The sequence below is a fragment of the Salinarchaeum sp. Harcht-Bsk1 genome, from assembly GCF_000403645.1.
Taxonomy (GTDB): domain Archaea; phylum Halobacteriota; class Halobacteria; order Halobacteriales; family Salinarchaeaceae; genus Salinarchaeum.
Genome location: NC_021313.1, coordinates 506844 through 619949, shown reverse-complemented (window position 1 = coordinate 619949; position 113106 = coordinate 506844). Strand labels below are relative to the sequence as shown.

Sequence of the window (113106 nt, the reverse complement as noted above, 5' to 3'; positions counted from 1 at the left end):
TCGCGCCAGCTATCGGCCTGTCGGTCGTTCCTCGAAGTGATCGAACTGTGTACTGCGACCCGCGTGCGATCAGGCCGTCCGTGGCGGCGGGACGAGGAACACGTTCCCGTTCGCACGCGCGACGATGTCTTCGGAGGTGCTCCCGAGGAGCAGCCGTCGCATCCGGCTTCGGCCACGGGACCCGACGAGCGTGGTCGTGGGGACGAACTCCTCCTCGGCGGCGAGGATCTCGTCGGACGGATCGCCGCGCCGGACGTCGATCTCCGTCTCTATGTCCCACTGTTCCAGCGTCTCGGCGAGTTCGTCGAGGCGCTCCTCGGGCGACGGCTCGGCCTCCTCCGGGATCGGATCCTTCGGGGACTCGACGTGGACCAGCGTGGCCTCCTGGGTCGCGTGGCGGAGGTAGGAGAAGGAGTCGAACGCGCGCTCGGCGTTCTCCGAGAAGTCCGTGGCGAAGAGCACGCGCTGGAAGAGGTGCTCCCGGAGGACGTCCGGCTGTTCGGCCTCGCGTTCGATCCGATTGACCACGAGCGGGACGACGGTCGTTCGCGCGAGGTTCCGTGCGGTCGAGCCGATCACGCGGTTCTCGAGCGGGCTCTTCCCGCGCGACCCGACGATGGTGAGGTCCGCCCGGACGGACTCGGCGACGCCGTTGATCCGACGGTGAGGCGTTCCGCGGACGACGTGGGTCTCGACGTCGAAGCCCGCGTCCTCCATCACGCGACTGTAGCGGTCGAGCGCCTGCTCCCGGCGCTCCTCGAAGCGCATGCCCGGCATCCCCGCGTGCACGTTGGAAGGGATGACCGTGACGAGGTGGAAGGTGTCGACGCCGATGCGCTCGAGACACTCCAGGCAGGTCTCGTTCTCGATAGCAGCCTCGCTCGCAGCCGACAGGTCGGTCGCGTATATTGCTCGCATGTACACGCGTACGGGACCGCCCTATAATATTGTTTTGTTCTCACAATATTCGATTGCGCCGGTCCACGGGCGCTCGCGGGGGGTTTCGGCCCGGTCTGGGGCCTGGGGGCTGCTCGTCCGGTGAGCGCGCGCGAGCGCTCGAAGAGGCGAAATACCGCGGAAATCGTCCGGGCGCTGAACTCCCAGTATCCGCATAAGTTATTCGGATATTTCGATGGGATAGCCATACGAACCACTGCAGTAATCTTGTACTGTACTTCCACAACCGTTATTAGGTTGCTCCGGGTACGATGATTCGAGTAGAAAAGCATGATTCGCACACAACTGTGCAACCGAGCGGGTGAGTATCGATGATCGACGTGTCAGGGCTGCCAGGGTGGACGCAGGCGGCAGCGCTGATCGGCGTCGTCCTCGTAGAGGCGATGGTCCTCTACGTCGGCTACGGCGCGCTGGAACAGGCGATCGGCCAGAAACTGATCGACCGACTTACGAGCTAATACGATGGCATTGTTTGGAATGAGCGTGGCGATGCTGGCCCTGTTCGTCGGCTTCGGCCTCCTGATCGGCATCCTCTTCGGCTTCTTCGGGATGGGCGGTTCCTTCCTGGTGACGCCGGCACTGCTGGTCATGGGCTACGAGTCCAGCGTCGCCGTCGGGAGCGGTCTCGCGTTCGTCTTCGGGACCTCGGTTATCGCGACGTTGAAACACCGCGACCTCGGGCAGGTCGACTACAAGCTCGGGGTGTTGATGATCGCTGGGACGACTGCCGGCATCGAGGTCGGCAAGGAAATCGTGCTCCACCTCCAGGAACTCGGCCTGGCCGGGAGCGTCATCAGCGTCACTTACGTCGTCCTGCTGGGTGGCATCGGTGCGTTCGTCACCTATGAGGCGATCAAGGGTGACGGCGGCGGTGGCGTCGACCACGACGTGGAGGACGTCGACCCCGACGAGGACCTCTCCGACGACATCCCCGACATCGCCAAGAAAATTCAGTCGTATCACCTCCCGCCGATGATCGACCTGCGAGGCGGCGTCAGCGTCTCGCTGTGGATGATCCTCGCCGTCGCATTCGCGACCGGCCTGCTGTCCGGGCTGCTCGGCGTCGGCGGCGGATTCATCCGCATGCCCGCGCTGTTCTACCTGATCGGCGTGCCGGTCCCGATCGCCGTCGGGACGGACCTGTTCGAGATCGTCTTCTCGGGCGGGATCGGGAGCTTCCTCTACGCGATGGACGGCGGCGTCAACCTCGGCATCGTCGTTCCGCTGCTGGCTGGGAGCGCCCTGGGTGCCCGCGTCGGTTCCGCGGCCACCAGCATCGTCGACGAGGACGAGATCAAGGTGTACTTCGGCGTGATGCTGCTGGGCGGCGCGGTCGCGGTCGCAGTCCGACAGATCGGCAACGCGACCGGGATCGAGGAGCTGAGCATCGTCAGCATGGTGCTGATCCTCGGCTCCGCGCTGCTGGTCAGCGGTGCAGTCGTGCAGAGCAGCCTGAGTGCGCTGCGGGAATCCAACCGCTCCGGCTCGACCATCGCGGACTGAGCACGGACGAGCGCCGGCGTCGAAGGGCTCGCGCCCACCGGGGGGCTCACCGCCGTCGAACCCCTCGCTGCCGGCGACGCCCCCGCTGTCGTTTCGACCTCGTTTTTGCCGGGCGCTCGGAGGCGGTCTCCGGGCGCCGATTCGCGACGTGCAAACTCGATAGGCAATAGTGGCTACTCAGCGGCCGACGTCTCCTGCTCGACGAACCGGGAGGCGACGAGAACCAGTCGCGTTCTCCGCCCGGGTTCGCTGCTCCAGAATTGTAGGAACCATACACAAGTCTTTTGCCGCCACAGTGGGTACGTTCGTTCGATACAGATGCCAGATTCGATGTCCGAACAACTCCAGCAGGACATGGAGTGTGAGGGGCTCCTGGAGTGTTTCCACGGGCTGAAGCAGCTCGACAAGGACTGTTTCCAGGCGCTCGTCGCGGCCGACGACCCCCTCACGGTCGACGAGATCGCCGAGGGCGTGGACCGCGAGCGATCGACCGCCTACCGCGCCGTCCAGCGTCTTCTGCAGACCGGATTCATCCAGAAGGAACAGGTCAACTACGAACAGGGCGGCTACTATCACGTCTACTCGCCGACGGATCCACAGAAGATCGCCGACGACATGCAGCGGATGCTCAACGACTGGTACGCCAAGATGGGCCAGCTCATCCAGGAGTTCGAGTCGAAGTACGACGAGACAGAGGCGACCGCGTCCATCCAGAGCTAACAGGATTCTACCGGATCTACCGCTCCGCTCTTCCATCTCTCGATTCTCACGTCGCCTACCGTCCAAGGGCACTTTCGAACGAGCTCCGTCGGTCGATATCTCCACGACGATCTGATCGGTCTCGGCCAGCGATCGAATCTGCTCGTCGGCACCAGGTATCGCTGCTGGTGTTTCGTAGTATTGTGACATCCATCCAAAACTCCTAAGTACCGACCCGCTCGTACCTGGTGGTGATGACGACCGATACTGCTACGAATCAGAGCGCGGAGACGAACGACACGCCGGTGCCCGTGAACGGCCAGAGCGACCTCGAAGAACTGGTCGGCGACGGAGGCGTCGTGCTGGCGGACTTCTACGCCGACTGGTGTGGCCCCTGCCAGATGATCGCGCCCGTCGTCGAGGAACTGGCTGCAGAGACCGAGGCCACGGTCGCCAAGGTCGACGTCGACGCGAACCAGCCACTCGCTGCTGCCTACGGCGTCCGTGGCGTCCCGACGCTGGTGCTGTTCGCCGGCGGCGAACAGGTCGAGGAGATCGTCGGCGTCCAGTCCAAGGATCGCCTCGCGTCGCTGATCGACCGCTACGCGAACTGAGGTCGCCGATCGTCGGCGCCTGCAGTGTGATTCCTGCTGCGCCCTCTCGCTTCCCGGCGGTCGCCGTCGGAAGCGCCTCGGTGCCCCGGTCTGGGGCACCGTCCGCCACGGTTCGGAGCGACGCGTCTCGGAGTCTCGCTGCTCGCGTCCGGTCCGCCGTCCCCGACGGACGAAAGGCCCTTGGCACGGATGCCGATAGTCTTGTACGTCGATGGACGACGAAGACACGATCACCCGGCGTCGGGCGCTCCTCGCGGGCGGTGCGACGATCGGGTTCGGCGCCGGCGTCGCGTACCTCGCGACGCGCTCGGCCTCGACGGACTCGGCCTACGAACCTGCGACGATTCACGAGGGCTCCGGTACCAGTGGTCTGGGCATCGAACTGTCGGGGCGTCCGGTCGTTGGCGACGCCGCTGCGCCGGTCGACCTCTACTACTGGACCGACTACCTCTGTCCGTTCTGTGCGCGCTTCGAAGCCAACACGCTCGCGAAGATCGGGCGAAACTACGTCGACGCCGGCCAGGTGCGCATCCCCTTCCTCCTGTTTCCGAACATCGGCGAGTACTCGATGCCCGCCGCGATCTGGGACCGCTGCGTCTGGGAGCAGGTCGGCGCCGACGATCCGATGGCGTACTGGAACTGGCACGGCGAGGTGTTCGACGTCCAGCGATCGTCCGGGGAGGACTGGGCCGACGACGCGACGTTCGCCGAGGTAACCGAACGGGTCGAGGGCGTCTCTCGATCGGCGGTCGAGTCCTGCAGGGAGACCCGCAGCGACGCGATTCGCGACCGCCTCGACGCAGACGTATCCGCGGCCCAGTCGGCCGGGATCCGCGGCACGCCCGCGTTCGTCGTCTACAACCGTGAGAACGACCGGGCTGGGCGCCTCGTCGGCGCCCACCCCTACGAGAACTTCGCGTCGGCGATCGACCAGGTGTTGGCGACGTGACCAGGGTCGATCGACGCCGGATCCACGGTGTAGCGGTCGCCCTTCGCGACGCGCTCGTCTATCCGCTCACCTCCGACGCCCGCCTCCTCGGTGCGGGGGTCGTGACGATCGGGACGTACGTGCTCCTCGTGCTGAGCACCTACCCGCAGTTCACCCGCCAGTTCTTAGAGCGGGACCTCACGGATGTCACCTACGGCGTTTCGGTGCTCACCCGAGAGGTGTACCTCACGAGTGGCTGGCTCGGCCTCTCCCTCGTCGTCCTGTACGCACTGCTCACCGGCGTCGCAGTGACGAATGCCGCCGCGCTCCTCCGGCGCCGACGGCGCTCGGGCGCGACGGGCGTCGCGGGCATCCTGCCCGGCGTGCTCGCAGCCGGGTGTGCGAGCTGTGGCGCGGGCGTGCTCGGTGCGCTCGGGTTCGTCGGTGCGATGGCTGCACTGCCCTACGACGGTACGCTGTTGCGCGTCGGCGGTATCGTACTCCTGGTGGGCTTCCTGACGCGCTCCGGCGATCCGCGGACGTGCTCTGTCGGAGCGATCGAGCGGACGGAGCCGGACGGTTCGGCGACGTGACGCCGGGTCGGGGCAGCCCCGCGACCGTCATCGATCGTCCGTTACGACGAGCACGGGGACGTCGACCGTACGAAGCACCCGGTCGGTGACGCTGCCGAGAACCTGCCCCAGCGCGCTCGTCTGGCCCCGGGAACTCATGACGACCAGGTCGACGCCAGCCTCGTCGACGTAGTCACGGATCGCCCTGTGTGGCGAGTTCCGAACGACAACCGTCTGGATCGAGCGCTCTGCGTCGTCACTTCGGAGTCGATCGGCGAGGCGGTCGACGTGCGCTTTGCGGTCGGCTTCGAGGCGCTCGATCTCGGGGCCGGTGAGGCCACCGGCGCTGAACGGTCCGACCGCGGTCGCCAGGTCGAGTGCGTAGAGCGCGTGCACGGTCGCGTCGTGATCGGTCGCGATCGTCCCTGCCATCGGTGCGGCTCGTTCGGCGGCTTCGCTCCCGTCCGTGGGGACGAGCAGGTCGGATATCTCGACCTGGCCGTCGCCCTCGGGGACTGTGAGGATCGGACGGTCGGACTGTCGGAACGCCGAGTGAACGACGCTCCCGAGGAGCCGCTTGCCCAGGCCCGTGCGCCCGATTCTACCGAGGACGAGCAGGTCGGCGTCGTGCTCGTCGGCGAAGGAAACGAGGCGCGTTGCCGGTTTGCCGGTGAGCGAGTGGCCGTCGACCTGGACTGACGCGTCCTCGCAGGACTCGAGCGCGTCTTCGAGGACCGCATTGGCGTCCTGTTCGGCTGTCTCGTCCGTTTCTTTCCTCACGTAGACGAGGTCTACGTGGGCGTCAGCAGCTTCCGCGATGGCGACGCCGACCGCCGTGGCTCGTCGCGCGCAGTCCGACCCGTCGACGCCGATGCAGATCCGTTCGAGCATGTCGGTCGTGGGTGAACGTTGGGCTATTCGGGCGATAAAGCTTGGTTCGACGGGGTCGCATCGCTTCGTTGCCGGAACCGAGTAGCCAGAGGTATAGGCTGCGGGCGCCCAGCAGCGTCCATGAAACAGGCCATCGTCGCCCGCGCGGATCTGAACATGGGCGAGGGCAAACTCGCCGCCCAGGTCGCGCACGCCTCTCTCTCCGCCGTCGAGGACGCCGACGGCACTGCCAAGCGAGAATGGCAGGGGAGCGGCCAGAAGAAGATCGTCCTGCAGGCGAACGGCGAGGACCAGCTCTTCGAACTCGCCGACCGCGCCGAGCGCGCCGGCCTCCCCCACGCCATCGTCCGGGACGCCGGCCACACGCAACTCGAACCGGGAACCGTCACCGCGCTCGCGATCGGTCCCGCCAGCGAGCGTGCCGTCGACGAGATCACCGGCGACCTCTCGCTGTACTGATGGCCGACTCGTCCGACGACGGAGCTACGCGACGGTTCGATCTCCGGCCCGCACACCCGACGGAGCAGGCCGTCGGCATCGAGCACTACGTCACCGACGTCGACGGGACCGGCGGGCGCCTCCGACGCTCGCCCGACGACTTCCGCGTCCGCGAGATCGAGCGGATCGATCCGGAGCCGATCGACGCCGATCCGGGAGCCTATGGACACGTGGTCGTGCGTGCGACGCTCCGGAGCTGGGACACCAACGACTTCGCCGGAACCCTCTCTGATCGGCTCGGAATTAGCCGTCACCGCGTGCACTGGGCCGGCACGAAGGACAAGCGCGCGGTGACGACGCAGCTGTTCTCGATCGACGGCGTCGATCCGGCGGTGATCCCGGGGGCTGGAGCGGCGAGCAGCGTCGACGGGGCTGCCGACGCGACCGGCCAGAAAGCCACTCCCGCCATCGACGAGGCCGACGTCGAGGTGCTCGGCAGGCTCGGTCGCTCGATCGAACTCGGCGACCTCGTCGGCAACGAATTCGAGGTGAGGATCACCGACGCCGAGCGGCCGGAGCACGTGGGCCCGATCACCGACGCGCTCGCCACGTTCCGAACCGGCGGCGACGCGCCGGACCGCGACGAACCGGGGAATCCGACCCCGGTCGCCGTGCCCAACTTCTTCGGACAGCAGCGCTTCGGAAGCCGTCGACCGATCACGCACGCCGTCGGCCTGGCGATCGTCCGCGGCGAGTGGCGCGAGGCGGTCCGCATCTACGTCGCCGACGCCTACGACTCCGAACCCGATTCGACCCAGGACGCTCGCGCTGCCGCCGGCGACTGTTTCGACGACGGCGACTGGACCGGCGCGCTGGACGCGATGCCGAACCGGCTGGGCTACGAGCGGACGCTGCTCCACGCGCTGGAACGGGCGGACGCGGACCCCGGGGACGACGCTGCCGTCTTCCGAGAAGCACTGGCCGACCTGCCGGAGAACCTCCAGCGAATGTTCGTCCACGCCGCGCAGTCCTACGCGTTCAACCGGATACTCTCGGCGCGACTGGACGCCGGCCTGCCGTTCCACGAACCCGTCGCCGGCGACGTGGTCTGCTTTGCAGACGCGGGAGCGCCCGAAGAGGTCGCGCTCCCGGACACCGATCGGTTGCAGGCGGTCACTGCGGATCGCGTCGACACGATCGCTCGTCACTGCGAGCGAGGCCGGGCGTTCGTCACCGCGCCGCTCGTCGGGACGGACACCGACCTCGGCGACGGCGATCCGGGGGAGATCGAGCGGCGGATACTCGACGACCTCGACCTGTCGCCCGGCGATTTCGACCTGCCCGATCCGTTCGGCTCGACCGGGACGCGTCGGGCGGTGCTCGTCGGGACCGAGCTCTCGATCGACGACCACGACGAGCCGACGCTCTCCTTCGCGCTGCCGAAGGGATCCTACGCGACGGTGCTGCTGCGGGAGTACCTGAAAGTCGACCCAATCGCACTCGGGTAGACTGGGAGAAACTGGACGTTCGTACGGATGCGAGGTGCCGACGAGGCAGATCCCGCGTGCCGCGATGGTAAGACATTACAGGGCCATCCGGCAATACTCGACATGGCCGATTCCGACGTCGCGAGGGGACTCGAGGGAATCACCGTCGCCGAGACGCGTCTGAGCGACATCGACGGCGAGCAGGGGGAACTCGTCATCGGTGGCTTCCCGCTCGGCGAACTGGCTGGCAACGCGACCTACGAGGAGACCCTCTTCCTGCTCTTCGAGGATCGATTGCCGGACGCAGAGGAACTCGAGGATTTCCGAGCGGATCTCGCGGGCCGCCGCGAGATCAGCGACGAGGTCCGGGCCGTGCTCCGGCAGGCCGCCGAGCAGGACAAGCCCGCGATGGACGCGCTACGGATGGGCGCCGCGGCAGCGAACCTCGACCAGGGCGAGGAGGATCCTGAGGCCGACGCGAAGCGCGTCATCGCCATCTTCCCGACGATCGTCGCGACGTACTGGCGGTACCGTCAGGGTGAGGAGCCCGTCGAGCCGCGCGAGGATCTCCGCCACGCCGCGAACTACCTCTACATGCTCGACGGCGAGGTGCCCGACGAGGCAGAGGCCCGCGGCCTCGAGACGTACCTCAACACGGTCGTCGATCACGGGCTCAACGCGTCGACGTTCTCCGCGCGGGTCGTGGTCTCGACGGAGTCCGACGTCGTCTCCGCGGCCACGGCCGCAGTCGGCACGCTGAAGGGTCCGCTCCACGGCGGTGCGCCCGGTCCGGTCCTCGAGGACCTCCAGGCCGTCTACGAGTCCGGCGATCCCGAGGGCTACGTCCAGCAGAAGCTCGAAAACGGCGAGCGCATCATGGGCTTCGGTCACCGCGTCTACCGGGTGCGTGATCCCCGCGCCGCGGTGCTCTCCTCGGCAGCCGAGCAGTTCTACCAGGACGGCGGCGACGCTGCGTTCTTCGAGGCAGCAGAGGAGTACGAGGAGGTCGCCGTCGCCGCACTCGAAGAGCACAAACCGGATCGCCGCCTCGAGACGAACGTCGAGTTCTACACCGCAGCACTCCTCCACGGCGTCGGCATCCCCCGACAGCTGTTCACTGCGACGTTCGGCATCTCGCGCTCCGGCGGCTGGATGGCCCACTGTCTCGAACAGCTCGAAGACAACCGGCTGATCCGCCCGAGTTCGAACTACGTCGGCGATTCCGGTCGGACCTGGACGCCCGTCGACGAGCGGTAACGCGCCTCGATCTCGGTTGCTTACTCCGACCTGAGGGCCGACCTGACCTCGGATGCTGCTTCGAGCACGTGCTCCGCCAGCCCCCGCGCCCGGCGAGCGACAGACTGCGGTGCGTCGCGGTCACCGCGCTGGAGGTGCAGCGCCCTGAGGTACGCGACGCCGTTGACGACGCCGAGCGGCCGGAACGTTTCCTCCAGGTCCGCTGGGAGCGGGCGAACCGTGGCGTAGCCCTCGAGGAACGCCGCTCGACCGTCGGGATCGTGGGTCGCGCCCGGCGGCCCGTAGGTCGGTCCGATCGATCGCAGGAGATCGAACGCAGGTGGTCCCACGAGTGCGTGCTCGAAGTCGATGACGCGGGTGACACGGGCGGGATCCGCGGATCGGTCGATCCCGACGTGGTCCGGGAGGGCGTTGCCGTGGAGCAGGGTAGGGTCGCCGACGTCGTCGAAGGCCTCGGGGAACGCTTCGACCAGGCCGAGCACCTCGGTCGCCACGTCGCCGTACCCGCGTGGTTCGAGGAAGCGACGTCGCTCATCGAGGAACGCTACGAGCGTGTCGCTCCAGCGGTCGTCGGCGTCGAGGGCGAGCGAGCCGTTCTCGGCCTCCAGGTGCCCCGGGGCGTCGAACCGTTCGCTCGCTGACTCGTGGAGCCGAGCGAGGCCGGCACCCATCGCCCGACTTCTCGTCTCGTCGACGGTCGGATCCGCCGGCAGGTCCCGGCACCAGCCGGCGACGAAGTGGTCTGATCCGACCGCCATGATCGGCGGGACGGGAACGGGCGTCTCCGCGGCGACGAACTGGAGGATTCGTGCCTCGAGTTCGGGATCGCCGAGCGGATGCTGGGCGACCTTGCAAACAACGCGCTGTCCGTCGTAGGTCACCTCGAAGACCTCGTGCGGGCGGACGTCGTGCAGCCGCCGGTGGACCGTCGTTTCGACCGGGTGCGATGCGAGCGCGTCGTGAACTGATCTGGTCATGACTGTGCCGCGTTCGTGCGGCCGTCGGCCGCAGCGCAGCCGCTCCGGCCGGCGAGAAGGACGACAGGAGGTCGCGGGGTGATCCACTTCGTTCTTTTGGAGTGCGCAAACGGTCGTCGCGGATCCGCGCTGCTTTTTCCCGGCGGTGAACAAACACGGTCGATGGACTGCCGGCGTTGTGCGGAGCCACTCGACCGACCGGGCGATTACTGTCTGGTCTGTAACACTGCCAACGCCGACGCAGTGGTGATCGACGCCGACCGCGAGCGGGCCACGCTGACGATGCTCGACGAGGACGCCGTGGTCGGATCGAGCGTGGTGCGGACCACCGAGGAGGACGGCGAGAACGCGATTAAGGAACTCCGGGCGTTCGCCGGCCAGATCGCGGACGAACTCCACCGCAAACGGCCGGAAACCGTCTACGCTGCCGGCGACCGGCAGGTCCTCAGGGAGATCCAGGGCGAGAGCCAGTACGAACTCCTCCGCGTGACCGGTGACGACCCCGTCGAAACCGCGATCGACCGCCGGGGCGAACGCTCCCTCGACGTGGTCGACGCCGCTCCCGCAGAGAAGATCGGCGGCTCGCACTCCACGCTGATCGGGGGCCGCGAGGGGATGCGCGCGATCCGGACCGTCGCCGGCCACCCGCACGTGAAGAAGGTGATTCCGGGCCCGATCGACGCCGGTGGGACGGGCTCCCAGTCGGGGCTCCGCGCGAAGGCCACCCGCGCCGACGCCGGCGGGAACGTGCGCCTGCTCTTGCGCGACGGCTCTTCCGTCCAGGAGAACCGGGTTGTCACCACCGCGAGAGAGGCCGACGCCGGGGAGTTGATCCGTGAGGACCTCAACGCCGCCCTCGACGAGGCCGACCTCTACTGACGAGCGCGCGAGGTGGCCGCCTACCGCTCACGCCCGATTCGCCGTTCCACCGGATTTCCCGAGTGTCGACCGATCACAGCGGGTGGGACTGGAAGGGGCCGACCGCTCGGCGACGGCCGACGAAGCAAGCACTGGACTGAGCGAACGAAGTGAGCGAAGGAAGCGCGTAGCGAGTCGCCCGAGTCGAGCGGGAGGGGGCTTCCAATGCGTTCACCGTGCGGATTCGCATTCCTGCGTCCACGTCGTTCCATCTCGGGTTCGCAGCCTTTATCAGCGCGCCACGGATACCCTGAGCCACTATGAGCAGCAATTCGAGTCGGACCGGCAGTGCCGGCCGATTCGGTGCACGCTACGGGCGCGTCGCCCGCAAGCGCGTCGCCGAGATCGAGGCCGACACGCGCGACGACCACGAGTGCCCCGAGTGTGGTCGCGAGCGCGTCGTCCGGACCGACACCGGCATCTGGGAGTGCGAGACCTGCAACTACACGTTCACTGGCGGCGCCTACCGTCCCCAGACCCCGGCCGGGACCACGGTCCGACGGTCGATCCGCGCTGCCCTCGCCGAGGACGAAGACGACGAATGAGCGCGTACAAGTGCTCGCGCTGCAAGCGTGACGTCTCGCTGGACGAGTACGGCGGGGTCCGCTGTCCGTACTGCGGGCACCGCGTCCTGCTGAAGGAGCGCAGCCCCGACGTCAAGGAGATCGACGTCCAGTAGCGCCGTGGCGATCCGCGCCACGCTCGAGTTTTCCTACGCGGATTCCGCCCTCGCCCAGTCGATCGAGCGCGCCATCTCGCTAGATGCCGGAGCGATCGAGGGCGATCGGTCGGCGACGGCGGTGACGCGGGACGACGATACCGTGATCGTCGAAATCGACGCCGCCGATCCGAAGGCGCTCCGTGCCGCGAAGCGAACGTGGTGCTCCCACGTGGCGGCCGCCGAGGAGACGGCGATCGCGGCGCGCTGAGGCACCGTAGCCTTCGTCTCGGTCGCCTCGGTCGTCAGGGCGGTCGAATCGCCTGCCCTGCTCCCACGCCAGCCACTGGCCACAAAAGCAGGGGTTTTTCAGTACCCGGACCGACCTCGAAGCTATGCAGGGTAGTCTGCCGCCGGAAGCACAGGAGAAAGTCGAGGAACTGCAGGATCTCCAGGAGACGGCCCAGGAGGTCGCCGTCCAGAAGAACGAGGCCGAGACGGAACTGACCGAGTCCCAGTCCGCCCTCGAGGAGCTCGAGGACGTCGACGAGGACACCGTCATGTACCGGGAGGTCGGCGAACTCCTCCTCGAGACGGACTACGAGACCGCGAAGGACGACCTCGAGGAGAACGTCGAGAGTCTCGAGATCCGCGTCGAGACGCTCCAGAAGCAGGAGGATCGCGTCCAGGAGCAGTTCGAGGAACTCCAGCAGGAACTCCAGGAGATGCTCCAGGGCGGCGGTGGCCCGATGGGCGGCATGGGCGGCGGGCCCGGCGCTGGCGGCGACTGAACGATGGGAGCCTCGGACCCCGGGGACGACGACCCGAATGCGGACGGCGACGGGCCCTCCGACGACGAGGTCGTCCAGACGGCGGCCGAGGCCGCAGAGCAGGTCGTTTTCTCGCGGTTCGGTCGAAGCGACGTGAGCGACGTCGACATCTCGGTGAACTTCGAGGACGGCATCCTCGAGGTCGACGTCTACATCGAGGCCGACGGCGACGCCGATCCCGAGCAGGTCGCGGACGACGCAGCGCTGGCGGCCCAGGGCGCGGTCGACGACCTCTTCGACGAGCCCTGACTCGCTCGAAAACGGAGCCTTCGCGTCCGTCGTTCCGCGCTAACTCGTTCCCCGGAGTTTGCCGTTCGTCGATCGCCGTCCTTACTCGCAGAGCGCGACGAAGTTCTCGAAGACCTCCTCGCCTTCGGCGGTGTGAGCGACCTCGGGGTGCCACTGGACGCCGTAGAGATCGCGGTCAGCGTCGCTCATCGACTCGACGTCGCAGACGTCGCTCCGGCCGGTGAGGGTGAATCCCTCCGGAAGCTCCGTGACCTCGTCGGCGTGGCTCGCCCAGACACGCGTCTCTGGATAGAGCGAGCCGGTCAGCGGGTCGTCTTCGTCGAGGAGTTCGACGGTGACGTCGGCGTAGCCGCCGTAGTCCCCGCCGCCGACCTCGCCGCCGAGTTCCAGCGCCATCGCCTGCATACCGAGACAGATGCCGAGGACTGGAATATCGAGATCGAGGTAGTCGCCGCAACGACCGCGATCGTCCATGTCCGGTCCACCGGAGAGCACGAGCCCGTCGGCCTCGATCTCCTCGGGTGGCGTGTCGTTGTCGATGATCTCGCAGTCGATGCCGAGATCGCGGAGCGCGCGCTGCTCCAGATGCGTGAACTGCCCGTGGTTGTCGACCACGTCGATCCGCGTCATTTCCAGCGGGTACTCGGAGCGGGGCAAAAAGGCGTCCGATACGCCGGGCAGTGGCGATCCCCAGCCGGCGTCCCACCCCAATCACTATGCGAGCGACGTTCGAAGTCGGTGTATGGACGTCGCTGCTCGGCTCGACGACTTCGATCATCCGGCGTGGACGACTGGACTCGCGACGATTACGGGCTACGCGCTCTTCCTGATCGCCGTCTTCACTGTCCTGTTCCTTGTGCCGTGGCTCGTGCTGAGCGCGCTCTAGTCGGCCGATAGCGCATTCCCGGGCGAGTCCGGGATGAAGAAAGCTATCGCGCTGCCCCGGCGATCAGGCGAACGTCTTCGAGACGCCCTCGTCGGACTCGTCGGCCTGCACCTTGCGCCACGCCTCGCGGAAGTCGGTCTCGCGGACCTCGGTGCGGTCGTCGCGGATGGCGAACATCCCGGCCTCCGTGCAGACGGCCTTGACGTCGGCACCGGAGGCGTCCTCGGCCATCGTGGCGAGCACGTCGAAGTCGACGTCGTCAGCGACGTTCATGTCGCGGGTGTGGATTTCGAAGATCTTGCGGCGACCCTCTTCGTTGGGCTTTGGCACTTCGATGAGGCGGTCGAAGCGGCCGGGACGGAGGATGGCGCGATCGAGCATGTCGAAGCGGTTCGTCGCGGCGATGATTCGGATCTCGCCGCGGTCCTCGAACCCGTCCATCTCCGAGAGGAGCTGCATCATCGTGCGCTGGACCTCGGCGTCGCCGGAGGTCTTGGAGTCGGTCCGCTTCGCGGCGATGGCGTCGATCTCGTCGATGAAGATGACGGCGGGCTCGTGGTCGCGGGCGACCTGAAACAGGTCCCGCACCAGCTTCGCGCCCTCGCCGATGAACTTGTGAACGAGTTCGGAGCCGGCCATCTTGATGAAGGTCGCGTCGGTCTCCTCGGCGACTGCTTTCGCGAGGAGGGTCTTCCCGGTGCCCGGCGGGCCGTGGAGCAGGACGCCGCTCGGGGGCTCGATGCCGACGGTCTCGAAGTCGCCGGGCTTCGTCAGGGGCATCTCGACGGTCTCGCGGACCTCGAGGAGCTGTTCTTCCAGGCCACCGATGTCGCCGTACGTGACGCCGGGAGACTCCTCGACCTGCATCACGCGGGCGCGGACGTCGGTCTCGTCGTCGAGGGCCTTGACGATCGAGCGGGAGTTGTTCAGCGCGACCCGGCTGTCGGGGTCGAGGCGCTCGCGAAGTTCTTCGGTGACCTCCGTGAGCATCTCCTGGTTGTTGCCGTGCTGTTTGACGATGACGCCCTCCTCGGTGACCTCCTGGACCGTCGCGACGAACAGCGGTGACTGCTTGAGCTTCTTGTTCTCGTGGGTCAGCCGCTCGAGTTTCTGCTGGTACTTGTTGTTCTCCGCGTTCGCGTCCAGGAGTTTGTCTCGCATCTCCTCGTTCTGTGATTCGAGGACCTCCAGACGTTCCTGCAGTGCCTCGATCTTGTCGGACAGGGAGGCCTCCTGCTCGTCGTAGGGAAAGTCGACCTCCTCCGCAGTGTCGCTCATTGCTGATGAGTTAGGGGTGTGGTTCATAAGAGACTTCGGGTGGTGACACCGCCGTTGTGAAGCAAAATCGACCGACTCCGATGCGCCATCACGGCATCCGATCGCGCGACGGCTCCGCCCAGTAATTATTCTCTGAAGTAATAAATACAAAGAGGAAATATTATTAGTCGGCATCCAGTACCCTGCTCCACGATGAGCGCATCCGAGTCCACCCTGCCCGAATCCGACGAATCGACCGCCTCGTGGGACGACGTCCGCGACCTGCCCCCGAGCGCCAAACTCGTCGCGAAGGTGCTCGAGTACAACGAGACGCTGACTCAGAGCCAGCTCGCAGACGAGACGCTGCTGCCGCCCCGGACCGTCCGGTACGCGCTGAACCGGCTCGAAGAGGAGGGCGCCGTCGACTCGCGCTTCTCCTTCTCGGACGCCAGGAAGCGCCTCTACACCCTCGCGATCGAGGAATAGCGCCGCCGATTCGATCGGGAATCGCCCCGCCCGATTCTCGGATGCGCACTCGATTCTTCGCCGGTCGATTCGACCGAGAGCGTCGCGCTCGGCGGTATCGAACGGTCGGCGGTCTCGGTCACTCGCTCGCCGCTGGCCTGCCCACCGCCGGCTCCGTCACCGGTCCGGTCGCCGCCCGTTCCATCACCACTGCTTCCGCTTTCCGGAGGTGTTCTGCAGCCGTGCTCGGGGCACACCCCGTCGCCGTGGCGACGTCCTCGACGCTGGCCTCGCGCGGTTCCTCGTAGTACCCTTCCTCCAGCGCCGCGTCGACGATCTCCCGCTGGCGGTCGGTGAGCGCGCCCGCCGTCCGGAACGATCGCTCGCCGTAGGGCCGGACCTGCAGGACCTCGGGGTCGAGTGCGTCGGGAATCTCGTCGACGGTTACCGACAGCGCTTCGGCCGGGCCGACGAGCGAGGCAACGAGCGTGCCGTCCATCCGATACTCCAGCGGGGGAACGAGCAGCACGCCGGGCCGATCGATCGCGTCGGCGAGGCCGCGATCCAGCCCGTCGAGGTCCGCGTGGACGTAGAGGTAGAAGCCGTTACCCTCGGCGTCGGTCACCGAGTGCGTCGCGTCGGGCACGCGCTCCTCCAGCGCCTCGAGGTAGGGCTCCTGGGGTCCCTCGATATAGAAGAGGAGCGTCATGCCGTCGTCCGGACGGCCTTGCCAGTGGAGCTGCCAGTAGGCGGTGTATCCGCCGTGATCCATCGCGTACTGGTGCATCGGGTGCCGATCGTCGGGTGGCATTGCGACGGCGAGCCGGATCGATCGCATCGCGCGGAGGCTGTTCGCCCTCTCACTTAAATCAGCCCCTCTGCAGGGGCAGCAGATCCAGCGGGCGAGCGTCCCAACTGCTGAGCGTGAGCAGACAGCCCGAACAGCAGCGTCTGGAGCGACCGGAACCCGAAGCGTGCGACGCCGCGGGTCCACTCGTCGATCTGCCGTCGGCGGTTCCCGCCTCGATTGCCGACGCGGTACTCGACACCGACGACCACCTGAATGCGCCAGCGATCGTGATTCGGCCCGACGACGTCGAGCGGGTCCTCGCGGCTCTGAAACGCGAGGCAGGCTACGATCACTGCGCCTGCGTCACCGCCCAGCAGTACGCCGATCGCTACGAGTCGATCTACCACCTCCGGACGTACGCCGACCCGACCGACGAACTGGGCGTCGTCGTGCCGACGACGCCCGAGGATCCGACGAGCGAGAGCGCGGCGGCAGTCTACGACACCGCCCGATGGCACGAGCGAGAGGCCTACGACCTCGTCGGCATCGAGTACGACGGCCACCCGAACCTCGAACGGATCCTCCTCCCCGACACCTGGCAGGGCCACCCGCTTCGCGACGACTACGACCAGGATCGACCGCAGATCGTCACGCTCTCCGAGCACGCCAACCCGCTCGCGGTAGACGAACGGGTCGCCGGCCAACCGGCGACGGAGGCTACGGACGAGCGCACCACCGGAGCCGCCCACGCCGCCGACACGGACACGATGTTCCTCAACATCGGCCCGCACCATCCAGCCACGCACGGCGTGCTCCACCTGAAGGCCGTCCTCGACGGCGAGCAGGTCCTCGACGTCGAACCGGACATCGGCTACATCCACCGCTGCGAGGAGCAGATGTGCCAGCAAGGCACTTACCGCCACCAGATCATGCCCTACCCGGATCGCTGGGACTGGTCCGGCGCGGGGCTCTGCAACGAGTGGGCCTACGCCCGCGCCGCGGAAGACCTCGCTGAAATCGAGGTGCCGGAGTACGCCCAGGTCATCCGGACGATGTCCGCGGAGCTCTCGCGGATGCTCGGCCACCTCCTCGCGGCAGGCACCTACGCCCTCGACATCGTCGGCGACTTCACGGCGCTGTTCATGTGGTCGATGCGCGAACGCGAGAAGGTCCAGGCGGTCCTCGAGGAGCTAACCGGCCAGCGCCTGATGTTCAACTACTACCGACTCGGCGGGGTCGCCTGGGACCTCCCCGAGCCCCGGGAGGAGTTCTTCGACCTCACGCGGGACGTCGTCGAGGGCATCCCGAAGGCGATGGACGAGTACCACGCGCTCCTGACGAACAACGAGGTCATGCAGCTCAGGACGATCGACACCGGCGTGCTGGAGCCGGAGGTCGCGAAGTCCTACGGCTGCACCGGCCCCGTCGCACGCGGCTCGGGCATCGACTACGACGTGCGCCGCGACGATCCCTATGGCTACTACGACGAACTCGACTGGGAGGTGTGCGTCGAGGACGGCTGCGACAACTACGCCCGCGTGCTGGTCCGCCTTCGCGAACTCGAACAGTCCGCGAGGATCGTCGAGCAGTGCATCGACCTGCTGGAGGCCTGGCCAGACGACGAGCGGGAGATCCAGTCGAACGTCCCGCGCACGCTCAAGCCCGAGCGCGACGCCGAGATCTACCGCGCCGTCGAGGGCGCCAAGGGCGAACTCGGGATCTACATCCGCGCCGACGGCACCGACACGCCCGCCAGATTCAAGATCCGCGGCCCATCCTTCTCGAACCTCCAGGCGCTCCCGGAGATGGCCGAGGGCGGGTACGTGGCCGACCTCGTCGCGACGCTCGGCAGCCTTGATCCGATCATGGGCGACGTGGATCGCTGACGGGCCAGTATCGCTTCCACGTCGGCCTGCTCGCCTCCCACGCTCTATACGCTCCGCAAGTTTGCCACGCTCCCCACGTTCTCCACACTCCCCGCGTTTCCACGCTCCAAACCCTCAAGTGCGATCCCGCGGCGAGCGATTGGCGATGGGCCTGCCCGGCGTCACGCCAGTCCTCGACCTCCAGCTATCGCTGACCCTGCTCACGGCGGTCGCCGGCGGCACGTTGCTCGGTACGGCGACCGGGCTGGTGCCGGGCCTCCACGCCAACAACGTCGCGCTCGTGCTGGCGAGCGTCGCCGTCGGCCTTCCGGGCCCCCGAATCGCGGTCGCAGCCGCCATGCTCGCAGCGGGCGTCGCGCACACCTTCCTCAACGCGATTCCGGCGCTGGCAATCGGGGTGCCCGACGCCGAAATGGCCGTCTCCGCGCTGCCGGGCCACCGTCTCGTGCGCGAGGGCCGGGGCCGCGAGGCGATCCGACTCTCGGTGCTCGGGAGTTCGCTGGCGGTCGTGCTGGCGGTGCCGCTCGCGATCCCGGTCACGCTCGCGATGCTCGACGTCTATCCGGCGATCGCCGCGAACCTCCGCGTCGTGCTCGCCGTCGTCGTGGTCGGGATGCTCGCGATGGAGCGCTCCCGGCGCTCGCGCTTCGCGGGCGCGGTGACGTTCCTCTTGGCGGCCGGGCTGGGATGGCGATTCCTCGACGCCGATCCTGCTGCACCACTTTCTGCGGGCGGCGTGCTCGCACCACTGTTTGCTGGCTTGTTCGGCGCGCCCGTATTGCTCGAAGCGTTGCGTGGTGGCGGGGTCCCGCCGCAGGGCGACGCCGCGATCTGCGAGTCGCCCGGATCGGTCGGGGCGGCAGCCGGTGCGGGCACGCTCGGCGGTGCGATCGTCGGCTATCTGCCGGGGATCTCCTCGGCGATCGCGGCGGTGGGCGTCCTCGTCGCGATGCCCGGCGATCTCTCGGAGCGGGACTACGTCGTCGCGACGAGCGGCGTCGACACCGCCAACTCGATCTTCGCCCTGTTCGCGCTCTGGGCGATCGGCAGCCCACGGACCGGCGTGCTCGTCGGGGTTGCGGACCTCGGCGCGCCGGTGAACCTGCCGGTGCTGACCGCCGGCGTCCTGCTCGCCGGGGGTCTCGCTGCTGGTATCACGATGGTCCTCGGTGACCCGTACCTCCGAGTCGTCGGCGGTCTCGATCACAGACTCGTGGCGATCGGCGTGCTCACGCTGCTCGTCGGGATCTCGTTCCTCTTCGCCGGGTTCCTCGGCGTGGGGCTGTTCGTCGCCGCGTCGCTCGTCGGACTGATTCCCGTCCGCGCAGGTGCCTACCGCGTACACTGCATGGGGGTGTTGATCGGGCCGCTGTTGCTCGCAGCCTGAATCGGTGGGTCCGCCTGCGGGCGGAAAGACAACCCTTAACCCCGGTGCTGTGGAAATCGGATCCATGAGTGAGTCCCGACAGAAGCGAGCGCAGAAGTGCGTCTCGTGTGGGATCAACGTCGCCGGCACGAACGCCGCGTCGTTCGATTGCCCCGACTGTGGCACCCGGATTCACCGGTGTGCGAAGTGCCGCAAGCAGAGCAACCTCTACCAGTGCCCGTCCTGCGGGTTCACGGGGCCATAACCATGGGAAAGGTAGCCGCGCAGATCAAGGTCATGCCGGAGAGCCCCGAGGTCGACCTCGACGATCTCGAGGAGCGCCTCGCCGACTCCCTCCCCGAGGGCGCCGAGATCAACGGTATCGGCCGCGACGACGTCGCCTTCGGCCTCGTCGCCCTGCTGCCGACCGTCATCGTCGCCGACGGCGCAGGTGGCACCGAGCCCGTCGAGGAGGCGTTCGCGAGCGTCGACGACGTCGAGTCCGTCGAAGTGCAGGAAACCGGTCGCCTGTAATCGGTCCTCGATAGCGTGCGGATTTTCGGGTCGGCTCGTACGACTAGCGGCAGTACTATCGGTCTCTCGACGTATTCTGCGGCTCCTCCACTCAGGTGATAGAACGACCTGCGCTACTCCGCCCTGGTCGTCACTTCACAGCCGTCCTCGGTCACGATGACGGTGTGTTCCTTCTGGCTGACCATCGTCCCTTCCTCCTCCTGCAAGACTGGGTAGCCGTGGACGATGTCGTGCTGCTTGAGTCGACGGAGCGCCATCTCCGGCCGGTTGACGTCGAGCCACCGCGTCGCGAACGGCAGGGTCTTCCACTCCTCGGTGATCTGGGCGAGGGCCTGCCGCGCCTCGCGGTTCCGTACGGAGCCCTCGCGTTCGAGTGCGAAGATCTCCTCGTGGCTGCCTTCGCTAACCTTGCCCCGGCCGTCGGTGGCGAAGGGTTCGATGGCGACGACGTCGCCCGCTTCGAGGGTGGTGCCCTGCGAGACCGCCCGGTTCGGGATGTTCGGCGAGGCGTGTTGCTCCCAGTGCCCGAGGCCGTGGCCGGTGAGGTTCACGACGGGGTTGTAGCCGTGCTCGTCGATCGCGGCCTCGATTGCGGCGCCGACCTCGCCAGTCTGGACGCCGGCCTCGATTTCGTCGATCGCTGCGTCGAGCGCTTCTGCACTGGCTGCCACGAGGTCGTCCCACTCGCCGGTGAGGTCGACGGTGACGGCGGAGTCGGCGAGCCAGCCGTCGACGTGGACCCCGATGTCGATGTTGACGAGTTCCTCGCCGATCGTGCGGTCGTCGTCGACGGTCGCCGTCGCGTGGGCGGCCTCGTGGTCGATCGAGATGTTGAGCGGGAAGGCGGGCTCGCCACCGAGTTCGCGGATCCGTTCCTCGGCGAACTCCGCGATCTCGGTGTGGGTCGCGCCGACCTCGATCTGCTCGACGGTCTCCTCGCGGGCCTGCGCGAGGATCTCGCCGGCCTCGCGGTGCTTCTCGTACTGCTCGGCGTCGAAGTCCACGTCTGTCATGGGACTGTCTTCGCAGGTACGGGGGAAAGGGATTTCCTTCGGGTACTACTCGGGCGAACAGCCGCGGACGGCCGAGCCGTCTCCCGGACTGACCATCCGCTCCGGGCTCGGCGATCAGTCAGTTCCCGTCCGCAGGATCCAGCCACGAACACTGCGGGCAGTCCGCGAGCCCCTGGACGTTGAGCGTGGTCGCCCCACACTGTGGACAGTCGGACTGGTTCGCGTGGCGAAGGTGAGCCATTCGTGGGTCCGAAGACAGGTACGACGATAATAAAACTACGTCTCGTCGATCGTCGAAGGTCGTGCGTGTCACGCCGACGCGCTAGCAATGGCTCCCGAAGAGCGCGGGTCGGAACGGACGCGATCGAACGAGCCATCTCCTGAGGAGTAGTGCTCCGTAGCTCTCACCACGCGCCCTGGGCGATCGCTCGGTCCACAACCGCGGGCAGCGGATCCGTCCGTTCGCTCACGGACGGCGGGACCGTACACCGTTCCCAGCGTCACCGACACGTCCTCACTGCATCGGTCTCGAATCACGACGCGGGCGCCGTGACCACCCACCCCGCTCCCTCCCTCGATCGCCGCTTCCACCGGACGACGATCGAGCACACGCACACTCCTCATAGAAGCGACGAACGGCACGCTAAACGCAGCGACAGTGGCACGTCATCGCACCGACGATGGCACGTAGATATCGGCGACGGTGCCGCGTCGATGGCCGGCGACTGTGGCACGGGGATCGCCGGCGTCGACACGACAGCCTTCGACAGTGGTGGAACGGATCGCTGGGACCAGCAGCGATCCGACGATTCCAACTCGCGTGGTGCCCACGCGGTCGCCACGCCCGGACGGCGGGGGATGGTGATTGTCCGGGGCAGTGTGTGCCCGCGGAGGCACGGGTTGACCAAGGACTGCTCCAACAATGATACCAGACCCTAATTACTTGGTGTCAGTGCCGCTCACCGGTGCCGTCGACAGCCGTCGTCACGTCGCCGGAGCCCCGGCGATCGGTCCGCGGTCCCTATCAGCGCCGTGCGGTGGCGGTCTGCATCGCTTCACTGTCGAAGGCACTCCCGAGTCTGCCGTCAGCGTCGGCCACGATGACGCCCGCAGTGCCCGTCGCGTGGTCCCCGAACGCGTCGATCGCTGCAGTGGCTGCCGCGTCTGCGTCCATTCCGTCCTCGACCGCACCGACCGCCTCCTTCGCGACGGTCGTCCGTACGATGTCCTCGCCGGCACCCGTCGCGCTCGCACCGGCCGCCTCCGTCGCGAAAAAGCCCGAACCGACCTGGGGCACGTCGCCGACGCGGCCGGCGAGCGCCGCCCAGCGGCCCCCGGTCGACGTCGCCGCGGCGATCTGCTCGTCCTCGCGAGCGACGGCGCCCACGGTGCCGGTCGGACCCTCCTCGCCGCCGCCGGAATCCGCCTCGCCGTACTGCTCGTTCACCCAGTCGACCTGGACGCCGAGGTGTCGCGGCGGCCCGCCGAGGTCGTCCCAGTGCTCCCGCGTCCGGTCACACCAGAGGTCGACCTCCACGGGGACCCCGAACTGCTCGGCGAGGTCGACGGCGTGGACGCCGGCGATCTGGACGTGTGGCGTCTCTTCCATCACGACGCGGGCGACCGTCACCGCGTGCTCGACGCCAGGCATGGAGGCCGCCGCACCGATCGATCGATCGGACGTCATCACGCCGGCGTCCGTCCGCGGGATGCCGTCGGCCTGGACGCTCGATCCGACGCCAGCGTTGAAGCGCGGGTCGTGCTCGAGCGCGCGAACGGCGACCTCGACGGCGTCCAGCGGGCTGTTCTCGGCCGTTCCGGCCGTCGCGGCCGCGTCGAGCGCGCGCTGTCGGGGTTCGGGCTCCTCCGGCGCGCTGCCAGCCCCGCCGTGGACGATCAGGTCCATCGCGGTGCCTCCTGTGATCGTCTGCAGTACATGTCCTGGGGAATCGAGTGCGACCGTGAAATACGCCGCGACTGCGGACAGTGAGGTCCACGGGGCCTCTCGATCTCCGCACGCAGTCCGGCCGCGATCGTCCGATCAGAAGTCCGCGAGGGTGGTCTGATTCCGCTTCAGCGAGCGCGCCCGGTAGCCTCGATCGACGAGCGCCTCCGCGAGGTCGTCGGTGAATCCGTGCTGGGTGTAGACCGCGTCCGGATCGGCGGTCTCGACGAGTTCCAGCAGTTCCTCGAAGTCGCAGTGATCCGAGAGCGGAAACGTCGCGTCGTAGTCGCCACGGTAGCGGAACGAGGAGCCGGCCGCCCAGCCGGAGAAGCCGGCGGTGAGCGCTCCGGTCTCCTCGACGAGCTGTTGGACGCGTTCGCTCCGTCGCACGTTCGACGGAACGACGAGTGCGTCGCCAGGTTCGAGCGTGGGTTCGGTTCCAGGGCTGCCCGCGTCTCGGCCGTCCGCCGACGTCTCGGGATCGAACGGCTCCGCGCCGAAATCGACGCCCAGCGCAGCCTCGATGGGGTCGGTTACCGCCGCGACGCCCTCTGAGACGAGACAGCGAGTGCGATCCGACCGCGAGACGATCTCCTGGAGCTTCTGTGCTCTGCCGAGCGCGTAGCCGACGAGGACGACCGGCCGATCCATCGTCTCGGTGAGCCACGCGAAGATCTCGCGTTCGATCTCGTCGTGGTCCGGGAACACGTAGCCGGGCCTGCCGTACGTCGCCTCGACGATCAACACGTCCGCGTCGGGCGGTTCGAACCCGTCGAGATGGCAGCGATCGCGGGTGCACACGTCGCCGGTGTAACAGTAGCGCGTCTCCCCGTCGTCGATCAGCACCGCCCGCGAACCGGCGACGTGGCCGGCCGGGAGGAGCGTGACGTCGGGGTGTTCGGCGACGGTGAGTGCCTCGCTCCGCCGGACGCCGGCGAGGTTGGCGGTGAGCGGCGAGCAGATCGCGGGCGTGTCGCTGGCGCTGGCGACGCTGGGGAGGTGATCGGAGTGGGCGTGGGACGTGACCGCGAGGTCGCCGCTCGGGCGCTTGCCGTCGGCGACCACGTCACCGATAGCGGTCTCGATCCGCACGCCGTCGCCGAGTGTGACGGAACCGCGCACGCTGCGGCGTAGGCAACGACGGGGCAAGACGGTTCCGTTGCGAGCGGCTTCCGGCACGATGAATTCGGCGCGTGAAATCCGCCACGAGGTTCCGCCGCGTGACGGCACAGAGGCGAGCGATTCCTCCACGGCACGTGAACGGGTGGTCGCTGCCCGGACGGTTACTCCCGGGTAGCGCTCCTCCGAAACGGGAGCCCTTTTACCCCCCGCAGGCAAGCCTCACCCGTCATGAGCTACGACAAGATCGAGGTCCCGGCCGAGGGCGAGCAGATTCAGGCCGGCGACGACGGACTGGAGGTTCCGGACAACCCCATCATCCCGATCATCCACGGCGACGGTATCGGGCAGGACGTGGGGCCGGCAGCACAGAAGGTCCTCGAGGCCGCTGCGAACGCGACAGGCAGGGACGTTAGCTGGATGCGCGTCTACGCTGGACAGAGCGCCCGAGACAAGTACGGCGACGACGTCAACCTCCCCGACGAGACCGTCGACGCCATCCGCGAGCACCGCGTCGCCATCAAGGGCCCGCTGACGACGCCCGTCGGTGCCGGTTTCCGATCGCTCAACGTCGCGCTGCGCCAGACGCTCGACCTCTTCGCGAACGTCCGGCCGACCTACTACCTCGACGGCGTTCCGTCACCGATGAAGGCGCCCGAGGAGATGGACATGGTGACGTTCCGGGAAAACACCGAGGACGTCTACGCCGGCATCGAGTGGGAGCAGGGCACCGACGACGTGGAGGCCGTCCGCGACTTCGTCGAAGACGAGATGGGCATGGACGACATCATGCACGAGGGCCCGATCGGCCTCGGTCTCAAGCCGATCTCCGAGAAGGGCTCCAAGCGCCTCGTTCGCGAGGCGATCGACTACGCCCTCGAGAACGACCGCGACAAGGTCACCCTCGTCCACAAGGGGAACATCATGAAGTTCACCGAGGGGCAGTTCGGCACCTGGGGGATGGAGGTCGCCGACGAGGAGTACCCCGACGACGAGGTCTTCGCCGCACCCGACTCCCTCTGGGAGGAGCAGGACGAGGTCGACATCCCCGAGGACGCCGTCATGGTCGAGGAGCGCCTCGCCGACGCGATGCTCCAGTGGATGCAGCTTCGCACCGACGAGTTCGACGTCCTCGCGATGCCGAACCTCAACGGTGACTACCTCTCCGACGCCGCGGGCGCCCAGATCGGCGGTCTCGGCATCGCGCCCGGCGGGAACTTCGGCGAGCAGCGGATGCTCGCAGAGCCGGTCCACGGCTCCGCGCCCAAGCGCGCCGGCCAGAACATGGCCAACCCGACCGCGCTCATCCTCTCCGGTCGCCTGATGTTCGAGTACATCGGCTGGCAGGACGCAGCGGACCTCATCCGCGACGCCGTCGAGCAGACGATTTCCAGCGGCACGGTCACCTACGACCTCGAACGCCAGCTCGAGGGGGCAGAGAAGCTCGGTACGGACGAGTACGCCGACGAGATCGTGTCCGCGATCGAAGCGCTGGCCTGAGGCTCGCGGCTTCGTTACCAGCTACGTTTTCTTCGGTTGCGTCCCCGTTCACGAACCGTTCGACCAGCCGGTAGCAGGCGATTGCCGGTTCCGCGAACCGAGACGCGAACCGACTGGACGGCCGTCGGTTTGGCCAGGTGGTGGCCAGTTCCGCTCTCGAAGCACCGGGCTACGCCGCCGAACGGGCAGGGCTGTTATGTAGACGGGGATGGTACGCCGGAGCAATGCTGGAGCTGGAACACGGCTTCCGGGTCGTCGACGTCCACGCGCGCCTCTCCGTCGACGAGGACGTGGCAGCCCGGGGGCGGATGATCTCCCCGGACCGACTCGAGCGGGAGATGCGCCAGGCCGGCGTCGTTCGCGCCGTCGTCGTTCCCGAGACGAACCCCGAGAGCCGCTACCTGCAGTTCAACAACGCCGTCGCGCGCCTGAGCGTCGAGCGCCCGTTCGTCGCGTTCGCCCGGCTCAGCGGTCCCCGGTCCCTCTCCGAATCGGCGACGAACCGGCTCCGCTCAGCCGTCTCCGGCCGCGACGACCACCACACCGATCCCGACGAGATCGAGCAGTACGCCTACGACGATCGGTTCCACGGGTTCGTGATGGACCCGGCGAGGGACGGTCTCCCCGACGAGCAGACCCTCGACGAGCTCGAGGAGGTCGACCTCCCCGTGCTCGTCCCTGGCGGCGAGGCGTTCCCGCCGGAACGGATCGCCGAGACGCTCCTCGATCGGTCCTTCCCGACGATCGTCGGCCACTTCGGCGGTCACCCGCTCCAGCGCGACCTGATGGGCCGGGCGATCGACCTGCTTGGGGAGTACGACGGCTACTACCTCGACACGAGTCTCGTTCGCTATCGCGAACCCCTGGAGCGAGCGCTCCTCGAACATCCCGATCGGGTGCTGTTCGGCAGCGGCGCGCCCGCGAGTCACCCGAACGTCGGCGTGATGGAACTGCTCACGCTCGACGTCTCCGAGGACAAGCTCCGCCGAGCGTTCGACCGGAACCCGAGCCGCGTCGTCGACGCACTCGCACCCGAGGAGGAAGGAGCGCCGATCGGCTGAGTCGCCGATCAATTCGGTCGGCGATTTTTCGATACCGGTTGGCTTCGTCGCCACGCAGCCATTCGTGGACGCCTCGCACACAGGGAGAAGCGTATAGTGGCTGGTCCTCCCTCGTACTGCCATGCCGACGGTTCGTGATCTCAGGCCCGACGACGCTGTAGCACTGACCTGCCTCTACGAGGACTACGAGTGGTGGGCAGATCGCGAGGTCGAGGGCGTCCGGTCGGCCCTCGAAGACACCGACGTCGCGATCGGCGTGACGGTGGACGGCCGTCTCGCCGCCGCGGCTCGCGTCGTGACGGACTTCACGTACTACGCGATGGTCTACGACGTGATCGTCGCTGCCGACCGTCGCGGCGAAGGGCACGGCGACCGGCTACTGGAGGCCATCGTCGAACACGCCGACCTCCAGGAGCTCCCCCGGCTCGCCCTGCTCTGTCGCCGAGGCCTCGTTCCGTACTACGAGTCCGTCGGCTTCGAGCTGTTCGATCCGGAGATCGACGTACCGGAGGGTGGGACGGAGGAGCTGGTGCGCATGACCTATCGGTACGAGGAATGAGCAGCGGCGAGGTTCGAACGCCGGTTATCGCCAGTCGTAGCGCTGGACGACGCGATCGGCGCGTGCGGAGATGCCGTTGGGGTTCCGGCGGCGGCTCCGGTCGCGTCGTCGGGCGCGCCAGCCGTCCTTCGCGCCGACGGACAGGCCGGCGATCGCGGCGCGGCCGTGCCCGAACCAGCTCGTAAAGCGTCCATCGCCGTCGAGGACGGAGCGGGCGGCACCGACGGCGTCTGCAGTCGCGTCGCGGAGCGATCGGATCACGATGGAGGGCCGGAGGCCGTAGTTCTTCACGAGCTGGTAGGCGAGCGATCGATATCGAGCGCGGCGATCGGTTTCGGGTTCGCCGCCGTCGGCGCCATACTGGCTGTGGACGGACAGCTCCGGCAGCCACTCGACCTCGTAGTCGAGGCCCGCGAGACGGTGCGAGGCGTCGCGGGAACCCCCGACCTCCAGGTACTCGTCGAACCCGTCGAGGGCCTCGATTGCCTCGCGGGAGAAGACGACGTTCTCACCGTTGCAGAAGGTGACGGACCGACCGGCGATCGACTGCGCCGGTTCTTCGATCCCCTCGAGCGTCGTTCGCGTCGGCCCCGTAACGACGTCGGCGCCCGATTCCAGGCCCGCTTCGAGCGCGTCGAGCCAGCTCTCGTCGACGACGCGATCGAACCGGAGGAGTGCGATGGTGTCGCCGGTCGCGGCCTCGAAGCCGGCGTTGCGTGCCGCGTTGACGTTACGATCCGCGATCTCGACGAGCGTTTCGACGTCCCCCCGCTCGGAAACCATCCCGGTCGTTCCGTCGGCGGAGGGGCCATTGACGACGACGACCTCCGCCTCGGGAACGTGTTCGGCGAGCGCGTCGAGGCACCCACCGAGCTGGTCCCGGCCGTTCAGTGTAGGGACCACTACCGAGAGCTCCATATACTGCCGCAATCCGTCTCGCTGGGGCTTAAGGTCTTGGGATTACCTCGAACCTACGATGAGTAATTGGATCCGTACCAGTTTCGTTTGAAGATACGTGCGGCGACGGGGGAGGCTGTCCTGGGGATCCACCAGGGATACGGCGGTCGCCAGCGAGCACGTGTGTCGTGCGTCGGACGGCGCCCCGATCGTGCGTCCCTCGGAGCGCCGGTCTGTGAGTGGCGGTATCCTGGGCTTGCCGGGTCGATCGTCGCCGAGAGCATCCGCCGCCGATTCGCTCCTCGTCGAGTCAATGTCTCCTCGATTCGATCTCCCGTCGAATCGATCTCCGTCGGATCGCTCTCCTGTCGAATCGACCTCGCGTCACATTGACCGCTCGTCGAATCGATTCCCGACGACTCGTTCTCCGTCGAATCCACCAATGTCCATTCTTCCGTCACGATCGCCGTCCCCGGGACCTTTGTCCTCCGGCGTCGAAGGCCGGTCCATGATCACCAGCGACCGGATGGCCGCCGTCGACGCTAACGCTGCGGCGCTCGGCGTCCCCCGGAAGCAGCTCATGGAGTCCAGTGGGAACGCCGTCGCGCGAGCGGTTCGCGAGCGAACGGAGCCGGGCGACGCCCTCGCGATCGTCGCCGGCCGGGGCAACAACGGTGGCGACGCGTTCGTCGCGGCGCGATTTCTCGAGGATCGCGACCTGACGACGCTGCTCCTTGGCCGTGCCGAGACGATCACGACCGACATCGCCCGCGAGAACTGGGACGCGCTCCAGCAGGCCGAACAGCAGACGATCGAGGTCCGGGATACCGCGGCGTTGGCAGGGAGCGACGCGGACGCGGCCGCAGCGATCGACGAGGCCGACCTGGTCGTGGACGCGATGCTCGGAACCGGCGTCACCGGGGCGTTGCGGGAACCGGCTGCTACGGCCACGGAGCGGATCAACGACGCGAGCGACGCCGGCGCGACCGTCGTCGCCGTCGACGTGCCCTCTGGCGTCGACGCGGACACCGGCGACGCCGCGGGCGATGGCCCACACGCCGCAGTCGAAGCCGATCACGTCGTGACCTTCCACGACGAGAAGCCCGGCCTCGCCGACGTCGCCGCGACCGTCGAGGTCGCGGACATCGGCATTCCCGACGCCGCCGAACTGTTCGTCGGTCCCGGCGACCTGCAGGCGCTCTCCCGCCCCGAGGACAGCCACAAGGGCGACTTCGGCCACGTCCTCGTGGTCGGCGGCGGTCCCTACACCGGCGCACCGGCCCTCACGGCCCAGGCGGCGCTTCGGGCTGGCGCGGATCTGGCGACCGTCGCGTGTCCGGAGTCCGTCGCTGACGAGGTCCAGGGGTACTCCGAGAGCATCATCACGAAGCCGCTTCCGGGCGATCGACTCCTGCCTGGACACGTCGACCGACTGCTCGACCTCGCAGCCGATCGCACCACGACGGTGATCGGCCCGGGCCTCGGCCGAGCGGAGGACACGCTCGACGCGGCACGGGAGTTCCTCGCCGCCGCGAGCGGGACCGTCGTCGTCGACGCGGACCCGCTCCGCGTCGTCCCGGACGTGGTCGCGGAGACCGACGCGACGCTGCTCTGTACGCCCCACCGCGGCGAACTCGTGGCGATGGGCGGGCCGGAGGCCGACGATTGGCGGGATCGCGCGGACGCAGTGGAGGCGTTCGCCAGCGATCTCGGCGCGACGCTGCTGGTCAAGGGTCCCTACGACGTGATCAGTGGCGGCGAGACGACCCGCGTGAACCGGACCGGGAATCCGGGGATGACGGCGGGCGGCACCGGCGACGTCCTCGCCGGGATCACGGGCGCACTCGTTTCGACGCAGCGGCCGGTCGACGCCGGCGCGATCGCCGCGTACGTCAACGGAACCGCGGGCGACGCCGTCGTCGACGAGCGAGGGTACGGCATGCTCGCCTCGGACCTCCTCGCCGAGATTCCGCTGGCGATGTGGGGGAAGACCGATGGGTGAGGAGGGAGCGTCCGGCGAGGATCCGGACGATCTCACGCACACGGACGCCGAGGGCGCCGTCGACATGGTCGACGTCGGCGACAAGCCAGACACCGCTCGGCGGGCCGTCGCTCGCGGACGACTTCGTCTCCAGCCGTCGACGATCGAGGCGATCACAGCCAGCGAGATCGAGAAGGGCGACGTCCTCGCGACGGCCCGGGTCGGTGCGATCCAGGCGGTCAAGCACACCTGGGAGACGATCCCGCTGTGTCACCAGATTCCGATCACGAACGTCGAGACGACGTTCGATCTCCACGACGGTCCCGTCCATGCCGATGGCGACGGCGATTCCGAATCCGCCGTCGGTGACGTGGACGACGTGGGGAGTTCGCCAGCGGTCGAACTGACCGTCGCCGTCGAGACGACCGGCAAGACCGGCTGCGAGATGGAGGCACTCGAGGGCGTGACGACCGGGCTCAACGTCGTCTGGGACATGGTGAAGTCGGCGGAAAAAGACGCTGACGGTGGCTACCCCACGGCGCAGATCGAGGGCGTCGGCGTCGTCGAGAAGACGAAGCGACCGCTGGAGTGATCAGCCGTCCGCCCGGGGCCGACTGCCTGAACGGGACCGAGCGAATTCGGTTCGCTCTCGGAGCGCGCTGCTATCCGGGCGCTATTCGGAGGAACACGGTCGTCGATCCCAGCCACAGCACAACGACGAGCAGGAACGCCCAGCCGGTCGGGATCAGGGGACCGAGCACGATCGCACTGACGGCGCCGACGGTGAGCCCACCGACGATCGAGAGAACGAAGGTGACCGCCTTGGTCACGAACCGGTCGGGCAGCAACCGTCTGGACGTGGTGCCGCCGCTCGATCGATACTCGGATGGCAGGTCGCCCTGTGCGGCGACGTCGTCGCCGTCGCCCGGCTCCTCCGGGGCGCCACCGCCGGTGCCTCCCTCCCATTCCGACTCGCGCTCTGGAGTCCCGTCACGCCAGTCCGCCACGTCCGGTGAATCGTCCCAGGCGACGTCGGCTGCGTCTGCGGCATCGGCGCCGGTGGGTTCAGCGTCCACGCGATCGGCGTCCTCGAGATCGGCCGAGCAGTGCATGCAGAACGTCGACGTCTGTGCGACCGGGCCGCCACACTCCGGACAGACGGGGCCGTTCTCAGCCACGCGAGCGACACCTCCTGGAAGGCGAACGTGATCGTCTGATCGGTGGGGACACGGCTAGGGGTGGTCGCTCCGACTCGCGTCGTTCTTATCACTGTTGTGGACCTGGATCGAACGGTCTGTCGGCCCACGCCGGATCCCAATCCCAGACTCCCGGGCCTCAGTCGATGCTTCCGTCGGCCTCCTCGGGGACGAAGCGTGCCGCGACGAACCCGACCACGGCAGCAACCCCCGCCGGGAACGCGACCAGCACCAGCAGGACGAGGAAGCCTTCGACGCGGTCCTCGACCCCACCCTCGACGTGTATCACCGGGCTCGCGACGACGAGCGGAATTAGCAGGAACACGGCCGCGACGGCGTACGCGCTCTTGGAGATCGCGCCCTGGACGGTCCGCCGGCGCACGAGGTAGGCAGTCGCGCCGAGCCAACCGACGAAGCCGAACAGCAGCGCCCAGCCTGAGCCGGTCAGGATCAACAGGACGACCGTCGCGACGAGGCCGACGACGATGCCGCCGAGTATGCCGACCACGACCGTGAGCGCGTCGTCGACGATACCCTGGGGATCGAGCAGGCCGTCGTGCTGGTCGACGGACGTCGCCGTTCCGTCGGTGCCCGATCCGGCAGCGTCGCCGGTGCCCGATTCGGCAGCCCCGCGGGCGCCCGATTCGGCGGCCCCGCCGGCACCCGCCTCCAGGGACTGGTCGGCGTCTGCCGCCTCCTCGCCCCAGCCCGAGGCCGGAATCTCGGCGCTGTCCCAGACGCCGTCGTCGTCCGCGTCGGCGGCTTCCCGCTCCGCGGTGAGGTCCGCCGAGCAGTGCATGCTGTACGTGGACGTCTGCCCGATCGGTCCGCCGCATTCTGGGCAGACGAGACCGTCGTTGGCGTCGCTCACGGAGAGGGATACCCCGTGAGGTTGCAGTACCTCGGGGGCACGCTGGATCGGTCCTGAACGGGGTGACGCAAAGGGGAGTCTTTGCTGTTGTGGGCGAGTCGTATTGGTTCTACACCCGCCACGGTGAAACCCATCGGGTGGTTTACTGCCCGCCCCGGACCTCGTTCACTCGATGCGAATCGCCGTCGCGACGGTCAAACACGAGACGAATACGTTCGCCGATGGATCGACGGAGTTCGAGGATTTCGAGGTCGCGACCGACGACGCGCTCCTCGGATCGTTCGCAACCGGACGCTCGATCGCGGGGATCCGCGACGCCCTCCTGGCCGCCGACGCGGACCTGCTACCGACGATCGGTACCGACGCGATTCCGGGCCCGACGGTGACCGACGCTGCGTTCGAGCGGTTCCGCGACGAACTGCTCGACCGAATCGAGGGCGAGCACCTCGACGGCGTCTGTCTCGACCTCCACGGCTCGATGCACGCCGAGCACTACCCGGATCCCGAGGGAGCGTTGGTCGCTGCGATCCGGGAGACGATCGGCCCAGACGTGCCGATCACGGCCGCCCTCGACATGCACGCCACGATCACCGAACGACTCGTCGAGCAACTCGACGGCGTTGCGGGGTATCGCACCGCTCCCCACACCGACGTCGTCGAGACTGGCGAGCGGGCAGCGTCGCTCCTGCTCGAATCGGTCCGGGACGATCGCGAGTTGACGCTCGGGTGGGAGCGACTGCCGATGCTCCTCGCCGGTGAGCGATCGGAGACGGAGGCAGCGCCGATGGCCTCGCTGATCGAGCGGTGTCGGTCGGCCGACGAGGAGTCGGGGATCCTCGACGCGAACTACTTCCTCGGGTTCCCGTGGGCCGACTCGCCCCACGCCGGCTGTCACGCACTCGTCACCGGCGACGCCAGCGACGAAGCCTCTGTGGAGTCGACTGCCACCGAACTCGCAGAGGCATTCTGGGATCGTCGCGACGAGTTCGCGTTTACGACGGAGGCGTACGATCCCGAAACTGCACTGGACGAGGCGGCCGCGACGACGGACGGACCGGTCGTCGTAGCCGACACCGGCGACATTCCCGGTGCGGGCGGCTCCGAGGACGTCGTCGATTTCCTGCAGACCGTCACCGAGCGGTCGGCGTTCGACGATCCCCTGGTGGCGGTGATCGCCGACCCGGACGCGTACGATACCTGTGCGTCAGCGGGCGACGGCGAGACAGTGGACCTCGCGCTCGGCCAGGCAGCCGGTAGCGGGGAGCCGTACGACACAGCAGCCGACGTCCGGGAGGTCGCGACCGTCGACGGCGTCGGAACTGCCCGGGTCGTCGTCGACGGGACGACGGTGCTGGTCACCGAGGAGCGGACCAACGTCCACCGCGACCCCGCGAACCTGCGAGACGTCGGCATCGAGCCGACCGCCAGGGACCTCGTCGTCCTCAAGAGCGGCTACCTCAGTCCGGCCTGGAAGGCGCTCGCAGGCCGACGGCTCTTTGCCCTCACGCGTGGGAACACCGATCAAGTGCTCTCCGAACTGCCCTACGAGCGCGTCCCGCGTCCGATCGCACCGATCGACGAGGAGACTGGGTGGTCGGCGTGAACGCGAGCATCTGGGCCCATCCTTGGGACCTCGTGGACGAGGGGCCCGAAGCGGTCGCCGAGCGACTCGACGACCTCGGCATCGACACGGTGAACCTCGCGACGACGATGCACTCCGTGCAGACGCTGAACCCGCACAACCCCGAGCGGAAGACGTTCTTCGCTGACGCGAGCGCCTACTTCCAACCGGACGAATCTCGGTACGGGGAGCTCACGCCGGACGTGAACGAGACGATGGGCGAGGCGGACTGGGTCGGCGAGATTACGGACGCGTTCGCGGGCTCACCAGTCGCGCTGCGATCCTGGACCGTGCCCTTCCACAGCTCGAAGCAGGGCCGGAACCACCCCGACGCCACGATGCGCTCGCCCTTCGGCGACTCGCTCGTCTGGGGGCTCTGCCCGTCGAACCCGGACGTCCAGGAGTATGGTCGAGCGCTCGCCGCGGACGTCGCAGACGCTCGGGACTTCGAGGCCGTCGAGATGGAACTCGCCGACTACCAGTACGGCACGGGCTACGGCTGGCACCACCAGGAGTTCTTCACGGAACTCGGGCCCCTCGGCGAGTTCCTGTTCGGCCTGTGTTTCTGCGAGCACTGCCGAGCGAACGCCACGGACGCCGGTGTCGACGTCGACGCAGCGCGGGAGAGCGCCCAGGACGCGCTCGATGCCCGCTTCGACGGCGACCTCGCCGCGGACACCGACGTCGGCGGCTGGCTCGCCGAGCACCCGGCAGTTCGTGACTACGCCCACGTTCGCCGGGAGACGCTGTCGGAGCTACTCGAAGACTTCGCCGACGAAATCGCGCCCGCGGACTTCACCTACTACCTGAAGATGGGCGGGCTCGGCGACGACCGGATGGGGATCGAGCACTCCTGGAAGCACGGGCTCGACCTCGACGCCCTATCCGGGATCGTCGACGGCGTGACCGTGCTCGCCTACCACGAGGACCCCACGGTCGTCCGGGACGACGTGCGGGCGACGCGGACGATGCTCGACGTGCCAGTCACGGCGGGGATCCTCGCCGGGCACCCGATCCTCGACTCGAAGGCGCGGCTCCGCTCGCAGATCGAGACGGCAGTCGACGCCGGCGCCGATCGACTCTCGTTTTACGGCTACGGCGTGCTTCCCGAGCGCAATCTGGAGTGGATCGGCGACGTGCTCGACGCCATTGAGTGATCCGGCGAAGTAGCGACTCACTCCTCGGCGATCCGACTCGTCCCCGGCGGCAGGAAGTGCTGGATCAGGTCCGGACTCGCGACCTTCCGTACGAAACTCGTGTCGGAAAATCGCTCGCGGAACTGCCGGTAGATCCGCTTGCCGACGTCGCCCTGGGCGAACTTCCCCGGTTCGACGGCGACGGTCGTCACGGCCTGGTCCTCGATCGCTTCGGGCGGTCCGCCGATCACGCGGGTCTCGGGTTCGCACTGGATCCCGACCGTGCAGGCGACCTCGACGTCGTCGTAGTAGGTGCGGTCGCCACGGATCGCGAACCCGCCCTTCTCGAGGTACTCGCCGCTCTCGGGGGTCTTCGAGACCTGGTCGTGATCGACGGCGTAGACGTCGCCGGAGAACTTCCCCTCCTTCCAGACCGAGGAGTAGGTCACGGCGAAGCGGGCGGCCTCGCGCTCGGCGGCCTCCGGAATCTCCACGTCGCGACCGGACTCGCTCGGGTCGGCGGCCTTCAGGATCGTCACTGGGCCGCCGTGGGCCTGCGCGTGGAGGAACCGGTCGCCGGGTTCGAGGTACTTCTGGACAAGTTCCTCGTTCTGGTCGGCGTCGCGGCCCCCGATGACGAGGAAGCCCTGGGAGGTCCGGAACCACCGGAACCGGTCGTACCACCAGTCGCGGCTCCGGATCGGGATCGAGGGCAGGTCGAGCCACTCCTGGTCGGAGCGCCCCCCGTCCTCGTCGCCGTCCTCGGCTCCCCCGCTCCCGTCGCCGGCTTCAGCGCCGTCCTCCTGCTCGTCGCGGGCCTCCCACTCCTCGCGTCGCTGTTCGATCTCCGCGAGCCGTTCGCGGGTGTCCTCGATCGCTGATTCGGCACCTTCCTTCTTCTCCTCGACGGCTTTCGCCTCGGTGTAGAGCCGGTCGGCGTTGTGCTCGACGCCCTCCTCGGCCTCGATCCAGGCAGTGTGGGTCTCGGCGTCGTCCCCCTCGCCGGTTTCGAGTTCGACGCGGATGCGGGCGTTCTGCGGATCGACGGAAGCGACGATTTCGGCGGCCTCGATCCCCCGCTCGGCGCCTTCGTCGAGGCGCTCCTCGACGGCGTCCCAGTCGTGGCCCTCCTCGCGAGCGGCCCGGACCGTGCTGAGGAGTTCGTCGACGAGGTCGTACTGGGCATAGAGCGCCTCTGCGGCGGCCCGCAACGACTGGGCCTCCTGCTCGAACCCCGCGATGGCCTCCTGCTGCTGGGCGATGATCCGCTCTTGCTTCTCGATTTCGCCCTCGAAGTCCGGGCGGTCCGGTTCTCCCGCAGCCCCTCCCGCGTCGGCCTCGTAGCTCTCGAGTTCGTGGAAGTACGCGTCGACGGCGGCGTTGAAGCTGTCGTGGGGCTCGCTCGCGAGATTCTCGTGATCCGCGAGCGGGACCGGCGTCACGTCGACTGGCTGACCGCGCTGGCGTCCGTCCCCCTCGCCGGCGGCGTCCGCACCGCCGCCGTCCTCCGGATCGGCGTAGTAGACCCGGGGATCGAGGGCCGCCGTTTCGAGCGCGTCGGCGAGCCACTGGAGGGCGTCGTAGACGGGTTCGTAGACGGAATCGTCGGCCTCGGCGATCGGTAGTTCCTTCTCGACGCCGGCGCGGGCGCACAGCTCCTCGGCGTACTCGCCGCCGAGGTCGAGTTGCGTCGCGAGCGTCCGGACGACGTCCGTGTCCGAGGCGTCCATGTGCTCGACGAACGCCTCGTAGGACAGCGACAGGGGGTCGACCCGGGCCTCCGGGTACTCGTACTTCGAGCCGGGGGCGACGGTTCGCGAGTGCAGGCGGACGGTTTCGAGCGAGTCCACGACGCTCCCGTTCTCGTCGAGGACCGCAATGTTCCCGTCGCCGAACAGTTCCGCGACGATCGAGGTGTCCGAGTCCGTGCGCTCGAAGTCGAGTTTGAGGATCCGGTCGAAGCCGTGCTGCTCGATCCCTTCGAACGTCGCGCCGGACATCCGGTTCCGGAGCATCTTCGCGAAGTTCGGCGGACGTCCCGGCGCGTCGGGCACCAGGTCCGGGTCGGCCATGTGAATCCGCTTCTGCTCCCCGACCTCGATCAGTAACTCGAGGCGGCCGCGGTCGTGATCGCGTAGCCGCAAGCGGAGGAGGTCGTCCCCGTAGAGGTACGCCTTGTCGACGATCGCGCCCTCGTAGCCGCCGAGTTCGCCGACGAGCGCGCGGAGGTCGACGCTGGCGAGTTCCCGCTTGGGCTCCATGATTTTGGGTTTCCGTGGTCGCGGAAAGGCGTTCCGTTCGAGGGGGATGGCTTCGGCCCGTTCGAATCGACTCCGTCACTCGAACGCCGCAATACCGGTCAGATCCTCTCCGAGAATCAGCGTGTGGATGTCGTCGGTCCCCTCGTAAGTGTAGACCGTCTCCATGTTCGCGGCGTGGCGCATCGGTGGGTAGTCGGTCGTGATCCCGTTCGCGCCGAGCATCTCCCGAGCAATCCTGGCCTGGTCCCGGGCGACCCGGACGTTGTGGCGCTTCGCCATCGAGACCTGCTGCGGTCGGAGCTCGCCGCGCTCTTTCAGCTCGGCGAGTCGGAACGCCATCTGCCTGGCCGTCGTGTGCTGAGTCGCCATCTCCGCGAGCTTCGACTGTTGGAGCTGGAACCGGGCGATGGGGCCGCCGAACTGCTCGCGATCGGTCGCGTACTCCCGTGCGGTTTCGAAGCAGTCCCGGGTCGCACCCACCGCGCCCCAGGCGATGCCGTAGCGTGCCTGCGTGAGACAGGAGAGCGGCCCCTTCATCCCAGAGACGCCTGGCAGCACCGCATCCGCGGGCACCTCGACGCCCGAGAGTGATAGCTCCCCGGTCGCCGAGGCGCGCATCGAGAGCTTCCCCTCCTGCTCGCTGGCGGTGCACCCGTCGCGGGCGGTGTCGACGACGAACCCACGGACCGTCCCGGCGTCGCCGTGCTCGGTGTCCGCCGAGAGCTTCGCCCACACGACTGCCACGTCGGCGATCGGGGCGTTCGTGATCCAGATCTTCGTCCCCGAAAGGACGTATCCCTCGCCGTCGTCGACAGGCGCTGCAGTCGTCTCCATTGCGGAAGGATTCGAGCCGTGCTCTGGCTCCGTCAGGCCGAAACAGCCCACGGCGTCGCCGCTCGCGAGGTCGGGCAGCCAGCGCTCCTTCTGGTCGTCGCTGCCGTAGGTCGCGATCGGGTACATCACGAGCGCGCCCTGGACGCTCGCCATCGAGCGGATGCCAGAGTCGCCCGCCTCCAGTTCCTGCATGAGCAGGCCGTACGCACGGGCGCCGATTCCCGGGAGGTCGCCCCACTCGAGGTTGGGCGCGAAGAAGTCCAGGTCGCCCATCGTGCCGATCAGGTGCTCGGGGAACTCCCCGGCCTCGTACCAGTCGCCGACGTCGGGTCGGACGCGATCCTCGACGAACTCCCGGGCCGTGTCGCGAATCAGCCGCTCCTCGCTCGTCAGGTCCGCCTCGAGATCCAGGTAGTCCAGCATGATCGGAAGGAGACCGCGCTGCGGCAAAAAGCTACGTCGCCGTCCGTGCCCCCGAGGTGCCAGATCCGGCCATCGGTGCACTGGCTGGTTCTCCACTCCCGATCGGCGAAACCAACTTGGCGGTGGCGGGCATCGACGCAGTCGATGGACGCCGACCTCGCTGGTGACCTCGACGCCGAGCAGTACGACGACCTCGTCGCCGACCTCGCTGCCCAGGCAACGACGGAACTCCCGGACCGCTCGCGTGCCGACGCCGTCTGGGACACCGTCGGTACGGTCGTACCGCAACTGACCGATCCGGTCTGCAATCGGGTCCTCGACCTCGCCGACAGCGAGCCCCGGGACGCCCTCGTCGAGCAGGTAACGAGCGAGCGCGGCTCCGACGACGCCGAGCGACTCCGGGCCGAGGCGCTCACGGCGCTCGTCGGCGACGTCGAGGCGCGCGTGGTCGCCGATACAGGCGACGACACCGAGTAAGCCGGAGTTCCCGGCAACGCGCCGGTCCGCGCTCCGTCGCGCTTGCACAACGCCCTTGTAGCGCTCCCGAATATCCGCGATCGATGAAGCTCCCGGGGTCCGACCGCCCGCTCCTCGCTGACTTCTACCCGGGCGCGTGGCTCGTCTTGCTCGCCCCGATCGCGTTCGGAATCTACGAACTCCAGGCGAAGTTCGCACCGACGCTGGTTCCTCCCGGTGTCGCTCCGGCCGAGCAGGTCGGCGTCAACTACGAGGTGTACTACTACGCGGCGGACGCCCTCCTCGAGGGACAGCACGTGTACGACGTCTCGCCACCGGGGGAGGGCGAGTTCTACGAGTACCTCTACCCGCCGATCACGATCCTGGTCTTCCTCCCGACGCTGCTCGTCTCGCCGACCAGCGGCTACTGGCTCTTTCTGGGGCTCAACGGCCTCGCTGCCGCCGCCCTCACCGTCTTCGCGGTGCGCTACGTGGAGGACCTCGGCCGTCCGCTGGGCTGGCTCGACGTGGCCCTCGTCTTCGCCTTCTGCTATGGCTGCAGTCAGATGGTGACGAACGCCTACTTCGGCAACGTCAATCTCCTGCTCGGGACGGGCGTGGCTGCAGGGCTCTACCTCCTGGAAGTGGGCGATCGCACACCGCGTCGCGAGTCGATCGCCGGCGCGTGCTTCGCCGTCGTCGCCCTGTTCAAACTGTTCCCCGCACTCCTCGGGCTCTACCTCCTCAGGATCCGGGCGTGGTGGGCGACGGCGGCAGCGATCGCGGTCGGCATCGGCGGCCTGCTCGCGGGGGAACTGCTGTTCGCGGTCGGTGGGCTGTTCGGCTGGGAGACCGGCGACGGGCCGCTGGGCTTCGGCATGACCGTTCGGTGGCTCCAGGAGGCGATTCTCCCCCGGGGCGATACGCACCTGTTCGTCGGCGGCCTGCCACCGGACGCCTTTTTCTACGTCACGATCCAGCGCCCGCTGTCGCACGTGCTCTACGGCATCGTGCCCGGCACGCCGGCGTGGCTCGCGCCCGTGCTCGTCGCTGGCTCCTTCGCGATCGGTCTCGCGGTCGCGATCGCTGCACTCCGCCGGCTCGACACCCGCTTCGATCGCCTCGTCGCCGCCTTCGCCGTGGCGTCCGTCGCGATCCTCGTTATGCCGTCGCTCCAGTACTACGTCGCCCTCAGCTTCCTCCCGATCGTCGTGCTGGCGTACCTTCTCGACGGACACCCGTTCCAGCCGCTCTTCGTCGTGGGCGGGATCGTCCTCGCCTACGCCGTCTGGCCCGCGGGCGTGCTGGACCGCCTCGACGACGCGCCGGCGGTCGTCCAGGTGCTTCTCGATCCGATCGCGGCGACGACGTCGACGCAGTTGCTCGGGCTCGCGATCATGCTGCTGGCCTGCGGGCTGGTCCGGCGGCGCGGCGGTGACGCGGCCTCGATCCCGGCCCGAGCGCTCGAGCCCCGACCCGCTGGCCCACCGCTCCGCCGATGGTTCGCCGATCGCGGCGTCGAACTCCCGGGTTCGTGGGATCCGACCCGGGGCTGGTCAGTTGGGGCTACGGACGCTGCACCGGCCCCGGAATCGGACCGGGCACCGAACGGCAGATCCCAGGTAGTCGACGCCGACGGACGGAAAGACAGTTGACCCTCGCGCCGGAATGACTGCTCATGCGAATCGCCGTGCCGAACAAGGGGCGCCTCCACGAGCCGACGATCGAGCTGCTCGAGCGCGCTGGCCTGCATCTCCGCGACGGCGCCGACCGGAAGCTCTACGCCGACACCGTCGATCCCGACGTGACCGTCCTCTTCGCTCGGGCGGCGGACATCCCCGAGTACGTCGCCGACGGCGCTGCGGAGGTCGGCATCACTGGCAGGGACCAGATCGCGGAGGCCGACCCGGGCAACGTGACGGACCTCCTCGACCTCGAATTCGGCGAGTGCCGGCTGGTCCTCGCCGCGCCCGAGGACGGCGAAATCACCGAGCCCGGGGACGTCGCCGGCGGTAAGGTCGCGACGGAGTTCCCGACGATCACGCGGAACTACCTCGAGGAGGCCGGGATCGACGCGAAGGTCGTCGAAGTGACGGGGGCGACCGAACTCACCCCGCACGCCGGCATGGCCGACGCGATCGTCGACATCACCTCGACCGGCACGACGCTGCAGGTCAACCGCCTCGCCGTTATCGACGAAGTGCTCCAGAGTTCGGTCCGGCTGTTCGCCCGCGAGGACGTGATCGACCAGAACAAGGTCGAGCAGATCCGCACCGCGATGGAGTCCGTCCTCGACGCCGAGGGGAAGCGCTACCTGATGATGAACGTTCCGCGCGGGCAACTCGAGGCCGTCCGCGAGCAGATTCCCGGACTCGGCGGGCCGACGGTCATGGACGTGGCCGACCGCGAGGAACCAGCGTCGGACGAGGAGGACATGCTCGCCGTCCACGTCGTCGTCGACGAGCGGGACGTCTTCGAGACGATCACGAACCTGAAGGCAGCGGGCGCGAGCGGGATTCTGGTGACCGAGATCGAGCGGCTCGTGGAGTAGCCGACTGCGTCGTCGTGCAATTCGACTAATTCTCACTATCGCTGCCGTTTAGAGCCCACCGAACAGCCCGATCAGGCTCGCCGCCAGCAGGATGCTCACGACGAAGTGTCCCAGCGTGACGAGCGCCGCCATCCGTCGATCGAGCTCGTAGCTCCACGCGATGGCGAGGAAGTCCGCGGGGATCGCGACGAGTGGCACGGCCACTGCCGACGCCGCTGGAACGGTGGACTGGGCCGCGAGTCCGAGTCCGACGCTGATCGCGGCCGGAACCGGACCGACGAGCAGCGCCTCGAAGATCGACGCCTCCTCGAGGACGTAGGTTGCGGCGAGGTGAACCGTCAGCGTGTAGAAGACGGTCGCGACCACGAACGTACCGACCGCCCGGATCGCGACCTCCGCGAGTGTCATACTCGTGCTGGTCGGACCATCGTCTTGGCGCTGGCGATCGGGAGCGGGGAGCGGAGGGAAGCGGAGCGACTGGACTGTGGAGCGTCGCGTCCTCTCGTATCGTTCGTACGGGCGCAACGACGCATCGAGCCACCGCCGGGCGAACCGGTGGTAGCGACGTACACCGCGAAAAGCGGGGCCGGGCGGTCGGAACCGATCGACGTGCCGGTGGCTGTGCTCCGGCCGGGGTCGGCGCGGGTCGGGGAGCGCTACTCGAGCAGGCCGAGGTCCTCGAGGCGGGTGACGATCTCGTCGACGGCGTGCTCGGCGTCCTCGGGCTGCTTCCCACCGGTGATCACGAGCTTTCCGGAGCCAAACAGCAGCGCGACGACTTCGGGCTCGTCGAGACGGTAGACGAGGCCGGGGAACTGCTCGGGCTCGTACTCGATGTTCTCCAGGCCGAGTCCGATCGCGATCGCGTTGAGATTGAGGTTGCGACCGAGGTCGGCGCTGGTGACGATGTTCTGGACGACGATCTCCGGGTCGTCGTTGACGTCGATCTTGAGATCGCGGAGCTTGTCGAAGACGATCCGGAGGCTCTCGTGGACGTCGTCCGTGCTCTTCGCGCCGGTGCAGACGATCTTCCCGGATCGGAAGATCAGGGCGGCGGACTTGGGCTCCTGGGTCCGGTAGACGAGGCCGGGGAACTGCTCGGGATCGTAGTCGGCTCCCTCCAGGTCCATGGCGACGCTCTGGAGGTCGAGCTCCTGGCCGATCCCCGTGGAGGCGACGACGTTCTCGATATTGATGGTTTCCTTCGGGTCGGACATTGCCACGCTTTAAAGAGCGTATTTAAGGTTTATAAAGGTTGGTGCCACGGCATCGTCAGCCAGCCTCGTCGACCCGCTCGACCCCCGGATCGTCCCGGTCAGTCGTCGTCCTGGCGGGATCGAACGACGGTCGGGGCCGTTCCTCCACGCTCGAACAGCCACGTCACGCCAGGCCAGTCGTCGGCGCGCCAGCGGACGAACGCCAGGCCGGCGAGCACGAACTCCGCCCAGAAGTAGGGCATATCGAGGGAATCCTCTAACATCGCACCGATCGACGGCGCCGAGTTGAACCCCTCGACCGACAGGACCGGCCAGAGCAGGTATCGCCAGCCGCCACCACCCCACAGCGCTGGAATCACGTCGAGCGCGAGATGTGAGAGGAGAGCGGCGCTGATCGCCAGTCCCAGCCCCGCCCACCCGACCCGCCGCGCGGCGAGGACCGCGAGCAGACAGAGCGGAAGGACGAAAAACAGCGAGTGGCCGAACGATCGCCCTGCCGGCAGGATCGGAATGTACCACGCGAACGGCTTGTCGATCAGGTCTGGCGTCTGCGAGGCGAACAGCACCGTCACGACGAGCACTGCGTTCGGTTCGGGCAGCCAGTCACGCTCGGCACCGACGCTCGCGAGGAGGTACGCACCGGCGGCGTGTCCCAGCGGCCACATTGTGCACGACCACGACGCAGCGGAGGAAGTACGTGACGGTCGCGCGGCGGGCGACGTCGAGGATTCGGGCGACACCGCCACGCTCATTTCCGCGCCAGTCGAGGTCCAGGCGTGTACTGGCTGGAGTTCGGGGGCGAGGACGATCCCTTCGCCGCGCTGGAGGCGACGGCGGCCGCCAGCGACGTTCGGATGCTCGCGCCGGGAATCGGCACCGCGACGGCACTCGCACCCGATCGGATGGCGGGGCTCGCGCTCACGACTGCTGCCGGGGAGGTCGTGGGCCACACCGACGCCAGCGTCGAGAGCGCGCGAGCGCTGCTCGAAACGGCCGGGATCGAGCGCGAGGGCACCGTCGCGGTCCGGGCCCGAGACGTTCGATCGAGCGCGGACGTCGACACCCAGCGCGCGGAGCGCGAACTCGGTGGCGTGCTCACGGACCGCGGCTTCTCGGTCGACCTCGACGACCCCGACCACACGCTTCGCGCGCTGTTCGCCCGCGGCGAACTGGCGCGGGACGGCGCCGCTGCGGAGGGGTCCCCGCTGGGCGTCGAAGCCAGCGGGCTGGTCGAGGTCGCAGCCGACGCCGACGACGCGGACGTCTGCCTGCTCGGGTGGGTCGACGTCGAGCGGGCGGCTGCCTTCGGCGACCGTGCCCCGACCGACCGGCCGTTCTTCCAGCCCGGAAGTATGGACCCGGCGCTCGCGCGAGCGCTCGGCAACCTCGCCGGCGCGCGACCCGGCGCGACGATCGTCGATCCGATGTGTGGCACCGGCGGGCTCCTGCTGGAAGGCACGCTGCTCGGCGCGCGGATGGTTGGCGTCGACGCCCAGCAGAAGATGGTTCGGGGGAGTCGGGAGAATCTTGGCGAGTTGGCGCCCAGAGACGCCGACTGGGAGGTCGCTCGCGGGGACGCCCGGCGGCTTCCGCTCGCAGCTGACGCCGCGGACGGCCTGGTGGTCGACGTGCCGTACGAGCGCCAGTCCGCCGTCGCGGCGGACGACCTCGACGATCTGGTCGAAGGGGCGCTCGCTGCTGCCCACGACGTCGCGCCTCGCGCCGTCGTCGTGGCCGATCGGGAGTGGGTCGACGCGGCGACCTCTGTCGGGTGGACGGTCGAGTGCGTGCACAGACGGCGCGTCCATCGCTCGCTCGTGCGGTCGGTCCACCTGCTCGAGCGTTCCGAGTAGGCTCGTCGAGGTAGCGGCAGGGAAACATCCAAATCGAGCGATGCCGATGGCGGCGATATGGCGCCGGACCCGCCCGCCCACGCCGTCTTCGGCCTGCTCTCCGACGCGACTCGGGTGGAGATACTCTCCACGATCGCTCGCACTCCCGGCGAGCGGGGGCCGCCGGGTGGCACCGCGACGCTCTCCTTCTCCGAAATCTACGACCGCGTCGACGTCGAGGGAACGTCGAAACTGTCCTACCACCTCGGGGAACTCGAAGGCGTCTACCTCAGGAACTCCCCCGAGGGCTACTCGCTGACCCACGGGGGCGAGCAGATCGTCCGGCTTCTCCTCTCGGAGAACTACGCGAACACACCGGATTTCGACCCCATCGAGATCGAGTCGCCGTGCGCCTTTTGCGGGGCCGAACCGCTCCGCGCGAGCAAACACAACCAGTTCCTGGGGATCGACTGTCCGACCTGCGATCGAATGGCCATTGCGTACGAGGCCACCCCGGCGCAGGTACGCTCTCGGTCGTCCGAGGAGCTACTGGAGAGCTTCCGTGATCGATTCGTCTCACACTATAGACAGGTACGCGACGGACTCTGTCCCTCCTGTGCGGGTCCCCTCGAAGGATCGGTCCATCCCACCGCGGAGATGGAGGACGCCGACACGGGCGACCGGGATCTGTTGATCGTCATGGATCGTTGCGAGGAGTGCCTCCGCGCCTACAACGCGCCGCTTCAGCTCGCACTGGGCTATCACCCCGCATCGGTCTCGTTCCACTGGGAACGTGGCGTAGACGTGACGTCGATTCCGCCCTGGGAGCTGTTCCGCCGCGTCTACGCTGGCGAGTGGACTGCGGATGTCGCCGAGTCAGGATACGAGGTGGTGCTCCGGCACGACCGAGACGCGCTTCGACTCGACCTCGACGAGGACCTCGCGGTGTCACGAACCGAGCGCGTCCGCGGGCGAACGGTCGACGAGGAACGAACCTGACAGGTATCTTTCTTAACTGGGATTGAGCGGGCCGGCCTGTCCCGACCGAATTGCTCCGGCTATCGGTCCAGCGAACGGCGTATCGGACGTTGGGACTCAACGACAGTTTTGAAACAGTCGTGTTATGTGTCTATTATTCGATAATTCTTATAGTGCTACCGGCTGTCCCGTCTTCCACCTGCAATGATACGTCGATACGCAGCAGCGACGACCGATTTCGTCACGACCCACTCCCGAATCGTCCTGCTACTGACGCTCCTCCTGACGGCCGGGATGGCCGCCGGGACCACGCACCTGTCGATGGGTGGTGAAGGAGGCGGCATCGGTGCCGCCGTCGACACGCACGTCGACGACCGCGCACAGTACATCGAGGAGGAGTACGGTGCGAGCGATAGCGGCGACGACGGCGTCGCGAGGACGGCGGTCTACGTCCGCAGTGCCGACGGGAACGCGCTCTCGAAGGAGCACCTGCTCGCTACCCTGCGATTCCAGCGGACGGTCCTCGAAGCCGACGCCGTCGACGCTGCGCTTCGCGAGCGCCCCGCCGGATCGGCGGGTCCTCGCGACGGCGCCTCCAGCATCGCGAGCATGGTCGGAACGAGGGCGGCGGACGAGTCCGATCCGACGATCGAAGAACAGATCGCCGCCCTCGAAGCCACCGACGCGACGACGGTGACGACGATCGTCGACGAGACGATCGCCGAGAACGAGCGCGCTCGGCGACTCCTCCCCGACAGCTACGAGTCTGGGACTGCGACCGCTGAGAGCCACCAGGTCGTCTTCGGCTTCGACGAGGCGGCGGACGGTAGACCGCCGAGCGACGCGACCGCGGCGCTCCACGACGCAGCGTCCGGCCGCACCGATCCGACGGTCTTCACCGTGGGGGAACACGCACTCGCCGCGTCCCAGGGCGTCTTCGTCGAGAACACGATGACGCTCATCGTGCCGGTCGTCCTCGCGCTGATTCTCGGCGTCGCGGCGTTCACCTACCGCGATCCCGTCGACGTGCTCCTCGGAATCGTCGGCGTCGTCGTCTCGATCCTCTGGATGTTCGGGCTGCTCGGCTGGGCGGGTGTCGCCGCCGGCCCCGCCGCCGTCATCGGTCCGGTGCTCGTCGCCGGTCTCTCCATCGACTACGGGTTCCACGTGTTCATGCGCTATCGCGAGGAGCGGAACGCTGACGAGTCGGTCCGGCCCGCGATGGGCCGCGGCCTCCGTTCCGTCGCCCCTGCCCTCGCGCTGGTGACGATCACGGCAGCCATCGGCTTTCTCGCCACGGTCGCCACTCCCGTCGGCATGCTCCGCGACCTCGGAATCGGCATCACCGTCGGCGTCGTGGCTGCCTTCGGCGTCTTCCTCACCCTGATTCCTGCACTGACCGTCGAGGTCGACGCGCTCGTCGAGGGCGCGGGATTCGACCGTCACCGCCGGCCGCTCGGGCAGGGGCGCTACGTCCGCTCGACGCTCGCCGGTGCCGTGACGCTCGCACGTCGTGGGGCGCCGGTCGTCCTCGTCGTCGCCATCGTACTCGCGACCGCCGGCGGCCTCGCGTGGGCGACGCTGGACCAGGCCAGCGTCCAGCAACAGAGCGAACCGGCTGCCGAGTGGAAGCAGGACCTTCCCGGACCGATGGGCTGGGAGGAGAACGACCTGATCAGCCGCCAGGCATACGTCGCGGATCAGTTTCGGACGACCGAGGAGGGCGATCGAATGCAGATGCTGATCGAGGGCGACGTGACCGACGACGGGACCCTCGACGCGATCGACGCAGGGTTGCGAACTGCCGAGCGGCGCGGTGCGATCCCGTCCCAGCGGGCCGCGAACGTTCGGTCGCCCCTCACGGTCATCCGGTCCGTGGCCGAGCGAAGCGAGGCGTTCGGGGCCACCGTCGCCGCTGCGGACGCGGACGGCGACGGCGTTCCCGACCGGAACCTCGACGCCGTCTACGACCACCTCTACCGGATCGAACCCGAGTCGGCCAGCCAGGTGATCGAACGCTCGGACGGTCGCTACGAGTCGCTCCGGGTCGTCGGCCCGCCCGAAGCCGCGGCTGGTACCGCCGTCCCGGACGACCGCGCCACCGACCTCCGTGCGGTCGAGGATCGCATCGAGACCGAGCAGGATGGCCTTACCGCGACGGTCGTGAGCGACGCCACGGCCCAGCGCGCCACACTCGAGACGATCACGGACGGCATCCTGCGGACGATGGTGCTCGCTCTCGTGGCGGTGTTCGGCGTTCTGGTCGCTACCTTCCGCCTCGTGCACGGCAGTGGGACCCTCGGTGCCGTCACCGCCGGCCCGATCGTTCTCGTTCTCGGATTCGTCGTCGGCGGGATGGCGCTGCTCGACGTCCCGCTGACGTTCCTCACGGCGCTGCTCGTGAGCCTCCTGATCGGGATCGGCGTCGACCACAATATCCACGTCGGCGACCGGTTCGCGCAGGAACTCGATCGCGGGAACGGACCGGTCCAGGCGCTACACCGGGCCGTGATCGGGACGGGCGGTGCGTTGTTGGGCAGCACGCTCACCACGGTCGCGGCCTTCGCCGCGCTCGTCTTGCACCCCAACCCACAGTTCGAGAGTTTCGCGACGCTCGTGATCCTCGCACTGCTCGCAGCGCTCGCGACGAGCATGCTCGTGCTGCCGAGCGCGTTGCTCGTCTGGTGGCGATACGGGTGCGGCGAGTGGACCGCTTCCAAGGACCCGGAGCCAGCGCCAGCCTGAGCGTCGGGCGAATCGCTTCGCGATCTCACGGCAACGGTACGACGCCGAGGATCCACCGGGTCAGCAAGGTCTTTGATGCCCCGGTCTGTTGTGCAGAACATGCAGCAGTATCTCGATCTCGTCGCGGGCGTCCTCGGGGAGGGCACCTACAAGCCCAACCGGACGGGCGTGGACACTATCGCCGGGTTCTCCCGTCACTACGAGGTCGACCTCCAGGAGGGCTACCCGCTCCTCACGACGAAGCAGATGGACGGCTTCCGCTGGAACTCGATGCTCCACGAGGTGCTCTGGTACCTCTCCGGCCAGGAGCACATCCGCGAACTGCGCGAGGAGACGGGCATCTGGAACGACTGGGCCGACGAGGACGGCCACCTCGACACCGCGTACGGCCGCTTCTGGAGACGATACCCGATTCCCGAAGCCGGCCAGCAACTCCCGGGAGAGTCCTGGCCCGACGACGCACACCGCTGGGTCTCCGTCGAGGAGGTCGAGACCGACGACGGCACCGACGCTGGCGAGGGCTCCACCACCGAGCGCCGCGTCTTCGACCAGATCCAGTACGTCCTCGACTCGCTGGAGGAGAATCCAAACACCCGCCGACTCGTCGTCAACGCCTGGCACCCGGCCAACGCCGCGGTCTCGACGCTGCCGCCGTGTCACTACACATTCGTGTTCAACGTCCAGGGCGACCGACTCAACTGCCACCTCACGCAGCGTTCCGGCGACGTCGCGCTCGGGATCCCGTTCAACGTCGCGGCGTACTCCCTGCTCACGGAGGCGATCGCCCAGCGCACCGGGTTCGAACCGGGCACCTTCTCCCACACGATCGTCGACGCGCACGTTTACTGCGGCAGCGGCGACCGCGGCGCGTGGTACCAGGAGAACCTCGAGGAACTCCAGGAGCGTCTCGCCGCGGTCGAGGCTCGCGGCGACCCCGAGGAACCCCGTGGCGCCGATCGGCAGGTCAGCGAGGGCTACCGCGAGGTCCGCGAGTGGATCCTCCGGAACGCGCCGGACGAGGCCGAGGGCGACGAGGGGTCCGACCACGTCCCCGAACTCCTCACGCAGCTCACGCGCGAACCGCGGGAGCGCCCGGAGATCGAGATCGCCGACGTGCCCCTCGACGAACTGACCTTCGAGGACATCGAACTCCGGAACTACGGCGCCCATCCGGGCCTCAGCTTCGCCGTCGCCGAGTGAGATGGTCGAGGCACCGTCGGATCTCGACGTCTACCTCATCGCCGCGGTCGCAGCCAACGGCGTGATCGGCAAGGACGGCGAACTGCCCTGGGAGATCCCCGAGGACATGGCCCACTTCAAGGAGACGACGACGGGCCACCCGGTGATCGTCGGGCGGAGGACGTTCGAGAACGTCCTCGCAGGGCTCGGCGGGCCGCTCCCCGGCCGGACGAACGTCGTCCTGAGCCGATCGAATCCCGACCTGCCGGACGACGGTTCGATCGTCGTCGCGGAATCGATCGACGACGCGCTCGCGGCTGCCGCCAGCGCCGCAGCGGAGCGGGGCGTCGATCGCGCGTACGTGATGGGCGGCGCCGCGGTGTACGACGCGCTCCTCGATCGCGCGGACGGGATGGTGCTCACCGAAATCGACGAGGAATTCGAGGGCGAGCCGACGTTTCCGGGCTGGCCGCTCGCGGACGACTGGGTGGAAATCGACCGCGACGAGCGCGACGGCTTCGCGTTCGTGACCTACGAACGAGCCGAGTGACCGCTCCGGCGACGATCAATCCGCGGCGGTCTGGGCCTCGTCGGGCCGCCCGAGTTCGGCGAGGAAGTGACCGAGTTGGATCCGGTCGTTGCTGCCCTCTGTGAGGTCGAGGTCCACGTCGCCCGCCAGTTCGTGGAGTTCGGCCAGTCGATCGCCGTCGTAGCGGCTCCGGCCAACGGAGAGCACTTCTTCGAGGATCTCCCGACCGGAGAGCCCCTCGTCGACGAGGAGGTCGTCGAGTTCGCTCCGGGCGTCGGTGAACTCGCCCGCTTCGGCGGCGTCGAGCATCTCGGTGATCCGGTCGTCGAGGCCGACGTCTTCCAGCGCCTCGAAGGCGGCGTTCATCGTGATCTCGCCCTCGGATTCCGCGGTCGTCTGGGCGGAGAGGATCGCCTCGCGGAGGTCGCCGTTCGCGCTTCCGGCGACGAACTCCAGCCCGTCGCGTTCGTACTCGACGTCCTCGGCGACGGCGACCTCCTCGAGGACGTCCGCGACCTCGTCGGTATCGGGGGCGGGCATCGGCACCGCGAAGCACCGTGAGCGAAGCGGCGGAATGAGCTTCGAGGGCTGCCGGGTCGCGATGACGAACTGCGTGTTGCGGTGGTACTGCTCCATCACCCGTCGCAGCGCTTGCTGGAAGTCCTCGCGAATGCCCTCGGCGTTGTCCAGCAGGACGGTCTTGTACTCGCCGGTGACGGGCGCGTAGCTCGCGGACTCCTTCAGGACGTGGTTGATCATGTCCCGCTTCGAGTAGTCCGACTTGCCCTGGAGGAACGAGGCGAAACGGTCGTCGTTCTTGACCTCGGTCTTGGTGCGGGCGAAGAAGTCCGCGACGTTGATCTCGATCAGGTCCGAGTCCGGCTGCTCGTGGGCCTCTCGGGCCATCGCACGGGTCGCGGCGGTCTTGCCGACGCCGGGCGGCCCGTGGACGAGCAGGTTCACGGGATCGTCGACCGCGCGCTCGAACTGGTCGCGAGCGAGGTCCTGTCGCAGGTCCTCTATCGCGGGGGCGTGGCGCTCCGTCCACAGCGGCGACTCCATCGAAACGTCGTAGACGACCCGCGCCCAAGTATCGGTCGGTCCCCGTCGACGGTGTGTCCAGTGTGCGGCGACCAACCGGTCGACCGGGCCGATCGATCAAATCGCCCGTCGGCGGTCGTTTGGCGCGCGCCAAACGCGATCCTGGAACGCCGTTTTCGCGGTTGGCGTCCGCAAAAGTCGACTGGGGGTTTAGGAGCCCCGCTGCAGTACGACCGTCCACGATGACGACCCTCCCGACGTGGATCGAGGATCGGCTCGATCCGAACCTCGACCACAAACTCACACAGCGACACGTCGTCGAGACGATGCTCGAAGCCGAGCGGCCGTTCTTCTCGGTTACGCAGCTCCAGGTACGGCTCAAGCCGGACGTGAGCGGGGAGACGGTCCGCAATCGCCTCGACGAACTCCGCGAGATCGACGTCCTGGCGGCCGAGACCTACCCCGACACGATCACGCTCTACTACGTCAACCATCCCCAGTCGAACTGGCCGCTCTCGCCTGAGGGCCACGAGGCGCTGACGCGGACCAACCCGCTCGATCGGCTCTCCCTGCGGGACTTCCTGACGCTGAGCGACCCCGCTGGAATCCGGACGCTCGTGCTCGCGGGCCTCCAGCTCAGCTTCCTGACGTTCTGTCTGGGCGTCGTCTTCTCCGCGCTCGGGATCCACGAACTGGTCAGCAGCACGCAGTCGTTCTGGACGACGTCGGTCTCGTTGCTACTTGTGTCGATCGCGCTGCTGGGTGCCGAGCGACTCGCGCGCTGGGCTCGTGGTCGCGACGGTACGATCTCGTCCGGCGACCGTCACACGGCCCGCTGATCGCCCGCAGTTCGTACAGCCAACTCACCGATCCACTCCAGACACACCTATGGCAACCACGACACATACCGAGACGCCCGGACCGGAACTGCTCGAAGAGCGGTCGCTCCTCGGAATCTTCGTCCACCTGTTCGCACTGATCCCGATCGCTCTTCCCATCGTCGCCGCCGTGTACGTGCTTTCAGATCACCCGTACACCGTCGAGAACGCCAGGAATGCGCTGAACTGGCACCTGACGATCCTCGGGCTGATCCTCGTTTTCTTCCCGCTTGCCTTCTACGTGTGGGACGTCTTCGTCATCCCGGCCGCTCTCGTCTTCCTGGTGGGCGGCACGCTCTCCTGGATTTTCGGGATCGTGGCGACGGCGAAGGCGATCTTCGGGACCGCCTGGGAGTATCCGCTAGCACCGGAACTGCTCTGACACCCCTACGTCGCTCCGGTGCCGACGCGCACCGACGGCAACCGCTCGCTGCGGCGTTCCCGTTGCTCCTCCTCACGTGCTCCCGCCGTCGTTCCTGCCGCTTCGCTACTCCCGCCGCACGTCGGTCACGATAGTCTGGTCGTGGTCGGGGAACACCTCGGCGATCGCCGCTTCTCCCTCGGCCTCGGCGAGCAGGGCCCGCAGTTCTCCCTCGTAGTCCGCGCGCCTGATCTCCTCGCTCGGCCCCACGGTGACCTCGAGCGTCGCGTCGACCATCCGATCGACCGCGCCGCGTCCGAATCCGGAGAGCGGGGCCACGTAATCGACGTCGTGGCGGTCCTCGAGGCTCTGGGCGTGGGCTCGCGAGACCGAGGGAACGCGATCGTCTCGCCGAGTTCCGTCCGCGACCGCGTCGAAGTCGAGTTCCGCGACGGTCTCGAGTGCGTGCTCGTGGACGGACTGGATCGCGTTCCGCGGGAAGCCGTCCTCGCGGAGTTGATCGACGGCGTCGTCGGCGACGGAGCGTTCCATCTCGACGCGTTCGAACTCGTGGCCGATCCGTTCGGCGGCGGCCGCCGCGTGCTCCCAGTCGTCGGTCACGCCGAAGTGGGCGGTCACGAGGGTGACGTCGTAGAAGTCCTCCAGCAAGAGTGCGGCGAGCGTGGAGTCCTTACCGCCGCTGTAACACAGTGCGAGCGAACCTGCCGTCATCGTCAGTAGACGTCGATTCGGGTAGCGACTACTTCGGCGCTGGGGCCGATGGGACCCGCAGTTCGCCGTGGGGCGTGCGTCACCGGCGCTTGACGTTGAAGCTCTTCGAGTCGGGCTTGAGCTCCGAGAGCAGCTCCTTCATCTGGTCCTCGTCGATGCGGCCCTGGACGCGGCCGCTCCGTGCGAGTGCCAGCACCTGCTGTTCGACTTGCTCGCCGAACTCCGGCTTGGACATCTTCACCGTGTTGAGGCGCTTGCGCGCCCCGTCGGTGAGATGCTGGCGGAGCATCGCCTTCTTCTGGGCCTCGGCGGACTCCTTCCGGGCCTGCTCGGCCTCGGCCTGGTCGCCCTGCCCCTCCGCTCGGTCCTGCAGCTCCTGGAGTCGCTTCTCCCGAAGGTCGTCGATGTCCTCCTCGTTGCTCATACGCACCTGTATCCGCAGCGAGCGGAAAATCATTACGGGACGATGGCACCCGCCGTCCGGGGCTGTGGAGGACTCACCGAATCCGGACGCGAACCGTCTCGCCGACGGCGAGCGACAGGTCCGGACAGATCAGCTTCGTACCCAGGTCGTCCCGGCTCGCAGCGAGGGAGAGTCCCTGGATCGGCGTCGGGTCGAACCCTTCACGCTCGACGAGAACCGTCGGGTCGTCCCACGCGGCAGTCCGACCGGAAACAGTGCCGATCCGCGCCCCCAGTAGCGAGACCGGCTCCTCTCCGTGGTCGATCTGCCGGCCCAGTAGTCCCCCGTGGTCGTAATGTGGAAGACCGCCGTCGAGCGCTACCGCTCGCGCTGCGCTGTCCGTCGAACCGAGTCCAGCGTCCGTCGCCGCATCGTGCCCGCTCGCCGTCGCCGCATCGTGCCCGCTCGCCGTCGCCGAATCGAGTACCTCGTCGATCGACGAGCCGATCGATCCCGCGATCGCGGCGAATCGCTCTCCGGGATCGGGATGCAGCGGTCGATCTAGCACTGCGTAGGTGTCCGCGGTCTCGACGACGGTTCCCCGTCCGTCCCACGGTACGGCTTCGACGGTCGTGGCCGGTGAGACCGGACGCGAGCCGGCAGCCCGGCGCAGGTCCGCGTCGCGTTCGCGGAAGCCGAGGTGCAAGTGATGGCCGACCCACGGCGCGAAGAAGCCCGCTCGGATCGGCTGGCCGAGCGAATCGCCGACGGAGACCCGATCCCCGACCTCGACGCCGTCCTCCTCCGTCGGATCGACGTGGAGGATCCGCGCGATCGGCGCATCGTCGTTCTCGGTCGAGTACTGCGCAGATCCGTCGGCCTGCTGGGTGTCGACCGCGAGCAAGACGTCGTGCTCCGGTGCGTACGGTTTGGGCGGCGCGCGGACGCGTTCGACCGAGACGACTTCACCTGCGACTGGCGACGGCGCGGCTGGCGCATTCGAGCCCGTCTCCGCTGAAGGATACAGGTCGATCGCCGAGCCGTCGTCGTGGGCGCGATACGGCGAGTTGTAGAGCGAGAACGCCCGGAATCGTTCGAGGACGCCTTCCGGGACGGTGAGCATCGAACGACGGTTGGGTGCGACGGCGCATAGGATCGACGGTCGCGAGGCGGTACTCGCGTGCTGGGGTCGAATCCGCTCCGACTGCGTGCCAATCCACCACACGCTTAAGCACGGCGCGGGGCTACGTATCGATCAATGCGCGTCGTCCGTGGGAGCGGGGACACGATCGAGGCGGATCGCGCACTCACCGCGGACCTCCGAGCGCACGCTGCCGAGACCGGCGAGCAGGGCGTACGCGTCTGGCTTCCGGAGCGACAGGTGGCGTTCGGCCGGCGTGACGTCGGCGCTCCCGGGTACGATCGCGCCCGCCGGCTCGCCCAGGAGAAGGGGTACACGCCGGTCGGCCGAACGGTCGGCGGCCGAGCTGTAGCCTACCACGGTTCGACCGTCGCCTTCGCCAGAGTGGAGCCAGTCGAGGACCCGCGGACAGGGCTGCAGGACCGATACGAGCGAGCGACCGACGCCGTCGCACGCGCCCTCGAGACGGTGGGGATCGAGACCGCCAGCGCTGGCGAGCCCGACGACACCTTCTGCCCCGGAAGCCACTCGCTGTCGGTCGGCGGCGGGAAGGTCGTCGGCATCGCCCAGCGGGTGACGACGGAGTCCGCGCTGGTTGCGGGCGTCGCGATCCCCCGCGATCGCTGGCCGCTCGCCGAGGTGCTGGAGGCCGTCTACGACGCGCTCGACGTGCCGTTCGATCCAGAGACCGTCGGTAGCGTCCGATCGGCGGGCGGCGACGGGGACCCGGACGCGCTCGTCGCTGCGATCGAGGACGAACTCGTCGGCGACGCCGAGCCAGAGATCGTGGAGCACTCCTGATGCGCTCGGGCCAATCCGCAGGCGATTCGGTCCGGACAACTCGGAGTCGGGACGTTTAGGACGCCAGCGAGCGGAGCCGCAGCCATGCTCATCGCCGACGCGACGTTGCCCGACGGTCGCACCTGCGACGTTCGGATCGAGGGCGAGCGGATCGCCGCGGTCGCGGAGTCTGCCGAGAGCGGGGACGGCGGCCTCGACGCCGCCGAGGACGAGACGGTCGTCGACGCGGCGGGCCTTCGCCTCTTTCCGGGCGCCATCGACGTGCACGTCCACTTTCGCGAGCCGGGTGCCGGCCACAAGGAAACCTGGACCACAGGGTCGCGGAGCGCGGCCGCCGGTGGCGTGACGACCGTCGTCGACCAGCCGAACACCGATCCGCCGACGGTCACTGGCGAGGCGCTGGAGGCGAAGCGCGAACTCGCCGCCGAGCAATCACTCGTCGACTTCGGGATCAACGGCGGCGTCACGGCGGACTGGGATCCCGACTCCCTGTTCACCGCCGATCCCTTCGCCCTCGGCGAGGTCTTTCTGGCAGATTCGACCGGCGAGATGGGGATCGAGGGCGACCTGTTCGCGGACGCGGTCGAGCGAGCGGCGGTTGCCGACACCACGGTCACCGTCCACGCCGAGGACGCGACGCTGTTCGACGGGGACGCGCTCGAAGACGCCGGCGATGGCGTCGGTCGGGACGCGGACGCGGACGCCTGGTCGGCGTTCCGCACCGCAGACGCCGAGGCCGCTGCCGTCGAGCGCGCACTGGCGGTCGCGGGCGATTTCGACGCCGCGGTCCACATCGCGCACACGTCGACGCCGGAGGGTATCGACCTGGCTGCCGAGGCCGGCGCGACCTGCGAGGTGACGCCCCACCACCTGTATCTCTCGCGGGACGACCTCGACGAACTGGGGACGTTCGGTCGGATGAACCCGCCGCTGCGCTCGGCGGAACGCCGCGAGGCCGTCTTCGAGCGGGTCGTGGACGGCACCGTGGATATGATCGCGACCGACCACGCGCCCCACACTCGCGAGGAGAAGGAGGCGACGATCGCCGAGGCACCCAGTGGCGTGCCCGGCGTCGAAACGATGCTCCCGCTCCTCCTCGCGACCGCGGCCGCCGACGATCGCCTGTCCTACGAGCGCGTCCGGGACCTCACGGCCGCGAATCCGGCCGACGTGTTCGGCCTCGACCGGAAGGGACGGATCGAGGCCGGCCGGGATGCAGACCTCGTGCTCGTCGACCCCGACGCGACGCGGCCGATCAGCGGGGAGGACCTCCACAGCAACTGCGAGTGGACCCCCTTCGAAGGGATGGACGGCGTGTTCCCGCTCGCGACGCTTCGCCGAGGCGAGGTCGTCTACGCCGATCCAGCGGCAGCCACCGGAGCGGCTGCTGTCGAGGGGATCGATGCGATCGCTCCCGCCGCCGACGAGTTCGGCAGCCCGAACGGAGACGATGTCCGACTCGGTTGAACGGCCTCGAGGTCGGTCGATCGGTTCCGTGGCAGGCTTTCCTCGAACACGCTTATACCGCGAGCACTCCGAGCATCTTGCATGTTCGACGAGGAGGATCTCGCGGCGATCCGCGAGTCCCGGGAGGAGTGGAAGGCCGAACACGTCGAGCCGACCGTCGATCGCTTCGGCGAGCGCAAGGACGAGTTCCGCACGGACACTGGCGGCCAGTCGGTCGACCGCCTCTACACGCCGAACGACGTCGCCGACCTCGACTACGAGGCGGACCTCGGCTTCCCCGGCGAGGAGCCCTACACCCGCGGCGTCTACTCGACGGGCTACCGCGGTCGGCTCTGGACGATGCGCCAGTACGCGGGGATGGGGACCGCCGAAGAGACGAACGAGCGCTTCCACTACCTGCTCGACGAGGGCCAGACCGGTCTCTCGCTGGCGTTCGACCTCCCGACGCAGATGGGCTACGACTCCGACGACGCGATGGCGGCCGGCGAGGTTGGCCGATCGGGCGTCGCCATCGACTCGCTCCGGGACTTCGAGACCGTGTTCGACGGCATTCCGCTCGACGACGTCTCGACGTCGATGACGATCAACGCGCCCGCCTCCGTCCTCCTCGCGATGTACGTCGCGCTCGGCGACCAGCAGGGCGTCGATCGCGAGGAGCTCCGGGGCACCATCCAGAATGACGTGCTCAAGGAGTACGTCGCGCGGAACACCTACATCCACCCGCCGGAGCCGTCGATGCGGATCGTGACGGACGTCTTCGAGTTCGCGGCCGAGGAGATCCCGAACTTCAACACCATCTCGATCTCGGGCTACCACATCCGCGAGGCTGGCTCCACGGCGGCCCAGGAGATCGCCTTCACGCTCGGCAACGGCCTCGAGTACGTCGAGGCCGCCATCGACGCCGGGCTGGACGTCGACGAGTTCGCGCCGCAGTTGTCCTTCTTCTTCGCGTCGTACAACAACATCCTCGAGGAAGTCGCGAAGTTCCGCGCCGCCCGCCGACTCTGGCATTCCCTCATGGAGGAGCGCTTCGGCGCGGAGCAGCCTGCTTCGAAGCAACTCAAGTTTCACACCCAGACCGCTGGCTCGACGCTCACGGCCCAGCAGGTCGAGAACAACGTCGTCAGGGTAGCCTACCAGGCCCTCGCGGCCGTCCTCGGCGGCACACAGAGCCTCCACACGAACGGAAAGGACGAGGCGCTGGCCCTCCCCACGGAGGAGTCGGTTCGCACTGCACTCCGCACGCAGCAGATCCTCGCCCACGAGTCCGGCGCCGCGGACACGATCGATCCGCTCGCCGGGAGCTACTACGTCGAGTCGCTCACCGACGACCTGGAAGCCGAAGCCCGCGACATCCTCGACTCCGTCGACCAACGCGGCGGGATGCTCGACGCGATCGACGACGGCTACGTCCAGCGGGAGATCCAGGACGTCGCGTACGATCGCCAGCAGGAGATCGAGGCGGGTGACCGGATCGTCGTCGGCGTCAACGAGTTCACCGTGGAGGAGGGCGGGCAGGAGATGGACCTCGAGGAGGTCACCGAGGAAGACGAACGACGGCAGATCGAGCGCCTGGAGTCCGTGCGCGCTGATCGCGACGAGGAGGCCGCGGACGCGGCGCTGGCGACCGTCCGCGACGCGGCCCGCGGCGATCGAAACCTCATGCCGCCGCTGATCGAGGCGGTGAAAGCCGAAGCCACGGTCGGCGAGATCTGTGGGGTCCTCCGGGAGGAGTTCGGCGAGTACGGCGCCGGCAGCGTCTGACCGTCCGCTAATCGGTCTGCTGGCTGTGTGCTGTCCTTGCCGTCGAGCGACTGCAGCGGGCACCGTCAGATTGAAGTCTGAGTGTAAAGGATGCTTTACTGTAAAGCGTACTTTCCATGCTCCGCATCGAGTCGCGCCTCGAACGTGCACTGCTCGCCGTCGCGACCGCCGCTGGGACGCTCCTCCTGTTGGCGGTCGGCAGCGGCGAACCGATCCTCTCCGGCGAACTCCTGCCCATCGCTGTGGCCGTCGGCGTTGCCGTCTACGCTGGCGAGGGGTCGAACTGTGCCGCCTGCAGCGGGGTGCGGTGACGATGAAAAACGGGAAATCGCTCGCCTGGGCGCTTCTGGTGCTGGGTATTGTCTCGATCGTCGCCGGCGTGTATCGCACCGGCGCGTCCGGCGAAATCAGTCTCCTGCTGATCACTGGAATGGGTGCGACGACGGTCGGGATGGTGCTACACGACGGGCTGACGGACGGGGCCGCGGAGGGCGCCAATTCCGAACCGGGTGAGTCGCCGTGAACGTGGACGCCTACCGGATCGACTGGTTGACCCGTCGGCGATACCTGGCCTACGTGCTGGTTACCTCCCTCGTCGGCGGCGGCATCGTCGGCTATCTCCTCGGGGGCGAGCACACTGCCGCTGCGCTCGCGGCTGCAGGGGTCGTCGCGATCGCAATCGTCGTCCCGAAACTGCTCGCCCGACGCACGCTCTTCGACGAGCGCGATCGCCGGATGGACGAGCGCGCGGCCTGGTACACGATGGTGATCGTGCTGGCGCTGGCGCTCCCGAGTCTCGTGGCTCCAATCGTCCTCGAACAGCTCGGCGTCGTCCCGCTGCAGGGGTGGCTGCTCGGAATCGGCATCGTGCTCATGGGCATCGTCTACCTGTACCTCGCGATCGTCCTGGCGTTGAACTACCGAGCATGATTGGCCCGCACCTGCCGCTCGAACGGGAATCGGTATCGTCCGCGAAGATTCGGGGAGGTGCCCGCCGTGATTGACCGGCCCGAGACCCCGGTCGGACGCCGGCGCCAGCGCTGGAGAGTGGCGATCTACGGCAGTTTCACCGTCGGTATCGTGGCACTGCTCGCCGGCGTCGGAATCGGGTTCGACCTCGTCGGCGCGATCGGCTACTTCCTCGGCGTGACCGTGGGCGGGGCCCTCTGTGTGTACGCCTGCGTCCTCGGATCGGTCACCATCTCTGACGAACGGTTCGCGGCCATCGAGCGTCGCGCCAGCCACTACACGCTGCTGGGACTGGCCTATGCGGGGCTCGCCACCTTCCCGGCACTCTTCGTCCTCGAAGCCGCCGGTCGTTTCGCGTTCAGTGAGGCGCTCGAGACGCTCCTGTTCGCGTTTTCGGCCCTGTTCCTCGTCTGGGGTGCGGTCTACACGGCGCTCAGGATTCGCTCATGACGGGGGTGATCCAGCGATGAAGAACGACCTCCGTGCACGGCGGGAGGCCGAGGACCTGAGCCAGGAGGAGCTAGCGGTGGCGGTCGACGTCACGCGGCAGACGATCAACGCCATCGAGCGCGAGCGATACGATCCGTCGCTGGAACTCGCGTTTTCCCTCGCCGATTACTTCGGGTGTTCCATCGAGGACGTCTTCGAACCCGATGAGGCGTAGCCTGCTACCGCGTCACCGGGTCCGCTCAGCGCTCGACGGCGAGTTCGTCCGCTCGATGCCGAGTTCGTCCGCTCAGTGCTCGATGCCGAGTTCGTCTGCGAGTGCATCGACGCCGGAGAGCACCACGTCCGGTCGAGGCTCGATCTCGGGGTGATCGGGGTCGAGGCGCTCCGCCGCCTGGACGTCGGCCGGGAGATCGTGCTCGGCCGGCGTCCAGACGCTCTGCAGTCCGGCCGCCGTCGCGCCCGCCACGTCGCTTTCGAGCGAGTTGCCGACGTGGACCGTTCGATCGGCCCGGACCCCCAGTTCCACCAGCGCGTGCTCGAACGGTTCGGCGGACGGTTTCGGCGCCGCGTCCTCGCCAGCGAAGACGGTCACGTCGAACGCGTCGGAGAGGCCGACGCCCTCGAGTTTGGCACCCTGCATCGAGGCGTCGCCATTGGTGACGAGTGCGATCGGATAGCGCTCGCCGAGTCGCCGAACCACCTCGGGGACCCCGGACCGAGGTTGGACGTTCGACTGGTCTCTCGCCGCAGCGTACTCCCGGGCGACCTCGCGGCCCAGTGCTGGATCTCGGCCCTGGTCCGCGGCGATCGCTTCGAAGCAGTGGGTCCGCAGGGCGTCGGCGTCGTCGAAGTCCTCGAGGAATCGGTCGAAGTAGGTCCGGTACGTCGGGCCGTCGAAGAACGGTTCGACCGCCGCTCGCTCGAAGGACAGTGCCAACAGGTCCTCGACGGTGCGTTCGTAGACGCAGAGCGTGTCGTCGAGGTCGAAACAGATCGCGTCGACGTCGAGGGGCACGGGCGGCGATGCGACGGCCGCGAGGAAAAGCGCTCCGGGTCCCTGCGTCGCGGTACCAGGGCTGGTAGTTGGGCGATGTCCGAGCGAACGCTCCTCCACCGCAAATCACTCGGCACGTCCGCCCGATCCCACCACCATGGAGTTTCACCACGCCGGAATCGCGGCCGAGGACGGCGCCGCCACGGCGGCGCTCTTTGCCGACCTCTTCGACACGGAGGTCGTCCACGAGGAGTCGCTCGACGACCTCGACGTCGTCTTCCTCGAGGTCGGCGACGGCCTCCTCGAGATTCTCGAACCGACGGCCGACGGGACCGTCGCTCGGTTCGTCGACCGGGAGGGGCCGGGGATCCACCACCTCGCGTTCGCGACCGACGACCTTCCGGGTGCGATCGAACACGCCCGCTCGCTCGGCATCGAACCGATCGACGAGGAGCCGCGGCCGGGTGCCGCGGGCCACGACGTGGCGTTTCTCCATCCCCGCGACACGGCAGGTGTACTGGTTGAGTTCGTTAGCGAGTGAACTGAAGTCGGAGCAAGTATCCCGGCAATCGAGGATACTGGCCCCGAACGTGATCGGTTATTAAATTCTAAGCCCGGTTTCTATTTATCTCGTTGATAACGCCGCCAGTGTCCTTATTACGTGATTGCCGTTGTGGGTTGATAGCATGTCGACGGATTCCGGCTTCAAGATCACGGACGACGACCGCAAGGCGGTCGACGGCACTCGACTGAGCGACGACATCGGCATCGACGAGCAGGAGATCCGGTGGCGAAAGGAGTTCACGCGCTTCGATTCGTCCGACGTCGACGCCCTCGAGGGCATGAGCGACACCTTCGATCGGATCGCCGAGGACCTCGTAGACGAGTTTTACGAACACCTCCAGGCGAACAACGACGCCATCGCGATCCTCGAGAGTTCGAGCAAGCCGGTCGAGGCGCTCAAACGCAGCCAGGAACAGTATCTGGTGGATCTCGGCTCCGGCGGGTACGACCAGTCGTACTTCGATCGCCGTGCCCGTATCGGCAAGATTCACGACATGCTGGACCTCGGGCCGAAGTTCTACCTCGGCGCGTACTCCATCTACTACGAGGGCGTGCTCGATGCGATCGGCTCCGACGTTATCGAGTCCGTTCGTGACGGCTCACTCGATGGAGTCGACGACGACGGGTCTGCCGACGAGGACGCGGTTCAGGCCGCAGTCGACGAAGTCACCGAGCGGTCGCTCTCGGTGCTGAAACTCCTGCTCCTCGACCAGCAGGTCGCAATGGACACTTACATTCACTCCTACAGCCAGCAGGTCGAGGAGGAACTCGACCGCCAGCGTCGCGTGGGCCAGGAGGTCGAGGACTCCGCACGGGAACTGGAGCAGGCGTCGACCGACGTCGCCGAGTCCGCCGACGAGATCACAGACGCGGCCGAGGACCAGGTCTCCCGGTGTACCGAGGTCTCCGAGGAGGTATCGGCGCTCGGCGCCACCGTCGAGGAGATCGCGGCGACGGCTGATCAGGTCGAGGCCGAGGCCAGCGAGGCGAAGGAGTACGCCGAGGCGGGCCAGCGCTCGGCGGACGACGCCATAGAGCAGATGGAGGTCGTCGACGACGCAGCGGACGACGTCACGGAGGACTTCGAGTCACTCAGCGAACGACTTGCCGAGATCGACGACGTGGTCGACGTCATCCACCAGATCAGCGAAGAGACACACCTGCTCGCGCTGAACGCGTCGATCGAGGCCGCTCGCGCCGGGGGCGAAGCCGCCGGATTCGCCGTCGTGGCCGAGGAGGTCAAACAGCTCGCCGAGGACGCCCAGGAACAGGCCGACGAAATCGAGCAGCTCGTCGAGACGATCCAGACCCACCGCGAGCGTGCCCTCGAGAGCCTCGACGAGACGAACGAGGCGCTCGTGGGTGGCATCGATGCCGTCCAAGACGTCGACGAACAGCTCGATAGCATCGTCCAGTCGGTGGGCGAGGCTGCGGACGGGATCACGGAGGTCGCAGTGGCGACGGACGAACAGGCCGCGAGTACAGAGGAGGTGGCCACTATGGTCGACGAGCTCGCCGACGGTGCACACGACGTCGCGGACGAGATCGAAGACGTCGCCGCAGCTACAGAGGAGCAGACCGCGACCATCTCGGAGGTCCGGACAACTGCGTCGGAACTGACCGGGTCCGAGTGACTCCACGATCTCCCGCGGAGCCGACCCACCCCGCAGTGTCTCCAATGATAGGGAATTGCCACCATCGTGGCACCGATGTCCGTTCGACGTCCGACGTGCTCGGAACAGCACCTGCACGGTACCGAACGGAATTCGACGTCGAGTTGCTGCAGACTGGAGGGCGAGACCGACGGCGAGACGTTCGAAACTCCCTCCGGATCGGCAGCCGGTCTCAGCCGTTGATCTCGGCGGGATCGAGGAGCACCTTGAACTCCTCGTCTTTCACGATGCCACGCACGGCCTCGCGATCGCGGGTGACCGACGTGTCGACGTCGTCGTCCGGAATTGTCCGGACCTCCTCGACCTCGTCGACGACCCACCCCACGTCCCCCTGGTCGCCGTCCTCCCCCGCGAAGACGATGACGCGCTTTCGAGGCCCGTCCTCGTCGACGTCGAGGACGACCCGCGGATCGACGATGGTGGTCGTCTGTCCGCGGAGGTCCATGACGCCCTCCACGTGTGCGTCTGCGTTGGGGATCGAGGTGAGTTCGTCCATGTGGACGAGTTCGGAAACCCGATCGATTTCGACGCAGTACCGCTCCGTTCCCAGGCGGAACTGGACGACCTGTGTCGCGTCCTCCTGGACCGTTCCGGTCATCGAGTGTAAGTCTGTCATCGTGACTGGAGCCCTCCGTGTACGATGTGAACGAGGATACCGGCTCCCAAATACCATGTGGCCAATTGGCAGTATTCGGCCCGCTGCCAGCCAGGGACGGATCGAAGTGCAGTCCGGGCGCCTGCGACCCGCCCTGACCGCTACTGCGGTCGGCGGTCCGGCGTCTCCGAGGACGGCGGTCTCCAGCCCTGGACGTTCGACAACGACGCCTCGCTGTACTGCGATTTCGACGATGGTGGCGCGGTGGATGCGTACCTACGACGAAGATCATCATGTCAGGCAGAACTACGATCGTGGCGGACGGATCACAGACGACCCGGATGGCACTGGCGACCGTGCTCGAGGACGAAGGGTTCTCCGTAGCGGCGACGCCACGGACCCTCTCGGCCACGATCGAGGCAGTCCGGATGCACGACCCAACCGTTGCCGTCGTGGCTGCGGGGCTTCCGGGCGCGGACCACCCGGTGGACCGGCTCGCAGGGACGACGGACGTCCCGATCGTGTCCATAGCGCGTGGCTCGCCGGCACCGCGGGGTGCGACGGCGGTCGTTCGGACCGAGGGCGACGGGGTTCTCGGGGTGACCGACGGCACGAGCGCGGTCGTCGAGGCCGCCACGCGCGTCGCCGTCGAAGCGTCCGAACCACGGTGGGCGGACGTCACGGCGGGTCCCGGGACCGATCGGTTCGAGCCGGTTCCAGTTGGCAATCGGCGGCTTCCTCCTGCACCGACGCTCGTCGTCGGCGCTTCGACAGGCGGGCCGTCGCTGGTCCAGCGGCTGCTGGCCGAACTCCCGCCGGAGGCCGGCTTCCGGGTCGTCGTCGTACAGCACATGCGGGACGGCTTCGAGGAGCGCTTCGCGAAGCGACTCGACGCCTGCAGCCAGTACGCGGTGCGTACGAGCGAGGAGGCGACGGCGCTGGATCCGGGAATGGCAATCGTCGCAGCGTCCGGATCTCACGTCCGAATCGTGGACGACGCCGACGATACGATCACGCTCGAGGTCGCCGCGGAACCACCGATGCACGGCGTCAGACCAGCGATCGATCCAGCCTTTTCATCTGCTGCCCGGGTCGTCGCTCCCCACCGTCTGAGCGCCGTGCTGTTGACCGGCATGGGTGCAGACGGGGTGGAAGGAATTCGTGCGGTCGGGAAGGCCGGCGGTCTCACCGTCGCACAGGATCCGGAGGAGGCGACCGTGGACAGCATGCCGGGCGGCGCGATCGCGACCGGCGCGGTGGACGCGGTGGCGACCGTGGACGAGATCGTCGAGTCCGTGCTGGACGGTCTGGACCGTTCCGGCGGAGACTGATCGCCACGGCATTCACGGCCCCGTCGCTCCGGGACGATCGCGTTCTCGGATCCCCGCCCACGGTCTCTCCGGCGCACGCGGATCCCCGGAGCGCGATCGCACGCTGCCGGTCGCGGTCGAGAACGGACCCCATCAGTGACCACACTCAAGAACGATGACCGAGAGTACACGACTTCAGCTGTTCGCTGACGAGAGCAGAGAGAAACTCACCGAGCTGAACAACGCCTTGCTGACGCTCGAGGAGAACGCGTCGGACACGGAGGCGCTCAACCAGAGCTTCCGCAGCGCACACACGATCAAGGGTAACTCCCTGGCGATGGGGTACGAGTCGGTCGGTGACCTCTCCCACGCCGTCGAGGACCTCCTGGACGAGATGCGCGACGACGAGGTTCCGGTGACGCCCGAGACCATCGACCTCGCGTTCGACGGACTCGACGCCCTGGAGGACGCGATCGGGGAGATCGCAGCCGACGGCGAGGTACAGACCGATCTCCAACCCGCGATCGAACGGGTCAGGACCGGTCTGGAGGCTCACCTTGACACCCCTCCGGCGGCGGCAAACGGCGGAACGTCGCCCGACAGCGCCGAACCGGCGGAGTCGCCCGCCGCCGACGTGATCGAAGTCACGATCGACGACCCGACCTTGCCCGGTGCCGACGCGCTCCTCGTCCTTCAGGCCATGGAGGCCCACGGCACGATCGAGGAGACGGATCCGCCCCGACAGGCGCTGGAGGATGGAGAGTACGACGGCGGATTCCTCGCGACCGTACGAGGAGCCGATTTCGAGGCCCTTCGCGAGGCCGTGGCCGCCGAGGGTTCCGTCACGAACGTGGCGCTCGTCGATAGCTCGGAAGCTCCCGGGGACTCGGCCGACGATACGACGTCGAATTCGGCCGGTGAGGGCAAACCTGACTCTGGCGGAGAAGGCGTACCTGCCTCTGCCGACGAAGACGTGCCGGACTCGAATGGCAACGGCGCACCGAACTCGGCCGCCGGAGCCCAGACGGTCTCGGCCGCCGGAGCCCAGACGGTCTCGGCCGACGGAGCGACGGCGGGTTCGGCCGACGGAGCTGGGACGGCTCCGGCCGATGGATCTGTCGGCAGTTCGTCCGACCAAGCTGTATCGGAGTCTACTGGCGAAGCGACGGCGGAGTCGACCGGCGACGCGGATCGAACGGAGGCCGAGCCCGCTCGAGCGGGGACGAGCGACGAGAGCGGTTCGGCTGCCACCCGCGAGTCGGACCGCGGTCTCGTCGGGACCGTGCGCTCACTGCTCCGGTCGCTGGATCCCAGGTCGGGTTCCGGGACCGGATCCGGCGGAGCCTCCACCACGGCCGGGGCCGATACCGGCGGAGCCGACGTCGATGCTCCCCTGCAAGCGGCGGGGGTGGAAAGCAGCGCTGCACGTTCCTCAGCAGTCGCCGAATCGGATCCGGCCGATTCCGACGGCACCGCGGCGGAACCCGCGACTGAAGCCGATCACGAGAGCGATCGCGCGGAATCGTCTGGCGCGGCCACGGACGAAGCGGATCTCAGCGCGTCCGAGACCGACGGCAGTGAACGTTCGTCGGGGGCCAAAACTACGACCTCGGCGACGGAGAAGGTCAACGACGAACCCACTACCGACGAATCCCGCAGCGCGGAATCCGCCCCAAGCGACTCCTCCACTGGCGGATCTTCCTCCGACGGTACCTCCATCGACGATTCTCCGTCAGATGACGACACGACGACATCGGCTGGCGAGGAGACGAGCGACGTCGACGTGGGCTCGGTCAGAGTCGACGTCGACCGGCTCGACGACCTCTACGGCATCGTCGAGCAGCTGTTCACCACGCGGATTCGTCTCCGCAGGATCGTCGAGGCGGCGGGCGTCGACGAGGCCGCAGACCAGCTCGACGCCCTCGACAAGAACACGGACCAGCTCCAGGACCTGGTGATGGACATGCGCCTGGTGCCGCTCTCGCGGGTCGTCGACCGATTCCCGCGCACTGTCAGGGACCTCGCCCGGGACTCCGGGAAAGAGATCGACCTCGAGATCACCGGAGAAGACGTCGAGGTCGATCGGGTCGTCCTCGACGAGATCAGCGACCCACTCCTCCACCTCGTGCGTAACGCGGTCGATCACGGGATCGAGCCGCCCGACGAACGGGCTGACGCCGACAAACCACGCGAGGGCACGGTCTCGATCCGTGCTCGCCGGGAACGCGATCAGGTCGTGGTCGTCGTCGAGGACGACGGCGGTGGGCTCGATCCGGCCACGCTCCGCGACCGAGCGGTGTCCGAGGGGATCGCGGATCGCGATACCATCGATGCGATGGACGACGACGAGGTCCAGGACCTGATCTTCCATCCAGGGTTCAGCACCGCGGAGGACGTGAGCGAGGTCAGCGGGCGTGGCGTCGGCATGGACGTCGTCCGGCAGCGGGTGCGAGCCCTCGATGGGTCCGTCGAACTCGAGAGCGAGCAAGGAGAGGGAACGACCGTCACGCTCCGCCTCCCCGTCACGGTGGCGATCGTCGAAGTCCTGTTCGTCGACGTCGGGGAGGCGACCTACGGAATCCCGATCAAGGAGATCGACCGCATCTCGCGGTTCGAGGGCGTCCAGGAGGTCAACGGTCGTCGATCGATCGAGTACCAGGACGACGTCTACCCCGTGGTCGCCCTCGACGACGTGTTCGACGAGACCCCGACTCGCGAGGGCGAGGATCGACGGCTCGTCAGGATCCGGCCGAGCCGCAAGCGGATCGCACTCGTCTGCGACGCGGTCCACAACCACGAGGAAGTGGTCGTCAAGCCACTCAGCGGTCCGCTCGCGAACACGCCCGGGCTCAGCGGGACGACCGTGCTCGGCGACGGAAACGTGGTCCCGATCGTCGACGTGCAGAGCCTCGGCGGGTAACCGCGTGGCAGTGCCTTGTAGGGGCTCGACTGCCCCGACTTAGCCGAAACTCTCGACGAGCGCGTCGTCGGGATCGACGCCTGCCGCTTCCAGGGCATCGAGCGATAGCTCGCAGAACTCCTTGAAGCCGAAGACGTAGACCTGGCCGACGTCGGCGACGTCGGCGACGGCGGCCGTGAAGGAATCCTCGTCGTTCGCGACGGTCACCGAGGCACCGGCGTTCGAGAGCGTCGAGAGTCTGGTCTCGTGGGCTGGCGTGCCGTCGAGGTAGACGATCGCAGCGTCGTGATCTGCCGAACGTGCCCGCTCGCCGATGCCGACCGCGGGGCCGACGCCCGGGCCGCCCGCGAGCACGACCACGTCCCCGTCGCCTTCGTACGTCACGGTGCCGAACGGCCCCTCGACCGAGAGGGTATCGCCGGGCTCTCGCTCGGCGAGCCAGGGCGTCAGGTCGCCGTCCGGATCGATGCCGACGGTGATCTCGAAGGTGTCGTCGACCGTCGGCGAGGAGAGCGTGTAGTGTCGGGCCAGCTCCTCGCCATCCACCGTCGCGCGGACGAGCACGAACTCGCCCGGATCGGCGTCGAAGCCGTCGGGCGTCGCGAGCGTCATCGCGATCGTGTCCGGACCGACCTCGGCCACGTCGCGAACCGTCACCTGCGTCGCATTCATGGCTACTGGTTGGTGTGAGGGCGTTTTGAGGGTTGGCTTCCGTGGTGCGCGATCCGACCGCGACGGTTCTCCGTCGTCCGCACGACTCGATGTCTTCCTCACGCCCGAATAGTTAGTGTCCGTTTACCTGCGCGTCGACTGGACGTACGGACGCAATCACGCCGCGATCGGTGGTTCTCTGCCAACAGTTTCGGTGCTCGCTGGACGCCCGAACGGGGACTCGGATCGGAGTGATATTTCGAGGCAGATCCGGCCGTGCAGGCCCCGTTCAGAAGCCTTTTCTCGCGGCGTTAGCAAGATTTGCGCACAAATGGCCGAGGACCTGAACTGGGCGATCGGTGGCGAGGCCGGCGACGGCATCGACTCCACCGGGAAGATCTTTGCCCAGGCGCAGTCGCGGGCCGGCCGGCACGTGTTCACCTCCAAGGACTTCGCGTCGCGGATCCGTGGCGGCTACACCGCCTACAAGATCCGTTCCTCGACGGAACGAGTCCAGAGCGTGGTGGACCGGCTGGACGTGCTCGTCGCCCTGACACAGCGGACGATCGACGAGAATCTGGACGAACTCCACGACCGCAGCGTCGTGGTCTACGACGGCGAGCGCTCCTGGGAGGCCGAGATTCCCGGCGAGATCGACGCCGTCGACGTACCCCTCAAGTCCCTCGCAGAGGAAGCGGGCGGCGCGATCATGCGCAACGTCGTCGCGCTCGGCGCCGTCTGCGCGATCGTGGACTTCCCCGTCGAGAAACTCGACGAGGCCCTGGAGAAGCGCTTCGGCGGCAAGGGCGAGAAGATCGTCGAGAACAACAAGCAAGCCGCGCGACTGGGCGCGGAGTACGTCGAGGAGAACTACGACGGGTTCGACTACTCGCTGGAGACGACGGACAACGACTACGTCCTCCTCAACGGCGACGAGGCGATCGGCATGGGCGCCATCGCCGCCGGTTGCCGGTTCTACGCTGGCTACCCGATCACGCCCGCGACGGACGTGATGGAGTACCTGACCGGGCGGATCGACCGCTTCGGCGGCCACGTCGTGCAGGCGGAGGACGAACTCTCCGCGATCAACATGGCCCTCGGTGCGGCACGCGCCGGCGCTCGGTCGATGACGGCGACCTCCGGGCCCGGCATCGACCTGATGACCGAAACCTTCGGCCTCGTCGCCACGAGCGAGACGCCGCTGGTCATCTGCGACGTCATGCGCGCCGGCCCCTCGACCGGGATGCCGACCAAGCAGGAGCAGGGCGACCTCAACATGCTCCTCTACGGTGGCCACGGCGAGATCCCGCGGTTCGTCGTCGCCCCGACGACGATCGCGGAGTGTTTCCACAAGACCGTCGAGGCGTTCAACCTGGCGGAGAAGTACCAGACGCCTGTCTACCTGGTGTCGGACCTCGCACTCGCGGTCACCGAACAGACGTTCGCGCCCGAGGAGTTCGACATGGACGCCGTCGAGATCGATCGGGGCAACGTCGTCGACGAGGACTCCATCGACGAGTACCTCGACGAACAGGGCCGCTTCCAGCCCCACTACGACGCCGCCGACGGCGTCAGCCCGCGGGCCTTCCCCGGCACGACCGCCGGCGCCCACATGTCCACCGGCCTCGAGCACGACGAACTCGGGCGCCGGACCGAGGACACCGAAGAGCGCATCGATCAGGTCGAGAAGCGCCAGCGGAAGGTCGAGACCGCCCAGAACGAGGAGGACTGGTCGCCACGCGAGTTCGGCGACCCCGACGCCGACACCCTGGTGCTCTCCTGGGGCTCCAACGAGGGCGCCATCGTCGAGGCGATGGACCACCTGGAGACCGAAGAGAACCTGTCGGTCCGGTTCCTCTCGGTCCCCTACATGTTCCCGCGACCCGACCTCTCCGACGCCATCGAGGCCGCCGAGGAGACCGTCGTGGTCGAGTGTAACGCCAACGGGCAGTTCGCGGACGTCGTCGAGCACGACGTGCTGACTCGCGTCGAGCGGGTCACGAAGTTCGACGGCGTGCGCTTCGACGCGGACGAACTGGCCGACGCGATCCGCGACGTGGCGGCAGACGCAGACGAGGTGACAGCATGAGCTCAGACGTCCGCTTTACCGACTTCAAATCCGACAAGCAGCCCACCTGGTGTCCCGGCTGTGGGGACTTCGGGACGATGAACGGCATGATGAAGGCGCTGGCGAACACGGGCAACGACCCCGACAACACGTTCGTCGTCGCCGGCATCGGCTGTTCGGGCAAGATCGGCACGTACATGCACAGCTACGCGCTCCACGGGGTCCACGGCCGGGCACTGCCCGTGGGGAGCGGCGTCAAGATTGCCAACCCCGACCTCGAGGTCATGGTCGCGGGCGGCGACGGCGACGGCTACTCCATCGGTGCGGGCCACTTCGTCCACGCCGTCCGCCGGAACGTCGACATGACCTACGTCGTCATGGACAACCGCATCTACGGTCTGACGAAGGGCCAGGCGTCCCCGACCTCCCGCGAGGACTTCGAGACGTCGACCTCGCCCGAGGGCCCGAAGCAGCCCCCGGTGAACCCCCTCGCGCTCGCCCACGCCGCGGGCGCGACGTTCATCGCGCAGTCGTTCTCCTCGGACGCCCAGCGTCACACGGAGATCGTCCAGCAGGCCATCGAACACGACGGCTTCGGCTTCGTCAACGTGTTCTCGCCCTGCGTAACCTTCAACGACGTCGACACCTACGACTACTTCCGCGACTCGCTCGTCGACCTCGCCGAGACCGACCACGACCCGACCGACGAGCAGGAGGCGAAGGAAGTCATCATGGACGGCGAGACCGAGCACATGGGCGTCATTTACCAGGACGAGGAGTCGGTGCCGTTCAGCGAACTCCACGGCCTCGACTCGAACATGGCCGAGATTCCCGACGGTGCGCCCGAGGACGCGATGGATCTCGTTCGAGAGTTCTACTGAACCTTTTTCGATCGGACGGTCGCGCAGAGCGCGACCGTCCGATCCAAAAACGATCATGAAAAAGCCGCGCCAGCCGCCGCACCGCTCCGCGGCTGCATCCGCACCGCACAGCTCCACGGCGACAGCTCCGTCGAACGGCGTCGCGCAGTCCCAGCGTCTGCAACACTGCGCCTGCGATTTATGCGTCTATCTCGTAGGCAGCCTATGTCCGAACCGACCAGCGAGGAGGGGTTCTTCTCGTTCGGTATCGCCAACTGGATCACGATCGGATTCGTCGTACTGGGAGTCGCGAGCTGGCTACTCGCACGGTCCATTACTGACAGTGCAGTCGTCCTATACGGAGCACTGATCGGCGTCGGTGTGATCGCGCCGACCCTGGTCAACGAGTGGCGTTCGGAATCCTGAGGCGGCACCCTCGATCGATCTCCAGTCACCGAACAGGTGGAGTCGTCGCCCGGATCGACGCTACTCCTCGACCGTGATGGTGCCCGTCATCCCCGAGCCCTCGTGCGGAATGCAGAAGTACTCGTACGAGCCTGCGATGTCGACGGTGTGTTCGAAGCTTCCGTCGGCTTCGATCGGTGCGTCGCCACCTCGGAATCCGTCCCTCGCGGCCGTTTCTGACTCGTAACCGCCGGAAGCGAAGTACGTCGCACCCGAGGGAATGCGATCCTCGTAGGCCGTGACCGTGTGGGCCACGGTGCCGCCGTTCTCCCAGGTGACAGTCGTGCCAGTCGAGACCGTCAGATTGCCGGGCTCGAAGGTGAGTGAGTCCGTCATCTCGACTGTGTTGCCGCCGCCCCCGCCGCCGTCGTCGCCGGAGCAACCGGCGAGGCCTGCGCCGAGTGCAACGGCGCCCGTCGTTCCGAATTTGCCCAGCACGTTCCGTCGCGTTCGCATGTCTCGTGTCATTGTCGGAGCTCCGTCGGTCGGTGGTTGCGAAACCGCCTGGTCAGCCGACCACGTTCGATTCGATTCGTCGATTCCTGTGAACAAAAAGCTACGCCGAACGCGGGGCGATCCCGCACTCGCACCGTTTTCCCGCGCTCGCTTCGCTCACGCGGCAACAATCTGCACCAAAAAACCGCGCCAGCGAGTCTTCTCTACTCGGTCGTCGTCCGATCCACGTCCTTCTCGCCCTCGTAGATCTCGTAGCCGTCCTGGGCGACCTTCTCCGCGAGCACGGCGCACTTCACGCGCATCGGCGAGATGTCGACGCCGAGCATGTCGATGACGTCGTCGCGGTCCATTTCGACGAGTTCCTCGACGCTCGCCCCGGTGAGTCTCTCGGAGAGCATCGACGCCGAGGCCTGGCTGATCGCACAACCGTCGCCGCGGAACGCGATCTGCTCGATCGTATCGTCTTCGAGCAGAACGTCGACGGTGATCTCGTCGCCACACATCGGGTTCTCGCCGACGTGTGAGTAGGTGGGCTCCTCGATCTCCCCGTAGTTCCGGGGATTCTTGTAGTGATCGAGGATCTGCTGTCGATACATGTCCGATCCCATGCCCATTGTTGGAAATCGATAGGCAGCAGCGGTGGAAAAGGGTTCCGCACCGTGTGAGTACGCGCCACGGTTGCGGCGGTTCGGGTCCTGCTCTGTGCTCTCACCGACGGCGTCGTGCATCGACGGCGCAGCCGCTGGCCGTCGGGCAGGAAGCGAAGAAGGTCCCCGATCTACAGGTCGCGGGGCTGGACGGTCTTCCGGTCGTTGGCCTCTGCGCGTGCGGCGGCCTCCTCGAGGAGCTCCTCGACTTCGGCGTCGAGCTCGTCGTAGAAGTCCGAGGCGACGTTCTTGTCATCGAGCGCTTCCTTCACGGCGGCTTTGACAATCAGATCTGCCATACGAATTGGCGTTTTCCGCTCTCCCCTATAAGGATTCCTGAATGGGGCGGGCTCGACGGCCGTCAGACGGGTGCTCGGGCGCCAGAATGGCCGAAATCCACCAAATTCCAGGTCACTCGTCGCCGGCCGACCGAGCGGCTTCCGTCGTGCGCACCGCGGCGACGTTCTCGGCGACGTCGTGGACCCGGACGATGTCGGCACCGCGGTCGGTCGCCAGGGCTGTCGCTGCGATCGTGGGCTCCAGCCGCTCGCCATGGTCGTAGCCCGCGGCGGCGAACAGCGACTTGTGGGAGTGGCCGACCATGATCGGACACTGGAGCGCTCGAAGCTCGGGGAGTCGATCCAGCAACTCGAAGCTCTCGTCGGCGGACTTTCCGAAGCCCAGTCCAGGATCGACGACGATCTGCTCACGGTCGAGACCCGCCTGCTGGGCGAGCAGCACCCGCTCGTGCAGCGATTCGACGACGTCACGGACCACGTCGTCGTATTCGACGTCGCGATCGGGATCGACCGGTGCGTCGATGCTGTGCATCACGACCAGTGGCGCGTCGTGATCGGCTGCCACGAACCGCATCGCCGGATCTTCGAGCCCCGAGACGTCGTTGACGATATCGGCGCCAGCGTCGAGCGCCGCCCTCGCCACGTCCGCCTTTCTGGTGTCGATGGAGATCATCGCGTCGAGGTCCGCGATCTCCTCGATCACTGGGACGACGCGTGCGATCTCCTCCTCGATCGGCACCGGGTCGGCGCCGGGCCGTGTCGACTCGCCGCCGACGTCGACGATGTCCGCCCCATCGGCGACCTGCTGCCTGGCCCGTTCGGCCGCCTGCTCCACGCGATTGTACTCGCCGCCGTCGTGGAAGCTGTCTGGCGTGACGTTGCAGATGCCCATGACGGCCGTGCCCTCCTGCCAGGGGTAGGTCGGCTCGTGTTCGGGCACCTCGATCCCGAGCTGTCGGCGGAGTTCGTCGCCGATCCGCGGCAGCCCGTAGGGCTGGTCCTCGAGGGCCTCGCCGAGGCGCCGGAACTGTGAGAGGGTCCCGAGGAGGACGACCCGGAGCAACTCGCCGTCGTGGTCGATCGCCGAAACCGCACACTCGCCCCCGAGCGCGAGCAACTCCTGCTTGACGAACTCGGCCTGCCTGCGCTGGAGCCGCGTCTCGACGACGCGGTGGACGGCCTTGCCGCGCATCCGCCAGATACCGGCGTCGGTGACCCCGGCTCGCTCGAGCGTCGTCTTCGCCTCGCCGAGGGTGTCGACCTGCTTGGGCGTCTGGAGACGGGTCCACCGGCTGCGCGCCTCCGCGACCGTGAACAGCGAGCCGGTGACGAGGACGCAGTCGTCGAGATCCGCACCCTCGATGACGTTCTCGACCGCGCCCTGCACCGAGCCGCCCACCTCGACGCGGTCCGCGCCGGCGTCCTCGAAGACGCCAGCGAGGACCGCGGGATCCTCGGCCCGATCGAGGTCCGGTCGACAGGTCACGACGCGGTCGCAGTGGGGTAGGGCCGCGGCCATCTCGCCCTGCGGTTTGTCGTGCATGATCCCGGCGGCGAGGTGCAGTTCGTCGTAGTCGAACTCCGCGAGTACCTCCGCGAGGCGTTCGCACGCGCCCGCGTTGTGTGCGCCGTCGAGGACGACCAGCGGGTCCTGGGAGAGCACCTCGAAGCGCCCCGGCCAGTGGGCCTGCCGGAGCCCGCGAGCGAGGTCCTCGGACGCCAGGGCGATCCCCGCTTCGTTACAGACCTGCCGGGCGAGCACCGCCGCGACGCCAGCGTTCTCGGCCTGGTGAGCGCCGAGGACCGGCAGCCGCGTCTCGACCGACCACTCCTGGCCGTCGACGGTTCCCTCGAGTTCGACCGTGGCCTCGGTGTGGTTGGCTCGGCCGCCGTACCGTGCGAGCACGTCCGGCCAGTCGGTGGATTGGTCGCTCGGCTGCTCGTCGTCGCTCGATGCGGGATCGTCCTCGGCCGACTGGTCGGACGCGAGCCCGACCGTCACGAGGTCGCCGACGTCGGCTTCGAGCGTCGCGAGCGCCGCGCCTTCCGCAGCCGTCACGAGCGGTCGATCTGTCGGCGCGACGTGGGCCTTGTCGTGGGCGATCTCTTCGACCGTGTCGCCCAGCAGCCCCGTGTGTTCGAGGCTGACGGTCGTCACCGCACTCGCGATCGGATCGACGACACTGGTCGCGTCCAGTTTGCCGCCGATACCGACCTCGAGGATCGCGACGTCGACGTCCTCCTGGGCGAAGTGCCAGAGCGCCATCGCGGTCGTCGCCTCGAAGAAGGTCGGCGAGGCGCCCTCGACGCCGCGGTCGACGATGTACTCTCGCGTCCGCTCGACGAAGCGACTGACTGCCCCCTCCGGGATCTTCCGTCCGTCCACGCGGATTCGCTCTCGGAGGTCCTCGAGATGGGGCGAGGTGAACAGGCCGACCGAGAGGCCAGCCTCACGCAACACGCGCTCGGTCATCCGCGCGGTCGATCCCTTGCCGTTCGAGCCCGCTACCTGGACGAAGTCGACGGATTCGTGCGGGTCGTCCAGCTCCGCCAGCAGGTCCGCGGTGGATTCGGTCCCCTTCTTGGGGCCGAATCGCCGGAGGCCAAAGAGGAAGTTCGAGGCCTCGGGGTAGTCCATACGAACGGTCACTCTCGCGTCTCGCTTTATCCTGTCGGAACCCCAGAGTCCGACGCTCCGGGAGGACCTCGATCGACTCCCGGTCCGATCGACTTCTCGCCACGATCGTTGAGGGATCCCCTTTCAGATTATCTGCAACACCGTCGCTGCGAGCAGTGCGACCCACAGGATCACGCCGGTCGTCACGAGCCCGTTGATCCGGTGCTCGCGAGTGGCCCGCGACGCCGCCCCAGCCGCGATCAGTCCGAGCGCTAGGATGACTGCGAGCCGCTGGAACAGGGTCGGGATCGCGATCATCTCTACCCTCAGGTACATGTAGTCGGCGACGACGCCGATCGCGAGGCCGCTCGAGGCCCCGAGGGCTGCATCCATCCGACGCTCGATACCGGTGGCGAGGGAATAGGACGCAAGCGGAAGCCCGAGTGTCAGTATCGGATAGAGCAGCGCCGCGATCTGATGCATCGTGAGGAAGGCCGCGTGGCGCTCGAGTGCGATTCCACCGAAGCGCACGCCGAGTACGATGGCGACGTTCGTGACCACGAGCAACCCGAGACGCATGGAGAGCCGTTCTCGAACTGCATGGAGTCGCCGCCGATCGACGGGCGTGAGGGTACGCTGCATGTGCCGATCGACGTCGATGGTTAGTCCACCGATCAGCGAAAAGCCGACCAACAACACGACCATCGACGCCCACCCGTCCGAGTCGGAGCTGTCGTCGTTGGCGACGTAGCTACGCCAGAGTTCGTCGACTCGGGGATCGCCGAAGAAGGCGCTCTCGACGCGATCCTGCGTCGAATCGCTGCCGTGGACCTCGTGGCGGAGCGTGAACCAGTCGAAGTGTTCGCTGTGCGCCTGCATCGCCACCCACGGCTCGTCCTCCCTCGGCGACTCGTAGAGACGGATGTGGTGGCGGTGGCCGTAGTACGTCCCGTCCTGTAGCTGCGCGGATTCGTCGATCCACCGGCCACCGTCTGCGCTCCCGTCGTCGACGTAGGCGTATCTCGTCGCACCCTCCGTCGACTCCCAGTCGATCGCGAGATTCTCCCCGGCCGTGCCATTCAGTGGGCCGTCCGTCCTCGAACCGGGCGGCCCGGGCCCCTCGGCTTCCTCCTCGGGTGGGAGGTCCTCGAAGTCGGTGGCATCGCCACTCTTGAGGATCTCCAATACGGTGCTGGGCTCGCCACGGACGACGACGTTGACGGGACTGGTGCGCCGAAAGCCCCGTTCCGAACTGAGGTAGGGCCAGACGCCGCTCTCGTACCCGTCGAAGCTCACGCGACGCTCCCGCACCTCCTCGTTTAGCGGTTCCGAGGGGGCAGGTGCGGGCGGGGCGAGCGCTGCTAGCAGCAGAATCGTCACGGCTGCGACGCCGAGCGCGGCGCCGGCGATCGTCAGCTGGCGACGCATCGGTCCGTGGTTGGTGACAGTGCGTGTTAGTGTTGCCGGCATCGCCATCCCGAATTCGCCGGAGAACGGCAGCGGCTAGACCGACGTCCAGGGATACCGGACCCTCTCGCGTCTCGGATGGCTCGCTCAGTCGTGTCGGAACGCCCGGCTGCCGGTGAACACCATCGCGACGTCGTGCTCGTCTGCGGCAGCGATCACGTCGTCGTCGTTGACGGAGCCACCGGGCTGGACGATCGCCTCGATGCCGGCTTCGGCGGCCGCCTCGACGGCGTCCGGGAAGGGGAAGAACGCGTCCGAGGCCATCACGGCGCCCTCAGCGGACTTGCCCTCGGCGTCGTTCTCGGCCTTCATCTTCGCGATCTCGACCGCGTCGACCCGGGAGACCTGCCCGGCCCCCACGCCGACGGTCTCGGTGCCCGTGGCGAACAGGATGGCGTTGGACTTCACGTGCTTGATCGTCTGCCACGCGAACTGCATCGACTCGATCTGCTCGTCGGTCGGTTCGGCCTCGGTGACGACCTCGAGGTCCTCGGCCGTCGGCGCCTGCGTGTCCCGCTCCTGGACCAGCCGACCACCAGCCAGCCGCTTCTCGGTGAACTGCTCGGTCGGCGCATCGAGGCTCCCGACGTCGAGGACGCGCAGGTTGTCCTTCTCGAAGAGTTCGTCGAGGGCGTCGTCGGTGTAGCCCGGCGCGACGACGACCTCCTTGAACGAGTCGGTGATCTCCGCGGCGGTCTCGGCGTCACACTCGCGGTTCAGCGCGACGATCCCGCCGAAGGCGCTCTTGGCGTCCGTCGAGAGCGCGTCGCGGTAGGCGTCCGCGAGCGTGTCCGCGACGGCGGCGCCCGCGGGGTTCGTGTGCTTGATCACGGCGGCCGCGGGCTCGTCGAACTCCTTGACGAGGCCGAGCGCCGCGTCCGCGTCGTTGTAGTTGTTGTACGAGCAGGCCTTTGCGCCCTCGTTGAGTTGGGGTGCGCCGACGACCGTCGCTTCCTCGCAGGTGTAGTCGGCGTAGAGCGCGGCGTCCTGGTGGGGGTTCTCGCCGTAGCGGAGGTCCGCGGCGCGGTCGCCGGTCGCGAGGAAGCGAAGTGGAAGCTGCTCGTCGGTGTTCCCGGGCGTCGAAACGGTCCCGGCCTCCCGATCGACCTCGACGCGGTCTTCGGCGAACCACTTGACTGCGCGGGGGTAAGCGGCGAACTCGCCCTCGTAGAGGACCCGCTCCTTGAGGTCGTCTTCTTCGTCGCCCTCGTAGACCGGGACTGGTTCCTGCGTGACGATCGGGCCGGCGTCGACGAGTTCCTCCACGACTTCGTCGTCCTCGTCGGTCGCGTCCGTGACGACGTGGACGGTGCAGCCAGTGAGGTCGACGCCGGCGTCCAGGGCGTCGCTCCAGGCGTCCATTCCGGGGAAGGACGGGAGGAGCGCGGGGTGGACGTTGAGCGTCGTCGGCTGTGCGTCGAGGAACGTGTCGGTGAGGATCCGCATGTAGCCGTCGAGACAGACGAGGTCGTAGTCGTGGTCGGCGAGGACGTCGTTGATCCGCTCCTCGTGGGACGACCGGCTCTCGCCCGCCTCGCGCTCGACGACAGCCGTCGGGATTCCGCGGTCGGCGGCCTTCTCGAGGATCGGCGCGTCGGCGTCGTTGCTCACCACGACGCCCAGTTCCGCACCGCCCGGTGATCGTTCGTGTACGTTGATCAGGTTGCGCCCCCGATTGCTCGCGAGGCCCGCAATGCGCGTCATGTCTGAGAAACTGCCGTGTCGGTGCAAAGGAATTGCGATCCGCTGACTGTCCGGCCGCACTCACGCCGCAGATTCGGTCGGTGACCGGGTGCTGGGAGGCAGCGACGAATTGCGGCAGGGCTGACAGCGTGCCTCGGTGGCAGGGTCCGATCGAGTCAGACCTCGGCGTGGGAGCCGAAGTGGGTGTCGATCAGGCGGATGAGCCACTCCGCGAAGTCCGTCTCGGAGCTCCAGAAGGCGGTCTCCTCGCCGTCGGGGCGGACGACCGAGAGTAACACCGTGCGATCGTCGACGACGACCAGGCGACCGCGCGGATCTCCGTTCTGATCGAACTCGTCGGGGAGTTCGACGGTCTCGACGCCGGTTCCCTCGAACGCCTCGAGCACGGACCGATCCGCGCTCAGGATCGTCACGTCCGCTCGCTCAGAGGCGTCGAGGAGTGCGGCGACGGTGGGTTCGTCCAGGAGTGCCGCCTCCGTACCGAAGCTCACGGACGACTCGGCGTCGTCGAGGAACGATTCGACCCGCGCGTCGATCTTTTGCCGACCCCTGACCGTCCAGATCGCCTCCTGTCGCTCCTCGCCACCGGCGAAGTTCCCTTCGAGTTCTGCGAGCGCGTCGAAGGCCTGCTCTTGCTCGCGCTCGAAGTCCCGGCGGAGCTGTTCGCGAGCCTCCTCGAGGGAGACGGCGCGGTAGCGCTTGGGCGAGGCGTGCTCGACGTCGACGAGTCCGCGCTCTTCGAGGTCCTCCGCGGCACCGTAGACCTGCGAACGCGGGACGTCCGCCAGTTCGTCGATTTCGCTGGCAGTCGCGCTGTCGACCTGCTGGAGGGCGACGAACACCTCCGCCTCGTACTTCGAGAGGCCGAGCCGCTGGAGCGCCGTGATCGGGTCGGTCATCGTTCACCTGCCCGACGGGGTCGCGGCGCGGCCGCGTCCTGTGCGACTTCGGGAATCACGATGCGATCACTCGTCGGCCGGTGCTGCCGTGTTCCCGCTCGGTGCGGCGTCCCGCTCCAGGGTCTCCGAGGGCCCGAGGTACCGGGTCCAGAGCACCAGGAAGCTCGGGAGCACGAACACGCTCCCGAGGAACGCGTAGGCGATGGTGAGTCCGGTGATGATCCCGAACTGCTGGAGCGCTGGGAGGATCGCGAACGCCAGCACGCCGAAGCCGCCGATCGTCGTCCCGGCGCTGCCCAGCAACGCGCCGCCGGTCCCCGTCACTGCACGGTGCATCGCCGTCCAGGCGTCCTGCCCGCGGTCGATCTCGAGCTGGTATCGCTCGCTAATGTGGATGTTGTAGGCCACGCCGAGGCCGATGGTGAGGCTCGTGATCGTCCCCGTGATGACGTTGAACGGGACGCCGAGCAGGTACATCGACCCGAGGATCCAGGTGACCGTCAGGAGGATCGGGAGCAACGTGACTGCACCGAGCAGCGCGCTCCCGTGCACGAACCGGTAGGCGAGCATCAGGAACGCGAACACGGCGATGAACGTCACGATCAAGGTCTGGATCACCGTGCTGAACAGCTCCTGCTCGATGACGTCGAAGACCACGATCTGCCCGGTTGCGGTCGCGGTCGCTGGCGATCCCTCGAAGGTGTCTGCGAGGTCCCGGGTGTCCGAGGCGGTCGTCGAGGTCGTTTCCTCGCCGCTCACCGTGAACGTCATCCGGGCTGCAGCGTACTCGCCGTCCTCGGTCAATTGGAGCGTACCGGCGGCCTCGCCGGGTGCCGCAGCGTAGTAAGCGTCGTAGAGCTGCCGCAGGTTGCGCTCGGGGACGCCGTCGCCGTCGGTGTCGGCGGCAGTGAAACTCGCGTTGAACTGCTCGTTGGCGTCGGCGAGTGCCTGCATGCCGGTCAGTGGGCTCTCGACAGCCGCCCGCCCGTTGGGCAGGGTCACCAGCGAGTCTCGCTGTGCGGCGTCCTCCTGGACGGCGGCCATCCGTTCCAGCGTCGCTGGGTCGGTCACGTCACCGCGTATGAGTATCTCCGTCTGCTGGTCGCGGCTGAACCGCTCGTCGACGAAGTCCAGTTGCTGTTTGATCTGGTACTCCCCGGGCGCGAACGGCTCGGGCAGCGAGTCCATCCAGCCCGGCGGATCGTCGGCGAGGAAGTCCTCCTGCTGGAAGGAGGTGTCGACCTGCGTGGCGCCGTAGACGCCACCCACGGTCAACAGGAGGGCGAACGCGACGACCGCCCAGGGCGTGCGTCGTGCGAGGGTCTTGCCGCCGGCGAGGACCTCGGAGAACCGGCCGCCGCCGGTGCCGAAGGCCTGCTTGCGTCGGTCCCAGCCACGTCCCTCGAGGAATTCGTCGATCTCGACCTTCAACGCCGGGACGAAGGTTCCGTAGATCAGGAGGGTCGAAGCGATCCCGAACGCGCTCGCGAGCCCGAAGTCCTGAATCGGCGGCAGCGGGCTCACGAGGTTCGAGAGGAAGCCGATCATCGCGGTGATCGTCACCCACAGGAGCGCCGCGCCGAGTCCCATGAGCACGACCTCCATGGCGCCCCGGGTGTCGGTCGCGGTGTCGGGGCCCGCCTCGTCGGGATCGTTCCGTTGCTCCCGGTGACGCATGAACACGTGGATCGCGTAGTCGATGGAGAGCCCGACCAGCAACACGGGCACCGCGATCATGATCTGGTTGAAGGTGATCCCGGTCCAGCCCATGAAGCCGAACGTCCAGATCAACACGAGGAAGATACCCGAGACGCCCAGCAGGATGTCCAGCAGGTCGCGGTAGGCGATCGTCAGCACCAGGACGACGAACAACAGCGCCAGCGGAAGCACGATCGCCATGCTGTCGCTCATCGAGCGGTTGATCTCGTCGTTGACGATTCCGGAGCCGAACGTGAACGCGTTGTCCCCGTACCGGTCGTCGACGATCTCGTCCATCCGGAGCTGGGAATCGGTGATGTTCTCCGGCGTCTGTCCTTCCGGACCCGTATCAGCCGTCGTACGCTGGGTCACGAACATGGCGCGGGCGTCGGCGCTGGTCGATCCCGCCTCGAAGTCACGGGGGACGAACGCGAACGCGGCGCTCTGGCCGCCGTTCTCGCCGAGCAGCCCGGCGAGCATAGCGTCGATCTCCTCCTCGTTCATCGACGCGAGTGCCTGGCGTTGTTCCTCGAGTGTGGCGTCGACGCCGCCCGGGCCCACGGTCTGGTTGCGCTGCTGGGCGATGGCGGTCTGGGCGACGACGTTCGACAGCCCGCGGAACGACTGGTCCGCGAGCGTCGACCTGATCTCCTCGTCCTCGAGAAGTTCTTGCTGGAGTTCGATCTCCCGGACGAGGGATTCCTTTGTCAAGACGTCGCCACCGTCCTCGCGGAAGATGATCTGGACGTTGGTGGTGTTCTCGTCCGCCGCGGTGAAGTTCGCGTCGACGTAGTCCTGTGCCTGCTCGGCGTCCGAGCCGAAGCTGAACTGGTTCAGGTCGGATTCCTGGCTGACCTGACCCATTCCGCCGGCCATGACCACCGTGAGCAGTAGGATCCCGACGATGAGCCACTTGCTGTGCCGGGAGACGAGTTTGGTGAAGCGTTCGACCCTGTCCATCATCCGATCCTCCCGCCGGCAGTGGTGACCGACATGTTGTTAGTAGGATCCTACACACAATCTGAATATAAGGGTGGTGTTTCGAGACCGCCGGCGCGGCCGGCGACAGACAGGCATCCGAGCGCCGGTGGGCCTGCCGGACATTCGCATTACTGCGCGGGTGTCGTCTCGCTCGATCGCGGCGATTCGCCGCCGTGTGGCGTCTCCCGTTCCCGAACGTGCAGCGCGTGGACGCTCTCGGTGGCGTCGTCGATCGCGAGCACCTCGCCCGGTTCCGTGGGGAGGCGTTCTTCGAGGGTCCCCGAGAGGTAGGTCGGCTGGGCGTCCTCGAGCGCGGCCAGCCCCCGTTCGTCGGTCAGCCGATGTGCGAGCAGGAGATCCGACTGCGAGATCGCGACCTCCGGAATCACGCCAGGCCGCTGCGTCGCCAGGACCAGGCTCACCCCCGGTGCCCGACCACGCGTGAGGATCGTCTCGAGGGCAGACTGAGCGACTCCCTCGAAGAACGTGTGCGCCTCGTCGATCGCCAGCCACGGCAGGCGCTCGATCGACTCGTCGACCCGAGCGCGGTAGAGCCCCTCCGCGACGCCGCGGACGACGGCGTTCATCGGAGCCGCGTCGAGGCCGGAGACGTCGATCACGGTGGCCTCGGCGGTCCCGAGGAGTCGTCGGTCGAGGCCGTCGGGATCGAACACGCACCACTCCTCGGCGAGTGCGAGGTGATTCGCGGCAGCGAGGCAGTCGTCTGCGGGCGCGTCGGACGACTCGACTGCGGATTGCATGTCGCCGAGCGTCGTCGCGTCGCGGGCCGCCTGCCAGACCAGTGCGCCCGCGCCGCTCTCTGGAGACAGGCCGAGCAGCGCACACCAGGCTCTCGGATCGAGCATCGACGGAGCAACCGTCGGCGCCGGGACGACGTCGACCTCGACTGGCGGATCCTGCCTCCCGTCGGCGAGGCTGTCGAAGACGCCCATGGGGTCGATCAGGACCGGTGCGACGCCGGCCGTCCGCGCGAGTTCCTCCGCGAGCACGCCCAGCGTGTAGGACTTCCCGTACCCGCGCTTGCCGACGACCAGTGCCGCGTGGGGCCGATCGAGGTCGAGTTCGACAGCGGCGCCCTCGCTGCCGTCGAGGGCTCGGTACTGGCCCAGCGACGCGGTGGGTGCAGCGTCTCCGTCCGTCTCACGACCGATGACGACTGTCACGGCACTAGGTCGCCGCTCGATCTGATTTCAAGCTGTGGATGACTGCACCGCGGCGGTCGCCGACCTTCGACAGCACTTTCACCCGGCCACGCGAGGCTCCGCCCATGCCCGATCCGCTCTACGCCGTCTCGCCGCTCGACGGCCGGTACGCCGGCCGCACCGAGCCACTCCGCGAGTACGCTAGCGAAGCCGCGCTCATGCGATCTCGGACCGAGGTCGAGGTCGAGTACCTGCTCACGCTCGCCGACCTCGACGCGACGCCCCTGTCGATCGACGACGGCGACCGGAGCGAACTCCGGTCGCTCTACGAGGAGTTCGACGCCGAGGACGCGGACCTGATCAAGCGCATCGAGACCGAGGGCGCTCGCGGCTACGCCGCGACCAACCACGACGTGAAAGCGATCGAGTACTTCGTGCGCGAGGGGCTGCCCGAGGGCCTCGACGCGGCGAACTGGATCCACTTCGGGCTCACGAGCGAGGACGTCAACAACCTCGCGCACCGGCTGCTCGTCCGCGACGCGCTCGCCGACGTGATCGAACCGGCGATCCGCGACGTGCGGAACGAGCTCGCCGATCTCGCTCGCGAGCACCGCGACGTGCCGATGCTCGCCCGGACCCACGGCCAGCCCGCGACGCCGACGACGTTCGGCAAGGAGATGGCCGTCTACGCCGGCCGGCTCGCGGACCTCCACGCCGACGTGCGGGTGGCCCGCCAGTCCCTGGCTGGCAAACTCGGCGGCGCCTCCGGCACCTACGCCGCCCACGTCGCCGCCTACCCAGACGTCGACTGGCGATCGTTCGCCCGCGAGTTCGTCGAGGGCCTCGGTCTCGAATTCACGCCGCTCACGACGCAGGTCAACCCCTGCGACGACCTCGCCCGAGCGTTCCACGCTCTCGTCCGGACGAACAACGTCCTGCTCGACCTCGAACTCGACGCGTGGCTCTACGTCTCCGATCGCTACCTCGGTCAGGAGGCCGCGGAGGGCGAGACCGGCTCCTCGACGATGCCCCACAAGGTGAACCCGATCGACTTCGAGAACGCCGAGGGGAACCTCTCGAAGGCGAACTCGGATCTGGAGTTCCTCGCGACCTACGTCACGACCTCCCGACTGCAGCGGGACCTCTCCGATTCGACGGTGAAGCGCAACATTGGCGCCGCGTTCGCCCACTGCCTGATCGGCTACTCGAAGACGCTCGACGGACTCGGCAAGGTCGTGCCCAACGAGCAGGTCATGCGCGAGGAACTCGAGGACACCCCCGAGATAATCGGCGAGGCGGTCCAGACGATCCTCCGACGGGAGGGCCACGGCGACGCCTACGAGCGGGTGAAAGCGCTCACTCGCGGCAAGTCGGTGACCATCGAGGACTTCCACGACCTCTTCGCCGACCTGGACGTGCCCGAGGACGTCCGCGAGGAACTCCGTGCGCTGACGCCGGCCGGTTACACCGGCGTCGCTGACGACCTGGTCGAGGAACTCGAACCCGAAGGCGACGAGTAGTCCCAGGGCGGTTTCGCGGTCGGTACGGTGGTCCCGTCTCGCGGAACGCGCTCGCGGTGCAGACCGTTCACTGGGCGTCAGTGCTTTCCGGGCAGCGCTCGCTCCCTCGACCATGCGCATCGCACGACTGCTGACGCCGGAGGGCCCCGTCACCGGTGAGTACGACGACGGCGTCGTCCAGACCGAGGACGGTTTCTACGAGGTCGGTCGCGACGGGCGCCTCCTGCCGCCCTGCGAGCCGAGCGCGCTGTACTGCGTCGGGCGCAACTACGCGACGACGCTCGACCAGATGGATTACGAGCGCCCCGAGGAGCCGGACTTCTTTATCAAACCGGCGACCTCGTTGCTCGCTCACGGACAGCCGATCCCCTACCCGTCCTTCACCGACGAACTCACCTACGCCGGCGAACTCGCGGCAGTGATCGACGAGCGATGCCGGAACGTCGCCGAGGACGAGGTCGCGGACGTGGTACGGGGGTACACGATCCTGAACGACGTCGACGCCCTCGACCAGCAGGGACGGACGGCCAGGAAAGCGTTCGACGGGTCCGCGCCGCTCGGTCCCTGGATCGAGACGGACCTCGATCCGTCGGCGATCGACGTGCACACCGACGTCGACGGCGAGCGTCGCCAGGAGGCGAACACTGAACTGATGCTCTTCGACGTCGAGACGGTCGTCTCCTACCTCTCCGAGCGGTTCACCTTCCGCCCGGGTGACGTGGTGGCGTTCGGCAGTCCCGAGAATCCCGGGCTGGTCGAACCCGGTGACGACGTCGAAATCACGTACGGCGGGATCGGGACGCTCCGGAACGTCGTCGTCGCAGACTGAGCCAGGGTGGATCGGGTCGCTCCAAGCAGGGACGCCGCCCGTGGCCCGAGCGCGATCGATCAGTTGCTCGGGTCCGTCTCCACGTCGTCGATCTTCGCTTTCCACTCGCCCAGTTCCTTCGGATCGACGTGGACGAACACGTCGTCGACGTCGTCGATGTCCCGGATCGACTGGACCACAGCCGACTCGATGTCGTGGGCCTCCGCGAGCGTACGGTCGCCCTCGACCTCGATGTGCAGCGAGACGTCGATCTCTGGGCCGACGTAGTGGGCGATCACGTCGTGCACGCCCTCGACGTCCGGATGAGAGAGCGCGCGCTCGACGATTTCCTCGCGGAGATGGTCGGGGGGCGCGGCACCGAGCAGGTAGTTGAGGTTGTCGCGGACGATGTCGACGCCGGAGTAGGCGATGAAGAGCGCGACGACCCCGGCAGCGACCGGGTCGAGGACCGGATAGCCGACCTGCGCGCCGGCGACGCCGAAGAGCGCGGCGCCGGCGGCGAGGACGTCGTTGCGATTGTCGACCGCCGTCGCAGCGACGGCCGGGGAGCGTTCGCGTTCGGCGACGCGTCGGCAGTAGCGGTAGAGCCAGAGTTTCGCAACGACCGCGAGGACGAGCACCGCGATGGCACTGGTGCCCACTGGTGGATCGGCGCCCCCGGCGATCACGGCCGTCGTGGCGCCGTAGAGGATCCCTGCGCCCGCCAGGATCATCGCTCCGGCGACGAACAGCGAGACGAACGGCTCGATGCGCTCGTGGCCATGCGGGTGTTCCAGATCCGGCGGCTGCGTCGTCAGGTAGAGTCCCGCGAGGATCACGAGGCTGTAGGCGCTGTCGGAGAGACTGTTGATCGCCTCGGAACCGACCGCGAGCGAGCCCGAGAGGTACCAGGCCCCGGCTTTCGCCAGCACCAGGGCGACGTTGACCGCGAGCACCACTGCACCCGCGCGACGGAGCGCCTGACGACTCGACACGCTCACCCGTTCGCCCAGGTTCCTCAAGGGCGTACCGATCCGCCAAATCCGGCAACGCGTGTGGGTGAGACCGACAGCTGTCGATGCCGACGGCCATGTCCATCCGCAAGCGATTAAGCGCGTGATACGTTCTGTGACGACAGATCTCCCGTGGCCGAGTTCACGCCCTACAGCGGCTCACCGCTCGACATCGCCGTCGTCTACGGGATCGTCAGCGGCGCGTGGATCCTCGTTTCGGATCGACTGGTCGCTGCGTTGATCGACGATCCCGAACTGACGACGACGATACAGACCGCCAAAGGGTGGCTGTTCGTCCTCGGCTCCGCGCTCCTGCTGTTCGGGCTCATCCGCCACGGCCAGCGGTCCACGGAGCGGACGAACGAGCGGCTCGACCGCGCGCTCCAGCAGACGACGATCCTCCACCGAGTCCTCCGACACAATCTCCGAAACAGCTGCAACGTGATCGCCGGGAACACCGAACTGCTCGCCGCCCGCGCCGACGGTGGCGAGGTCGAGGACGTCCAGTCACGGGAGTACATCGAGCCGATTCGCGAACAGACCGACGAACTGGTGACGTTAACCGAAAAGACGCGTCTCCTCCGCGACATCGTTCTCGAGGACGAACTCACGGAGCGGGTCGATCTCGACGCACTGCTCGAGGAGCGGATCGACGAGGAACGCAATCGCTACCCGTCGGCGACGTTCGAGCTCCAGAGTTCGGCGGCGGTCACGGTGGAGACGGATCCCCGGCTCCATCGGGCCGTCGACGAACTCCTCGAGAACGCGGTCGTTCACTGCGACCACGACGAGCCAACGATCCAGGTCGCCGTCGAGGAACTGCCGGACGGCACCGCCCGGTTCGACGTGGCGGACGACGGCCCCGGGTTGCCCGAAGTCGAGCGTGCACTGCTCGAAGAGGGGATGGAGAGTCCCATGTTTCACTCCGAGGGACTGGGCCTCTGGATCACCAGATCGATCGTCGACAACGTCGACGGGGACGTCACGATCGTCGACAACGAGCCCCGCGGAACGATCGTCCGGATCACGCTCCCACAGTCCGGTGGCAGACTGTGACGCATTCCTGATCGGCTCGGGTCGGGAGGATCGTCGTGTCCATTGCAGAGCGGTTGCTGGAGTGCTCCGTACGCCCCAGCTAATCGAATTCGATCCGGACCGCAGCCGATCGGTCCTGGTCAGCGTCCGTGTCCTCTCCCTCCTTTGCCGCGCCCGTTGCCTCCGAGGCGCCTTCCTGTGCGGCGAACGCCGCGTGGAGGCGATCGTACGTGTCCTCCAGGGATTCGACGATCACCTTCGTGTCAGAGATCACGGGCATGAAGTTCGTATCGCCACTCCAGCGTGGGACGACGTGAGTGTGGAGGTGGTCGTCGATGGAGCCGCCAGCGGCGTCACCGCCGAGGTTGAGGCCAGCGTTGAATCCGGCGGGATCGAACGCCGCCTCGAGCGCGTCGATCGTCCTGGCTTTCAGTTTCGCGTGGTCGAGAAGCACCTCGTCCGGGAGGTCACGGAGGTCGCCGCCGTGGGGATTCGGGATCACCATCGCGTGGCCCGGACTGTAGGGATAGTTGTTCAGCATCACGAACGCGTGCTCGCTCCGGGCGACGATCAGATGCTCGCGGTCGTCGTCCATCGCGGGCAGTTCACAGAAGACGCACTCCTCGATCGCCTCGTTTCGGTCCTCGCGCTCGATCCACTCGATGCGCCAGGGCGCGAACACCTGCTCCATGTCCGGTGTCTCGGTAGCCGGCACAAAGGGGTTTCCGTCACCGGGCGTGGACCGAGGGCTACCTGCCGGGTTCCGATCACGTCGGGGACGATTCGCCCGGCGGCCAGGCGTCGTTTTTCTACTTATAGCTTGGCACTGGTACGACGAGATACGATGAAACAATCGTCGAGAGCAGGCCGTGAACGTTTTCGAGAGATCTCGGCGCTTTATAGCCAAAAAGTAGCTGCTTGCTTGCGATGAACAGTCCGAAACTCCCCGAACGACTGGGGGTACTTATACCCCGATCCTGTCTCGACGAAGTTGGCATGGCGACGACCGATAATGCGTTCGACGGGCTGACCGAGTACTGCGAGGCGTGTGAGACGGACACTCTCCACCAGGTGTCCGTACAGATCCTCGCCGAGAGCAGGAAGCCGGAGAACGTCGAGTTCTCCCGGGAGCCCTATCGAGTCGCCGAATGCCAGCGATGTGGCGAACGCGTCAGTCAGCGCATGAACAATGCCTGACCGGAGCGTGCCACCGTAGGACTGCGTCGACGTCCGCTAGCGGCTACACTCCCACCGTTTTCGTTTTGGTACACCGGACTGACGAGTAACGACGCGTCGACGTGATTGCTCGCAGAGCACAGTTCCGTGGGCGTCCCGAACGACCATTCTAAGCGCGTCGCGACCTGGCGCTCTCGAAGAGCCTCGGAACTATCGCTCTCGGTGACGTCGGGGACTACAGCTCAGCGAGCGCCTCGAGCTCGTCGGGAACCGCCTCGGCGATCGCCTCGGCTGTCTCCGGCGAGAGCGCCACGTCGACCTGGTTTCCCTCCGCGTCCGCGAACGAGAATTTCAGGCGTTCGTCGCCGAACGTCCGGACCTCCGCCTCCTCGACGTCGTAGAGCTTCGCGGTCGCAGCCTTGTTGGGCGCGCCGACGTTCTTGATCGATCCCTCTTTCAGTTCTATCATGAACTCCTCGAGCTGGAGTGAGAGCATGCACGAGCACTCGCGGCCCGTGGGAAAATATCCGCGGATCGAGCGGCGACGGGTGGCATCCCGAGGTTGTATCGTGTGGTCTCCGACGACGTGGACGATCCAATGGTACGCCAGGCCAGGATCGCGCGCCGAACCGGTTCGTCCCGACCATTAGGATCCCCCGTGCTCAATGGCCTCCGTGAGCAGTGCTGCGACTATCTCTCGGGGTGCCCGTGGCCTCGTCCTCGCGGGTGCAGGCTTCCTCGTGGCCTCTACGTTCGCCGCCGCGATCACCGAGCCCCGGAGCACGATCGTCGCGTTCGGCCTCTACGGCTTCGTCCTGCACACGATCTTCGGGAAGGCCTACGGACTGTTGCCGGCGTACTTCGATCGCGATCTGGCGGTGCCACGCGCGCCACAGCTGCAGCTGCCGCTGGCCGTCCTCGGGACGGTTCTCCTCGCCGCGACGCCCGGGAGCGAGACGGATCGCCTGCTCCCGATTGCGGCGGACGTCGCCGCCGATGCTGGTGCGGTGCTCTGGGCCGCGGGCTCGATCGTCTTCCTCGTGACCATCGCGCTGACGATCCGCGACAATCCGACCGGTGCCGAGACCGGGACGTCCGCGTCGAAGGCCGACCGTGCACGCCTCGATCGAATCGCGAACGCGGCCATGCCGATCGCGCTGGCGTACCTCGCCATCGCGACGTACCAGCTTCTCGCCGGGGCGTTCGACCTCCCTGCCCTCGTCGAGAGCCCACTCGCCGTTTCGCACCTCCTCACTGTCGGGACCGCGACCCTGCTGGTGTTCGCGATCGGTGCCCGGTTGCTCCCGCGACTCATTCGGGCGGAGGTTCCGGATGCGCTCGCTGCGGCCGTCCTCGCCAGCGGTGCACTCGGTCCGGCGCTCCTCGTGGGCTGGTTCGACGGCGGACCGTTCGGCCTGGCGGTTGAGGGGCTCTTACACGGTGCGATCGCGCTCCTCGCCGTCGCCGTGCTCGGCCACGCGGTCCTGATCGTCCTGCTCGTCTCCCGCGCACCCGCACCCAGACTCGGGGCCTACGGCGTGCTCGCGGGAGCGGTCGGTGGGGTGCTCACCGTCGCGGCTGGGGCCCTGGTCGGACTCGGCGAGCGGATCGAACTGTTCGCGATCCATCCGCGACTCGGACTGTTGGGCTTCCTCGGCCTGACGATCCTCGGCGTGGTCTACCACTTCTATCCGCCAGCGGTCGCGGGGGACCGTGGGGACGTCGTCGCTGCCGCGTCGCTCTGGTCGCTGGGCGGAGGCGTGTTTCTCGAACTCACGGCGGTCCTGCTCGGGGAAGGACAGCCATCGGGACCGACTGCGACCGCGATAGACCTTGGCAGGTGGCTGGCCGTCGTCGGTGCGCTCGCGTACGCGGGGTTGCTCGTCGTCATCGTCGTGAACCGGCGTCGGTAGATGGCCGCTCGCGATGCACGAATCCAACCGGTATCAGGGGATCGAACGGGTTACCAGCGGCTCGCCGCCGGCTGCTCGTCGTTCGTGTCAACGATACGCAATTCGCGATCGGACCCCAGCGTATTATATATCCCCGTGGTCTTGCTTGGGAAGAATGAACCCGTCTGTCACGGTTGGAGCAGCCGGGTCCGGGTCGCTCTGGGGACCGATCCTGCAGGCAGGGGGCCTGCTGCCGGAGGGGTTCGGACTGCCACCGCTGCCGTACGTCGGTGCCCTGCTTCTCGGGCTGATCACGGTCGGAGCGTTGCTCTGGGCGCTCTCGCCACCGGTGACGAACGCGACCGTCGTCGCGTTCGCCCCCTGGATGATGACCGGCGGCGTGCTCCACGCGCTCGACCAGGTCCGCGAGTTCCCCGACTACGTCGAACCGCTCTTTGGCACGCCAGCGGTGTACGCGACCGTTGCACTCGCCGCAGGCACCGTCTGGGTGATCACGACGCTGTACTCCGCCATGACGGCGGGTACTCCCGACCGTCACCTGGGCGCGATCGGAACCGGTACGGCGGTGACGTTCGCGATCTTCGGGCTCATCGAGGCGTTCAACGCTGGCACGCTCGACACGCTCCCGGCCGCGATCACGATCGCGGTCACCGGCGTTGTCGCCGCGATCACCTGGGCAATCATCGGCGTCCGCTTCACCGACTCCGCGGCGCTGGCGTCCTGGTCCGGCGTCGTGGTCGTCGTCGCCCACGCGCTCGACGGCGTCTCGACTGCGGTGGGCTACGACATGCTCGACGTGTCCGAGCGTTCCCCGGTCTCCGAGGCGGTCCTCGAGGCCGGCGCGGCACTGCCGACCGCTGAGTTCGTCGGCGCTGGCTGGCTGTTCGTCCTCGTCAAACTGATCGTCGCGACCGGCATCGTGGTGCTCATGCGCGAGTGGATCCGCGATGCGCCACAGGAGGCCCGCCTCGTGTTGCTCCTCGTCGCTGCGGTCGGACTCGGTCCGGGCACGAACAACCTGATGCTGTTCGCGGTCGGAGGCTGATCGGGCTTCGACTGGCTCGCACCAGACCTCCCAGCACGGACCGGCCGATTTTTCTCACGCGGTGCCGGAGGTCCGGGCAATGGCGCGCGTCCTCGTGGCGGGGCACGTCAACCTGGACGTCACGCTCCTCGTCGATCGACTCCCGGCCGCCGACGAGGAGGCGGCAATCCAGGAGCGGGTGCGAAGCGGCGGTGGCAGCGCGGCCAACGTCGCGACCGGGCTGGCGCGGCTCGGCGTCGACGCACGACTGCTCGGGAGCGTCGGCGACGACGAACCAGGTCGACGCGTTCGCGAACGCCTCGGCGAGCACGGCGTCGACGTCGATCCCGTCGTCGAAGCGCCGGGTGAGACCAGCACGAAGTACCTGCTCGTCGCGGACGAGGACGTCGCGATGCTCGGCAACGATGGCGTCAACGAGGCGGTCGCCCCCGCCGATCTGGCTCCCGGTACCGTCGCCGACGTCGAACACGTCCACCTGACGGGCCAGCGTGCCGACACGGCCGAGCGACTCGCACGGCTCGCCGTCGACGCCGGCTGCTCCGTGAGCCTCGATCCCGGTCGCCGAGCGGGGGATCGCGCGCTGGACGGCGTGGCCGATCGCGCCGACGTCGTGTTCGGCACCGACCGAGAGATCGCGGCGCTCTACGGAGACGATCCGACGGCGGCCGCGGGAAGCGAGCGGCTCGTCGTCGCCACGAGCGGGGCCGGTGGGGCCCGGTGTTTCCTGGGCGACGAGACCAGGGCCCACCCCGGGTTCGACGTCGACGTGGCGGACACCAGCGGCGCTGGGGACGCGTTCGTCGCCGGGTTCCTCTCGATCTGGTTGGCGGCGGACGACCTCGACGAAGCGCTCGCGTTCGGGAACGCGTGTGGTGCGATCGCGAGTCAGCGCGTCGGCGCGCGAACGGCCCTCGATCCCGACGCGGTCGCCTCCTTTCGCGACGGGTCCCCGTGAGCCGTTCCGACGCGCGGTGGGTTCGATCGTCGAGTGGTGGGATTTTTCTCGGGAAGCGTCGAACCCGCTCGCATGGCCAAACAGCCCCACTTGCTGGTGGACGACGGCGACCTCACCGACATCGCGCTCGTTCCGGGCGATCCCGACCGCGTGGAGCGAATCACCGAGCACTGCTCGGATGTCGAGTGGGTCGCCTCGAACCGGGAGTACACGATCGCGAACGCGACCTACGAGGGCCGGGAGTTGACGATCTGTTCGACCGGGATCGGCAGTCCGTCGGCGGCGATCGCGGCGGAGGAACTGGCGGCGGTCGGCGTGGAGACGCTGCTCCGCGTGGGGACGACCGGCGCGCTCCAGTCCGGGATCGAGATCGGCGACATGGTCGTCGCGACCGGCGCGGCGAAGGACGAGGGCACGACGAAGCGCTACGAGGACGCGACCGTGCCGGCGGTCCCGACCTACGAGGTGCTCTCGACGCTGGTCGACGTCGCGGAGGCCGAAGACGAGGCCGTCCACGTCGGCCCGATCGCCACGGACGACGCATTCTACGCCGAGACGGAGGCCTACGTCGAGGCCTGGGAAGCGGCGGGGCTCCTCGCGGTCGAGATGGAGGCCGCGGCGCTGTTCACGCTCGCTCGACGGCACGGCATGCAGGCTGGCGCCATCTGCACCGTCGACGGGAATCTCGTCGAGGACACCCAGAAGGGCGAGACCGACGACGAGGAACTCCCACCCAAAGCTCGTGACAACGTCGAGCGGGCGATCCATCTCGCGCTGGAGGCGGCGACGGAGCTATAAGCCTATCGCGCTCTCGCTCGACGAGCCTGCCCAGCCGACCAACGACTGTCCAGCCGACCAACGACTGTCCAGCCGACCAACGACTGTCCAGCCGACCGACGACTGCACACCGCCCGACGAACCGCCCGAAGCTGCCCGTGCGGAGGCGAACGATAAAGGGCGCAGCGACCGGAGCCGATAGGAACGACGCACATGTTCGACGCACGCGAACGACTGCGACGGCTGCGACACCGGCTTCGCCGGATCGAGCGCCGCGAGCAGTCGGCGCTGCGTCGGTGGATCGAGCACACCGACAATCTGGTCCACGCCTCGGTGTTGCTGTTCGTTCCGCTGACCATCGCCGCGGTGACGGCGCTGGCGAACGCGGTGCCTTCCCTATCCTTCCTCCTCTTTCCGCCGCTGGCATCCGGTGCCTACACGCTCTTTGCCGATCCGGCGGGCCGCTACTCGTCCCCGATCCGATTCGTCGCGGGCCTCACGATCGGGTCGGTCTGTGGCTGGATCGCCCTCGTGACCCTCGGGGATCCCGGGAGTGCGAACGTAAACGCGTGGGCCGCGATGGTCGCGGTGTTGCTGACCGGCACGGCGACGTGGGCGCTCGACGTCGAGGAACCGAGCGGGTACTCTGCAGCACTCCTCCTGCTCGTCCAGGAGGCGCCCCCGCTGGTGTACGTCTTCAGCGTGGCCCTCGCGAGTTCGATCGTCGCCGTCGTCTACGTCACCTGGCACGATACGATCTACGAGCGCCGTGCCGAGGTCCTCTACGCGACGACCGGGCGCGACGACGACGTGCTCGTACCGATGCTGGGGGACAGCGACGCGATCGCACGACTCGGTGCCCGTATCGCGAGCGGCCACGACCGGGGTCGACTCGTTCTCCTAGGCTTCGCGAACGGAGCGGCAGGCGGGGTCGAGGAGACCGAGTCGTGGGAAGCCACCTCGAACGCAGATTCCGACGGCCCGGAAGCGGAAGGTGAATCCGGGCAGCAGGAAGCGGGCGGAGCGACGAGCGAGCAGCAGAAACAATGGAGGGCTACGACGGAGCAGGATGACGCCGAGAAACCGACCGGACGACGGGAGGGCGCCGGAAATACGACCGAGGACTCCGCCGAGGACTCGCCCCCGAACCGACAGGCAGAGGACGCACTCGTTAAACGGCTCGAGTCGAGGGCAGCCGAACTCCGTGACGCGACGGGCGCGAACTGCCAGGTCGTCGTCGCACGTGGATCGAATCTCGCCGCCGTGACCCGCGAGACGGCCCGGGAGACCGGCTGTGACCTCATTCTCGCTCCGTTCCACGGTCCGGACGAGGAGGGACTCGTCACGTCCCTGTTCTCGAGTCCGCTCGACGTCGCCGCGGCCAGGGTCGATCGACGGAGCTGGACGCAGGTGCTGGTACCGATCCGGTCCGCCGGCGACCTCGCACACCGCAAGGTCGATCTCGCTCGGCGGATCGCCGGACCCGCCGGACGCGTGACCGTCGCCCACTGCATCGATTCCGAGAGCGATCGCCGCCGTGCAGAGTCGATGTGTGCGAACGTCGTCGAGCCCTACGAGGGTCGATTCACGACGCTCGTCGCGCGCGCCGACGTCGAGGACTTCCTCGGCGATCACGCGCCGGCGAACGACCTGATCGTACTCGGCGCGAGCACCGACCGGAGTCCCGTCTCGCGGATGCTGTCCAGGCCCACCTACGAACGCGTCCACACCGTCGACACCGACCTGCTGGTCGTCCACGCGGGCCGTCCGTGAACGCGGCCGGGGCCGACTGACCCGCGCCGACCGCCCTGCGATCGTTGCCCTCCGCCGGCGCATTCGGCGTCCCGACGCCGGTACTGGTTTATCCGAGGCGTCGTTTCCTCCGGGCATGAGTCTCCCCGCGGAGTTCGTTCTCGGCCTCTACATCGGCCTGCTGACGGGGATCATTCCCGCACTCGTTGCCGGAGTCCTCGGCTTCGTCTTCCGGTACTTTACCGGGGTGACCCTCCCCGGCCTGGGGGTCGTCGTCCTCGCGGTCGCGGTGGCTGGCGTCAACGGCGGCCTGCTCGGGCTGATCGATCCGACGATCCAGCAATCCCCGCGACTTCTCGTCGCGTTGACCGTCGTGATGATGCTCGCGCTCTACGCGCACAACCAGGGCGACAAACTCGGTGCGAGCCTCCCACGGCGATTCTCGCTGCGGAGTCTCCGCCGGCAGACGCTTTCCGCGGACGTGATCAGCGTCGTTGGCGGGATCGGACAGGTGACGATCAGGCCCGTCGGCGAGGTCGACGACGTCGAGGGGTACCCGCCGCTCGGCGCGGAACTCCGGGGCGAAATTGCGAGCGAGACCTGGGACCTTCCCGCGGACCTCCCGCTCGCCGAACTCGAGGCGAGGCTGGAGGATCGCCTCCGGACGGACTACGACCTCGCGGACGTCAGCGTCGCGATCGACGAGCGAGGCAGGGCGTCGATCGCCGCTGCCCCACCGATGGGTGGTCTCTCACGCCGGATCCCCGAGGGGCACCGCGCGGTCTCGATCGCGGCGCTCGTTCCGACGGGGATCGCCCGCGGCGATCGGGTGCGCCTGGACGCGGGCGACGACCGATTCGACGGGCGGATCGTGTCCGCGCGATCCGACGCCGCGCCGCGGTCGCCGATCGGTGGCGATCCGGCCGCGACCGACGGCGGCCAGCCCACCGCGGGCAGCGCGCCAGCCGCACCGACGGCGCCAACGACCGCGGGTGGCGAGGGCCGGGTAACCGTCGCGTTACCCCGGAGCCGGGCGACGAAACTCCTCTCGTACGATCGCGGTCGCGTCGTCGTTCGCTCGCGCGGCACTCGCCGCGAGTTCGAACTCCTCTCGCTGTTCCGCCGCTCGGGCAAGCGCATCGCGAAGGTGCCGATCGGCGCCGGCAGTCCGCTCGCGGCCACGACGATCGGCGAGGCAGCGATCCGCGACGCGCACGGCGTGGCAGTGCTTGCGGTGCGGAGTACGCGCGGCGACTCGAGCAAGAAGTCGTGGACCTTCTCACCCGACGGATCGACGCTCCTGTCTGCTGGCGACGAATGCTTCGTGGTCGGCTCCCGCGACGCCATCGAGCAGTTCCGGGGTGACGCCGCGTGATTCACGAGTCGATCGACCTCGTTCCGGCGGTGGCCAAGGTCCTCGCGATGGCGATCGGTGCCGCATCCGTCGCCGCGGTCGCGTCGTTCGTCTACCGCTGGTACAGTCGGTCGTCGATTCCCGAGGGCGTCGCAGTGTTGCTCGGCGTCTCGGTCGTCGCCCTCGCGCTCAACACGACTGCCACGCTGCAGGACAGCGTCGCGGCCGACGAACTGATCAGCGGTACGGCAGCGGGTTACACCCTTGTGGCGTTCGCGGCGGGTGCCATCGCGGCCGACGCTGGCCGTCGGTTCGGTGAACGACTCGCGGTCGACGTCCCGGGCGTCGACTCGGTCCGCACGATGGAGTCCGACGTCGGGTCGCTCGTCCGTGCTGCCGGTCGCGTCCTCCGCGTGCACGTTCCCGAATCGATCGACGACATCGACGGCTACGAACCCGTCCCTGCGGGGGTCAAAGCCGATCTCGCCGGCACGACCTTTCTCTTCCCGCGGCGGATGACCGTCGCCGAACTCACCGATCGGTTCGTCGAGCGCCTCACGCGTGACTACGAGATCGGCCACGTGGACGTCGAGTTCGCCGACGACGGCACGATCGAGTACCTCGCGGTCGGTCGCCGTCTCGCGGGCATCGGCCAGACGCTGGCACCGGGGACCGTCGCGGTGGCGATCCACGCGGACCCGGCCTTCTCCGCGACGCCGGGCGATCGCGTCCAGATCTGGCGCCCGACGGCCGGATCGGCGACCGATTCGGGCGCCGAATCCAGCGACGACGGAGCCGCACCCGAACTGGTGACGACCGGAGAACTGCGAGCCGCCATCGGCGACGTGGCGACGATCGCCCTGGACGAGGGAGACGTCGATCGGCTCGCCGACGACGTTCGCTACCGTATCGCCACGCTGCCGGCTGCCGTCCAGGCCGATCGCGAGTTCGCGTCGCTGCTCCGGAGCGCCGACGAGACGATGGGCTCCGTGACGATCGAGGCGGGGAGCGACCTCGACGGGAATCGCGTCGAGACCGTCGAACTGACCGTCGCAGCGCTCGAGGACGACGCCGACGTCACCGCCATCCCTGCGGGTGACCGTCTCCTACGGCCCGGCGAGACGATCTACGTCGTGGGCCGGCCCGACGGCATTCGGCGACTCGAGGCGCGGGCCTCGGGCGAACGAACCGACGAATCCAGTAGGACTTCCTCGCCGTCACTCGAACCACGGACGCCGGACGCGGACGACGATTGACCCAGGCCGACCACTCTTTGCTCTGGACTCCCGATCCGACGAGTTTCTCTCACGTGCTCGCGACCAGACGAACCATTCCCAGGGACTCCCGATCCGACCCGAGATTCCTCCCGACTCGCGACCCGACCCGACATTCCTTTGGGCTGGCGCTCCGACCGCCGACTATGCACTGGAAGCTCTTCGCAGATCTCGCCGAGGTCGCCGGCTCGGACGCCGTCGACGTCGACGCCGGCGCCGACGCGGAGACCGTCGGCGAGGCGCTCGACGCGTTGCTCGCCGACAGGCCCGATCTGGCGACGCGTGTGCTGGACGAGGACGGCGAGGTGTACGACCACGTGAACGTTCTCAAGAACGGATCCGACGTGACCGCGACCGACGCCGGTCTCGAAACCGCCGTCGAGGACGGCGACGAACTGGCGTTGTTTCCACCGGTCAGCGGCGGGTAGCAGTGACCGAACGATCGGCGCTCGCTACGGGGCGTCACGCCCGCTGAGATCGGCGGCGAGCACGAAGTCCGGCTCGTCGCCGATCTCGACGCGGCAGGCGGCGACGTCGCTGACGTGTCGAACCGTCTCGGGAATCACTACTTTCGTGTCGTCCGCGCCGATCCCCGCTGCGTCGGCTGCGATCGCGGAAATCAATGCGGCACATGCCTCGAGGTCGTCCCACGCCGTGGCTCCGTAGACCGCGACCGTCTCCTCGCTTCCCGCCGCTCCTGCGTCGGTCTCCGCTGGTCGGGTGTCGATGCGGGACCGGACCGCCATCGCGACCGTTCGATCGCTCGTCCGAACTGCGATCGCGCCGTCGTCCTCGGCTGCCGCGTCGAGATCGCTCCGGGTTAGCTCCCGGAGCGCCCAGGATTCCTCGTCGTCCGCTGCGAGTCCGCGGAGGTGCTCTCTCGCGTCGCTCTCGGTCCAGTACCGCCACGCCGCGGCGGGATCGACGACCGCCTCCGCGTCCCGCGGTCCGTGATCGCTCGGGGCCGCTTCTGCCGTCGGCTCGGGACTGGCGAATCGCAGCTCCGTCGCCGGGTCGAATCCGGACGCCCGGGACTGCCCGAGGCCCGCGCCGTTCCAGGCGAAGACCATGTTCCGCGCCACGACCGCCCCGCGGTCGCGACACCACGCGAGCAGTCGGTCGGTCATGCGACGCGAGACGCCGTGCCCGCGGACGTCGGGATGCACGCGGAGGGCCTGCACCCAGGCCTCCTCCGGCGAGAGGAGCACGCCCTGGCAGATACCGGCGACCTGGCCGTCGACCGTCGCGACGAGGGTCCGCTGGTCGTCGCCGTCGGTCTCGATCCACTCCGGGAACGCGTCGGGAATCCAGTCCTCCAGTTCGCGATCGGTCCAGGTCTCCCGCGTGAAGGCGGCGACGGCCTCGTGGTCGTCGATCCTGGCCTGTCGGACCGTCACGTCACTCATGTCTGAGGCTCTGGCCTGCCGGGACGTGAATGGTTCGACAGCCGGTCCGGCGGGTGCCCGGTCCGCAGGCATCGGGTTTTAATCCGCATCATCTACTGTGTCAAACCGATGCGCAAGCGAATCGATCTGCTCGTCCGTGGGGACGACGTCTCCCACGAGGCGTTCGTCGAATCGTGGCGATCGACGTACCTTCCCAGGCTCCGCGACGCCGAGGCCGTGGTTCGCTCCCAGCAAGTGCTCCCGACCCAGCCCGAGCACGCCGAGTTCGACGGACTCTCCGAGGTCTACGTCGAGTCGCCCGACGCACTGGAGGACGGTTCGGTACCACCGATCGACGAGGTTCTCCCGGTGGCCGAGCACCGTCAGTTCACCGGCGAGGAGACGGTCCAGCGCGACGATGTCGACGGCGACACCGACGGCCTGTACAAGCACTCGGCGTTCCTCGTCCGGCAGGACGGGATGAGCCACGAGGCGTTCGTCGACTACTGGCAGACGAACCACACGCCGATCGCCCGCGAGATCGAGGGCGTCGTGAAGTACGACACCGTCGTGCCGACAGATCCGGCGTCGACGGCGTTCGACGGGGTCGCAGAGCTCTACTTCGAGGACCTCGACGCCCTCCACGACGCCCTCGGCAGCGAGGGATCCCGGGACTACGATCCCACGAAGGGGAAGGCCGCGGAGGCCCGGGAGGACGTCGACAACTTCCTCGCCGTGGACGAGCGGCCCCGCCTCATCGGCCGGAACCACCTGGTGAAGGGGTGAGTCTGCGGTGCCCGACTTCGAATCCCAGGTACGCGACGCGTTCCCGACGCTGGACTCGGTTGAGCGCGACGACCTCCGGGATCGGATCGTCGAGGCCTGGGTGCTCGGACTCGACCGCGGGGGCTGGCGTGATATCGCGGACATCCCCTACGCCTGGAATATCGACGAGGTGAGCACGGTCGAACACGTCCACGGCGTGGCCACCATCGCCGTCGAACTCGCCGCCCAGCAGCGGACGCTCCACGGTGCCGATCCGGACCTCGACACCGTGCTCGCCGCGGCGTTGCTTCACGACGTCGGCAAGTGCTACGAGTACACCGAGTTCGTCGACGATGACCGGCTGCTCGATCCGGATCCAACCTACGCCGGCGACGTGATTCCGCACTCCCTGTCGAGCTACGCGCTGGCCCACGAGGTCGGCTGTCCGATTGCGGTCCAGCGGGCGATCCCCCACGTGATCGGCGAGATTCCGAAGCGGACGCTGGAGGCCGAACTCGTGAAGGAGGCCAACGCCGCGTCATCGAACGCCATCACGCAGGCGACGATGGGGATCACGCTCGAGGAGTGGATCGACGAGTACTCGCAGACGTCGAAGTGAGAGAGCGGTCGTTCGGGTCGCTGGTTCTCCAGTCCGCGTTACCCCGTCTTGTAGACGCCGCGCGCGTCGGCGACGTGTGCGTCGCCCTCGACCGCGTAGACGTCGACATCGACGACACCCACGTCGTCGCCGCAGCGCACGACTTCGGCCTCCGCGCGCAGGTCGCCGGTTCCCGCTTCGAGGTAGTCGATGCGCATGTCGATCGTCGGCACCGGCTGGTCGACGAGCGAGACGAGCGCCGCGCCGCCGATCGTGTCCGCGAGCGTGAACGTGACGCCGCCGTGGGCCATGACCGTCTCGTCGCTCCAGGATAGCTCCGGGCGCATCTCGATCCGCCCTTCGGCGTGCCCGTCGGCGACCTCGGTGACTTCGACGCCGAGCAGATCGGCGAAGGGCATCTCCTCGAAGAACGTGTCGACGTCCATGGACGTGTGGTCGGAGTGGGATGGCAAAAACGTTGGTTGGGCACTGAGGTACATCGGATCACAACCGCCGACGCTACGCAGCCGCCCTGGAAGCCCCCGACCGCTCGCGCACGCTACCTCGCTGTGCTCCTCTCCTCCCTTCGGTCGGCTGCGGTACTTGCTTCGGTAGCGCACGCGAGCGGTCGGCCCCTTCCAGTCCCACCCGTGCGGTCAGATTTAGCCAGCGTCGTCGATGGTCGGTTCAATCGAGTTTCGGCCGGACCTCGGTCCCCAGTCTGCGGACGCACTCGGCCATCCGCTCGGTGCCGATGCCGGGATGGTAGGCCCGGAAGATGACGTGGACGTCGTCGCCTGCGGCCTCGCGGTATGATTCGAGGTCCTCGGTGACCTGTTCGGGCGTCCCGCAGATCGCCTGCTGCTTCAATTCCTGCTTGCGATCGGGATCGAGTTCGTCGACTGGCTCGCCAGAGAAGATCTCCTGGTACCGTCGCTGCAGGTAGAAGTACCCCGGTCGCATGGCGTTCCAGGCCTCCTCGCGCGAGTCGCCGACGAAGCCGTGGACGATGACGTAGACGTCGAACTCGCCCTCGATCCCCTCCTCCTCCTCGCGAACCGACTCGATGTCCGTCACCCGCTTTGCGACCCCCTCGACGGAGAGCGCGGAGGGCGCACACCATGCGTCGCCGATCCTGGCCGCTCGTCGGACGGCCGGCTTCGCGGCGCCACCGAGCATGACCGGCACGTCGTGGGCCGGCTTCGGAGTGACGTCGACCTCCTCGGATACGTCGTGGAACTCGGCGTCATACTCCAGCGGGCCGTCGGACCACGCGGTCCGGCAGACGGCGACCGCGTCTTCGAGGCGATCGACGCGCTCGTCTTTCGGAACGCCGAACTCCTCGAACTCCCGCGGGTTCGATCCGATCGCCAGCCCGAGGGTTGCGCGGCCGCCGGAGAGCTGGTCGATCGTCGCCACGTCCTCCGCGAGCCGCACCGAGTCGTACAGCGGCGCGAGGGCGATACACGGCCCGATCTCGATCGAGTCGGTGGCTGCGGCGAGCGCACCGAGCGCGGGCGTCACTCCCGAGAGGTAGTCGTCGGACTGGAAGTGATGTTCGGAAACCCAGACGCTGTCCAGGCCCGCGTCGTCCGCGACGCCAGCCAGGTCGAGCATCTCGTCGTAGATCTCGGCCGTCGTGCGGTCGTCGTCGGGGCGCTTCTGGCAGGTGAACAGGCCCGTGCCGAGGTGCATACCGGGGCTGCGTAGCGCGCCGACTTAATCGCCGGGCTGGTCCGGGGGCGCCGCCACGTCCAGTCCCGGTCAGTGACGGTCGAGTTCGGCCAGTCACGGTCGGTCTCGCCCACCCAGTCCGGTCGGCCTTCCCGGTTCCAACTAGCCCGCTCTGTCGTCCACCGCCGTCCCGCTCCCGAGGACGGTCTCCATGCACGTCGCCGCGTCGGGACAGAGTTCCGCGAACTCCGCGCTGTCGCGGATCGCGGCCCGCGCGTCGCTCCGCTCGATCGTCTCGTACCCGCGCGCCGCGAAGAACTCGGCTGCCGTCGTCGTGAGCAGGTAGAGCCGTTCGACGCCCGCCTCGCGTGCCTGCGCCTCGAGTTCGTCGCACAGCGCCGTCCCGACGCCACGACCGCGGGCGGTCGCAGCCACGACGACGGAGCGCAGGAGCCCGTTCGGACCGTATCGCTCCACGCCGCCGATCCCGACGCGGTCGCCGTCCGCGTACGCGACGGAGAAGCAGTCCTGCTTCTCCTGGACGTCCGACGTCGGGAGGTCGTTCTCTGCGAGGAGCCCCTCCACGTACGCCAGTGCTTCGTCGTCCGTAGCGGGTTCGAGACGCACGTCGACTGCGGTCACTGGTGAACGCACGGGACCCTCCTGCAAAACTGTAGGGGAGTGCTGGTGTGGCGGCCCTCGAATGGCGAGGGCCTCCCTGCTGGACAGCTACCCGAGGTGATCGATCTGGGTGATCTCCTCGACCGGCCACTGGCTCAGGATCTCGACGCCGTTCTCGCGGACGACGACCATCTCCTCGACGCGGACGCCCTGGCGATCCGCGGGCTGCTGGGTCTCGACGGCCATCGTCATGCCCTCCTCGATCTCGATGGGGTGATCGGGCGAGACGCCGCGCCAGATCAGCGGCGGTTCGTAGAGCTGGAGACCGAGCCCGTGGGCCCAGTGGTTCGTCGTGAGTTGCCAGTGCTCGTCGGCGTCGTACCACCCGGCGTGCTCACCTTCCATGTCGGGGAAGCCCTCGCAAATCTCGTCGGTCGTCGCTCCGGGTTCGATGCGCTCGAGGACGTCGTAGAGGTCGTCGCGAGCGCGTTCGTAGGCCTTCTCCTGGGCGGCCGTCGGTTCGCCCACGCTGAACGTGCGGTAGTAACAGGAGCGATAGCCGAGGTAACCGACGTTGTAGAAGTCGGCGTAGACGAGGTCGCCCGGTCGGATCGCGCGATCGGTGGTGTTGGCCTGGTGCTTCGGCCAGGTGTTGGGCCCGGAGGTCAGGTAGCCGCCCTGGACCATCGCGCCGTGGCGCCAGAGTTCCCGGACCGCGTCGCCCCAGACCTCGGACTCGCGGCGACCGGGCCGGGCGTTCTCGACGATGGCCTGGAAACCGGCCTCGCAGATCGACGCGACCTGCCGGAGACACTCGATCTCGTCGCGGGTCTTCGTCTTCCGAGCGTCGAGCATCGCCTCGCTGGCTGCCTCGGTGTCGACGGTGACGCCTCGATCCTCGAATGCAGCGACCAACCCGGCGTGTGCCACGTCGATCCCCAGCGGATCGTCGGCGACGCCGTACTCGGACATCGCCTCGTGAACCGTCTCGGCCATCTGCTCGCGGAGCCACCGGCGAGCAGTGGCGCTCCCGGAGGCTCTCGGGACGTTGCCGAGGCCAGGACAGGCGTACCGAACGTCGCCCAGCCACGGGCAGTTGAAGCGCTGGTTCGACGCGTGGTCGGCGGTGTCCCAGTGGACGACGTCCCCGTCGGTCGTGAGCAGGGTGTAGTGGTCGGCCCCGCTCCCGCCGGTCATCGCGAGGCCGGTCACGTAGCGGACGTTCGGGTCGTCGATGAGGAGCATCGATTCGAGGTCCGAGTCCCGGAGACGCTCCAGTGCTCGCTCGTATCGCTCCCTGCGGAGTCGCTGGACGTCGATGCGCTCCTCCCAGTCCACGGCCATCGTGCCGCGGGTTCCCTCCATGAAGTTGCGGTCGTACATTGGCATCAGGGGTCAGTGGGTGCAGTATTCGTGTGCCGGGGCGTGCGGTGCGGTGATCCAACCTTCGTCATAGCAACTCCATCCCCGCGTCGGCTCGGAGCGCGTTCGCGTACTGGCGGAACCCTCGCTCCAGGCCGTACTCGACCCGGTAGCCGAGATCTCGCTTCGCGTCCCCGTCGTCGAGGTCCTGGGTCCAGGGGAGTTCGCCCTCGTCGGAGACCGTCAGATCGGCGTCCGGGATGATTTCCCGCATCGTCTCGACGGCCTCCCGGATCGTCGCGAGTTCGCCAGCGACGTTGTAGACCCGTTGGCTCAGTTCCGCGTCCGGGATGAGCGCCGCCTTCCGGAACGCCTGGGCGATGTCGCGGGCGTGCTGCCAGTCGATCGCCTGGTCTCCGTACTCGACCCTGAAGGACTCGCCGAGCGCGGGCTTCTCGACGATGTCGGCGAGGAACGCCGAGCCGCCGGTCTCGCGGTAGGGGCCGTAGGCGACCGTGGGACGAAGCCCCACGAGCGACAGGTCGTACTCTTCGGCGTAGACCCGGGCCTGGTGCTCGTTGTAGCCCTTCGTCGCGCCGTAGAGCGTGTCCGGATAGACGAGGTCCTCCTCGTCGACGGGGAGGTCGTAGCGGTCCGGCGGCGCGTAGATCGCCGCACTCGAGGCCCAGGCGACGCGTTCGACCTGATCGTCGAGCGTCCGCGCGGCCTCGAACACGTTGTTCGTCCCGAGGACGTTCACCTCGGCTGCTGCCCGCGGATCGTCGCGTGCAGCGTTCGTCAGCAGCGCTGCGAGGTGAACGATCCGCGTTGCGCCCGTCTCGCGAACCGCACGAACCACCTCCGTCGGATCAGTGACGTCCCCCTGCCGAATCTCGACGTCTTCTGCAACCCCCAGTTTCGAGAGGATCCAGTCGTCGGTCGAGAGGTCGAACGCGACGACGTCCTGGTTCGACTCGACGAGGTCCTCGGCGACGTAGGAGCCGAGAAAGCCCGTTCCGCCGGTGACCAGCACAGTGTGGCTCGCCATGTGCCGAGTACTCGTCCACGAGACCCAATAATGCTACCGTGGCGCACACTGGGCAGCGATGGACAGGTTCGTCCGATCGGTCCGTCGGCGCGGGCATCGGATCGATCCGCCGGCGCGGGCATCCGATCGCTCCGTCGGGGGTCGTCCGGGGCCTCCGCCGGCACGCTGACGGGCGAACCCGCCGCGGCGACCCTCACTCGTGGAGTCCACCGACGCTCTCGTAGAACGACGAGCGCAGCGACGCTGCCATGTCCGCCTCGCGATCGATCCCGACGTCGAGCACGCACGGTTCCTCGGCGGCCTTGCCCTCCGCGAGCGCGTCGCCGAGGGACTCGGGGTCGACGACGCGCCGCCCCGTCGCGCCGAACGCCTCCGCGGCCGCCACGAAGTCCGTGTCGCCGAACTCGACGCCCGCGATCTCGCCGTCGCCCTGCATCTGGCGGACCATCCCGAGGCTGGTGTCGTTCAGGACGACGAACAGCACGGGCACCTCGTACTGGACGGCGGTCTCGACCGCGGTGAGGCTCATGCCGAAGCCACCGTCGCCGGCGACGGCGATCACGTCCCTGTCGGTCGCCAGTCCGGCCGCGATCGCCGCGGGCGCCGACCAGCCCATGCCGCCGACGCCGCCGCTGCCGTAGTAGGTGCCGGTGGCGGGAGCCTGGAGGTAGTTGAGCAGCCAGAAGCGGTTGTTCCCGGAGTCGGCGAGGACGATCGTCTCCTCGTCGACGACGCCGTCGATCTCCGCGATAGCTCGCTGTGGAGCGATCGGGGTGGCGTCCGAATCGCACTCGGGGACGCTGAAGGATTCGCGGGCCGCCGCCGCTCGCTCCCGTGCCCAGGAACTCGAATCCGCCGTCGGTTGGTCGGCCGACCGCTCCGCCAGGGCGTCCGCGAGATCCGCGAGCGTCGACGCCGCGTCGCCGATCAGGCCGACGTCCGCCGGGTACACCCAGCCGGCGTTCCGACTGTCGACGTCGGCGTGGAGGATCGTCTGCTCGTCCGGCCGAACGAACTCGGGGGCCTGCCAGTTCGTGTCCATCGGGTTCAATCGCGATCCGACCACGAGCAGGACGTCGGCCTCGCTGACGACCTGGTTCGCGCCCTCGTGGCCGAAGGAGCCGATGACGCCAGCCGCGAGGTCGTGAGTCTCCGGGATCGTCGACTTGCCGAGGTAGCTCGTGGTCACCACGGCACCGGCGGCCTCGGCGACAGTCTGGAGTTCCTCGTAAGCGTCGGCGGCGTGGACGCCGTTGCCAGCGACGATCACCGGCCGTTCGGCTGCCGACAGCGCCGCTGCCGCCGCCTCGACGTCGGTTGCCTCAGGTCGACTCGTCCAGTTCTGGACCTGCTCCTCGGCGTCCCAGACCGGTGGGATCGGATCCCCGGGGACCTCCGCGGTCACGGCGTCGCCGTCGAGTATCACCGCCGTCGGCCCGGGTCGACCCGCAGTCGCGTGCTTGACCGCTAGCTGGAGCGTCCTGATCGTCTCCGTCGGCGATCGGGGGAACCAGTGCTCCTTGGTGTACGCAGAGAGCGCCGTCGGGAGGTCGATCCCGCCGTAGTCACCGCGAGCCTGTTGGTAGGGCGCGAGCGTGGAGTACTCGCCGCGCTCGCTGGCTTCGGTGAGGACGACCATCGGCGACGAGCCCAGGTACCCCTCCATCTGCCCCATCGCGCCGATGCTCCCGATCCAGGGCCCCTGCCCGGTCAACACTCCGGGGTCACCGGCGATCCGGCCGTAGGCCTCCGCCATTACGCTGGCCTCGCGCTCGTCACGCGGGCGAACCAGCGTCAGCTCCGAGTCGGGCACGTGTTCGAGGAGTTCGATGACGCGGCCGCCGGGGAAACCAAAGAGGTACTCGACCCCGATCGCCTCCAGATCGTCGACGAGCCGCTCGGCAGTGGTCGGCATCTCAGCGACCACCCGAACCAGGTTCGCGGTGGTCGTAGCCAGCATCGATAATCGGAGGCGCCGAGCGGGCGTCGGGCACTGCACCGTGCATGCACGGCCCGTCGATGCCTGTGCGCAAAAACGTTGGTCGCTACCGGACAACACGGTCGGTACATCGGTGGACGCGATTCCGCCTCCGTGTACGGATCTGGGTCGTCACTCAGTCGACCAGCCGGGCTTTCTGACCGTACCGAATCACGCCCTCCTGCTCGTAGATCCGCCGGATCGTCGTCTCGACCGGCGAGCCGACCGTCACCTCGCGATCCTCCGGGGATAGGACCTGCATCGGGGCGCTGACGGACCGATCGTCGTCTTCGTCTGGGCCGTCGATTGCGACGATCGCGCTGACGTAGGGCCCACTCCGATGTTGCTGGTCGAGGAACTCCGGGGGTGCACCACCCTGTCCGATGGTCGTGGTGGCCTCGACGCGGCCGGTCCCGGGGAGTTCCACTCGCTCGTAGCTCTCGGCTCGCTCCCCACACTCTGCACAGGCACCGTCGGGTGGGAAGACGAGCGAACTGCAGTTCGGACAGTCCCCCGCAACCAGCCGGTGCCGTTGCGGGATCGTTCGCTGCCACGAGGGCACGCTGACGTACGCTCCGCCACCGTCGGGCTCGCCACTCGAGAGGACGCCGCGACGCCTGAGATACTCGGGATACGTCAACTCGCCGCTCGCGTCCAGCGCCGATTCGACTGGAACCGAGCCGATCCCGTCGAGCACGAGCAGATTCGCCCCAGCCCCGCTGCCCCACGTGGCGAGCAGCACCCGATCTCCACCGTCCTCGGCTGCGCTTGCGAGGCCCAGGAACGCGCTCGCCGCACCGGTATCGCCGAGGGCGGACACCGTCTCGACTGCGGCGATCGTTTCGGCGTCCACGCCGAGCGCGTCTGTCGCCCGGTAGGGAAGCTTGCCGTTGGGGGCCTGGACTGCGGCTACGTCGAACGACGAGGGGTCCACGTCGATCCTCGCTGCCGCGCTTTCGAGGACGTCCGTGAACGTGGCTCGGTCGTATCCGCCGATTCCGAGAGCTTCCGTCTCGTCCTCGCCCCTGCCTCTAAATCTCGTCCCGGGATAGGGATCGACGTGCGACGCGCGCTCGACGACGTCGCCTGCCCCGTCCAAATCGAGGACGAGCGCCACGGCACCGGCGCCAGCAGCGTGCTCGATCGCACTATCGGGTGCGCCGTTGGGACAGTCGCTCGCGATTACGATTCCGACGCCGTCGCTCCACGGTCCTGCCTCGACGGCTGCGTCGAGTGCTTGCCCGCCGGCGCGTGTGCTCCCGGTGAACGTCCTGGTACTGACCTCGCCAGGTGCACCGAGGAAACTCGCGAGTCGTGCCGTGAGGTCCTCCTCCGACATCGGCGGGGTGGTCGTCGCGAAAGCGAGGTGGACGACGTCGTCGCCGTCGGCGTCCGCAGCGTCGAGCGCTCGTCGCGCCGCTTCGTACGCCATCGTGAGCGCGTCCTCGTCGGCCTCCGGCACCGCCTTCTCGTCGATGCCAGGTGCCTGGAATCGTCCGAGCGCGGATTCGATCTCGTCGGCGTCGATCCGGAGTGGAGGCGCGTAGGCACCGACGGCGGCGATCGATGGAAGTGCATCGGCCCGGCCCGGCTGGTCCGCTGGATCGGTCCGTCCCCCCGATCCGTCGCTCATGCTGCCCCCTCCCGTTCGAGCACGTGGACGACGGCTGCGCCACCGCTTCCGCCGACGTTGTGCGCGAGCCCGATCTCGGCGTCCTCGACCTGTCGATCGCCGGCCTCGCCGGTTAGCTGGTGGTAGCACTCGCCGAGTTGCCCCGCGCCGGTCGCACCGATCGGGTGGCCCTTGGACTTCAGCCCGCCAGAGGTGTTCACAGGGATCGCGCCGTCCGGATCGGTGGTTCCCTCCTCGAGGAGCGTGTGCGCTTCGCCGCGATCGCAGAGGCCCAGGTCCTCGTAGGCGAGCAGTTCGGCGATCGAGAAGCAGTCGTGGACCTCTGCGACGTCGAGGTCGTCCGGTTCGATGCCCGCGGCCTCGTACGCTCGATTCGCGGCCAGTTCGCTCGCCGGAATGCCGGTGTAGGTGTCGCGCTGGAACAGTCCGACCCGGTCGCTGGCGGCACCGACACCTGCGATCCGGACCGGGTCGGCGGTGTACTCCTCGACGACGTCCTCGCTGGCGACGAGCACCGCGGCCGCGCCGTCCGAGGTCGGACAGCAGTGATAAAGCGTCAGCGGTTCAGCGACGGTCGGTGCGCCGGTGGCATCCTCGAGCGAGCACTCGAAGCCGAGGTGGGCGTGGGGGTTCTTCGCGCCGTTGGCGTGGTTCTTGACCGCGACCATCGAGAGGTGCTCCGCGGTGGCGTCGTACCGATCGAGGTACGCGCTGGCCATCTGGGCGTAGACGCCGGCGAAGGTCGTCCCAGTCAGGCGCTCCCACTCGGTCTCGCCGCTGACGCCGAGCCAGTAGTTGGTCACGTCGTCGCTGAGGTCGGTCATCACCTCGACGCCGCCAGCGAGGACGACGTCGGCCATCCCGCTCTGGACCGCCTGAACGGCCTGCCGGACGGCATAGCCGGAGGCGGCGCAGGCGTTCTCGATCCGGGAGCAGGGGACGCCGTGGAGGCCGAGGTGTTCGGTGATTGCGGGACCGGCGAGGCCGAGTTGGCGGCCGCCGACGCCGAGCGCCCCAATCACGGCCTCGTCGATCGATCGCGGGTCGAGACCGCCTGGAACGCTGTCGATCGCCCGGTCGAACGCGGTCGCGAACAGCGAGCGATAGCTCTCGCTGGGCATCGACCCGAAGGCCGTCTGCCCGGCACCGACGAGATAGGCATCGCGCATACCGATCGTTCACGGACGACTGGGATAGATGTTGGCGTCGCGTAGCCCTTGCGTACTCCGCGGTCGACCGTCGACCGACGGGGGCTGAAAGCACTGGGTAACAATCTATCCGGGTATCGAGCATCGACGCGATGACCAGTCGACACGAGTTCGCGGCACCGACGCGACGAACGCTCCTCACGGCGATCGGCACCGGGATCGGCGCCGGCGTGATCGGCACCAGCGCGACCGGCGACGAGCACCAGGAGACGAACTACGCGCTCGTCCAGGGCGACGACTGCGTGCCGATCCAGCCGGTCGTGGGTGACAGGCCGGTCCGCTCGCGCTACGAGTACCGCCTCCCCGAACGCTACGTCTCCGAGGAGAACGGCGCCGTCCCGGGAGAGACCGGGCTCTACTCCTCCGAGGGAACCACGGATTTGCAGGAAGCGAAGACGAGTATCGCCTTCCTGTACCGCGGTCCGGAGGGACTGAGCCTCGTCCTCGTCCACGGCAGCGCGACGGAACCCGACGGCGGCTCCGTGACCTTCCGCTTCGCCGGCCTCCCGGAGGACGGCGAGTGGCTGGTCAAGGACGACCTGTATCGCGATCCGGCGACCGGCGAGATCGCCGCGCAGAACTACGACCACTGGAACGTGAGCGGCACCGAACACCGTATCGACTGGACCTGGGGTAGCTCGGGGACGGACGGCGGTGCCTTCGGCAACCTCGGCGACGAATTCGATCTCGCGATCGCGCCGGCGTTCAACGAAGCGGCCGCGCTCTACGGCGAGCACTACGAGGGAACGGTCACTGCCTGGGAGTTCTGCTCCGGCAGCGACGGCGGGGACCGAATCGCGCTCGACATGGACGAGCCGATTCGCATCACCACCGCTCGCTGTGGCTCCGAGGACGATTCGGATCGCGACGCGTCCGACCATCGCGGGAACAGAGGGCCTCCCGATCACGCTGGGGAAGAGGGCCCACCTGACCACGCTGGGGAAGAGGGCCCACCCGACCACGCCGAGGAGGAGGGCCCACCCGACCACGCCGGGGAAGAGGGTCCACCTGACCACGCTGGGGAAGAGGGTCCACCCGAGCATGCCGAAGAAGGTGGGTCGGACGACCGTAATCGAGGACGAGACCGGCCGGGTCATTCTGAAGAAGACGACGAAGAAGACGATGATGAGGTGGAAGAAGAGGAAGAAGAGGAAGAAGAGGAAGAAGAGGAAGAGGAGGAAGAAGAGGAAGAAGAGGAAGAAGAGGAAGAAGAGGAAGAGGAGGAAGAGGAGGAAGAGGAGGACGAAGAATAGTAGCGGAGAACGGTCCAACCGATTGCGGTCGAGAGCAGGGTCGTGGACACCTGGGTGGGTGTGACGTTTCGAAGCGACCCTGACAGAATGCGACGGCTCGCCGCCGTGCCCCACTATGCGTCCCGCTCGACGGTGGTGGCGTCGAGGCCTGGGCGCCAGCGCCCAGATCTGCTGTCCGATGGCCACAGACGCCCGCTATCGTCGGGCGAACCTATTTTTCGTGCGCTCGTGATGATGCGGGTATGCCCTACAGCTACGAGCCACACCACTTCGAGGACTTCGAGACGGGCCAGACGTTCGAGAGCGTGGGCCGGACGGTCACGGAGACGGACTTCGTGAACCACTCCGCGCTCACTGGGGACTGGACCGAACTCCACACGAACGCCGAGTACGCCGAGGACAACGTCTTCGGCGAGCGCATCGCGCACGGGCCGCTCACGTTCGTCCTCACGACGGGGTTCGTGTATCGGACGGGGATCGTCGAGCGGACCGCGCTCGCGTTCCTCGGGATGAACTACATGGACATCCCCGAACCCGTCCACATCGGCGACACGATTTCGGCCGACTTCGAGGTCACGAAGACGAAGGAGGTCGGCCGCGACGACGCGGGCCTCGTCGTCCTCGATTCGGTCGTGCGGAATCAGGAGGACACCGTCGTCTTCGAGGGCGACATGAAGTTCCTGATCAAGAAGCGCGAGTAGCGCGTCGACGACCGGAGCGATCGCGACGCAGGATCGACGATTGCCCATCGCTGTCGGTCCGACCCCACGTTCGGTCGTCGCTGTCCAGTCTATTCATATAAAACATTAAGAAATCGGAGAGCGTCGTTTCGTCCGTCATGGAGTACACCGGTCC

General features: G+C 67.9%; 116 protein-coding genes (1 of these 116 cut by a window edge). 70 read left to right on the top strand and 46 right to left on the bottom strand.

Annotated elements, in window-relative coordinates:
- Window positions 1–69: 69 nt before the first annotated feature.
- Window positions 70–918 carry a universal stress protein gene (locus L593_RS02990; RefSeq protein ID WP_020445445.1) on the bottom strand — a complete coding sequence of 283 codons (849 nt, stop codon included), beginning with the start codon at window positions 916–918 and terminating at the stop codon, window positions 70–72.
- Window positions 919–1268: 350 nt separating this feature from the next.
- On the opposite strand from L593_RS02990, the gene L593_RS15855 reads away from it, so the two are divergent.
- The 6 genes from L593_RS15855 to L593_RS02965 all read left to right on the top strand — a co-directional run bounded on the left by L593_RS15855 (window position 1269) and on the right by L593_RS02965 (window position 5294).
- Window positions 1269–1415 (top strand): hypothetical protein, encoded by a 147-nt coding sequence (locus L593_RS15855; RefSeq protein WP_020445444.1) that lies wholly within the window; start codon window positions 1269–1271, stop codon window positions 1413–1415.
- Between the two features lie 19 nt (window positions 1416–1434).
- Window positions 1435–2460: a sulfite exporter TauE/SafE family protein gene (locus tag L593_RS02985; protein WP_020445443.1), complete on the top strand. Its 1026-nt coding sequence runs from the start codon at window positions 1435–1437 to the stop codon at window positions 2458–2460.
- 318 nt (window positions 2461–2778) lie between these two features.
- Window positions 2779–3180 (top strand): helix-turn-helix domain-containing protein, encoded by a 402-nt coding sequence (locus L593_RS02980; RefSeq protein ID WP_020445442.1) that lies wholly within the window; start codon window positions 2779–2781, stop codon window positions 3178–3180.
- A gap of 233 nt (window positions 3181–3413) precedes the next feature.
- Window positions 3414–3773 carry a thioredoxin gene (trxA, locus tag L593_RS02975; protein WP_020445441.1) on the top strand — a complete coding sequence of 120 codons (360 nt, stop codon included), beginning with the start codon at window positions 3414–3416 and terminating at the stop codon, window positions 3771–3773.
- Between the two features lie 211 nt (window positions 3774–3984).
- Window positions 3985–4722 (top strand): thioredoxin domain-containing protein, encoded by a 738-nt coding sequence (locus L593_RS02970; protein ID WP_020445440.1) that lies wholly within the window; start codon window positions 3985–3987, stop codon window positions 4720–4722.
- The gene (locus L593_RS02965) at window positions 4719–5294 is read left to right on the top strand and encodes a hypothetical protein (RefSeq protein ID WP_020445439.1); all 576 of its coding nucleotides are present in this window, start codon (window positions 4719–4721) and stop codon (window positions 5292–5294) included. The genes L593_RS02970 and L593_RS02965 overlap by 4 nt, the downstream gene beginning before the upstream one ends.
- 27 nt (window positions 5295–5321) lie before the next feature.
- Here the strand turns inward: L593_RS02965 and L593_RS02960 are convergent, their stop codons facing one another.
- Window positions 5322–6164: a universal stress protein gene (locus tag L593_RS02960; protein WP_020445438.1), complete on the bottom strand. Its 843-nt coding sequence runs from the start codon at window positions 6162–6164 to the stop codon at window positions 5322–5324.
- A 120-nt stretch (window positions 6165–6284) separates the two neighbouring features.
- Between L593_RS02960 and pth2 the strand changes: the two genes are divergently transcribed.
- The 3 genes from pth2 (at window position 6285) to L593_RS02945 (ending at window position 9346) form a co-directional block, all read left to right on the top strand.
- Window positions 6285–6623: a peptidyl-tRNA hydrolase Pth2 gene (gene pth2 / locus L593_RS02955; RefSeq protein ID WP_020445437.1), complete on the top strand. Its 339-nt coding sequence runs from the start codon at window positions 6285–6287 to the stop codon at window positions 6621–6623.
- Window positions 6623–8110, top strand: coding sequence for a tRNA pseudouridine(13) synthase TruD (truD, locus tag L593_RS02950; protein WP_020445436.1), 1488 nt, complete (start codon window positions 6623–6625; stop codon window positions 8108–8110). The genes pth2 and truD overlap by 1 nt, the downstream gene beginning before the upstream one ends.
- A 102-nt stretch (window positions 8111–8212) precedes the next feature.
- Entirely contained in the window at window positions 8213–9346 is a 1134-nt protein-coding gene (locus tag L593_RS02945) for a citrate synthase/methylcitrate synthase (protein WP_020445435.1), read from the top strand.
- A gap of 20 nt (window positions 9347–9366) precedes the next feature.
- On the opposite strand, the gene L593_RS02940 is transcribed toward L593_RS02945, so the two are convergent.
- Entirely contained in the window at window positions 9367–10323 is a 957-nt protein-coding gene (locus L593_RS02940) for a phosphotransferase family protein (RefSeq protein WP_020445434.1), read from the bottom strand.
- Between the two features lie 162 nt (window positions 10324–10485).
- Here L593_RS02940 and L593_RS02935 point away from each other — a divergent pair, with 162 nt between their 5' ends.
- The 6 genes from L593_RS02935 (at window position 10486) to L593_RS02910 (ending at window position 12978) form a co-directional block, all read left to right on the top strand.
- Window positions 10486–11202 carry a DUF2103 domain-containing protein gene (locus tag L593_RS02935; RefSeq protein ID WP_020445433.1) on the top strand — a complete coding sequence of 239 codons (717 nt, stop codon included), beginning with the start codon at window positions 10486–10488 and terminating at the stop codon, window positions 11200–11202.
- 299 nt (window positions 11203–11501) lie between these two features.
- Window positions 11502–11786: a 50S ribosomal protein L37ae gene (locus tag L593_RS02930; RefSeq protein WP_020445432.1), complete on the top strand. Its 285-nt coding sequence runs from the start codon at window positions 11502–11504 to the stop codon at window positions 11784–11786.
- Complete coding sequence (locus L593_RS02925) at window positions 11783–11920, top strand: DNA-directed RNA polymerase subunit P (RefSeq protein WP_020445431.1); 138 nt, start codon at window positions 11783–11785, stop codon at window positions 11918–11920. The genes L593_RS02930 and L593_RS02925 overlap by 4 nt, the downstream gene beginning before the upstream one ends.
- A 4-nt stretch (window positions 11921–11924) precedes the next feature.
- Window positions 11925–12170 (top strand): KEOPS complex subunit Pcc1, encoded by a 246-nt coding sequence (locus L593_RS02920; protein ID WP_020445430.1) that lies wholly within the window; start codon window positions 11925–11927, stop codon window positions 12168–12170.
- A gap of 124 nt (window positions 12171–12294) precedes the next feature.
- Window positions 12295–12690 (top strand): prefoldin subunit beta, encoded by a 396-nt coding sequence (locus L593_RS02915; protein ID WP_020445429.1) that lies wholly within the window; start codon window positions 12295–12297, stop codon window positions 12688–12690.
- Window positions 12691–12693: 3 nt separating this feature from the next.
- Window positions 12694–12978 carry a DUF3194 domain-containing protein gene (locus tag L593_RS02910; protein ID WP_020445428.1) on the top strand — a complete coding sequence of 95 codons (285 nt, stop codon included), beginning with the start codon at window positions 12694–12696 and terminating at the stop codon, window positions 12976–12978.
- Between the two features lie 81 nt (window positions 12979–13059).
- On the opposite strand, the gene L593_RS02905 is transcribed toward L593_RS02910, so the two are convergent.
- Window positions 13060–13608 carry a GMP synthase subunit A gene (locus L593_RS02905; protein ID WP_020445427.1) on the bottom strand — a complete coding sequence of 183 codons (549 nt, stop codon included), beginning with the start codon at window positions 13606–13608 and terminating at the stop codon, window positions 13060–13062.
- A 112-nt stretch (window positions 13609–13720) separates the two neighbouring features.
- Here L593_RS02905 and L593_RS15850 point away from each other — a divergent pair, with 112 nt between their 5' ends.
- Complete coding sequence (locus tag L593_RS15850; RefSeq protein ID WP_187292635.1) at window positions 13721–13864, top strand: hypothetical protein; 144 nt, start codon at window positions 13721–13723, stop codon at window positions 13862–13864.
- 63 nt (window positions 13865–13927) lie between these two features.
- Here L593_RS15850 and L593_RS02900 read toward each other — a convergent pair whose 3' ends face one another.
- Window positions 13928–15142 carry a proteasome-activating nucleotidase gene (locus L593_RS02900; protein ID WP_020445426.1) on the bottom strand — a complete coding sequence of 405 codons (1215 nt, stop codon included), beginning with the start codon at window positions 15140–15142 and terminating at the stop codon, window positions 13928–13930.
- A 192-nt stretch (window positions 15143–15334) separates the two neighbouring features.
- On the opposite strand from L593_RS02900, the gene L593_RS02895 reads away from it, so the two are divergent.
- A complete protein-coding gene (locus tag L593_RS02895) occupies window positions 15335–15607 on the top strand; it encodes a helix-turn-helix domain-containing protein (protein WP_020445425.1) in 273 nt (90 codons plus the stop codon).
- Window positions 15608–15725: 118 nt separating this feature from the next.
- Here L593_RS02895 and L593_RS02890 read toward each other — a convergent pair whose 3' ends face one another.
- Entirely contained in the window at window positions 15726–16424 is a 699-nt protein-coding gene (locus L593_RS02890) for a helix-turn-helix domain-containing protein (protein ID WP_020445424.1), read from the bottom strand.
- A gap of 80 nt (window positions 16425–16504) precedes the next feature.
- Here L593_RS02890 and L593_RS02885 point away from each other — a divergent pair, with 80 nt between their 5' ends.
- From L593_RS02885 to L593_RS02875, 4 genes are all read left to right on the top strand, one after another.
- Entirely contained in the window at window positions 16505–18262 is a 1758-nt protein-coding gene (locus L593_RS02885; protein ID WP_081638738.1) for an NADH-quinone oxidoreductase subunit D, read from the top strand.
- Between the two features lie 145 nt (window positions 18263–18407).
- Window positions 18408–19649, top strand: coding sequence for a tripartite tricarboxylate transporter permease (locus L593_RS02880; RefSeq protein ID WP_020445422.1), 1242 nt, complete (start codon window positions 18408–18410; stop codon window positions 19647–19649).
- 64 nt (window positions 19650–19713) lie between these two features.
- Window positions 19714–19893, top strand: a complete 180-nt coding sequence (locus L593_RS15220) for an HVO_2753 family zinc finger protein (RefSeq protein WP_020445421.1) — start codon at window positions 19714–19716, stop codon at window positions 19891–19893.
- 2 nt (window positions 19894–19895) lie between these two features.
- Complete coding sequence (locus L593_RS02875) at window positions 19896–20162, top strand: elongation factor 1-beta (RefSeq protein WP_020445420.1); 267 nt, start codon at window positions 19896–19898, stop codon at window positions 20160–20162.
- 113 nt (window positions 20163–20275) lie between these two features.
- On the opposite strand, the gene map is transcribed toward L593_RS02875, so the two are convergent.
- From map to L593_RS02860, 4 genes are all read right to left on the bottom strand, one after another.
- A complete protein-coding gene (gene map, locus L593_RS02870; RefSeq protein WP_020445419.1) occupies window positions 20276–21175 on the bottom strand; it encodes a type II methionyl aminopeptidase in 900 nt (299 codons plus the stop codon).
- Window positions 21176–21293: 118 nt separating this feature from the next.
- The gene (locus L593_RS16370) at window positions 21294–21416 is read right to left on the bottom strand and encodes a hypothetical protein (protein WP_020445418.1); all 123 of its coding nucleotides are present in this window, start codon (window positions 21414–21416) and stop codon (window positions 21294–21296) included.
- Window positions 21417–22199: 783 nt separating this feature from the next.
- Entirely contained in the window at window positions 22200–23081 is an 882-nt protein-coding gene (locus L593_RS02865) for an isoaspartyl peptidase/L-asparaginase (RefSeq protein WP_020445417.1), read from the bottom strand.
- Between the two features lie 135 nt (window positions 23082–23216).
- On the bottom strand, window positions 23217–24242 hold the full coding sequence (locus L593_RS02860; protein WP_020445416.1) for a hypothetical protein: 1026 nt from the start codon (window positions 24240–24242) through the stop codon (window positions 23217–23219).
- Window positions 24243–24470: 228 nt separating this feature from the next.
- On the opposite strand from L593_RS02860, the gene icd reads away from it, so the two are divergent.
- The 3 genes from icd to L593_RS02845 all read left to right on the top strand — a co-directional run bounded on the left by icd (window position 24471) and on the right by L593_RS02845 (window position 27359).
- The gene (gene icd / locus L593_RS02855) at window positions 24471–25739 is read left to right on the top strand and encodes an isocitrate dehydrogenase (NADP(+)) (protein WP_020445415.1); all 1269 of its coding nucleotides are present in this window, start codon (window positions 24471–24473) and stop codon (window positions 25737–25739) included.
- Between the two features lie 224 nt (window positions 25740–25963).
- Entirely contained in the window at window positions 25964–26800 is an 837-nt protein-coding gene (locus tag L593_RS02850) for an amidohydrolase family protein (RefSeq protein ID WP_020445414.1), read from the top strand.
- Window positions 26801–26921: 121 nt separating this feature from the next.
- Complete coding sequence (locus L593_RS02845; RefSeq protein WP_020445413.1) at window positions 26922–27359, top strand: GNAT family N-acetyltransferase; 438 nt, start codon at window positions 26922–26924, stop codon at window positions 27357–27359.
- Between the two features lie 24 nt (window positions 27360–27383).
- On the opposite strand, the gene L593_RS02840 is transcribed toward L593_RS02845, so the two are convergent.
- Window positions 27384–28277, bottom strand: a complete 894-nt coding sequence (locus tag L593_RS02840; protein ID WP_020445412.1) for a glycosyltransferase family 2 protein — start codon at window positions 28275–28277, stop codon at window positions 27384–27386.
- Window positions 28278–28764: 487 nt separating this feature from the next.
- Between L593_RS02840 and L593_RS02835 the strand changes: the two genes are divergently transcribed.
- Entirely contained in the window at window positions 28765–30258 is a 1494-nt protein-coding gene (locus L593_RS02835) for a bifunctional ADP-dependent NAD(P)H-hydrate dehydratase/NAD(P)H-hydrate epimerase (protein ID WP_020445411.1), read from the top strand.
- On the top strand, window positions 30251–30829 hold the full coding sequence (locus L593_RS02830) for a cyclic pyranopterin monophosphate synthase MoaC (RefSeq protein ID WP_020445410.1): 579 nt from the start codon (window positions 30251–30253) through the stop codon (window positions 30827–30829). The genes L593_RS02835 and L593_RS02830 overlap by 8 nt, the downstream gene beginning before the upstream one ends.
- 70 nt (window positions 30830–30899) lie before the next feature.
- Here L593_RS02830 and L593_RS02825 read toward each other — a convergent pair whose 3' ends face one another.
- Together L593_RS02825 and L593_RS15845 are read right to left on the bottom strand one after the other, a co-directional pair.
- Window positions 30900–31415 (bottom strand): zinc ribbon domain-containing protein, encoded by a 516-nt coding sequence (locus tag L593_RS02825; RefSeq protein WP_020445409.1) that lies wholly within the window; start codon window positions 31413–31415, stop codon window positions 30900–30902.
- A gap of 157 nt (window positions 31416–31572) precedes the next feature.
- Window positions 31573–32304 (bottom strand): hypothetical protein, encoded by a 732-nt coding sequence (locus L593_RS15845; protein WP_049893808.1) that lies wholly within the window; start codon window positions 32302–32304, stop codon window positions 31573–31575.
- 172 nt (window positions 32305–32476) lie between these two features.
- Here L593_RS15845 and L593_RS02815 point away from each other — a divergent pair, with 172 nt between their 5' ends.
- On the top strand, window positions 32477–33907 hold the full coding sequence (locus L593_RS02815) for a M81 family metallopeptidase (protein ID WP_020445407.1): 1431 nt from the start codon (window positions 32477–32479) through the stop codon (window positions 33905–33907).
- The gene (locus L593_RS02810) at window positions 33904–35082 is read left to right on the top strand and encodes a hypothetical protein (protein ID WP_144060688.1); all 1179 of its coding nucleotides are present in this window, start codon (window positions 33904–33906) and stop codon (window positions 35080–35082) included. Before L593_RS02815 ends, L593_RS02810 begins: the two co-directional genes overlap by 4 nt.
- A 17-nt stretch (window positions 35083–35099) precedes the next feature.
- Here the strand turns inward: L593_RS02810 and rqcH are convergent, their stop codons facing one another.
- On the bottom strand, window positions 35100–37322 hold the full coding sequence (gene rqcH / locus L593_RS02805; protein WP_020445405.1) for a ribosome rescue protein RqcH: 2223 nt from the start codon (window positions 37320–37322) through the stop codon (window positions 35100–35102).
- Window positions 37323–37397: 75 nt separating this feature from the next.
- The gene (locus L593_RS02800; RefSeq protein ID WP_020445404.1) at window positions 37398–38579 is read right to left on the bottom strand and encodes an acyl-CoA dehydrogenase family protein; all 1182 of its coding nucleotides are present in this window, start codon (window positions 38577–38579) and stop codon (window positions 37398–37400) included.
- Between the two features lie 144 nt (window positions 38580–38723).
- On the opposite strand from L593_RS02800, the gene L593_RS02795 reads away from it, so the two are divergent.
- From L593_RS02795 to hisG, 3 genes are all read left to right on the top strand, one after another.
- Window positions 38724–39056: a hypothetical protein gene (locus L593_RS02795; protein ID WP_020445403.1), complete on the top strand. Its 333-nt coding sequence runs from the start codon at window positions 38724–38726 to the stop codon at window positions 39054–39056.
- Window positions 39057–39139: 83 nt separating this feature from the next.
- A complete protein-coding gene (locus L593_RS02790; RefSeq protein WP_020445402.1) occupies window positions 39140–40690 on the top strand; it encodes a glycosyltransferase family 87 protein in 1551 nt (516 codons plus the stop codon).
- A 23-nt stretch (window positions 40691–40713) separates the two neighbouring features.
- Entirely contained in the window at window positions 40714–41586 is an 873-nt protein-coding gene (gene hisG, locus L593_RS02785; protein ID WP_020445401.1) for an ATP phosphoribosyltransferase, read from the top strand.
- Between the two features lie 48 nt (window positions 41587–41634).
- Here the strand turns inward: hisG and L593_RS02780 are convergent, their stop codons facing one another.
- The 3 genes from L593_RS02780 to L593_RS02770 form a co-directional block, all read right to left on the bottom strand.
- Complete coding sequence (locus L593_RS02780; RefSeq protein WP_020445400.1) at window positions 41635–41994, bottom strand: hypothetical protein; 360 nt, start codon at window positions 41992–41994, stop codon at window positions 41635–41637.
- A gap of 248 nt (window positions 41995–42242) precedes the next feature.
- The gene (locus tag L593_RS02775; RefSeq protein WP_020445399.1) at window positions 42243–42803 is read right to left on the bottom strand and encodes a TATA-box-binding protein; all 561 of its coding nucleotides are present in this window, start codon (window positions 42801–42803) and stop codon (window positions 42243–42245) included.
- Window positions 42804–42901: 98 nt separating this feature from the next.
- A complete protein-coding gene (locus L593_RS02770; RefSeq protein ID WP_020445398.1) occupies window positions 42902–43468 on the bottom strand; it encodes a metal-dependent hydrolase in 567 nt (188 codons plus the stop codon).
- 111 nt (window positions 43469–43579) lie between these two features.
- Between L593_RS02770 and L593_RS02765 the strand changes: the two genes are divergently transcribed.
- From L593_RS02765 to L593_RS02745, 5 genes are all read left to right on the top strand, one after another.
- Entirely contained in the window at window positions 43580–44656 is a 1077-nt protein-coding gene (locus tag L593_RS02765; protein ID WP_020445397.1) for a THUMP domain-containing protein, read from the top strand.
- 57 nt (window positions 44657–44713) lie between these two features.
- The gene (locus tag L593_RS02760) at window positions 44714–45634 is read left to right on the top strand and encodes a helix-turn-helix transcriptional regulator (protein WP_020445396.1); all 921 of its coding nucleotides are present in this window, start codon (window positions 44714–44716) and stop codon (window positions 45632–45634) included.
- 183 nt (window positions 45635–45817) lie between these two features.
- Entirely contained in the window at window positions 45818–48358 is a 2541-nt protein-coding gene (locus tag L593_RS02755; protein WP_020445395.1) for an RND family transporter, read from the top strand.
- A gap of 99 nt (window positions 48359–48457) precedes the next feature.
- A complete protein-coding gene (gene thyA / locus L593_RS02750) occupies window positions 48458–49558 on the top strand; it encodes a thymidylate synthase (RefSeq protein WP_020445394.1) in 1101 nt (366 codons plus the stop codon).
- 1 nt (window position 49559) lies between these two features.
- The gene (locus L593_RS02745) at window positions 49560–50087 is read left to right on the top strand and encodes a dihydrofolate reductase (RefSeq protein ID WP_020445393.1); all 528 of its coding nucleotides are present in this window, start codon (window positions 49560–49562) and stop codon (window positions 50085–50087) included.
- A gap of 15 nt (window positions 50088–50102) precedes the next feature.
- Here L593_RS02745 and L593_RS02740 read toward each other — a convergent pair whose 3' ends face one another.
- Window positions 50103–51128, bottom strand: coding sequence for an AAA family ATPase (locus L593_RS02740; protein ID WP_020445392.1), 1026 nt, complete (start codon window positions 51126–51128; stop codon window positions 50103–50105).
- 221 nt (window positions 51129–51349) lie between these two features.
- On the opposite strand from L593_RS02740, the gene L593_RS02735 reads away from it, so the two are divergent.
- Both L593_RS02735 and L593_RS02730 read left to right on the top strand, forming a co-directional pair.
- Complete coding sequence (locus L593_RS02735; protein WP_020445391.1) at window positions 51350–51946, top strand: hypothetical protein; 597 nt, start codon at window positions 51350–51352, stop codon at window positions 51944–51946.
- 49 nt (window positions 51947–51995) lie between these two features.
- Window positions 51996–52367, top strand: a complete 372-nt coding sequence (locus L593_RS02730; RefSeq protein WP_020445390.1) for a DUF4870 domain-containing protein — start codon at window positions 51996–51998, stop codon at window positions 52365–52367.
- A gap of 105 nt (window positions 52368–52472) precedes the next feature.
- Here the strand turns inward: L593_RS02730 and L593_RS02725 are convergent, their stop codons facing one another.
- The 3 genes from L593_RS02725 to L593_RS02715 form a co-directional block, all read right to left on the bottom strand.
- The gene (locus L593_RS02725) at window positions 52473–53078 is read right to left on the bottom strand and encodes a hypothetical protein (RefSeq protein WP_020445389.1); all 606 of its coding nucleotides are present in this window, start codon (window positions 53076–53078) and stop codon (window positions 52473–52475) included.
- A gap of 79 nt (window positions 53079–53157) precedes the next feature.
- On the bottom strand, window positions 53158–53502 hold the full coding sequence (locus L593_RS02720) for a DNA-binding protein (protein ID WP_020445388.1): 345 nt from the start codon (window positions 53500–53502) through the stop codon (window positions 53158–53160).
- A gap of 73 nt (window positions 53503–53575) precedes the next feature.
- Window positions 53576–54604, bottom strand: coding sequence for a hypothetical protein (locus tag L593_RS02715; protein ID WP_020445387.1), 1029 nt, complete (start codon window positions 54602–54604; stop codon window positions 53576–53578).
- 135 nt (window positions 54605–54739) lie between these two features.
- On the opposite strand from L593_RS02715, the gene L593_RS02710 reads away from it, so the two are divergent.
- The 8 genes from L593_RS02710 to L593_RS02675 all read left to right on the top strand — a co-directional run bounded on the left by L593_RS02710 (window position 54740) and on the right by L593_RS02675 (window position 60287).
- Entirely contained in the window at window positions 54740–55423 is a 684-nt protein-coding gene (locus tag L593_RS02710; RefSeq protein WP_020445386.1) for a lipoate--protein ligase family protein, read from the top strand.
- 84 nt (window positions 55424–55507) lie between these two features.
- On the top strand, window positions 55508–56890 hold the full coding sequence (locus L593_RS02705) for a dihydroorotase (protein ID WP_020445385.1): 1383 nt from the start codon (window positions 55508–55510) through the stop codon (window positions 56888–56890).
- An 81-nt stretch (window positions 56891–56971) separates the two neighbouring features.
- Complete coding sequence (locus L593_RS02700; protein ID WP_020445384.1) at window positions 56972–58654, top strand: methylmalonyl-CoA mutase; 1683 nt, start codon at window positions 56972–56974, stop codon at window positions 58652–58654.
- A 116-nt stretch (window positions 58655–58770) separates the two neighbouring features.
- On the top strand, window positions 58771–58965 hold the full coding sequence (locus L593_RS02695; protein WP_020445383.1) for a hypothetical protein: 195 nt from the start codon (window positions 58771–58773) through the stop codon (window positions 58963–58965).
- A gap of 2 nt (window positions 58966–58967) precedes the next feature.
- Window positions 58968–59177 (top strand): hypothetical protein, encoded by a 210-nt coding sequence (locus tag L593_RS15840; RefSeq protein ID WP_049893805.1) that lies wholly within the window; start codon window positions 58968–58970, stop codon window positions 59175–59177.
- Window positions 59174–59584 carry a DUF2178 domain-containing protein gene (locus L593_RS02685; RefSeq protein ID WP_020445381.1) on the top strand — a complete coding sequence of 137 codons (411 nt, stop codon included), beginning with the start codon at window positions 59174–59176 and terminating at the stop codon, window positions 59582–59584. Before L593_RS15840 ends, L593_RS02685 begins: the two co-directional genes overlap by 4 nt.
- Before the next feature lie 66 nt (window positions 59585–59650).
- Window positions 59651–60073, top strand: a complete 423-nt coding sequence (locus L593_RS02680; protein ID WP_144060687.1) for a hypothetical protein — start codon at window positions 59651–59653, stop codon at window positions 60071–60073.
- A 16-nt stretch (window positions 60074–60089) separates the two neighbouring features.
- Window positions 60090–60287: a helix-turn-helix transcriptional regulator gene (locus L593_RS02675; protein ID WP_020445379.1), complete on the top strand. Its 198-nt coding sequence runs from the start codon at window positions 60090–60092 to the stop codon at window positions 60285–60287.
- 72 nt (window positions 60288–60359) lie between these two features.
- Here the strand turns inward: L593_RS02675 and L593_RS02670 are convergent, their stop codons facing one another.
- Window positions 60360–61088 (bottom strand): HAD family hydrolase, encoded by a 729-nt coding sequence (locus L593_RS02670; protein WP_020445378.1) that lies wholly within the window; start codon window positions 61086–61088, stop codon window positions 60360–60362.
- Between the two features lie 136 nt (window positions 61089–61224).
- Here L593_RS02670 and mce point away from each other — a divergent pair, with 136 nt between their 5' ends.
- Both mce and L593_RS02660 read left to right on the top strand, forming a co-directional pair.
- Window positions 61225–61608, top strand: coding sequence for a methylmalonyl-CoA epimerase (mce, locus tag L593_RS02665; protein WP_020445377.1), 384 nt, complete (start codon window positions 61225–61227; stop codon window positions 61606–61608).
- Between the two features lie 145 nt (window positions 61609–61753).
- On the top strand, window positions 61754–63265 hold the full coding sequence (locus L593_RS02660; RefSeq protein WP_020445376.1) for a globin-coupled sensor protein: 1512 nt from the start codon (window positions 61754–61756) through the stop codon (window positions 63263–63265).
- 211 nt (window positions 63266–63476) lie between these two features.
- Here the strand turns inward: L593_RS02660 and L593_RS02655 are convergent, their stop codons facing one another.
- Window positions 63477–63920: a chemotaxis protein CheW gene (locus L593_RS02655; protein WP_201764636.1), complete on the bottom strand. Its 444-nt coding sequence runs from the start codon at window positions 63918–63920 to the stop codon at window positions 63477–63479.
- Between the two features lie 272 nt (window positions 63921–64192).
- Between L593_RS02655 and L593_RS02650 the strand changes: the two genes are divergently transcribed.
- Window positions 64193–65230, top strand: a complete 1038-nt coding sequence (locus L593_RS02650) for a chemotaxis protein CheB (protein ID WP_081638630.1) — start codon at window positions 64193–64195, stop codon at window positions 65228–65230.
- A gap of 154 nt (window positions 65231–65384) precedes the next feature.
- Entirely contained in the window at window positions 65385–68129 is a 2745-nt protein-coding gene (locus tag L593_RS02645) for a chemotaxis protein CheA (RefSeq protein ID WP_020445373.1), read from the top strand.
- A 39-nt stretch (window positions 68130–68168) separates the two neighbouring features.
- On the opposite strand, the gene L593_RS02640 is transcribed toward L593_RS02645, so the two are convergent.
- Complete coding sequence (locus tag L593_RS02640; RefSeq protein ID WP_020445372.1) at window positions 68169–68801, bottom strand: FAD-dependent oxidoreductase; 633 nt, start codon at window positions 68799–68801, stop codon at window positions 68169–68171.
- A gap of 310 nt (window positions 68802–69111) precedes the next feature.
- Between L593_RS02640 and L593_RS02635 the strand changes: the two genes are divergently transcribed.
- The 3 genes from L593_RS02635 (at window position 69112) to L593_RS02625 (ending at window position 72134) form a co-directional block, all read left to right on the top strand.
- On the top strand, window positions 69112–70869 hold the full coding sequence (locus L593_RS02635; RefSeq protein ID WP_020445371.1) for a 2-oxoacid:acceptor oxidoreductase subunit alpha: 1758 nt from the start codon (window positions 69112–69114) through the stop codon (window positions 70867–70869).
- Entirely contained in the window at window positions 70866–71729 is an 864-nt protein-coding gene (locus tag L593_RS02630) for a 2-oxoacid:ferredoxin oxidoreductase subunit beta (RefSeq protein ID WP_020445370.1), read from the top strand. Before L593_RS02635 ends, L593_RS02630 begins: the two co-directional genes overlap by 4 nt.
- A 204-nt stretch (window positions 71730–71933) precedes the next feature.
- Window positions 71934–72134, top strand: coding sequence for a hypothetical protein (locus L593_RS02625; RefSeq protein ID WP_020445369.1), 201 nt, complete (start codon window positions 71934–71936; stop codon window positions 72132–72134).
- A gap of 60 nt (window positions 72135–72194) precedes the next feature.
- Here the strand turns inward: L593_RS02625 and L593_RS02620 are convergent, their stop codons facing one another.
- The 9 genes from L593_RS02620 to L593_RS02580 all read right to left on the bottom strand — a co-directional run bounded on the left by L593_RS02620 (window position 72195) and on the right by L593_RS02580 (window position 84125).
- The gene (locus tag L593_RS02620; RefSeq protein WP_020445368.1) at window positions 72195–72629 is read right to left on the bottom strand and encodes a plastocyanin/azurin family copper-binding protein; all 435 of its coding nucleotides are present in this window, start codon (window positions 72627–72629) and stop codon (window positions 72195–72197) included.
- Between the two features lie 203 nt (window positions 72630–72832).
- Window positions 72833–73243, bottom strand: coding sequence for a Fe-S cluster assembly sulfur transfer protein SufU (gene sufU / locus L593_RS02615; protein WP_020445367.1), 411 nt, complete (start codon window positions 73241–73243; stop codon window positions 72833–72835).
- A 164-nt stretch (window positions 73244–73407) separates the two neighbouring features.
- The gene (locus L593_RS02610; RefSeq protein WP_020445366.1) at window positions 73408–73575 is read right to left on the bottom strand and encodes a DUF1931 family protein; all 168 of its coding nucleotides are present in this window, start codon (window positions 73573–73575) and stop codon (window positions 73408–73410) included.
- Window positions 73576–73687: 112 nt separating this feature from the next.
- Entirely contained in the window at window positions 73688–76213 is a 2526-nt protein-coding gene (gene folP / locus L593_RS02605; protein WP_020445365.1) for a dihydropteroate synthase, read from the bottom strand.
- Window positions 76214–76336: 123 nt separating this feature from the next.
- On the bottom strand, window positions 76337–77620 hold the full coding sequence (locus tag L593_RS02600; RefSeq protein ID WP_020445364.1) for a hypothetical protein: 1284 nt from the start codon (window positions 77618–77620) through the stop codon (window positions 76337–76339).
- A gap of 126 nt (window positions 77621–77746) precedes the next feature.
- Window positions 77747–79363 (bottom strand): bifunctional phosphoribosylaminoimidazolecarboxamide formyltransferase/IMP cyclohydrolase, encoded by a 1617-nt coding sequence (gene purH, locus L593_RS02595; protein ID WP_020445363.1) that lies wholly within the window; start codon window positions 79361–79363, stop codon window positions 77747–77749.
- A 155-nt stretch (window positions 79364–79518) separates the two neighbouring features.
- On the bottom strand, window positions 79519–80262 hold the full coding sequence (locus L593_RS02590; RefSeq protein ID WP_020445362.1) for a TrmB family transcriptional regulator: 744 nt from the start codon (window positions 80260–80262) through the stop codon (window positions 79519–79521).
- A gap of 66 nt (window positions 80263–80328) precedes the next feature.
- Entirely contained in the window at window positions 80329–82923 is a 2595-nt protein-coding gene (locus L593_RS02585) for an RND family transporter (protein WP_201764635.1), read from the bottom strand.
- A 146-nt stretch (window positions 82924–83069) separates the two neighbouring features.
- Window positions 83070–84125: an ATP-binding protein gene (locus tag L593_RS02580; protein ID WP_020445360.1), complete on the bottom strand. Its 1056-nt coding sequence runs from the start codon at window positions 84123–84125 to the stop codon at window positions 83070–83072.
- A gap of 104 nt (window positions 84126–84229) precedes the next feature.
- Here L593_RS02580 and purB point away from each other — a divergent pair, with 104 nt between their 5' ends.
- Both purB and L593_RS02570 read left to right on the top strand, forming a co-directional pair.
- Entirely contained in the window at window positions 84230–85624 is a 1395-nt protein-coding gene (gene purB, locus L593_RS02575) for an adenylosuccinate lyase (RefSeq protein ID WP_049893797.1), read from the top strand.
- A 112-nt stretch (window positions 85625–85736) separates the two neighbouring features.
- Window positions 85737–86453 carry a fumarylacetoacetate hydrolase family protein gene (locus L593_RS02570; protein WP_020445358.1) on the top strand — a complete coding sequence of 239 codons (717 nt, stop codon included), beginning with the start codon at window positions 85737–85739 and terminating at the stop codon, window positions 86451–86453.
- A 59-nt stretch (window positions 86454–86512) separates the two neighbouring features.
- Here the strand turns inward: L593_RS02570 and L593_RS02565 are convergent, their stop codons facing one another.
- Window positions 86513–87427 (bottom strand): cation diffusion facilitator family transporter, encoded by a 915-nt coding sequence (locus tag L593_RS02565; protein ID WP_049894261.1) that lies wholly within the window; start codon window positions 87425–87427, stop codon window positions 86513–86515.
- Between the two features lie 150 nt (window positions 87428–87577).
- On the opposite strand from L593_RS02565, the gene L593_RS02560 reads away from it, so the two are divergent.
- Window positions 87578–88501 (top strand): sensor histidine kinase KdpD, encoded by a 924-nt coding sequence (locus L593_RS02560; protein ID WP_020445356.1) that lies wholly within the window; start codon window positions 87578–87580, stop codon window positions 88499–88501.
- 79 nt (window positions 88502–88580) lie between these two features.
- On the opposite strand, the gene L593_RS02555 is transcribed toward L593_RS02560, so the two are convergent.
- Complete coding sequence (locus L593_RS02555) at window positions 88581–89171, bottom strand: HIT domain-containing protein (protein ID WP_020445355.1); 591 nt, start codon at window positions 89169–89171, stop codon at window positions 88581–88583.
- 305 nt (window positions 89172–89476) lie between these two features.
- Between L593_RS02555 and L593_RS02550 the strand changes: the two genes are divergently transcribed.
- Window positions 89477–89677 (top strand): hypothetical protein, encoded by a 201-nt coding sequence (locus tag L593_RS02550; RefSeq protein ID WP_020445354.1) that lies wholly within the window; start codon window positions 89477–89479, stop codon window positions 89675–89677.
- Between the two features lie 214 nt (window positions 89678–89891).
- Here the strand turns inward: L593_RS02550 and L593_RS02545 are convergent, their stop codons facing one another.
- On the bottom strand, window positions 89892–90152 hold the full coding sequence (locus tag L593_RS02545; RefSeq protein WP_020445353.1) for a hypothetical protein: 261 nt from the start codon (window positions 90150–90152) through the stop codon (window positions 89892–89894).
- Window positions 90153–90330: 178 nt separating this feature from the next.
- Between L593_RS02545 and L593_RS02540 the strand changes: the two genes are divergently transcribed.
- The 8 genes from L593_RS02540 (at window position 90331) to L593_RS02505 (ending at window position 99154) form a co-directional block, all read left to right on the top strand.
- Entirely contained in the window at window positions 90331–91569 is a 1239-nt protein-coding gene (locus L593_RS02540) for a hypothetical protein (RefSeq protein WP_144060685.1), read from the top strand.
- 154 nt (window positions 91570–91723) lie between these two features.
- Complete coding sequence (locus L593_RS02535) at window positions 91724–92614, top strand: DUF63 family protein (protein WP_020445351.1); 891 nt, start codon at window positions 91724–91726, stop codon at window positions 92612–92614.
- A gap of 79 nt (window positions 92615–92693) precedes the next feature.
- Window positions 92694–93569: a carbohydrate kinase family protein gene (locus L593_RS02530; RefSeq protein ID WP_020445350.1), complete on the top strand. Its 876-nt coding sequence runs from the start codon at window positions 92694–92696 to the stop codon at window positions 93567–93569.
- A gap of 72 nt (window positions 93570–93641) precedes the next feature.
- Window positions 93642–94367 (top strand): nucleoside phosphorylase, encoded by a 726-nt coding sequence (locus L593_RS02525; RefSeq protein WP_020445349.1) that lies wholly within the window; start codon window positions 93642–93644, stop codon window positions 94365–94367.
- Window positions 94368–94559: 192 nt separating this feature from the next.
- Window positions 94560–96119: an HPP family protein gene (locus L593_RS02520; protein ID WP_020445348.1), complete on the top strand. Its 1560-nt coding sequence runs from the start codon at window positions 94560–94562 to the stop codon at window positions 96117–96119.
- Window positions 96120–96234: 115 nt separating this feature from the next.
- The gene (locus L593_RS02515; RefSeq protein ID WP_020445347.1) at window positions 96235–97473 is read left to right on the top strand and encodes a potassium channel family protein; all 1239 of its coding nucleotides are present in this window, start codon (window positions 96235–96237) and stop codon (window positions 97471–97473) included.
- Window positions 97470–98708 (top strand): TrkA-C domain-containing protein, encoded by a 1239-nt coding sequence (locus tag L593_RS02510; protein ID WP_020445346.1) that lies wholly within the window; start codon window positions 97470–97472, stop codon window positions 98706–98708. Before L593_RS02515 ends, L593_RS02510 begins: the two co-directional genes overlap by 4 nt.
- Before the next feature lie 164 nt (window positions 98709–98872).
- Window positions 98873–99154 (top strand): ubiquitin-like small modifier protein 1, encoded by a 282-nt coding sequence (locus L593_RS02505; protein WP_020445345.1) that lies wholly within the window; start codon window positions 98873–98875, stop codon window positions 99152–99154.
- 24 nt (window positions 99155–99178) lie between these two features.
- Here the strand turns inward: L593_RS02505 and L593_RS02500 are convergent, their stop codons facing one another.
- Window positions 99179–100132, bottom strand: a complete 954-nt coding sequence (locus tag L593_RS02500; RefSeq protein WP_020445344.1) for a GNAT family N-acetyltransferase — start codon at window positions 100130–100132, stop codon at window positions 99179–99181.
- A 108-nt stretch (window positions 100133–100240) separates the two neighbouring features.
- Between L593_RS02500 and L593_RS02495 the strand changes: the two genes are divergently transcribed.
- Window positions 100241–100897, top strand: coding sequence for an EthD domain-containing protein (locus L593_RS02495; protein ID WP_020445343.1), 657 nt, complete (start codon window positions 100241–100243; stop codon window positions 100895–100897).
- 7 nt (window positions 100898–100904) lie between these two features.
- Window positions 100905–101495, top strand: coding sequence for an HD domain-containing protein (locus L593_RS02490; RefSeq protein ID WP_020445342.1), 591 nt, complete (start codon window positions 100905–100907; stop codon window positions 101493–101495).
- Window positions 101496–101533: 38 nt separating this feature from the next.
- Here the strand turns inward: L593_RS02490 and L593_RS02485 are convergent, their stop codons facing one another.
- The 8 genes from L593_RS02485 to L593_RS02450 form a co-directional block, all read right to left on the bottom strand.
- Entirely contained in the window at window positions 101534–101920 is a 387-nt protein-coding gene (locus L593_RS02485) for a PaaI family thioesterase (protein WP_020445341.1), read from the bottom strand.
- A 241-nt stretch (window positions 101921–102161) separates the two neighbouring features.
- Complete coding sequence (locus L593_RS02480; RefSeq protein WP_020445340.1) at window positions 102162–103169, bottom strand: LLM class flavin-dependent oxidoreductase; 1008 nt, start codon at window positions 103167–103169, stop codon at window positions 102162–102164.
- Between the two features lie 141 nt (window positions 103170–103310).
- Window positions 103311–103790, bottom strand: coding sequence for an arsenic resistance N-acetyltransferase ArsN2 (gene arsN2, locus L593_RS02475; RefSeq protein ID WP_020445339.1), 480 nt, complete (start codon window positions 103788–103790; stop codon window positions 103311–103313).
- Window positions 103791–103877: 87 nt separating this feature from the next.
- On the bottom strand, window positions 103878–105152 hold the full coding sequence (locus tag L593_RS02470; RefSeq protein ID WP_187292634.1) for a Xaa-Pro peptidase family protein: 1275 nt from the start codon (window positions 105150–105152) through the stop codon (window positions 103878–103880).
- 67 nt (window positions 105153–105219) lie between these two features.
- Window positions 105220–106179 carry an NAD(P)-dependent oxidoreductase gene (locus tag L593_RS02465; protein ID WP_020445337.1) on the bottom strand — a complete coding sequence of 320 codons (960 nt, stop codon included), beginning with the start codon at window positions 106177–106179 and terminating at the stop codon, window positions 105220–105222.
- A gap of 193 nt (window positions 106180–106372) precedes the next feature.
- Window positions 106373–108094, bottom strand: coding sequence for a thiamine pyrophosphate-binding protein (locus L593_RS02460; protein WP_020445336.1), 1722 nt, complete (start codon window positions 108092–108094; stop codon window positions 106373–106375).
- A 199-nt stretch (window positions 108095–108293) separates the two neighbouring features.
- Window positions 108294–109790 (bottom strand): zinc ribbon domain-containing protein, encoded by a 1497-nt coding sequence (locus tag L593_RS02455; protein ID WP_020445335.1) that lies wholly within the window; start codon window positions 109788–109790, stop codon window positions 108294–108296.
- Window positions 109787–110959, bottom strand: coding sequence for a thiolase domain-containing protein (locus tag L593_RS02450; protein ID WP_020445334.1), 1173 nt, complete (start codon window positions 110957–110959; stop codon window positions 109787–109789). Before L593_RS02450 ends, L593_RS02455 begins: the two co-directional genes overlap by 4 nt.
- Window positions 110960–111090: 131 nt before the next feature.
- On the opposite strand from L593_RS02450, the gene L593_RS15835 reads away from it, so the two are divergent.
- From L593_RS15835 to L593_RS02435, 3 genes are all read left to right on the top strand, one after another.
- On the top strand, window positions 111091–112251 hold the full coding sequence (locus tag L593_RS15835) for a collagen-like protein (RefSeq protein ID WP_020445333.1): 1161 nt from the start codon (window positions 111091–111093) through the stop codon (window positions 112249–112251).
- 242 nt (window positions 112252–112493) lie between these two features.
- The gene (locus L593_RS02440) at window positions 112494–112952 is read left to right on the top strand and encodes a MaoC/PaaZ C-terminal domain-containing protein (RefSeq protein WP_020445332.1); all 459 of its coding nucleotides are present in this window, start codon (window positions 112494–112496) and stop codon (window positions 112950–112952) included.
- 137 nt (window positions 112953–113089) lie between these two features.
- Window positions 113090–113106: the beginning of an aldehyde dehydrogenase gene (locus L593_RS02435; protein ID WP_020445331.1), read on the top strand. The gene runs 1435 nt beyond the window's last position; 17 of the gene's 1452 nt are visible here — the first part of the coding sequence; its start codon is at window positions 113090–113092; its stop codon lies beyond the right edge, outside the window.

Bases quoted from the DNA above. Each gene is read 5' to 3' on its own strand.
- L593_RS02875 (WP_020445420.1), top strand. From the start codon at position 19,896: ATGGGAAAGGTAGCCGCGCAGATCAAGGTCATGCCGGAGAGCCCCGAG.
- L593_RS15850 (WP_187292635.1), top strand. From the start codon at position 13,721: ATGGACGTCGCTGCTCGGCTCGACGACTTCGATCATCCGGCGTGGACG.
- L593_RS02795 (WP_020445403.1), top strand. From the start codon at position 38,724: ATGGACGCCGACCTCGCTGGTGACCTCGACGCCGAGCAGTACGACGAC.
- L593_RS02985 (WP_020445443.1), top strand. From the start codon at position 1,435: ATGAGCGTGGCGATGCTGGCCCTGTTCGTCGGCTTCGGCCTCCTGATC.
- L593_RS02740 (WP_020445392.1), bottom strand. From the start codon at position 51,128: ATGGAGTCGCCGCTGTGGACGGAGCGCCACGCCCCCGCGATAGAGGAC.
- L593_RS02640 (WP_020445372.1), bottom strand. From the start codon at position 68,801: ATGAATGCGACGCAGGTGACGGTTCGCGACGTGGCCGAGGTCGGTCCG.
- L593_RS02545 (WP_020445353.1), bottom strand. From the start codon at position 90,152: ATGCTCTCACTCCAGCTCGAGGAGTTCATGATAGAACTGAAAGAGGGA.
- L593_RS02450 (WP_020445334.1), bottom strand. From the start codon at position 110,959: ATGCGCGATGCCTATCTCGTCGGTGCCGGGCAGACGGCCTTCGGGTCG.
- pth2 (WP_020445437.1), top strand. From the start codon at position 6,285: ATGAAACAGGCCATCGTCGCCCGCGCGGATCTGAACATGGGCGAGGGC.
- L593_RS02655 (WP_201764636.1), bottom strand. From the start codon at position 63,920: ATGACAGACTTACACTCGATGACCGGAACGGTCCAGGAGGACGCGACA.
- L593_RS02850 (WP_020445414.1), top strand. From the start codon at position 25,964: ATGCTGGAGCTGGAACACGGCTTCCGGGTCGTCGACGTCCACGCGCGC.
- L593_RS02625 (WP_020445369.1), top strand. From the start codon at position 71,934: ATGTCCGAACCGACCAGCGAGGAGGGGTTCTTCTCGTTCGGTATCGCC.
- L593_RS02730 (WP_020445390.1), top strand. From the start codon at position 51,996: ATGGCAACCACGACACATACCGAGACGCCCGGACCGGAACTGCTCGAA.
- L593_RS02865 (WP_020445417.1), bottom strand. From the start codon at position 23,081: ATGGACCTGATCGTCCACGGCGGGGCTGGCAGCGCGCCGGAGGAGCCC.
- L593_RS02905 (WP_020445427.1), bottom strand. From the start codon at position 13,608: ATGACGCGGATCGACGTGGTCGACAACCACGGGCAGTTCACGCATCTG.
- L593_RS02835 (WP_020445411.1), top strand. From the start codon at position 28,765: ATGATCACCAGCGACCGGATGGCCGCCGTCGACGCTAACGCTGCGGCG.
- L593_RS02960 (WP_020445438.1), bottom strand. From the start codon at position 6,164: ATGCTCGAACGGATCTGCATCGGCGTCGACGGGTCGGACTGCGCGCGA.
- L593_RS02470 (WP_187292634.1), bottom strand. From the start codon at position 105,152: ATGTACGACCGCAACTTCATGGAGGGAACCCGCGGCACGATGGCCGTG.
- L593_RS02530 (WP_020445350.1), top strand. From the start codon at position 92,694: ATGGCGCGCGTCCTCGTGGCGGGGCACGTCAACCTGGACGTCACGCTC.
- L593_RS02725 (WP_020445389.1), bottom strand. From the start codon at position 53,078: ATGACGGCAGGTTCGCTCGCACTGTGTTACAGCGGCGGTAAGGACTCC.
- L593_RS02620 (WP_020445368.1), bottom strand. From the start codon at position 72,629: ATGCGAACGCGACGGAACGTGCTGGGCAAATTCGGAACGACGGGCGCC.
- L593_RS02525 (WP_020445349.1), top strand. From the start codon at position 93,642: ATGGCCAAACAGCCCCACTTGCTGGTGGACGACGGCGACCTCACCGAC.
- L593_RS02910 (WP_020445428.1), top strand. From the start codon at position 12,694: ATGGGAGCCTCGGACCCCGGGGACGACGACCCGAATGCGGACGGCGAC.
- L593_RS02935 (WP_020445433.1), top strand. From the start codon at position 10,486: ATGGACTGCCGGCGTTGTGCGGAGCCACTCGACCGACCGGGCGATTAC.
- L593_RS02980 (WP_020445442.1), top strand. From the start codon at position 2,779: ATGCCAGATTCGATGTCCGAACAACTCCAGCAGGACATGGAGTGTGAG.
- L593_RS02880 (WP_020445422.1), top strand. From the start codon at position 18,408: ATGGGCCTGCCCGGCGTCACGCCAGTCCTCGACCTCCAGCTATCGCTG.
- L593_RS02610 (WP_020445366.1), bottom strand. From the start codon at position 73,575: ATGGCAGATCTGATTGTCAAAGCCGCCGTGAAGGAAGCGCTCGATGAC.
- L593_RS02895 (WP_020445425.1), top strand. From the start codon at position 15,335: ATGAGCGCATCCGAGTCCACCCTGCCCGAATCCGACGAATCGACCGCC.
- L593_RS02660 (WP_020445376.1), top strand. From the start codon at position 61,754: ATGTCGACGGATTCCGGCTTCAAGATCACGGACGACGACCGCAAGGCG.
- L593_RS02845 (WP_020445413.1), top strand. From the start codon at position 26,922: ATGCCGACGGTTCGTGATCTCAGGCCCGACGACGCTGTAGCACTGACC.
- trxA (WP_020445441.1), top strand. From the start codon at position 3,414: ATGACGACCGATACTGCTACGAATCAGAGCGCGGAGACGAACGACACG.
- L593_RS02550 (WP_020445354.1), top strand. From the start codon at position 89,477: ATGGCGACGACCGATAATGCGTTCGACGGGCTGACCGAGTACTGCGAG.
- L593_RS02890 (WP_020445424.1), bottom strand. From the start codon at position 16,424: ATGCGATCGATCCGGCTCGCCGTCGCAATGCCACCCGACGATCGGCAC.
- L593_RS02705 (WP_020445385.1), top strand. From the start codon at position 55,508: ATGCTCATCGCCGACGCGACGTTGCCCGACGGTCGCACCTGCGACGTT.
- folP (WP_020445365.1), bottom strand. From the start codon at position 76,213: ATGGACTACCCCGAGGCCTCGAACTTCCTCTTTGGCCTCCGGCGATTC.
- rqcH (WP_020445405.1), bottom strand. From the start codon at position 37,322: ATGGAGCCCAAGCGGGAACTCGCCAGCGTCGACCTCCGCGCGCTCGTC.
- icd (WP_020445415.1), top strand. From the start codon at position 24,471: ATGAGCTACGACAAGATCGAGGTCCCGGCCGAGGGCGAGCAGATTCAG.
- purH (WP_020445363.1), bottom strand. From the start codon at position 79,363: ATGACGCGCATTGCGGGCCTCGCGAGCAATCGGGGGCGCAACCTGATC.
- L593_RS02840 (WP_020445412.1), bottom strand. From the start codon at position 28,277: ATGGAGCTCTCGGTAGTGGTCCCTACACTGAACGGCCGGGACCAGCTC.
- L593_RS02460 (WP_020445336.1), bottom strand. From the start codon at position 108,094: ATGCCGACCACTGCCGAGCGGCTCGTCGACGATCTGGAGGCGATCGGG.
- L593_RS02500 (WP_020445344.1), bottom strand. From the start codon at position 100,132: ATGAGTGACGTGACGGTCCGACAGGCCAGGATCGACGACCACGAGGCC.
- L593_RS02945 (WP_020445435.1), top strand. From the start codon at position 8,213: ATGGCCGATTCCGACGTCGCGAGGGGACTCGAGGGAATCACCGTCGCC.
- L593_RS02465 (WP_020445337.1), bottom strand. From the start codon at position 106,179: ATGGCGAGCCACACTGTGCTGGTCACCGGCGGAACGGGCTTTCTCGGC.
- L593_RS02480 (WP_020445340.1), bottom strand. From the start codon at position 103,169: ATGCACCTCGGCACGGGCCTGTTCACCTGCCAGAAGCGCCCCGACGAC.
- sufU (WP_020445367.1), bottom strand. From the start codon at position 73,243: ATGGGCATGGGATCGGACATGTATCGACAGCAGATCCTCGATCACTAC.
- L593_RS02790 (WP_020445402.1), top strand. From the start codon at position 39,140: ATGAAGCTCCCGGGGTCCGACCGCCCGCTCCTCGCTGACTTCTACCCG.
- L593_RS15855 (WP_020445444.1), top strand. From the start codon at position 1,269: ATGATCGACGTGTCAGGGCTGCCAGGGTGGACGCAGGCGGCAGCGCTG.
- L593_RS02970 (WP_020445440.1), top strand. From the start codon at position 3,985: ATGGACGACGAAGACACGATCACCCGGCGTCGGGCGCTCCTCGCGGGC.
- L593_RS15835 (WP_020445333.1), top strand. From the start codon at position 111,091: ATGACCAGTCGACACGAGTTCGCGGCACCGACGCGACGAACGCTCCTC.
- L593_RS02520 (WP_020445348.1), top strand. From the start codon at position 94,560: ATGTTCGACGCACGCGAACGACTGCGACGGCTGCGACACCGGCTTCGC.
- L593_RS02710 (WP_020445386.1), top strand. From the start codon at position 54,740: ATGCGCGTCGTCCGTGGGAGCGGGGACACGATCGAGGCGGATCGCGCA.
- L593_RS02585 (WP_201764635.1), bottom strand. From the start codon at position 82,923: ATGATGGACAGGGTCGAACGCTTCACCAAACTCGTCTCCCGGCACAGC.
- L593_RS02570 (WP_020445358.1), top strand. From the start codon at position 85,737: ATGCGCATCGCACGACTGCTGACGCCGGAGGGCCCCGTCACCGGTGAG.
- L593_RS02775 (WP_020445399.1), bottom strand. From the start codon at position 42,803: ATGTCCGACCCGAAGGAAACCATCAATATCGAGAACGTCGTCGCCTCC.
- L593_RS02645 (WP_020445373.1), top strand. From the start codon at position 65,385: ATGACCGAGAGTACACGACTTCAGCTGTTCGCTGACGAGAGCAGAGAG.
- L593_RS02675 (WP_020445379.1), top strand. From the start codon at position 60,090: ATGAAGAACGACCTCCGTGCACGGCGGGAGGCCGAGGACCTGAGCCAG.
- L593_RS02830 (WP_020445410.1), top strand. From the start codon at position 30,251: ATGGGTGAGGAGGGAGCGTCCGGCGAGGATCCGGACGATCTCACGCAC.
- L593_RS16370 (WP_020445418.1), bottom strand. From the start codon at position 21,416: ATGGCTCACCTTCGCCACGCGAACCAGTCCGACTGTCCACAGTGTGGG.
- L593_RS02495 (WP_020445343.1), top strand. From the start codon at position 100,241: ATGCGCAAGCGAATCGATCTGCTCGTCCGTGGGGACGACGTCTCCCAC.
- L593_RS02635 (WP_020445371.1), top strand. From the start codon at position 69,112: ATGGCCGAGGACCTGAACTGGGCGATCGGTGGCGAGGCCGGCGACGGC.
- L593_RS02900 (WP_020445426.1), bottom strand. From the start codon at position 15,142: ATGAGCGACACTGCGGAGGAGGTCGACTTTCCCTACGACGAGCAGGAG.
- L593_RS02535 (WP_020445351.1), top strand. From the start codon at position 91,724: ATGAACCCGTCTGTCACGGTTGGAGCAGCCGGGTCCGGGTCGCTCTGG.
- L593_RS02720 (WP_020445388.1), bottom strand. From the start codon at position 53,502: ATGAGCAACGAGGAGGACATCGACGACCTTCGGGAGAAGCGACTCCAG.
- L593_RS02770 (WP_020445398.1), bottom strand. From the start codon at position 43,468: ATGTGGCCGCTGGGACACGCCGCCGGTGCGTACCTCCTCGCGAGCGTC.
- map (WP_020445419.1), bottom strand. From the start codon at position 21,175: ATGACAGACGTGGACTTCGACGCCGAGCAGTACGAGAAGCACCGCGAG.
- L593_RS02555 (WP_020445355.1), bottom strand. From the start codon at position 89,171: ATGGAGCAGGTGTTCGCGCCCTGGCGCATCGAGTGGATCGAGCGCGAG.
- L593_RS02735 (WP_020445391.1), top strand. From the start codon at position 51,350: ATGACGACCCTCCCGACGTGGATCGAGGATCGGCTCGATCCGAACCTC.
- L593_RS02990 (WP_020445445.1), bottom strand. From the start codon at position 918: ATGCGAGCAATATACGCGACCGACCTGTCGGCTGCGAGCGAGGCTGCT.
- L593_RS02515 (WP_020445347.1), top strand. From the start codon at position 96,235: ATGAGTCTCCCCGCGGAGTTCGTTCTCGGCCTCTACATCGGCCTGCTG.
- mce (WP_020445377.1), top strand. From the start codon at position 61,225: ATGGAGTTTCACCACGCCGGAATCGCGGCCGAGGACGGCGCCGCCACG.
- L593_RS02940 (WP_020445434.1), bottom strand. From the start codon at position 10,323: ATGACCAGATCAGTTCACGACGCGCTCGCATCGCACCCGGTCGAAACG.
- L593_RS02455 (WP_020445335.1), bottom strand. From the start codon at position 109,790: ATGAGCGACGGATCGGGGGGACGGACCGATCCAGCGGACCAGCCGGGC.
- L593_RS02440 (WP_020445332.1), top strand. From the start codon at position 112,494: ATGCCCTACAGCTACGAGCCACACCACTTCGAGGACTTCGAGACGGGC.
- L593_RS02915 (WP_020445429.1), top strand. From the start codon at position 12,295: ATGCAGGGTAGTCTGCCGCCGGAAGCACAGGAGAAAGTCGAGGAACTG.
- L593_RS02485 (WP_020445341.1), bottom strand. From the start codon at position 101,920: ATGGACGTCGACACGTTCTTCGAGGAGATGCCCTTCGCCGATCTGCTC.
- L593_RS02930 (WP_020445432.1), top strand. From the start codon at position 11,502: ATGAGCAGCAATTCGAGTCGGACCGGCAGTGCCGGCCGATTCGGTGCA.
- L593_RS02695 (WP_020445383.1), top strand. From the start codon at position 58,771: ATGCTCCGCATCGAGTCGCGCCTCGAACGTGCACTGCTCGCCGTCGCG.
- L593_RS02600 (WP_020445364.1), bottom strand. From the start codon at position 77,620: ATGCGTCGCCAGCTGACGATCGCCGGCGCCGCGCTCGGCGTCGCAGCC.
- L593_RS15840 (WP_049893805.1), top strand. From the start codon at position 58,968: ATGAAAAACGGGAAATCGCTCGCCTGGGCGCTTCTGGTGCTGGGTATT.
- L593_RS02715 (WP_020445387.1), bottom strand. From the start codon at position 54,604: ATGCTCACCGTCCCGGAAGGCGTCCTCGAACGATTCCGGGCGTTCTCG.
- L593_RS02590 (WP_020445362.1), bottom strand. From the start codon at position 80,262: ATGACCGACCCGATCACGGCGCTCCAGCGGCTCGGCCTCTCGAAGTAC.
- L593_RS02745 (WP_020445393.1), top strand. From the start codon at position 49,560: ATGGTCGAGGCACCGTCGGATCTCGACGTCTACCTCATCGCCGCGGTC.
- L593_RS02815 (WP_020445407.1), top strand. From the start codon at position 32,477: ATGCGAATCGCCGTCGCGACGGTCAAACACGAGACGAATACGTTCGCC.
- truD (WP_020445436.1), top strand. From the start codon at position 6,623: ATGGCCGACTCGTCCGACGACGGAGCTACGCGACGGTTCGATCTCCGG.
- purB (WP_049893797.1), top strand. From the start codon at position 84,230: ATGCCCGATCCGCTCTACGCCGTCTCGCCGCTCGACGGCCGGTACGCC.
- L593_RS02505 (WP_020445345.1), top strand. From the start codon at position 98,873: ATGCACTGGAAGCTCTTCGCAGATCTCGCCGAGGTCGCCGGCTCGGAC.
- L593_RS15220 (WP_020445421.1), top strand. From the start codon at position 19,714: ATGAGTGAGTCCCGACAGAAGCGAGCGCAGAAGTGCGTCTCGTGTGGG.
- L593_RS02700 (WP_020445384.1), top strand. From the start codon at position 56,972: ATGTTCGACGAGGAGGATCTCGCGGCGATCCGCGAGTCCCGGGAGGAG.
- L593_RS02780 (WP_020445400.1), bottom strand. From the start codon at position 41,994: ATGACACTCGCGGAGGTCGCGATCCGGGCGGTCGGTACGTTCGTGGTC.
- L593_RS02800 (WP_020445404.1), bottom strand. From the start codon at position 38,579: ATGCTGGACTACCTGGATCTCGAGGCGGACCTGACGAGCGAGGAGCGG.
- thyA (WP_020445394.1), top strand. From the start codon at position 48,458: ATGCAGCAGTATCTCGATCTCGTCGCGGGCGTCCTCGGGGAGGGCACC.
- L593_RS02760 (WP_020445396.1), top strand. From the start codon at position 44,714: ATGGCGCCGGACCCGCCCGCCCACGCCGTCTTCGGCCTGCTCTCCGAC.
- hisG (WP_020445401.1), top strand. From the start codon at position 40,714: ATGCGAATCGCCGTGCCGAACAAGGGGCGCCTCCACGAGCCGACGATC.
- L593_RS02925 (WP_020445431.1), top strand. From the start codon at position 11,783: ATGAGCGCGTACAAGTGCTCGCGCTGCAAGCGTGACGTCTCGCTGGAC.
- L593_RS02650 (WP_081638630.1), top strand. From the start codon at position 64,193: ATGTCAGGCAGAACTACGATCGTGGCGGACGGATCACAGACGACCCGG.
- L593_RS02755 (WP_020445395.1), top strand. From the start codon at position 45,818: ATGATACGTCGATACGCAGCAGCGACGACCGATTTCGTCACGACCCAC.
- L593_RS02630 (WP_020445370.1), top strand. From the start codon at position 70,866: ATGAGCTCAGACGTCCGCTTTACCGACTTCAAATCCGACAAGCAGCCC.